The sequence below is a fragment of the Pseudomonas sp. GM79 genome (assembly GCF_000282495.1).
Taxonomy (GTDB): domain Bacteria; phylum Pseudomonadota; class Gammaproteobacteria; order Pseudomonadales; family Pseudomonadaceae; genus Aquipseudomonas.
The window spans coordinates 1-115,238 of the sequence record NZ_AKJE01000049.1 but is presented as its reverse complement, the minus strand read 5'-3'; the positions used below and the strand labels follow the sequence as shown (position 1 = coordinate 115,238).

Below are 115,238 nucleotides of genomic sequence, written 5' to 3'. Positions count from 1 at the left end.
TCATTCGGGCAAGGCCCGGCTTAATGGTAGCGCTTTAGCTACATCACGGATTGGCCCGACAAGCGTAATTGACACCTCACGGGGCACCCCTCCAGCTAGCGTCAAATGAGCCGGAGCCGGTGATTCAAGCCAGTTCGTGCAGCTGAAATACTGATGAAACATTCTGGCCATATGATTCGCGTCACTGAAATCCAGGGAGTTGGATATGAATCGACCATCAAGAAGCATGCGCAAACTGCTCGACGCCGTTGCCACCAACAATGAGGCAACGGCGCTTGATGTGATGCGTGCTGCTGAGCAGCTCCAAGACGAAGTGCTACGCCAACGGTTGCTGAACTTGATTCATCGGCTCAACCAAGACGCTATTGACTTACGAATGGCGCGTGACGATATCCAGGGCGGAGCCATAAAGCTCGCGTGATCGGTCTCGGTGACCTCTCTTAGTGTGTATGCCGCACTGGTTTCTGCGGCCAAGGGCGTGTTGACCCGTCTCGAACTATTCCGGTGGGTCAGCCGGGTAGTTGGGTCGATGTTCATCTGCTTCGGAGCAGCCATCCTGACCCTGCGTCGACAGGCTGCATAAGAAGAGGGTGGCTAGGTACCGATTACCGCAGCACAGGCGCCAAAACATCACCACTGATTTGATGCAGAGCCTGCCTCTTTTTAAGCCAGGGTAGGTTACCAGCCAACCATTGCTGTATCACTAAACATATCAATATATTGGTATGGGATTGTTCCATAACCGTTGTCGCCCCAAAAACTACCCCAGCTATTCTTAAACAAAAAACGGCCAGTGGTGTTATCCCAACCACATATTGCAATGCAATGCCATCCACTTGTGTTTGGAGGAGTCATTGTTTGTATAAACTGACTAACCAAAGCAGGAGGAGGCATAGTGATTTCACCTGACCAAGGCCAAGCATCAAGTACAACTGGAACGCTTACAGATACCGGTTTACGGCGGGCGAAAATATTTTGCTGAAGAGAAAAAGTCATTGGTAGTCCTGGACTTTTCGGCAAACTGGATGAGCTCCGCATAATATTAAGAATATCAGCTCGTGGTCTTTGATAGATAAATCCTATTCCGCTGTATTTATATCGAGCAGCACCGCTTATATTTGGCGGAACTACCCAGCATGTTTGCATGGCATCATATTGCCAAAGAGCCTCGTCAACAGAACCCAAGCTACTGCATTGTTGATAGCCATGTATAAGCGCGAGACCTTCGCTACAGTCGCCATATGTCGTTTCTGCCTCGTGTGTTACAAGGGCCTCAGAAAGATCTCGCTGGTGCATATGCTCTAAGCATGCGACAACACAAAACGAAGTGCATGAGCCTTGACCTCCCTGATCCTCTACAGCGGTCATCTCGTTGCGAATGGAAAAAGTTGCTGGAAGCGGGGGCATTGTGAGTGCGTGATCAATTTTCGCCTCTTGAATGTTTAGCGCAACAAATTCATCATTTGTAGACTCTTTCAAGAGAAGTTTTATTGGTTTAAAGTAGTCCAAAACTGTCATGTCGTCCTCTGCTCATTGAATGCTCAAATTTTAGTATGTCGACCTTTTATAAGGTAAGCGTAAAAATAAAATAGCAACCAGAAGAACTCTCAATTAATTGCAGGTTGGCATTCCTGCACAGTCTGACGCGTAATATTCCCTTAACAGGCTGTAATTATAAAGCCATCTGCCCAATCGCATTTTTTCAGCAAAGATTCGCTTATGTTGTTCTTAGGCCCAAAGCTTAGTCCTCTGATGCGCATACACTCATCAGGCTTAACGTCATCAATATTTGCGGTATATGTTTTGCTACCTGGCTCACCTCTGGCGACTACAGTAATTGCCAAGAAAATTCTATTTGTGCATCCACTAGGCTTTCTGCTAAAAAATGAGGTTTTTTCACCGCCACGCAATTGGATTGCTCTAGGGCCATCCGTATCGCTTGATCCATCGCGATAGTAAAAATTTGCACCCGCGGAGACGATTACCACATCCCAACCAGCGGGCGTAGTATTTTCTAACACAAGCTCACATAGCCCAGTGAGAGTTCCCACATCAAATAATCCTACCGCCTCCGTCAATTGATCATCAGTCATATCTGACTCTCCTAATAATTTATAAAGCTTATCAGTGTGAATAAGGTTGTAATAATTAGTGGTATTCCCATGTAAGATACTTTTCTAGTTGAGCAAAAATTGCTCAATGCCCTCTGGAAAAATTAATGCTGCTTTCGAATCACTACGGGGTTGGCGATGCTACTTCGTCTACTTTAGAGCAATTGCAAGGTAGCGGGCAATTCAACCCTAGAGTACATTGTCCTGTATCTCTTCCGTCCGCATAACAATAAGACCTACAAATCTTACTATTTCCGAATGGCTGACAATTGTCACTGCAAAATCGTCCCCCGGGGCACGAAGCAGGTTTAATATATTCTGCCTGATTTTCTGATGTCGATGGCTGACTCACGCAACTAGAAATTAGTATTGCGAATACAGATAAGGTAAAGAGGCGAATTGATCTCATATGTTCACCCGTCAGCAGTTAAAAATCACTATAGATCGCAATTGGCCATCTTAAATTTTTCCCGACGAATGGTGTGGGTTGTAAAGGCTATGAAACAGATCACTTGATTTTAGGCTGTTTTTTCAGCATTCATTCTGAATGAATGCTACTGCGAGGCGTTAATAGTATCTAACCATAACTACTCAGAAGCACGTACTCATTGTCTTCGTCGACGGATTGATCAAACGGGTTTATATAGATTTTTCCTAAAAAATTGACCTTCAGTCTACCCCTCCTGGCCCCGCAAACTGGTATAAGAAATAGTGATATTGTTGCGTTCCCACGAAGCTCAATTGATCTGATTTTTATTTGTAAGTGCAAATTATTTTATTCAGTTTCTCTATTATATGATCATCCGCTCTTACCGAAATCGCCATCATGGTCAGCGACAGATTTGGGCGCCTGATGCCACCCCATCCGCGACGGATATATTTTGACAGCGTTGTGGCGCCACCGATTAAATTGTTTGAGATTATAATTTCAGCGCATCAGAATAGAGTGCTGTTAACAATATTCTAATAAAATATAACACTCTGCGAAAGACGTGCTAATCTTCGAAGGAGTTGTTACTGCACCACATATCCAAGTTAAATAATTTTACGGAGGAATGAAATGAGCATCTTGGAAAGATTACAGAAAGAAAGGGCACGAGCAAAGCTGAATCAACAGGAAACTTTGACATTTGAAATGACTGAGGAAGAGTTTGAAGTACTCGAATCTCTAGTAGCGATGGGCAATGGTGGAGACGTGGTAAACAATGGGTTGAAGCCAAACTCGCCACCTCCAAGTGTAAAAATAATGGTAAATGGGATGTTGCGAGAACTTAGTGGTTGACAATAAGTAGGCTGCATCTCATTTTTTAAATCGAGCGACATGCTTACCTATACTTTACTCGCGTCCCGTGCGGGCTTTGGCTCACCAGACCAATCTCAATCGTATCTATCTGATCGGGGGCGACCGTCAGAGACTTTGGACATTCGTCCACTCGAACCTCATCACAAGTCGCCTCGATGTTTACGCAAAACAGATAGCGGTACGGTGCGAGAAGGTTTTGGATTGATTCGAGATGAAGGAGTTTTACTTCGATGCTCAAGGCATGGTTGTTCTCACGTCTAGATCCATTGCTTCTGCGTCGACACCCGCAATGTGCTCGTGCGTATAGGCTCACAACGTAGTGTGAATCGTACTTGGTTTCGTATCACCATTGACTCCCTGAGCAGTTTACTGACTGAGTTCTCGTCGTACCGACCAGGCTGCATCTTGGCGATCAGCTACTAACGCTTGTGTGCAAACCGGGAAGGATATGCTTTGCAAACCAGGCTGGTAGGCCTACCTCTAATGTACGGGGGTTAGATGGAGGGCTCACCACGACGCCGAGGTTGATCAGCCTGTTGAGCTGATCGCTTGCGTCTTCAGACTGAAGTCCGGTAAAGATCACGAACTCAGAGCGAGGAAGCGCGCCCTGGATCAACAGAGCGAGGAATGCTGGCGCAGTTTCAAATTTGAGACCGGCCTCTGTTAAGCGCGGGGTTGTGCTGAAGGCATAAATAACAGATTCACGTAGTCTGGGACGACTCAGGGCTGAAGTCATGTAGTCCACCTCCTCATGGCAGACATCAAGCATGAACTCAATGAAGCCGAGAAGGGCTTTGTCAGTTCGCTGGACACCACCAGAAAGCTGAACATCTTGAGTGCTCTCAGTCGTGTTCGGGCAGCGTGATACTCCCCACGCCTTCGGATCAAGCCGCGAGAAAGTGACCAGAGTTGCGGATGTAACCGGAGCTGAGCCAAATGCTGGTGAGCGATCATTCTCGCCACAACCCCATTCCCAGCTGGAGTTTGTAGAAGGCGATAGTGGTGGGCTAGCGCCGCTACGATACGTCGACGAAGCTCTGGTACCGTCTCCAGCATGGACTGCGGGTTCGCTGAGTTCAGTGCATTCTTCAGAGCTTCAGGCTCTGTGTGGTAGCCGTCGATGATCCTTGAAAAACGGGCGTCAGTGTCCATCAACAGTCTGCTCAAGGACGCAGCGGTTTCAGGCGCGACCATGCCGGCCAGGAAAGCTGACTTCGTTACAAGCAAGTCTGCGCTCGCCAGCATTGACGGAGGAATCGAGTCGGGGAGGGCTGGTTTTGAGGCATTCATGGCGCTGACACTATCCATGCTTGAAGCGCTTGTCATGCAACAAGTGTAGATTTCGAAACGAGCGAAGCGGTGCGTGGTATTTCGTGGAAGTCACGAAAGCTCACAGGCTAGGATGAACTACCACCTCTCGATACCATGTCTTCCTGGGTCTGACCGATCCTACGTGGCGGGCAATGGGGATATCGCTAATTCGGGCCACCTGGCACGGCTTGGTGTTAGGTTTTCAGATGGAGGTGAAAGTGCTGTCATCGATTAAGGAATACCAACCAGGGCCCCAGATCCCACAGAGCATTTGGATGACACTCGGGCTGCCGTCACGCGGTACCAGGCTTCATGATCTAGTTCGCGAAGGGTTGCCTTTCGAATTCCTTGACCGGATAGCAAGCCTACTTCAGGTACAGCGAGGGGATATCTCCAAGGCTATTTGCGTGTCGCCCGCAACGATGGCGCGAAGAGTCAAAGCAGGGCGGTTCAACACCTTAGAAAGCGACCGCTTGGTCGCATTGGTAGCTGTCTTTGAGGAAGCCTTTTATCTGTTCGAGAACGATGTCGCCGCAGCAACGGAATGGATGAGCACACCGGTGCGGGGGCTCGGTTCGAAGCGTCCACTGGATATGATAAATACGAGGGTGGAGACGAACGCTGTGCTTGACCTTATTGGTCGCCTAGAGAGGGGTATTCTTGTGTGAGATTCGATAGACGACTTGTTGGGCTGCGGAGCTAAAGCAACTTTTGCTATCGCTTCTTCGGGCTTAAGCCCAGCTCGACCCCAAATCTTCACATGCCCTGGGCGAGTCACTCCACAGTTGGCCCGTCATGATTGATTCAAGAAGCGTATTACGGATGCCTTATTTCACCTCGGCGTTGCCAAGCTGTCCGGATCCCAGGCCTCAGTCAGCTCGTCTAATCGCCCATTCGGGCCACGCCCGGCTTGACTTAGGTCTTTCGGAAGAGCAGCCCTCATATTGAGGTGCCAGTGAGCCAGTTACGCAGTGGGGTTTGAATGACAGTTTTGAGCTCTTGACGCTGTATTCATTGGCTTGTGACGCTTTTCTGGTTGTAACTCTACGACTGTTACGATGCATAAAATCACGTTACACCGCAGCTATCGGGCTTGCTGGCGAAAGGTTAAAACTGACGAAATTGGAGAGCGATCCTTGGCTGAAATCGTGGCTCCGAGAGCCCTATTTTGTGCAGAGCTCGTCGATAAAACTCTCTTGGCCAGACAAGTCGATTTGGCATTTGACTGTCCATCTGCCGTCACTGAACACGAGCTGACAACACCAGCAATTTCTAAACGGTTCCCGTACATCGAAGGCTCGGAATTCACGCATGAGTTCGTATGAGCAAGCGTGGTTTCCATGCTTTATCAGCCAAGCCGCGACTCCGATGAATTTGGGTGCGGGCTCAGAGTGAGAGGAGCAATTGATTCAAGCAAGTACTTCCCACGGCTGTCGTTGAAAAAAGTTGAGCTGACGGGCGGATAATGGTGTTGTGACCGCCCGGCCAATGCACCTTGCTAGAGCTTGGGGATCCTGCTGGGAAAGGAGACAATACCTCCATCATGCCAAAGTAACGGCTGATTCTCCGGAGTACATGTGCGCATGAAGCAGAAGCTGTTGAGGCTCCCCCGCAATGAACATGGTCGTGACTTCGTCGTCGGCGACATTCACTTCAAAACCATTGATCTGCACAAGGGGCTCCGGGCGCTTGGCTTCAACAGCGCGGTCGACCGAGTCGTCGCCGTTGGGGATTTAATTGATCGTGGGCCAGGCGTGCTGGATGGTCTGAAGCTTCTTGGTGAACCTTGGTTTTTCACAGTGTTGGGCAATCACGAGCAGATGCTAATCGACGCCTACCGGGCGAATCCAGTAGCTCGCTACTCCGCACACGGGGCTGGGTGGTGGTCGACCATCGCCGACGAATCGAAAGGAATGATCATTGAGAAATTTGAGAGCCTTCCTACCGTAATCGAGATCGAGTCAGCGCGCGGGACTGTCGGTGTCGTCCATGCTGATATTCCCGCAGGCATGTCCTGGAAGGAATTCGTCGGGAGTTTGGACAATGCCCAGATCGAAGAGTTGGCTCTGTGGGGAAGGGAGCGGGTCATCAAGCACTATCGGGCTGGCGTCCAAGGCATCTGGCGAGTATGCACAGGCCATACTTGGATTCCTCACCCTTTGCGTCTCGGAAACTTTCTGGCGCTGGATTGCACGGGAGGTGGGGAGGGGGCATTAGCCATTTACTGCGTCCAAGACGACACGATTTACGTGGAAGGTCGATCCGTTTCACTGGATAGCGCAGAGGTAATTACAGAGCAGCTCCACGCTCTCGAGCAGACGCTAACCGGCCTAACGACCATGACACACAGTAATAAGCTGATTGAATCGCAGACCCTGAGTCTTGAAGCTGAGAGTCTCGTTAAAAAGGTCAACTCTGCCTGGCTAGCAATGAGGGACGAGCTGACGGATTCTCAGCAACTGATCAATGCGCTCCACGGCATTAGCCTTCTCACTGGCGAACGTAAAGCGGCAAAGTTTGAGGAGCTGAAAGCACGGTATGAGGGGACGCAGATCGAGCAGCTACTAGAACGCCTTCTTGGACAAGAGGCTTATAAGTAACCAATGACCGCGAACATTTCGATCTTGTCGGTCGATAGGAGAGGGAGGGGGCGGAGGACGGGCACCAAGCTGTTCAACGCCTACTATCTCAACGACATATTTTATAAATCCGGATAGTCATCAAGCTTAAGGCTAGGAGCGCCTCCGTCCTCCGTCCTCCGGCTCGCGCTTAGGCGTATGTATCACTCCAGCCTCGGCATCTGCACGCATCTGCTCGAGCTCTTTGTGAAATGCCTTGTCCTGAACCGTGGGTTTGCTGGTGTACGGTTTTCTGTCTGGTACAGGTTGGGCCGCATAGGTCGTTACCGCTTCTGGGTCGTGCTGTAGTTTCTCTTGGACTTGCGACTCCAGCAGTGCACGGAGCGCGTCTTTGTCGGGACGGGTAAGCAATTTTTACTCCTAATTGGCAGTTAGCGATCGGCTCATTGGATGATTGAAGAAGGGCACCCAAGCATTAGCTGCGACCGCCTGTGGTGAATGACTTTATCAGATGAAAAAAGCAAACAGGGCGCATATGCCAGTCACATATTGGGTGGCGGCCTCGGTTTCGCAAGGCCGGGCTTCAACGAGAAACAACTATTTGCAGTTGCCTGCTTTGCGATATCCCGCCGCCTGAGCTTCAGATTCTGACGTGAAGGAGATCTGATTTTTCGCAGACACCTGCCCATAACCAGGGCACCCCATCGAGAGGTGGTAGACCTGGCTTTTCCGATTGCCAATGATCGAACCTACTCCGCTCGCGCTCGCTAGGGTTGGCTGAGCTGGCGCGCGCGGGGGATTAACAGGAGCGGCGCTAACCACACCGTCACCAACTGCCTTGTATCCTTGCGACCATCGACGCTCGCCAGTTACGAATGGATTGGAGTGCCCCATGATTGCTGCGATGCGCCTATCACGCTCTTTCTCCCAAGACGAAACTGGGTGCTGCTTGTCCCAAGCCATCAGTAGCTGTTGCTGCTGACGAGACATGCTCAGCTTGTATCTGTCGAACATGTAAAAGGTTGTTCTCGCGACAAGCCCTTTGACTTCGTCACGCGGTTCCGCTGCGCGTTGATCGAAATCGACTCGCGTCTTGCACTGCCCATACTGCGGCGCTACCCCAGAGGCCATGCCGTAGTTGAAATTGCTACGGTCGCCATTCACCTCCCCAACAGATGGGTAAAGGTTGAACAGGTCTGCTTCCATTGCTCGGAACACAGGATCATCGTCCACACAGTGCTCTCTACCACCATTCTTCCAGCATTGACGTTGGTTGCCGAATGTCCAGGCTGGAACTATGTGTTCCCACTCAGTCCGCTCTGCCCGATTCTCTTGCTTTCTGGCCTTAAGGCCACATGACTCAGCATCGATACGACCACCTGATTTGCCAACCCACGTCCATTTGCACCCGCAATAAAGTTCGCCCATGGAGCTGTTCGCTTGGTCGAGGTAGATCTTCTGCTTTGCGACGACCTTGGCTTCGGAAAAGGTCGAGGGAGGGCTTGAGAAGGCGGGGGTAATTACCGAGAGGGCTAGCGCTACTACGGAAAGCAGTTTTTTCATTGGAAAGCTTAAGCAATTGAGAAGAAGCGAAGTATACGCACGACTCAATGTCCACCGAAGGGCAACTGCCCAATGCGAAGATGCATGTGCGTCGTGGAGCGTAGGTTGGGCCGTGTCGGCACTGGTCATGCCGAGCACCATGCGTATGTGGTGGGGGGGAAGATGGCCGGCTGCCGCTTCGGCACAAGGGCGCGGAGTCAGCACTTTGAGCTAGGAAAGAGTGGCAGCACCGTCTGATTCAGTTAGCGATAACAGCAGCGCCAGGCAGTCACTAAAAAAATATTTTGGCAGTGCCCCTTGAATCCAAAAAACGAAATCGGAGTTCTTATTTGATAGCAAAACAAAAGCAGGGATCTTGCAGTCTCGCCCAATCCTGGCAACCAGAAATTTTAGGTCAGTCGACTCGATTGATTTCTGCTGCTTTTGCCTAGGATCCGGTTCTTTGGCAATGAAAAGTGAAGGCCGCAGTGAACGCCTAACTCGACTCGTAGAGAAGGGCAGGTCGCTTATTCGCGACGTGAGTCGCGGCTAGCTTTTTAAGCCACCTGAAATCTTTGGAGAGCGCAGCCAGGGTTTCCTGCATTTATAGAGATCAAGATCACCTGGTGACTTGGGTTATCGACGGCGGTAAATCTTGTGTCGTTCAAGGTGATTACGGCTGCATCGGAAAGGCTGGCGCTTGCAACAAATCGGGTTCCCTCATCGGTACAGTTTAGAGGTTTCACCCCCATATCCATTGGTTTGTAACGTACTTTTCTCACTGTAACGTTGGGTGTGTTACATCGCACAAAACTGCGTTACACGTAGCCTCTGTGCGCTTCAACTGCGTGATGCAGAACACCTCGACAGTACTCTTTCAGCCCCGTCATGCCCTGAGCGATCGTTCCTAGGCTCACCTGGTGGTGCCTGGCCATGGATCTTTCGATCGCACTCACAGCAGGTAAGAGATCAACACAACTTCCGGATTGAAAATAGGAGCGTGAGTCCGAATAGATTTGATCCTTCTGAATGGTGGCGATTTGCCCTAGAATCAGTTCGAACCAATTTGGTTACAAACAGTAAGCTAGATATGGCACGACGTAAGGGACTTTGATTCTTGTCGATGGCCACATCATGCGTACGAAAAAACTAAAACAAGACAGGGATGTGGCGTGATGGGCAGCAAGGATCCTAAGGGCTTCTACGCCATTCTTGGAGTAAATACTGAGGCTGATGGGGCATCGATCAAAGCTGCTTATCGCCGGCGAGCGATGGAGCTACATCCAGATCGAAACGCGTCAACTGGTGCCACCAGCCAATTTCAGCATCTTAATGAAGCCTATGCCGTACTGAGTGAACCAGAGTCTCGAGCCGAATACGACACGATGTCAGTGGAGACGGCAGACGAGGGCACCGCGCAAGCGTTCGAGGTTCCCGATCCGATCGTCTGCTCATGTTGCGGCAAAGTATCTGCGCAGCCTCGGTATGTGATCTTTTTGAAGGCCAAAAGCTTTTTGGTTTTCACACTACGCTCAATGAGCCAAGGGATTTTTTGTAGCCCTTGCGCCGAAAAGAAAGCACTTCAAGCATCTGCGATTACCTGGACGCTGGGTTGGTGGGGTGTTCCGTGGGGCCCGATATATTCCATCCATGCCCTTTGGGTGAATTTGCTCGGAGGGAATCAGCCGGTATTACCTAACGCACGATTGGTTGCACATCAGGCATGGTATTTCGCGGCCTCAGGCCGTCCAGATATGGCACGCGCGGTCGCCATGGACGCGCTTAGCTTGGCGCAGAAAATCCCTCGTAAGAAAAAGTCCGGCGGTGGATACGTCGATGATGAAGGAGCCAAGTTACGTGCAACTATTGAAGCTTTTTTAACCGCGCTCGGCGGCGACAGTGTCCGCCTCAGGAATGCTTGGAGACTTACGCAGCGTCGGTTTTTTGTGCAGTTAGCTGTCGTTGCTGTGGTTGTCACCGGCATTACCTCAGCGGTGATGAACGCGCAGACGCACACTTATTCGCCACCTCGAGGCCCAAAGCCATACCTATCTGAAGTTACTGCGAATGGCGATCAAGGCAAGCTGACTTCGCCCACTGGACTACCCGCATCAAACGCTGTTGGGACAGTCACAACTCGCCAACCTGTAGCTCAAGCGTCCACCACGAATGCCGGCACTACTGCTAAGCGAGCTTGGACGCGACCTGCAAAGGCGCCAAATGGGCAACCGTGGCCAACCCAGGCGTCTTATGTAAAGGGTTACCCTCAAACCAATTCCAACGGGCTTTCTACTGTCACCATCGACAATGGGCAAAACAGTTCAGACGTCTTTGTAAAGCTCGTATCTCTAACCGGAAACTACGCCAAGCCAGCTCGCTTTGTTTTCATTCCCGCACACGGTCGTTTCACGATCAAAGCGGTCACGCCTGGTAGCTATGATGTGCGCTATAGAGATCTTGTCGCCGGCTACCTTTCCCGCTCTGAACAATTCACGCTTGAGGAGAAAAAGACGTCCAGGGGCACGCAATACAGCGACCTCACGCTCACTCTGTATAAAGTCCAGAACGGCAACATGACGACCTACAATCTTGCCGAGGACGAGTTTTGAATCTGAGGCGTTTTTGATAGGACTAGGCATCGCGCGTTTCCAATTCCAGCCAGCAGGTGATACGCGAGTAGGTCATCTCCCATGCACTTGCATCGCGAATGTCAGCTCAGCTATCGGATGCGCATGATTTGGTGGGGAATGCTGAGTTTTTTGAATTCACCGACATTGATGATGGCTTTTTGCCTTATCATCACGACACCTAAAAGCAACCTGCAAAACACAGAATACCGAATCAAGGATTGCTCCAATGTTCAAACACCCTCTCACTCGAGTCACTGCTTGCGCAGTCCTGTCCATGATGTGCTCCGGCATTGCTCTGGCTGACAGCCGAACCTGCTCCGACCCACAGGTCAAGGAGGCGCTGACTCTCAAGGCTCAAAATTCCCGCAACAGCTACGTCGACATGCTTAACCGACAAGGCCGCAACGTCTGGGCCAAAGTTTCAGGCATCCACGAAGTTGAGAGCCTTTCGAACAACAAGGAGTCAGGGCGCAAAAAATGCTTCGCCAAGGCGTCCGTGGAGTCCAACATGGGCATGCTGGCGCAGCCTGTGTGGATGACTTACACCCTTGGCCAATACGATGACGGCAAGCAGTACACGGACATTCACGTGATGTCGGCGGACGAGCGCCAAAATTTCTCTCGCGATCGCTGATTTTTGGGCATAACTCATGATTGTAGAGGGGGCACCGACCCGTGATTTCGCACTACGGAAAGGTAATTTTGCCGCAACTAGCGGAATAGGTGCGTCGTGAGCGATGCAATCAAACCTCAGCGATGACGTTCTACATTGTATTGGTCTCTTCCTTCCGTGTTTCTGTCCCCTGAGATGTGCTCACTGCCGAAGAGCCCCAGCCATCCGTGCGGGGGAGGTAGTTGATTCGGGCCAACGTGGCCCGGCTAGGCTTACAATTTGTTAGAGCACTGTATGCCGCCGCTGACCGCGCACGTTTACCCTCGCGTGCTTTAGAGCGTCCAGGGCGATCTTGATAGTCTCTGTTGCAATTGCGCTTGCTAGGTAGGCATCTCACCCTTCCGAGCTCTTGCATTATGGCCCGTTAGGATCATTCAACGGTGAATCCTGCCATCGCTAGATACTCTAGCGTTGAAACGTTTTTTGCCACTCTTTGGCTATTACTGCCTGACTGCTTGGGCTAGGATTGGCTCGCTGCATTCTCATTTACAGCGGAGCGTGCCTGAGAGCCTGGGCCGCCGGTCATCGTTAGCTAGAAAGGATTCGAGCGTTGGTACTCAAGCAGATGCGCGTGTGTGGTTTTCAATCGTTCGGCGCAAAGCCGGTTACTATCGATTTCCGAAAACTAACCTTCCTGATTGGGCCTAACGGCTCCGGCAAAACTGCAACGTTGCAGGCGCTCTGCCGCCTTTTTTCAATCGACCCCAATCAACGGCGGCTGCGAAAATCTGATTTCTTCGTCGCACATGATGAGGAGGAGAGGCCGGACAGTGAGAGAACGTTGTGGATCGAGGCAGATTTTTATTTCCCCGAAATTGCCGATGAGACGAAAGAACACCCGACCATCCCATGCAACTTTGGGCACATGCGGCTGGACAACATCCATGGCGTACCGCGCGTGCGGTACCGTTTGGACGCCTCGCTAGGGTTGGACGATGAGATCGAGCAAACCTTGCGCTATGTCTCTGAGGTCGACGAGGATGGGAACCCAGTCGCAACATCTCCGGTACCACGCGATGAGCGGAACCAAATTCAGGTGCACTACCTACCTGCGCGGCGTGATCCGGCAGAGCACATCGCCTACGGAACCAATGCGCTTCTTGGCCGGCTGTTGCGGGCGGTAAACTGGGCAGAGCAACGCGAAAAAATCAGCCAGCTTTCCGCAGACATTTCCGAGAGCCTCAGTACGAATCAATCAGTCATCAACCTTGGAGACGGAATCGCTAAGGTCTGGGGCAAGCTGCATAAAGGCAAATTTTTCAAAGACCCCAGCCTAACCTTCGTGACCCATGAGATCGAGGCGCTGCTAAGGCATCTCTCGGTGTCTTTCACACCAGGTCATGGTGAGCAGCAGGTTGATTTCTCTCGCCTCAGTGACGGGCAGAAGTCGATGCTGTATTTGACCTTGGTACTCACTTCCCAGGCAATCGGTAGGGCGGTGCTGAAGGGGGATGATGACTCGTTCGACATGGACAAGCTCAAGCCTGCCGTATTCACGTTGATAGCGCTTGAAGAACCTGAGAACAGTCTCTCTCCTCATTACCTGGGTCGGATCGTATCGTCCTTGAAGGCTCTGGTGCTAGCTAAGGGGAACTCAGATGCTCAGGCAATGATCGCCACGCATGCCCCATCGATGCTGCGTCGCGTTGAGCCTGAACAGATTCGGTATCTCCGGCTCGACGATTCGCGCTGCACGGTCGTGACTAAGATTTCGATGCCCCCAAAGGCTGGTGAGGCCTACAAATTTGTCAGAGAAGCAGTACAAGCATTCCCCGAGATCTATTTTTCTAGGCTGGTCGTGCTCGGCGAGGGTGATAGCGAAGAGATTGTGCTGCCGCGTTTACTGGCCGCAGAGGGGCTCATGGTAGATGAGGCCGCTGTGTGCATCGCGCCGCTTGGGGGACGCCATGTGAACCATTTCTGGCGCCTTTTGAGCAGGCTCGAAATTCCATACGTGACCCTGTTGGATCTCGATGTAGCAAGGCACGGTGGAGGGTGGGGGCGGATCCACTATGTTGCGACCCAGCTAAATTATCACCGTCCTAACCAGGGATACATGCCCGACGACCAGCTCGAAAAACTCCCAAGCTGGAATAATCCTAAATATAAACTTCTAAAAGTTGAAAAAGATCGTGGCTTCAGGAGCTATATCGCTGAGCTGGAACCATTTGAAGTTTTCTTCTCCAGCCCAATGGACTTGGATTTCGCCATGCTGCGCGCTTTCCCAAAGGCCTTCGGGATCGAGGCCAAACACCTTGTGACACCGAAGGTCGGCCAGGTCAGATCGGTGCTGGGTGACAGCTTTTATGACGAGAAGCAGTACACCGTGTCAGAGCGTAGTTATTTTGCTGCGTATCACAAATTGTTCAAGGTGGAGAGCAAGCCGAAATCGCACATCGAAGCCCTCTCCAAGCTCACTGATGATGATCTAAGGGAGGCGATGCCGCCGTCGCTCAAGAGACTGGTCAAGCATATAATCAAGGTGGCCAAGGAGCTTCACGAGTGATCAAGGTCGAAGCCTGGAAACCATCCGATGGAATCGTGCTTGAACCAAACGCAGAGATTGCAGCGAAGGAGCAAAAGCGCTGCGTGGCCTTGACTGCGGGCCCTGGTTCTGGGAAGTCAGAGTTGCTCGCTCAACGTGCCGACTTCTTGCTGACGACAGGCGTGTGCCGTTATCCAAACCGTATTCTGGCCATTGCCTTCAAAGTCGACGCCAGTAACAACCTGAAGGAGCGCGTCCGGCGTCGATGCGGCGCGGCGTATGCAGGTCGGTTCGATAGCTACACATTCCACGGATTGGCGAAAAGGATTGTTGAGCGCTTCAGGCCAGTGCTATCTGGCGACGATGCTTTGAACCCCGGTTTCAAAGTTGTCGCCAAGGGCAAGGCTCATCCTGTTCAGACGGAGTTCAAGGAGCTCATCCCGCTTGCCATTAAGATTCTGGATGCCTACCCGGCGGCTGTTAACGCAGTACGCCAGACCTACAGCGATGTCTTCCTGGACGAATTCCAAGACTGCACAGATGAGCAATACGAGCTTGTTACGAGGCTATTTAAAGGATCAGGTCGTCGTGTAACTGCCGTGGGAGACGTGAAGCAAAAAATCATGGGGTGGGCCGGCGCCTTGGATGGGGTATTCGCCGAATTCGTCGATGACTTTGAAGCCTTGCACCTCAACATCTATCGAAACTTCCGTTCGCTGCCGCACTTGCTGAAACTCCAGAACGAGATCATCAAGGTTCTAGATCCAGACTCAGAAATGCCGGCTCAATTACTCGCCGGTGAGGGTGGCGAGGTGCACGTGTTGTCCTATGCCGATTGTGAGGAGGAGGCTAGCGATTTAGCAGAGCGCATCGCCCACTGGGTCAACGTGGAAGGCATCGATCCTGCCAAGATCGCCATACTCACGCGCATCCAGCCGGAGGCTTACTGTATGCGACTGACGGCTGAGCTAGACGATTGGGGGATTAGCTATCGAAACGAAAACAAGGCCCAAGACATTTCGACTGAGCCCATCGCCCAGGTCATCGTGGATTACCTATTGTGCATCTACGGGCTAAGAGAGCCTAAAGCTTGGACTCGTCTCACCCGTCGCATCATTCCGGTAGAAGACGATGCAGAGGGGAAGCTGAAGTCCAATTGGAGCCGCTACATCAAAGAGGCGCGCAAGTCTGCTTCAGCCGATTTGGCGACCAAAACGTTCACCCAACGATGGACGCTTTTGGAGGAATTCCTCGCGATGGTTGGGCCGACCCTGTTGGCTGGGCTGTCCCATGATTACGAATCCAGAGAAACCCTTCGCGACCTTATCGCGGAGGTTAAGAAATATATTGATGAAGCCTTGGAGAGAGAGCCTGATCTTCTGAAAGCATTGGCACAGCTGTCTGATGACCAGTCGATCCGCATCCTAACCGTGCACAAGAGCAAAGGGCTGGAGTTTGATACGGTGGTTTTGCTAGGTGTCGAAGACCAAGCCTACTTCGGCAAGGATCATCACGAGGTTCAGTGCACTTTTTTCGTTGGCGTATCGCGCGCGGAAAGACGACTCATTGTGACAACGGCTCATCGCAGAGAAAACCTTGGGCAGGTTAACTATTGGAAATCATCACGCACTGCCCAGGAAGAGTTCTTGGGGTACGTAAACCTTTGGAAGACCTACTCTAACTAAATCCAGGAAATTTGATGGCTGTCACGGAGCGCTGGAGATACAAAACTTCATCCTTTCCTTGCAAACATCGGGTACCTTGCCTGCTGCGAGGTTTGTCAAGCCTCCACCTATTGCGGCCTGCCGATTTCCAGAAGCTGGATTGCCTTGATCCCATGTCTCAGGGAGACCTTGCTACGCATCCGGGGAAGCAAATCAACGCAGTGGTATCCGGTTAATGAGCGCCCGCCACCTTACCTTAGCAACCACTAAGTCCCGGTCGAAATAGAACAGGAAATGCTGTCGACCGGTGACACTTTCTAGGTAGGGAACACTAATAGCAGCTTCCCCAGTGAGCAATGCTGGCAAGTCTCGCGCTGGAAACAAATCAAAAATCAGCAGGCTGCGCGCACCTTGCCCTCAAATACCCCGGTGCTTTGCAGGAACTCTGACTGAGAAATCCTCACTCCGCGAGGCACAGCAGAAACACTACATTTCAAACACCTACATCAGGTGAACGTTGGACGAAAGAAGCGCGGCGGACGGCGTTTGTGGAGCTGTTCATCAATGATGAATAGATCCAAGGCCACTGAATAATGCGAGGCCTCCACCTATACCCCATGCGACCAGCCCAAGCTCGAAGGTAGCGGGCACATACACCCAAATGTTGAGCTCAGCCATTGAGGCATCAAACCAAAAATCGCGAAGCCAATCATGGCACTGATTAACAAACCCACCTTCATAGCGTTATCTCTCTCTTTGGCGATGGAGCCGCGAACTAACTCCGCTCTCCATCCAAGACAGACATGGTTATCCCGCCCAACAAATGACTTGCAAAACGGGCAAATCCAGCATTCCTCCTGCTCTTCATCATCCGCTGGCAATTGCCTCGGTGGGCCTTCTACTTCGTCGTCGGTCTCCTGCTCTGCGTCATGCTTCCAACTGAGCAATCGATGTAATGAATACCGCTTGGGGTCTACACAATCATCCGGGCGCAGATCTGACACAGCCGGATACCATTTCTTATTGAGCTTCGCTCTTGCGGTGTCATCGACTCATCAAACCGGGGGCCGCCATAAGCTGCGGCTGTATGTGGGCGCCGATGCCGATCCGCGTTGCTTTTTAGGGATTGAAATTGGGGCCAGTCGTTATCTTTCTGCGATCTGGCGCGGAGCATCTGTTCCCAGCTCCTTCTTGTACAGGCTTTTCGAAATGGCTTGAGTCTTTGCGAGGAGAAGTATTTCGACATTCTCGTCGAGCGATTGGGTCTCAGCTCGAGCATTTCAATCCCAACCAATTCATCACCATGCACCTGGTGGGATGCAATGGACGGATTTCAATTCGAAGCCTTCCTGGTTGAAATCTTCCAGACCATTGGCTATGAGGTCAAAGAGACCAAGAATACTGCTGACCAAGGTGCAGATCTTTTCGTAAGCCGCTTCGGGAAAAACATGGTGATCCAGGCCAAGAATTACTCTGGTTCGGTTGGCAACGCGGCTGTCCAGCAAGCCATTTCCGCTAAGGCCTTCTATGGTTGTGACGAGGCCATGGTTGTCACGAACTCCTACTACACAAAATCCGCGAAAGAGTTGGCCGGTACCTCAGGTGTTTGGCTGATCGACCGGGAAGGGCTTCAGAGCTATCTGGACGACTACAATCAGAAACTCATCGAGGTCTTCTAAGCCGAGGAAGAAAGCTATTAACGTTGCCGTTGTATGTGCATCGTGGAAGCGATCATGTCGCTCACGGCGACAGCGCGAGTTGTGAGAACGAACCATCTGAGCCTACTTGACGGCTTATTCGCCAGGCATCATCGGCTGGATGCCTGTCAAGAAGGTAGCCACCACACTTGGGCACGTGGTTCGTGATCTCATACTCACGCCAGTCAGCCATAGCTCGGCCATCAATGCATTGCGGCTTGCGCTCGATTAGCCAGGCAACGGCGTTAATGAACTGACCATGCGAAAATACTGCGATTTCTTGGGCAGGATGCACTGCAAGGTGATCCAAGAAAGACTGGGCTCTATATATGAAGTCTAGAAACGTCTCGGCGCCCGGCCCATCCGTGAATGCAGGGTCTGACCTAGACCAATATGCTTCGACCCAGGCCCGCCGTTGAGGGACAGTCGTGTTGGTACATCGCGCAGGCTCAAGGTAGGTGAATTCTTGAATGGGCCACGTCTCAAGCGGGGTGGAAGGGAAGGCAGCTATGGTCGCTTTCGCGGTCGCCTGCGCTCTTAAAAACGGGGATGCAACGATCAAAGCCGGAGCATGGGTGAGCGACCGAGCCATCAGATGGGATTGTTCAACACCCTTAGGTGTTAGAGGAATGGTCGCGTGATCCAAACTGGCTTCGCCAGCATTGGCGGCACTTTCTCCGTGGCGTATTAGCCTGACATGCTTCACTGCCCAAATACTCGCACACCAGCGGCCATTCGCTTCTCCCCCGATTCGCTAAGGTATAGGCAGCTGGCGTATACCCGTGAACAAGGATACACCGTGGTCACGTGTACAGATGAGAACACGCTCACCCGGAGATCCCAAGATCTTCGGCTACTCCAGGCAATCATGCAAACGTAGCGCGCAGACCCGCAGGGCCATGCCGCGATGTGAGTGATTTTTTTACATACCCAAACTGCGCCTAAACAGCTGATCGCCCTCGCTCTAGTAAAGCCAGGGGCTCAATTCATCCATGTTCGCAACCACAATCTGCTGTGCCATCGGCTTCATGTGCATTTTAGTGGTATCGATCTGGTATCGATGCAAAACGTATTGAACCAGAGCGCCGCGGGTCTCGATTACGAGGCGCCCATCTTCCATTCCGTAGTCGGCTTCAATGATTGCACGCTGCCCAGCTTTAAGCCTTGGGTCTGCTTCCAGGATCACTGTTGCCGGCGTCGTCCACCCAGGGTCTAGCAGGCGAGTGTGCTCTGTGAAGTCGTTCATTAACTCAGGAATTCCGCGAAACCGGCTCAGCACAAAATCACGAAATTCATCATTTTTCTCGCAATACGCCCGGACATGCCAACGCATGCCAGTGTGAATGAGCGTGTGAGGCGCTATAAGCCGCGTTTCGCCTTCTGGCGTCCGGAAAGACGCGTACTCGCATTCCAATCTCTGGCCCTCCCGGCAGGCCTTCAGTAGCGGCCGAAGCACCTCGGGACGTATGGATCGGTCTGGTACATCCAACACATCGATGTGCGCATACGCCAGCGTTAAACCTTCGATGTGCGGGGCTCGCTCGTGGTTCTGATTTAGGAGATGAAGGTACGCGCTGGCGCTATCTTTCATGAATAGCGGCTTGAAGTGTTTGCTAGGTACATAGCCCTTGAGATGCTTGTCGTAAACCAGATTTCTCGGGGCATGCTCATCAATGTAGGTATTGATGTCTTTCGAGGCTTGCTGGCGGCTGATACCGAAACTTTGCATCAGGTGGTTCGTAGTCAACCGGCCTTCCCACCATGCGACTGTCTCGATCAACCTGTACCTCAATGCCAGATCCCAGCGCACGGACTCGATGGCTTTACCCCGTTTCATGACGACCTCCATCTGCTTGAAAAGTTTACCTGTATACGTAAACACCATGGATGTGTCGTCTATATCTACATATCGTTGTTGCACAGAGCAAGCACCATGGAAACGAATTGGTGCTTATTTTTGGCAACTGCCGAGCGAGAAATCGGCTGTACTGCCTTAGGGTTTAAGCGAAAGAGGCGTCCGATGTCACAATTAATCAAGATCGTCCTGATCGATTCGCTTTGCGCGGGAGCCAAAGCAGAGCTCGTTATGGACGGAAACACCAGCGTCACCGGTGAAAATGGCATCGGGAAGTCATCGTTCATCAAATTGATCCCTGTATTCTACGGCGCTTCTCCTGGACGCTTGGTGAAGGCGAGCACCAACCGTGAGAGTTTTGCGAACTGGTACCTGCCAAGGGCATCGAGCTTTATCGTTTTTGAGTACCTCAATTATGCCGGCAACGCACGCTGCGCGATCATGCACCGTAGCGGGGAGGGGTACTCGTACCGTTTGATTTCAAACGCCTGGAGCCCTGAGCTTTTGTACCGTGATTACGAAGCAGGTCAGTTGGTGTTGCCAAGTGATCTACACGGTCGTCTTACACAGCTGGGTATCTCATGTTCCCCTGAGCTACAGCCGTATCACTACCGGCAAATCATCCAATTTAACAGCGGCACAGCTCATCTCGAGAAAATCACCGACGCCGGCAAGCGTAAGCTCGTGGTGAGCCTCCGTTCTGGTTTCTCGCTGGCACCGAAGCGGAAGGATTTCAATGGCATCGATTTGGTAACGCTGGCGCTAATAGAGAGCGGTGGTACCTTCGATACCATGAAAGCGACCATGGCCGAGATTCTTCAACAAGACAACGCTGATCCCAGTCGCACTTTGATGATGCTCAACGCACAACCCTTCAGAAGTGTTGTCGACAACCGTGCTGGCTATCTACTGATGGATTCGCTCAAGCCAGACATCTTTGAATTGAATCTCCAGTCCCATGAGTTTCGCGCCGTCGTACGGCAAATGGGGACACAAAAACGCCGCGTTCTGATGCTGGATGAAAAGCTGAGAGAACGTCAGAACATTCGAGCCGCGGCCTTGGCTGAGCTACATGGCGAAGACGATCAGTTACAAAAGCTGAATAGAGAGCGAATGGGTGACCTGAATGGTCAAAAGGGTGTAGCGACTGCCAATGTGGCGGAGGAGGACACCTGGCTCCGGAAATTCGAAAAAAAACTTGTCGAATACCAGGACAATCGTACTCAGGAGCTTTCGGAGGAATTTGATCAGCTTCCCGAGATACGAGACCAGTTGCACGTTAAACAGGAGCATCAGATCAAGTTAAACCGCCAAGGGGCAGACATCCGCACAGTCTATCAGGAGCTCGAAGCTGCAGCGAAACAGGTCGCCGCAGACGGCAAAGGTATTGCGTTCTCTAAGTACAAAGCAGCTTCACAAGGTATCCAGCAGCGACGAAACGAATTAGCCGCTAACCAGCAAAAGCAGCTTGATGAAACGCAAACTGCTCACGAAGGCGAGCTCACCGAGTATTCGCAGATACAGCTGCAAGCAACGGCCACTCATGCTCGCGAGGTTTCATACTCTGACCAGCTTAAAACCCTCCGCGCTCTTCCAGCAGCTCAGCGCCTGGTGGATGAATCTCAAGGTGGCATCAACGAGCAGATACTCGTTGTTGATGAACTCCAAAAGCTCCTCAATTCGATCTCAACAGAAGTCGACGGTTTGTCGCAGGAAAGGCAGGCACGAGCCGCGGAATACAGCGGTTTACAGTTGAGGAAGAATGCCCAGGTTGAGAGTCGGGATAACCTCAAGCGACAGATTAATGCTGGCGCTGAAACACTGCTCGGTTTCCTACGACGCCATCACCCTACTTGGACAGAAAATATTGCTCGACTCATCCCAGTCGAGACGCTGATGCGTACGGATTTAAACCCCGCATTCCTTGAGGAAGTTCAGCAAAATCTCTATGGGGTTGAGATCAACCTTGAGGTGCTCCCTCAGGCGGCGGTTGCAAGTACTCACGCTCTTGAAACCGAGATTGCTTCATTGACTGCTCAGATCCAGGCGCTCAGCACGGATATGGAGCTGATGGAGAAACAGCAGCGTGGAGTGGAAGATCGACTACGACAAGCTGGCGCTCGGGCATCAACAACTCAAAAAGACCTGAGCAGTGCATGCCTGGATTTGGAAATACTGAAAAGCGATCACACAGGACTGATTGACCGTGCCCGCGAGGAAGTGGTTCAAGAAACTGAAATACAAGCAGCACGCGTTTCGGAAGCCGCATCTCGGCTCGAGGAACTCACCACTCAGCAAGAAAACTTGAAGAAACGGCACAAGCGCGAGATTAACGATATACAAGCCGCGGGCGACAGTTCGCGATCGCAGTTGGATCAGGAACTGGCTCAAGTAGATCGAGACCAAGAAATCACTGAAAAACGCATCGATGCAACGCTAGCGGCATCACTTCACAACGCCAAAATAGATATGGAAGCTCAGCTTGTGTCCGCCGGAGTAGATGACACAGCGAGCAAACGGCTCAGCTTAGAAATTGCCGATTTGGAAAAGAGGGTGAAAAGCCTTCGGGATCAGGAGTCGCTGATCGATAGTTACCGGCTTTGGGTTAAAGAAACAGTACCTGCGGTACCTGATCGGAAAGCCGCTTTAGCTCGTGCCAATGCCGATCTTGATCGTATCAACCGTGCCGTCGATCAGTGGCAACTGGAGTTACAGGCTTCGCAAAGGGCGATCGTTGAGCGCAGAAAAGTATTGGTCACTCAGGGGCATGAAGATGACCTGGAACTCAACGCAGTGGCACGCGTCCTTCGGGAACTTAGTCAAATCGACGCAGCCGCGGAAGCTCACCTCGCCTCAACGTTGAAGGCATCAGACATCGAGGATGAGGTCGGCAAACTCCGTCGCCGTCGAACGGAATGTCACCGCAAGGGCACAGATCTATATCGTGAGATTCACAAGCGTTTCCAGAGGGATCGTTTGGTGCACACGCCACAGGGCGCAGCGATTGAACAAATCATGAATCATGCTGCGAATGCTACCTATGAGCTCGAACTCGCATGGTTGGAAGCCGCCCCAAATCTGCAGGAATACATTGAGATTTCTCATCCTGATCAAAAAACGAAGCTGATCATCCAAGCCAAAAACCTGTCAGACGAACTATGTGACAACCGCTCTAAGCTCCAGCAATTGCACCGAAGTATCCTGAAACTAGGCCGTGACGCGACGGCAAAAGCGAGCGAGGTTCTCAGCTCTTTTGCGCAGATTCGTCAATTCGAATTCAAGGTCTCATCACGAATCCATGAAATGTCGTTTTGGGATGACCTTACTAACTACGAACAGCAGTACAAGCGATGGAGCGGGATGGGGGGGGAGTACCTTCCAACTGATGGCTTCATGGAAGCACTCCGAACCATCGAACGCCAGATTGAAGATGGCGCCTTCACATCCAACCTGTCGGACTGTTTCGACGTGTCTGTCACGTGCAATGACCAGGGTAGGGTGAAGGTAGCGACAAACAACGCCGAGCTCATTCATCTGAGCAGTACCGGCCTGACAAAGATCATCGTCGCCATGATCTACGTCTCGCTATTCGAACTGCTACGGAATGAGGCAGATTTCCAGATGTCGATCCCGATCGACGAGGCCCTCGAGCTCTCACCTGAAAACTACGTTGCGCTGGTCAGCTACTTCAATGAACGTGGACTCTCCATGCTGGCCTGCTTCCCAGGAGGTGCACCTGAGCTTCTTCGGCAATTCAACAACCGTTACAGCCTGGAGCGCAGGGCAGACACCGACTCAATTGTGGTGAAGGAATACGGGATTGAAGAGATGGATGAGCTTGATGACCTGAATGATGCACTTGGAAATGATGGCGGGGAGGGTGCACTGTGAGCCCTTTGAGAGATGTCCTGAACAAGCTTCTTTCTGGCTGCTTCATCTGCCAGTACGCCTACCCCGAACTGCATCGGCAGTTGCGCAATGCAGAGTTTGCCGAGGGTGTCGAGAACGCGCTGGCGCCGTTAGGGCGGAAATTGGCGACACTCGGCGAACCCGAGGCCCCCGACACGTATTTCGCACGGTTCATTGACTTTTCTGAGCCGGTTGATCGTGATGCGGCCACCGCACAATTGGTCGAGCTGCGCGATCAGATACGTCCATGTCTCGATTTCATCCGTTTGATCAATCGTGCGGGGCGCAGTGAGACCTGTTTGGCCCCGGGAGACACTATCTCCTTCGCCGACATGCTCGATTCAATCGAGAACCACCCGACCTACCGTACGCAGCTTTGGGACTTGAGCGGGTACGACTTTTTCAGCAAGTCCAAGAGCGGCAAGGACAACAATGATCGGCTGAAGTTGGTGCTACGTGCATTGGCTGACGCTGGCTATATAGTGAAGCGCAACAGCGAGTCTGCCAACTACGTAGCCACAGGCAAAATGGGCTACGTGCATACCATCCTGGCATGGATAGCTGAATACAATTCGCTCAGCCTGGACGTCAGTACGAGTGAACCGCATGACGGTGAGCACCAAGGAGGGCTCAACTTGTGAAGGAGGCAGACTGGATCGAGTTGGGAGATTCCCTCACGCGAAATGCGACCTTTATCGAAGCATTGTCGATTGCAGACGAAGAAGGGATCGCACTGCCTGAGCGAAGGACAAAAGGCATTTCCTACCTTATGTCCAAAGGATTAATCGAAGAAGATGATGAGCTCTATTATCTCAGTGGCCTGCTTTTAGATGTAGGTGCGCAGATTTCACTTCAGGGATTCGAGCGAGCGGCTCCTGACTTGCAGGAATCCCTCATTGCCATTGAGCAGCACTGTGAGGCATACCATGAAGCCAAGGCATCTGACTCTTCCAGTGAAGCTGAGCGGCACCTGAAGCGTTTGACGCACAGCTGCCGCCAAGTCACCAACCATCTCCGGAACGAGCAAGCCCAGACGCGCGCGTTCATTGAGGGCGGTTACGGCTTCTCACCCCGACTCAAAGACCGGTTACGGGACATCAACAATGCAATTGGCCGCCTCAAGCGCCTGCACGAGAAGCTCGGGTTGTTCACTCATGTTGGCTTATCCGCCTTGACCAATAGCGATCGAGCATTGCGGCGCATACTCCTGGATAGCCTCCTCGGTGCCGTGTCGCGGATTCGTCTCGCTCTAGATGAAATGATCGGGCGCCTTGACCGGCTAAGTCTGGCGGTGCGCAAGCGCAACCATATGCGCCAGGTTGCTCACGCTGTCGATGTGTTCCTCCAGGCAGGAAACCCTATCGACTTGGAGCCTCTTTTTGACAGGAAGGATGCCGCTTCCTGGGTTCCAGCAGCTAAGATCGACTTGGCTGGTAGCGTCTATTGTGATGTCGATGCAGGTGAGAGCTTGGAGGCGCTTGAGCTACTGATTGCATCGCTTCCACCACCGAAAGCCCGACGGGCGGAGGAGCCGCCGAAGCCACGTGAATCGAAGTCCGTAGTTCCCAAAGACGAGCCGCCCAAGGTACTGGAAAAACCATTTGCTCGTGATCACCTCATGCACATGCTCCAGAGCCTGAACGAAACCAAACAACCTCAATCGGCCGTGGCGTATTGGGGGGAGCATGGGGATCCCGAGGTTTCCATGAGCATATGGCTCTATGCTCTTGATGGCTACGTACGACTACAGTCCGCGGTTAGCAAGGTACGACACAAACCGCTTAACTATCGGATAGTTCCGGTTTACGCGCCCTACCTTCGCGTGTCCGCAAACCGACGAGTCCTTGATTTGACTCTTGAGAGAGCGGGGCGGCTATGAGCATCTTTGGCAACATGAGAGCGATCAAACCCGTAGTAATCGCGATCCGACAAGACGCCAGGAAAGTTCAGATCAACGCTACCTGGTCACGGCTCAATAACGATTACAAAATTGGCAAGAAGCTTGGTAACAACTATCTGTCGCTGACCGAGGCCGATCTCCAAACCGTCCGTATGATGCTGAAGAAAGAAGCAGGCGTGGATGCGTTGAATGTCAGCCTCGAAGATCTAGAAGGCGATCGCCTGGCCGTCGCGAAAAAATCACGCAATGAGAAGCTAGCTCGCTTTAAGACCGGAGACCGAATAGTCATGGTTGCCTCGGTCTCTGGCCAACTGCAACTGGCTTCCGGAGTGTACAGCCACCCAGTTGGCGGAAGCCTCAGCGTTCCGGCAAAAGAACTCCACGGTCTTGATACCGTGATCTTGGTGGAGAACCAGGCTGTCATGTACGCGGTTCACGAGTACCGTTGGCCAAACGAGGTGAAGCACCTGCCCATGCTTTTCCGCGGAAGCCCACAAATCACCCCGGCGGCTGTTACTAAGGCCTTGTCCGGGGTTAAGCAGATCATATGCTTCCCCGATTACGACCCTCAAGGCTGGATGAATACCCTCACTGCTAGGGCCCACGGAATTGTGGTGCCGTCGATGAGCGAAATTGAAAGCATCGTTTTCAAGGAATGGGACAAGCCCCTGGACTACGCAAAGCAACACGTTGCCCGAGGATGGTTGGGGAGGGTGGATTTACCCCGTGTGCAAGATATGCTGAGGAGGGAGCTGGCTCTTTCGCAGGAGTCCATGGCGGGGATGGAACTGGAGTTTCTAGCGTTTGAGTCACCAGGAGGCTTCAGCAGTTCAGTGGCATAGTTGTTCGGTTGGTTCATCCGCCGAATAATTCAGGCAAACATGCAAGCGGAGCGCGCAGACCCGAAGGGTCATAGGGCACGAGGATGAAAGCCCGCAGGGCCATGACCCGTCGAAGATGGGGCGTGGTTTACGACAGCCATCCCCGAAGGGGCGTGCCCCAACAACAAAGCATCCGAAGCTTATCGAGCCGCGCGCTGGTCGTGTGTGCGAGGCATTACGCCCATGGCGCAAAAATCATACGTTTTGCGCAACGCGAGCTCGTCGTCAGAAGATACATAGGATTGGGCGAAGATCGTCGACAAGAACCGCTTACGCTCGCCATTAGCAAGCTCAGACCACACCCTCGGCTGACCTTGTACATCTGGGACAGCCAGTCGATCAAGAAAATACTCTTCAAGACTGTGCAGCCGTTGCTGGCCATCAAGGAGAATGTCACTGTTCAGCGCCAGAGAGCTGCCCCCACCTGCGGAACCGCACCATTCATTCGTGAGGTAACTCCCCAGATCTGCGCCTGACCACACCGCTGCAATGAATCGCGATTTCTTTCCCGCATTCCACACCAGTGACCGCTGCCACGACGGTACAGGGAAGCCCATTACAAATCGTGCAGCCCAAGGATATTGATCATGCGCAGCGGTCGGATTTGCTTGGTACTTCTCCAAACGACCGGCAAGCACATCAATCGGGTATTGATGAGTCGATGTGGCCAATATTCGCTGAGGCATTTGGATCGTGGAATCTGAAATTTCGTCATCGGCGTAGCGCTTAAATATAGTGGGCATCGATTTCCTTAGGGAAGGGTAGTGCTACACGTTGATCGGAGTATTTGAGTGAATGTGGTGCCGGCGCCATGCATCAATGGTCGCAATTATCAGTAGGTCGCGCTCAGTGGATTTGGTGTAAATCTGTTCGCTGTCTACCAGGGCCTGAGCATATCCCTCCGCCCGGGCCGAAGCTTTGTCAAACTCCGGAAGGGAGTCGGAAGATCCGATGTAACTGATCAGTCGCTCCCACGCTCTCCGCTGCCGATTGCCTAGAATCGTGTGAGAAAACGCTATAGCGCCACTCAGGGACTGGACAAAGTCAGTTGTCGATCGGTTCAAAGCTGGTTTCTCGCTGAGGGCATACAGATAAAAAACAGATCGATATAAAAAAAACTTGAGGGCGGTTGAAGATTTTTTCAATAGCGGGAGGTGCGTGGCGTCACCGAAGCGGGGCCGTACGAAGAACGTCAGTATCAATCAGAGACAAACCTGCTGCCGCTTTCAGCTATCGTATCGAAGTGATTTCGCGGTACGCCGTGCCAGTCTGCACGAGCCTCAGCCACTTCTTGGTCGCATGGTTCAGAGGCCTAGAATTCTAGCGTCCACAAATATTTCACCCTGTCGCTAAAGTTTTTCTGCACAGCGTCCGTTGTTATTTTTAAGAACAACGAATTGGAGAAATTTGTGGGCAAAACTGCAGTACAACCAGCAACGTTTTTTACGGAACGCGAATTTGTTTGCTGGCGTGGGCGGGAACATGACGAGCTGTATTCGTGCAAGGTGTCCAGAGAGGGGGATCACTATGTCAGTTTAAATTTAGACATCATGCCGTTTAGGTTCGCCAATGCCGTCGTTCAACATATCGCGCGCTGTCTCTACGATGCTCTCCTCGTCACTGTTGGGAATTTGGCAGGATTTGTACCGACGCCTGCGGCATGCGACAGCAAGCTTACGAGGACATTTCGAAAAAGAGGGTCTGGTGAGTGGGATTACGCAGCCGAGGGGAGATTCAATTGTCACGAAGCAGAAGATGGAGTCTATGTCGTTGAGCCTTGGTCAGGCGAGCACGAAAGGACTGAAATGGTGGCCGTCTACACGATTGAAGATGGAGGAGTAGAACTTGTGTTCGACTTCATGGGCTACTCATTCAGCATGCTCGACGCTGTTTGGCTTGCCAACGCTTTGATGGAGGCCATGGGGCGTGAACCGCTGGATACCTTGGAGACTACGAGCATGAGTTGTAGGCGTATGGCAGGCTTCTATCCAGCTGAATTCCGAAGGGTGCTATAGGCCACTCTGCGCGATCAACTGGGCTTTTTGTGAAGTCATGCTTTTCGTTGAGGCTTCGTCGGCGCATGCACTGCGAGCGCTACTTTAAGCCTGAGTCAGATACGGCGGAGGAGCTCCTCGAGCTGGCGATGCTCAGCAGAAGTCAGTAGCTCGATAGGATCGGATGCATCTCTTGAGCTGAATTCGTACATTCGGCCGTCAGGGCTGTAACAGCTATCGCAGTAGTCTAACTCTCCACAGTCGTTGTAGAGAGTTATCACCCAGTCGCCGACGTTAACGGTCATCAGCCCGCAGTAGATCTCATCCCAGCTGGCGTTTGTAATTCTGCGCATTGAGCTTGAAATCATGGAGGCATCGCGCAGCACTACGTAGACCTCGCGAGCTGTGAGCATTTTTTTATCTGACATGGCGTTCCTCTCGGCCTGCGGATCTGAAACACAACAGCGTACTTCACCTTGCTCAGAAATCACTTTTTCCTTGCTTGTGTGACGAAATGTCGAAGCTCTAAGCGCGCCGCTATAACTTTGTCCTGGATCTCTACGGGGTCAATGGACATGCCTCCATCCGCGGTGACGGCGAGGGTCTTGAGGTTGTTAACAGCCTTGATGAAGGCTTTTTCTCTGTTTTTCTCCCGCTCCGAACGATTATCAGTAAACCATGCCATAGCGTTACTCCTTCCTCCCTATCCTTCCTTCACATTCTGGAGCTTACGATGCATCGGTTTGCTCAATCGTGGCTCATACGGCCAGCCCTGCTCGACATAGCAAGCAGGGTAGCACTGGCGGTTGAGTGGTGTCCGGCGCCGACTGGGGTGGAGCTGAACACTAAAGGTCTCCCGTGCTGATCCCGCGCCCGGATAAATTACAGAAATTAGTATGTCTACTTGCCACTATCTTAAGTAGGGGGCATATTCTGCTCGTCAAAAAAATACATGGTCGGTCATTGACCAGCGCGCTTCTCAAGCTGCAGTCATGGCGTTGAGATCAATAATCACGTGTGCACCCTTTGGTGCATGGACGCAAGCAGGAAGACCGATGGGTTTTTTCACTCAGCAGGAAGAGGACTCCCTGACGATTCGCAGGATGAGCCTGCACGTCGTTGGCGCGAAAACGTTTGAAGCCATGCCTGAGCGCAAGCCCGAACACACCGATTTCTTCAAGACCAAGATCGTAGAAAGCGCTGCTGATGCTGTATTCAGCTTCAAGACCAATTCCACGACAAAGATTGAGCTGGAGTCGATCGTCGATCGCTCAACCACGTTCGAGCGAGGGGCGCAAAGCCTATCCAGGGGATTCAACACTCTCCATGTAGGAGGCAGCGCCGACGGCGTGCTCTGTATGTTCGAACTAGATGTCGGAACTCCAGATACCGTCATTTTCAGCCTTATCAAGTATGACTACAAAATGGCTTTAGAGCAGGACGGGGCCAAGCCAGAGGCTGCTTTACGTCGTATCGTAACGGCGCTAATTGATGACAAAAAAGCTGTTCAGAAAACAGCGCTGGTGCGCGTGGTCAATGGCGTTGCGCAGACCAGTGTTTCGGCGCGGGATCGCAAGAAACAGGCCCCTGACCTGGCTGATTATTTCGAGGCGTTTCTGGGCGTCACCAGGACTATTTCTGACGAAGAGCTGAGCCGAACCGCTAGTACACTGCTGCGTCGGGCATTGCATGCCTGCAGAGACCTTCTCCCCGATGAAGATGTGGCCAAAGCATTCCGAACTGCCAAGGGAATTCTAGGCAAGCGATTGAAGGTTGATGAGGACGCCATCGTGGAGGCGGTACTCTCTTCGGCTGGTGATCCAACTGAAGACAAGGTCGTTCAACGCTTTGAACGCGAAACACGCAGGCGCGTACGAGAGAGCAAGCTTCATCACGTCGAGTTCAAGCCAGACCGTGCGGTGTTAAGGCAGCCTGCCATCAGGAAGCTGAGAACGGTGGAAGGGGTGACAATCATCTTCCCAGACATCGAGAGTGACCCTAACGTAACGATCGAGCCAGTAGCGGGCGGGGGGCAGCGCATTGTCGTAGAGACCAAGAAAATCACGGAGAACAGTCTTGTCGCTGACAGACCTAGCTAGTCTACTCAACCAAGAGACGCGAGCGGGCAATGCATCGGTTACCGAAAGCGATACTGACTTAATCGCGTCGGAGCTTGCGGCTGGTCTGACGTTGCGCTTGCTCAGGCTTGCCAAGGACGCTGGTCTAACTTACTCGACCTATGACCATGAGTACTCTCAATGCGATGAAGCCGACATTGTCGATGACTTCGGCACGTTCCGGTTGAAAGTGAAGAAGCCGTCGAGGTCACCCGAGGATCTGGCTGACGCACTGTACATCATGACTGAAGTCGGGTTTTCGGACTTCCTGCGCAGAGGAAACAAGGCAGGGATTTGGCGAATCCTAGGGCTCAGCGCAGCGTTCAGCTGTCAGGCTCGCGCTTTTGGTAACTGGGATGAGCCACTAACGCTCACACCAGTACCTGCGACAAAATCGCCCCGAATGTTAGTTAAGGAGGCGGCCGATGTTCGCAGCGTACCGGAGGACATTCGGTTGCTATTGCTACAGGGCTCCAATCTCGACGAGCTCGACCCGTTCCATCGACTCTGGGCCGAACATGCCCACGCTTCGCTGACTCGCTGCATTGCCAACGAAGTCAGCGCTGGCGACCAACGTTTAATTTTCAAAGGCCCACCTAAGCTGAGCCTTGAGTTTCAGGAGCGATCGCCGGGCGACTCTTTCAATCTAAAGGATTTCCAGCTTGCTCAAGAGGCGGCGTCCTGGGTCTATGAGAACGCTCGCGAGGCGGAGATGAAGCACGTGCTTCTCTCAACCGAAATCGCCCGCTCTGGGCGTGCCGATGGTGAGGTAATTGCGTACTTCCGAGACAATCTCGATGCTGCGTTAGAGTGCGCCAAAATCGCGTACCAGATGTCGATTTCCGAGATTACCAAAGACACCTTGAAGTCCTTGGGTGATCTACGAAAGGCAGTTACCGATGAGACATCGAAGGCGACGGACGCGACCCGCCAGACAGTTACTGCCATTACAACAGCGGCGGGTGTGGGCATTGGCCTCGCCGTCGCACGCATCAGCGTTGCGCTCAATCCTTGGCTTATTTTGGCTGTAATGATCATTGTGTGGCTGTATGTGGTGACCATTGCGTGGTCAGGTTGGCACTTTATTCTGGTGCAGCGCGGTCTACGTAAACAGTGGCAGACCAAGCTGTATAGATTTCTATCGGCAGGCGATTACGAAGCGATGGTGACGATACCTGTTGGGCGTTCTGAAACAGTATTCAAGCGGACTGCCATCTCGGGTGTCGGAGTTCTGGCTGCTTGGGTAGTCTGCGTGGTTGTGTTTGCTTTCCTTGCGAAACCTTCCTCACCGGTTACGCCAAAGGCTGACCATCCGAGCGAGCACCCAACGGGTAATGTCCTTGAGCCCGGAACACCCCAGGAGCGGCGCCGACCGACTGCGCCTTCAATCGAATATTTCCGAGGCGACTGGGCTTTCCGGACGTATCCGTCCTCTACGATTGAGCTGTATGTATCGCGTCCGGAAGAAACCGGCCTAACATCTTGAGGTAGTCATGAAGGACGCACGCTTTCGACAACCTATCGATTCTGAGTACTCCCAGGCGCTGGGCGAAGCGGTTTTCACCTTCAGCATACTGGAGTGGAATGCGGTCTGGATCTGTGAGCGAATCCAGCCTGGCGCTTTATCTGAGCTCAACCCCAAGACTGCAGGTGCCATCGCCAAGCGTCTCATAGCACTCATTCAATCACATGATGACAGTGAGGAAAACCGCGAAGAAAGACATGATGTTGATGTACGTGGGGGTGACCCGAGCATCGCACATGCTGTGCCTGGCTATCCGCCAGAGCAGCATGGGGGAGGGTTCGGCTGGCGAGAAGCGGAGGGCGGCGCTCACAGCGGCTGGGCGGTCGATTCTCGATCTGATTACATAAAAACAGCCTGCAGTGGTAAAACCAGGATGCCTCATAACTTAAAGCCAACATTAAGCTCAAGGAAGCAACATTGAAAATTGGAAGTTTTGATCATGATGGGACTATGGTTGAATTAATTCCCGCTGAAGCATTATCAGCTTCGAGCAATTCATTTACCGTGGTAGTGGGTAAAAATGGCATAGGAAAAAGCCGTTTACTGTCTGGAATTGCAAAAGAGCTCACACAGCGTTACGACTATGATTATGACGATGAAGATGAGCCATTGGTTATAGCGATTTCAACAAGCCCCTTTGATAAGTTTCCTGCTATTTCCAGGAGCAGAAGCAAAAATTACAGTAATTTCCGCTACGTAGGTCTACGCGGAGATAGTTCAGCTTCTGCCTCATCATTAATATCCCTTATGTCTTCTGCAGCTCGCGGTTTACTTAAAAGCGCTCTGCATGGTCATAATGGAGCTAGCTTTCTGGAAGTTTTTTCTTCACTACACTTCAGACCTCAAGCCAATTTCATACTAAAGCCTGCCTTTGACAAAACCGCACATTCCACTGCCAACTCAACAGAAGAATATTTCTTTGTAGAGCCAGTTGAAAGTACCGGCCCGATACGAGTCGATAAAAGATACAAGCATGTCTATGACGGGTTAGGCACTGAAGAGAAGTCTTCAGTTGAGTATGCGATGTCCAATGTCGCCTCTTACTACCAAGCTCGCAAGGCAATTGAGCTTGAGTTTGATTTCGCAACAAGCACGTCCTACATTGACGGCAAAAAGCTATCCCCCTCCATTTTAAACTCAATCGTCATCCTCATGAAGCTTGGGCTTATGCGACTAATGGATATCACCCTAGAGAAGGAAGACCACGGATCTCTGAGCCTACGCCGCGCTAGCTCCGGCGAGCAGTGCCTATTAATTATAATGCTAGGAATTGCCGGGCACATTAGAGACGGCTCAGTAATCTTGATTGATGAACCAGAAATTAGCCTTCACCCTCGTTGGCAGGAGGAATTCATGCCAATGCTGACATCAGCTTTTTCGGGGTTTTCGGACTGTCAGTTTATTATCGCCACACATTCGCCACAGGTGGTTTCCCGAGCTACATCCAAATTTTCTTACATTTTAGTACTGGAAAGTGGCTCGTTACTTAACTCCAAAGACTTCAATAACAAGTCTGCAGACTTTCAATTGGCAGAGCTTTTCGGTGCTCCTGGCAGAATGAACGAATATGTATCCCGGCTAGGATTCAACCTTATAGCAAAAATAAGGGCCAGAAAAAGCATAGACATCGAGATCTTAAATGGCCTCGATGACCTATTGATGTTTAAGTCGAGATTGTCAGACGAAGATCCAGTAAAAAAACTTATTATCTCAGTAGAGGAGTTAGTTGCCAGCCATGCCACTCATTAACTCTGCTGTAACTTTCAGCCCGGAAGCTATTTTAAAAATCGCGACAGTCAAGTCGGAACCCCAGCTCAGTCACACGCGATGGGGCGATGACGACCTTGAAGAACTGCGGCGCGAAATCAGAAACTTCTACCGGCGAGAGCAAAAGCTGACTTGCGCTTACTGCAAGGAAGAAATCGGCGTAATCGCCGCCGCAAATGCTCCAATTGAACATATCTTGCCAAAGTCGAAATATATTCAATTCATGTTCGAGCCAAAAAATCTCTGCGTTATATGTGCCGACTGCAACACCTACAAAAAAGACAGGGAGGGGCTCTTAGACCCCCCCTTATACAGAGACGCTGTAAGAATCTACCCTCTGGATTCAAGTCGCTACAGATTATTCCATCCACATTTTGATGAGTATGATCAGCATATTAAAAAGATCAGATATATATACCTGCCAGGATCAAATAAAGGGAGCTACACAATATTTGCATGCAATCTAAATAGGGTTATCGTGGAGCTGGGTGTATCTGACGAACTCTTCAATGACGTCGCCACTGCCCTCGAGCGAGCTCGCTTTGGCGGAAACGGCTAGAACAATCCTTACTTCAGCAAGGCCTCTAATTTAGAGGCCTTTCATTGTAACTCTGAAAAAGAGCCGCCGAATCGTGACCAGCTTCTACAAGCTTGCAAAGAAGCTGCGCAGCAATGGTTTCACTCCCGTGTTCCGTACGGTAGTTGCGGCATCTCTTTCCGAACAGAGCCGATGGTGGCCAGACAATTAGAGTTTCAAGTAATCTGGGTAATCCTCCTCGGAAGGCCCAGCGACAATGCCTCCGTCTCCCTTTCTGCTGTCTGACGATTTCTGATGCACGCAACGCTCCACCATTCAGGTGGCCAACTACGCGGCTCTCAACATCTATTCGAGCCGGGCAAGCTCCTAGGCATCCAATGGCTCTACGGGGTCGGTACTGTACGTGGGGACTCCATGACATACGGACACTCATTCCCCCAACATCCGGACACTGATTCCACGCTGCTTTCTCAGCCTAGCTGCTCAAGGCTGAATTTTAGAAAAATGGTCTAGGGTTGCCGTAAGCTTCCCAAAGATCTGCCAGCTTCTGCGGTCTGCAAATCCAATCTTTCTGATAGCTTTCAATGTCCGAAAGCTTATCAACCAACCCGCCGTCTTCCGTTACCAAAAGCGCCGGTAGCTTGAGGTAGCTGAAGAGATCGTAATCAATCCCATCGTTACGTTTGCTACGCGATGACGGATTGTAAGCGCCTTTTTTCTTCTGCATCCGAGCGAACTGCCGCCAGTGATATCGGATCTCCAAATGCATGCCTTTTGTCTCGTGCACTGTCTTGTCGTCCGCCTGTTCAAAGGAATTGAACACCGCTGCACGGATCTGAGGCTCAATCACATCCCACCGGTAGCTGTACTCGACCCAACTGGCAAGCGCATCATGGGCGGTATCGACAATCGTTGTGGCGAAATCTGTCGCCCAAGCCCCGGTTTGCAGGATTTGGAGGAGTTCATCCGGGCTCAACCCCTCTGCTGCTTCCAAAATCTTTGCGCCCTCGGTTCTGGATTCATCGACAGCGATCTGCCACTGTGCAAGGCGTTCAATCCATTCATCACGAGCTTCTTGAAGCATGGCCTCTGGGCCATCGTCTGGTGGGGGAGCGTCCACGCTCTTAAGCAGCTCCCTCCAACCTTGAATCGACAGCGAACGACACGAGCTTTCATTCCAAGGCTGAGTGTTGATTTGGAGCATGCCGAGAAGGTCTTTTTTTCCAAGCATTACGGGCAGCTGGGGATTGAGAAAAAGAGCTAGGCGCTGGCACATGCGCTCTGCTTCATGTGCTTTGATCACATTTCGCGCCCGCTGGTTAAGGAGCTCCATGAGCGCACCGTCAGCGAGCGAAAACGAAAAGCCTTCTTCCTTCATTTTTACAAATGTGAAAGCCCAACGCGGACACTCAACTTCGTGAGCTAGGTTACGGGCTGCATTGGTATCAAGCACAACGATTGTCTGGCTTTGATCGACAATCAGGCGTTGAGGTGCTGGTCTTGGCATAGATATCCTTCTTTACTGCTTTGATCAGAGCCGCTGCGAATTTGGGTCAAAAGGGCGGGGCATTGGGCGTGAGATAGTACGATAAGAAGGGGCAGAGCTAGTGTCTGTTCATCCCGAGTGCCACGCCTTGGAGTCGATTCGGGCTTCTCGTCAGCGTGGCTGCTCGAAGGGAGCTTTAAGCGTTGGATTTTGATTTGCCCAGGTCACCGAATGCTTCCCGGGCTACGAACAAGCTTTCAAACGACCGTACGTATCCTGCGCTCGAAAATTGGAACTCTTCGTTGATGCCCCTTCCTTTGATCCGAATCTCTGCGTTCCGTGTCGTTGGGATTTGATGGTTATCAACTCCATTTAATTGGTCACTTTTTCCATAAGAATGCAGGCCGCTTGGCGCTATTCAAGTCACGTTGGTGCCAGGGGCTCAGGCAGGGAAGGGCTGGGTGATGACTAACAGCGTCGAAGTCTGAGGCGTATCCTGCAGATGAACTCTTTTCTGAGCGCACTATTCCGAATGAGCACTTTAACGGCTTTTAACAGAATTTTTGAAGCCTGCCCGGGATGTGCGGGCGCTCACCGGAAACCCCATTAATCTCCGTTTCGAGCGCTTGGGACGGCTCGCAAAGCAATTCCGCCGAACGACACGCTAGCATCTCTGGTTGGCGTGGGGGTCGTAGAAATTGTCAATAGGGACGGCTTCTTCCACCATTGCCACATGGTCATCGCGTGAGCCGAAATGGAAGGGCGCGCTGTGGACTGTAAGATTTTCGCCCAGTTGGGTGAGGGTCTTTAGGCCGATGCCAAACCGTCCCTTCAACTCCGCCGATTTCTGCTTGGTGGAATAGAATGGGTAGATCATCGGCAGCACGTGGGGCAACTCAACAGGCAATCCGTTGTGAACGATGACCAACTGTTTGTTGCCCTGGACGGTCTGCACAGCAAACTGCACGGAGGTGGCATTCAGATCATCAGCGTTCTGGATAACCTCACGAAGCCCTTGGTAAGGGTCGGTGTTCAACCGTTTGGCGCCCTGATTTCCCCCTTTGAGGAGCGTGCTCAGAATCTCGGGCTGCTCACGCTGAAGTTTGACAAACTCGGTGAGCGCCGCGTTTGCATACTCTTTGCTACGCAGCGTTGGCTCGTTAAACGTGGAGGCTGAGTTAAAGCAGGCTGTAGCGTGTAAGCGTCCGAGTTGCTCGTCCATGATGAACCACCCCATGCAGGCATTTTGAGATCAGCCGATCATAGACGGGCTATGGGTCGAGTGATATGCCTGCTACAGGAAATAGAGCTTCAAGGCCTGTCCAGTCGTACCGATAAAATCTTATTGGACGCGCGCACAGGGGGCCAGTACTACAGAAAACGGATCTTCCAAGGATCGGGATATCGGTGTCGCGGATGAGCCAACAGCCTATCTGGTGAGACTCTTGCGGTAGTTCAGCAAGCTGCTGCAAGTCGATATGGCATTCACTCAAAGGGGCTCCATTATCGAGTCGCTCAAGACATCCAGGCGTCGCAACATCTCCGAGGCGGTTGATCGCTCAGCATTAGCTTGAATTTGAAGCTGTGACAGAAGTGAAGCCACAGACTGCGACTCCCAGGCGGAACAAGTAGTTACCACTTTCCGGGAGAGAGATCCTGGTCAACCTTCTGATGTCTGCCAAATCCTTCTCGATACTGGTCATTCGCCTTTTCCTTGATGGGCTGCCATGTCTGGCGGAGCAGCGAAAGAAGGGGTGTACAGCAGAAAATGACGGAGTCGACAACGTACCGCTTCGCTTATAGCATCAGGCAACCCGCCCATCAAAGCGCCATATAGTACCAACTCGCCAAGGAAGTCGAACGTGATCACCAAAATCCGCATCCGTGGGTACCGCATCTACAAAGATTTCCTGCTGAAGCCCAACCCGGGTATGAACATCCTGGTCGGAGACAACGACGCCGGGAAGTCCACCTTAATGGAGGCCATCTCATTGGCGCTCAACGGGCGGATCGGTGGCAAGGGGATCCTGGAGGAGCTGAACCCTCACTGGTTTAACACCGAGGTGGTCACCGAGTTTCTGACCCTAAGAAGAACTGGAATGAAGCCGGCGCTCCCGCAGATTCTCATCGAGCTCTATTTGCAAGACACGGATGAACTACAGGGGCTGCTGGGCGCAGTGAATGCCGACGTTCCAACGAACGCTTGTCCTGGTGTCTTTCTCTCCATTTTCCCCAACGAGGAGTACAAGGACGAGCTGGATGAATGGCTCAAAAATCCTTCACCGCTACTCCCAGTTGAGTACTACACCTACGAATGGCGATCGTTCGCTGATAGCGAACTCACACGTCGGCCGCGGGCGCTCTCCGTGGCCACCATCGATTCTCGCACGGTCAAATCCGCCGCCGGCGTTGATTACCATCTCCGCCAGATCCTTAGCGACCACTTGGAGTCATCCGAGAAAGCAGAGATTTCGCTGGACTACCGCAATATCAAAGCGTCCATGACAGATGGCGCGTTAGCGCCTGTGAACAAGCGACTTTCGGGTCTAAGCGCAGCGCTCCAGGAAGAGCCCATGGCGTTGGCGATGGATCAGACATCCCGCACATCTTGGGAAAGCGTGGTCACTCCACATGTCGACGGCCTGCCATTTGCGATGGCTGGCCAGGGCCAACAGGCTGCAATCAAGATCTCACTCGCGATGAAGCGCCATTCCTCGAAGGCGAACATCGTGATGATTGAGGAGCCCGAAAATCATCTATCTCACACGAGCCTTACCACTCTACTCAATCGCATCGAAAATCTGGCGACGGAAGAGCAGCAGCTCTTCATTTCGACTCACAGCACATACGTGTTGAACCGGCTCGGCCTCGACGCATTGCTACTTCTTCACCGCAACAGCGCGTCCAAAATCACAGAACTTCATCCAGAGACAGTGAGCTATTTCCAAAGACTGCCTGGCTACGACACCCTCCGCCTAGTGCTGGCGAAAAAGGTTGTCTTGGTCGAAGGGCCGTCCGACGAAATCATCTTCGAACGCGTCTATAAGGATTGTTTCGGCGTACGCCCGATGGCCCACGGGATAGATGTCATCAGTATGCGTGGGCTGGCCCTAGCGCGATGCCTTGAGCTTTGCGCCGCGATCAACAAGCCTGTAGCTGTGATGCGCGACAACGATGGCGTTGACCCAATCGACCTACGTACTCCGGTTCTAAAGTGGCTGGACGTGAGGCGCAGAGAGCTGTTCATCGGCACCGTCGCTGACGGCACCACGCTCGAACCCCAGCTTATTACAGCGAACGGCGAGCCTCAGTTGCGCAAGATGCTTGGCATCACTGCGGCAGCAACCCTATTGACCTGGATGGCGCGCGAGAAAACAGAAGGGGCAATTCGACTGGCTGAGTCGGATGAGGTGCTCAGCCCACCTGCCTACATGAAGGCTGCGGCGGAGTTCATCCACAATGCCTAATCTACTGACCTTGGCTGTCGCTGGTGGTAGGAAAACTCAAGGACTGGTCGATCACTGCAAAGCGCTACCTACCGAACGGCGTGTGCTCGTTGTCACGTACACTCAGACCAATCAGCAGGAACTGATCCATCGCCTCGGCTCCCAAGCCGGCGATCGCCACAGCATCGAAGTGCTTGGCTGGTACACATTCTTGCTTCGCCACTTTGCAAAGCCGTTCCTACCATTCAAATTCCCGGGTGAGCGGGTAGGGGGCTTCAACTTCGAAGGTCGCCCCAGCATGTACGCGAACGGCAAGCAGAGATTCATGGATGGTAGCAACCAGATCTACGCATGCGAGCTCGGCCGCCTCGCGCGGGAGCTTATGGCGGCCACCCCAGCGTTGATACGCAGACTTGGATGTCTCTACGACGAAATACTGATCGACGAGGTACAAGATCTCTGTGGCTACGATTGGGAAATCGTCCATGAATTACTTGAGTCGAGGATCGACGTCCGCATGGTTGGTGACGTGCGCCAGGCGGTGCTCTCGACAAACCCGAGGGGACAGAAAAACAAACAGTATGGGTACGCAGGTGCGCTTGAGTGGTTTCTTGTGCGCGAAAAAGCAGGGCTGCTTAGCATTGACTATGCGACCACGACTTACCGCTGCCGAACTGAAATCGCGATGTTCTCTGACACCATTTTTGATACGTCATGGGGCTTCCCCGGAACCACGTCAGAGAACCACGCGGTGTCTGAGCATGATGGCGTGTACTTAGTGCACTCCAAGCACGTTCATCAATACGTTGAGCAATACCGACCTCAGTGCCTTCGCAGCACTATAGCTTCTGGCAAGGAGTTCGCTTTGCACTTCATGAATTTCAAGGTATCGAAAGGCGCCACGTTCGAACGTGTGCTGATCATGCCAACCGCGCCGATCAAAGCTTTCATCCAGAAGCAGACGTATCTCGAGTCCACGCCAGCGGCCGCCTTTTATGTTGCAGCTACGCGCGCCAAGCAAAGCCTGGCGATCATTATCGATAAGCCTGGCAACTCGAAACTGCCGATGTGGGTGCCGTAATTGAAAGGAGCAGGGCGCTCATGAGGGTAATGATCTCATGGCAGAACGAAAGGTCATTTTCCAGTGACCCCATGGGTATCGATGAATTCGCGGAGGCTACTGCTAAGCGGATTCAACGCTGTGCGTAGCGTTAATTTCGCAAGAAATTTCAGAGCCTGAAGCCTCGAGCAGGGGGCTCGTATCGAGCGCCGACTTCGTTGAGAACCCCAAACTATGACCACCACGCAGAAACCGCACAGGCGTGAGGATGGAAATCCGCAGTGTCAAGACGGACGCCTTGCGGGCGGCATGATTCACGACAGCCGAGCTTGGAGAGCCACGCCCACAGGATGAGCTTTCAGTATTTTGGTATGAGGGGGTCAGGAGCTTCTGGAAGCTTGCAATATTGCACAACAAGTCATCTAACGATTTACTGCACGTAAGCCTAATAAGAGGAGTGTTGCCTAAACCACGTATCCCAGCTGTTGCTGAGGAGGTGCAATGCCAAGGCAAGATAGCGTTCAAAATGAAGTCGTGTGGCTGATGCAGAGATTTAGCCCACGGGCAAAATAGTATAGCTAGCTCAACTAAATGACTATTTAGTAGAGCTAAAAAGGCTTACTAGAAATAACCCCGTAAAGAGTAGGGCAGGCTTGTTAGTTAGTTCCTAACCACGCCACGCAAAGAAACGTTGGTAGGCACTTATAGGTTTTTTTGCCTCCAAAATACTCCAGAGCAAGAGTCGTTCGATACAGAGAGCTCGCCATCGTGTCTCTGAAAATTAGTCGCGATTTTTCAAACCTAGTTTTTTAAGCGAGTACGCGCGCTTATCTTCATAACTGCTGTAGTAGATGTCCTGAGTTGTGGACAAATTGTTGTGACGTAGATCCATCTGCAAGTCCTTGGGGTCTCGCCAAGGGGCATCGAGTGTCGCAGCCGTATGCCTTAGCCAGTGTGTGGAGGCCACCCGCAGAGCCTCGATCTCGCCAGGTTGGCGATCTTCGCTCACCATTTCATCAACAGCGCGGTCAAATAGCTTCTGGATGATCGAATGAACCATTCGAGTGGATAACCCTGGACGACCATTTAAGGTCGCAATCAGAGGGGTCTGTTCATTAGGTAATGGCAGTTCAGACAGCCCAATGAAGCGTCGGTAGCGCTTTAGGTAACGATCAATGTATTGTGGTCTTACAGCTACCTTGGCGGCTTTGTCACCCTTACCAATGAGGTGGAACCACCAGTTGCCTTCATGATCTGTCTTGAAGGATCCCATTGTTGGCTGCCAATTCACCCGACCACAGACATCTGAAACGCGTAGGTACATCGAAAACAACGTCGCGGCTATGAACAGAGTGCGTTCATGTTGTTCAGGAGCCATTGCTGCCATTTTTTCTGCGGTGCTCAGTACGAAGTCCCATTGAAGAGGTGTGAGGGCACGTCCGGTTTGCTCCATTGAGCGCGACGCTTTGAAGCGCGATTTCTGTTTGATCGCCCTGAAGGGATTCGTCGACGTCAGGCCCTCATCGAGGGCGTATTCGTACAAGCTGCTGCAAACCGAGAAAACTTGGGAAATGCTCCCTCGTGATGGCTGGTACGGAACGCCAGCAACTGGGCCGTCAAGATCTTCTGCATTGCTTATGTGATTTGCTGTCTTCAGCGAGAATGGGTGCCAGCGTGGATTTGGGCACAGCTCTGAATCTTTGTCGGATGCCACGATCAGAAACCTGCTGCGTGTCACGGGGCCAAGCCAACCTATGGGTGGAGCCATGCAGAACTCCAAGAAGGCTTCGGCGTCTGCGCGACGCAACTCCATCAGGGGCTTCTTTCTGATCAACAATGTCCAAAGCAGCAGGCGCTCGGCATGGGTGCGATATGAAACGAATGTCGCCTCGACGTTGGAATATGAACGCAGAAAACCACGGACGGCTTCGAAACCGTCCACGGGTTTCAGATGCGCATCAAAGTTCGCCAGATAGTTCATCACCAGCGGTAGGCACGGGTCGGGTTCGTCGCTAGTGTGATTGACGAATTCCTTATAGGTGTTGAACAGCGGATACGGCCCCGGCATCTTGTTATCCTTCACGGGATACTGCATTGCAAATTTCCGATTCTGGGAGTTATCGGAAGTAGGGGGCGTATCCTTCCGTTTGTTCGAGGCGAGCGTGTCCGTCTGCCTGGATGAATCGCTCATCGCATAGCCCTAACCATTTGATCGATGGCATGTAGGTTATACATGGAAAACATGTCTTTGCAAGTTTTCTCTTTCAAAGCTTGACTGATGACCAGACAACTAAAGACTAATTATTTATATATTGACAGTTTTGACTGAGCCCTGGCTGAGAAACGCCGACTGCACGGCCACAAGCCTCAAACTGTGCGGGTTCCGTGCTCAAACTACCCAGCTATTGAGAGGCGCCAATAGCGCTTTAGATTGAGGGTTTGGGCTTTACTACAACCATAACCTAAGGGGCCATTTTTAAAAGATTCAGCCATTTCTAAAAGTGTTATAGCTGCACCATCCTAATAATACGGACTGCACGGCAGCAACCGCCATAATTAGTGGGTCTGACCAGTTTTAAAGGTTTCGATCATTTTTAAAAGCTTTTTAAATGAGGGGGGGTATCTTGAACAACCAGTTGTCAGCCCATAAGAATGTCAGCCCATAAGAAAAACTCTTGAAATCAAGAACTGTTAGTGATTTTATAATGAAGCTTCTTCGAAGCTTCAGTCTGGAATACACCTTTAGATACGCTCCTTTCGTCTATATAGCGCTATTCTCCGTGCTTGAATCTCTCTGAGCTGACATATCGGTCGCTCGCTCCAATGTTTATTCACGCAACGCACGCCGGTGTTGCACGCCCTCAACCAAGCTTAGCTTTCATGGCGCAGGCGAAGTTTAGACTACCTAGGCGTAGCTTCCGGGTTACTGCCCTGATATTCGATCTTTCTGGATCTTCGCGTACCGGTCGATGAGACTGGAGCATTCTGATGCGAACGATCGAACCTACGCGGCCAAGCACATATTGCGAGCGCTTTTTAGGTTTCAGAACATCGCAAACCATCGTTTTCATTGGGCTACAGACGGGGCCATTTTTAAAGGTTTCAGCCAGTTATAAAAGAGGTCGTGCATTCGGGCTCTTTATTGCACTGGGGCAACATGCTCGAAATGGGCGCTTGCCAGGACGCGTGGAAGCATTTCTACGCGGCATACGGCGTCCCGAACTAACAAAAAAGTAGTCATACCATGTGTTAGGGCCTATTCCGCCAGATTAAAAAGCACTGAAATGGCGTTCTCCGAGAGTGAAGAATGTTCGCAGAGGCACGGCCTACAAGGCTTTCGAAACAAAAATGGGTGGCGCCACTTAAGGCGCCATCTTTAAGGGGGGGCCACATCGGCAGAAGCTCAGAGAGCAGTTTCCCGAGCATTCAGAGCTGATTGGAAAGCTGACGCAAGGATGAAGGGCTTGGATGGATTGAGGGCTTCCAAATCTGCGTGCAACCGGGCTAATCCTGAAACATCTCGTTACGCGTAATGTATATTATGTTAAATGATGTGTCAGGGCGGAACTTCTACCTAAGTCGTTAGGCATTGATTCGACAAACGCTTCTTGCGTCCACTCTCTCAACGAGCCATGTCCTTCGTGTTTTTAGCCGTACCCAGGCTTAAGAGAAGCAGGCTCTGCATCAAATCAATGGTGAATTCTCAACGCCTGCCATGCGGTGATGGATAAGCCAGGATGAGACATCCCGACCAGTCGCAGTCACGCCTGAACACAGAACAACTCACCCGCGGCCTTACTGGTATCTGCCCCAGCCAGTTTAAAACAGCGACGAAACAAACTCATTAACCGGTTCCGGTAACAGGTCTTGGGGGTGATCCCCTCCGAAAGTAGCCAGCCCACTACTGCCCTTGATAATCCCAGAGCTAATGACATCGCCAGTTTGAACCCGTATGACTTCGACTTTGATTTCTACTTTGTCCGGGATCATCGACCATTCTGTCGCTCGATCTTCCCAGTGCAGGATGGTTGGGAAGATCAAGATGTCTTGGTCTGCGCCTTGAGCTTGGGTGACGGCATCCTCAAAATTTTCAGCCAAACCGCCAATGCGCACCAGACGGGACTTGGCGCTCGTGGCGTTGTAAATGATCTTGGTAGTGTTACGACCAGAGCCGCTGTAGACGTTATCACCGTATTCGCCGTCAGCAGGCGTCGTGACAAAGATCCGCTCGTTTGCCGCAATACGTGCTGAGCCATTTTGTTGTGGTGACCAGCGGTGTGAATCCGCGCAACCAGAGAGCACGGCAATTAAGGCGAGAGTCAGGAGTACGCGCATAAACACATCCTTGTAAAGGCCTACATGGCATTTAGAGATCAAAGGAATATAGCAAGGCTCAGCGCTACGGCACTGATCGTGTCGACCTATTGAGTAGCTGGGAATCTTCAATCCTGCTAACGATCTGTATCTACGGCTATCTCAACCTCATCAAGGCTGGCGCAGCGAACTTCGCCTACGGGGCATCGAAGGACTCTATAGATCTCAGAAATTACCTGCATCGTTGCGTCTTCGATCGTTCCTTCGTTACGGCATAAAACCCAGCCGTGATCTGCAATCGCGAGCTCGAACGCCTTGGTACAAGCGACATGTTCTTCCAGCTTATGGATCACAGTACTGCTCAGCCCACGCCGTCGTGCCGCTGCCCTCGCCCATGAAATTTCAGGGGCGGTGACAACCCCAACATGCAGGTCTGGCACTCGCACGTTTCGATCAATGTTCAACTGTAGAATCTCTGCAAACGGGACGATCCGGCGAAACGCGGCATCAGACGGGTACCAGCGATCGATCAAGATGATGCTGCCTGGTGGCTCTTTAGCCAGCACATGCTGGGATATCCAGGTACGGCTATCAGCAAAGCGCTCACAAACCTCCAACTCCAAATCCCGGGAGGGATTTCTGACGAGTTTGTTAACGAGGGCCATTGTTTCACCCCTATAGGGATCGCTTTTACTCTCGCAAAGTCGGATCACCTTTTTGTTGTCTGCCCTCAGTACTTTCGTAACGGCCTCCAACAGTGTGGTTTTGCCGGAACCCTTGGGCCCATCTAGAGAAACAAACAGCGGACGATTCATTCTTCACATAACGATTGATATACGGTTTTTTTGCCCTGTTCGTTCTTTGGAACCGCTTGGCGCGACAACGCGAATCGAGTGGAGGGACCTGATGAACAGACATTGATGAACACTCTAACCGGTTTCTGGCTGACGGGGCTCAAAACCCAGGGCCAGCGAAGCTCGACACCTGTCCTGCAACATGGGCCCATTTACATGCTTGCGTTAACCCGCGATCTTTATTGCAAGCTCAGCGACGTGTTTACCCTGGAAACGTGCAATATCCAGTTCATTTTGTGACGGTTGCCGTTTACCGTCGGCGCCTGCCAACGTGGTTGCGCCATAGGGCGTACCGCCGGTGATCTCGCTCATGTTGGTCAGCCCTGCGCAGGTGTAAGGCACACCCACGATGACCATCCCCTGATGCAGGAGCGTGCTGTGGAACGACGTGATGGTGGTTTCCTGGCCACCGTGCTGGGTGCCGGTCGACGCAAAGACACTGCCGATTTTCCCGACCAGCGCGCCGCTCATCCACAGTCCGCCGGTCTGGTCGAGAAACGTGCGCATCTGTCCCGCCATATTGCCAAAGCGCGTCGGCGTACCAAAAATGATTGCATCGTAATTGCCCAGCTCGTCAGGTGTCGCCACCGGTGCCTTCTGGTCAAGTTTGACGCCGATGGCTGCTGCCTGTTCGGCCGGGATGGTTTCAGCGACACGCTTGAGCGTCACGTCGGTGCCGGGTACGGATCGTGCGCCTTCGGCCACTGCGTCAGCCATCGTTTCGAGGTGACCGTACATTGAGTAATAGAGAACCAGTACCTTCGCCATGATTTTTCTCCTGGATTAAGCGCCATTCGATGAATTAGGAAGATCTTGGATTACACCACTGCCGACGAACCACAGCGGCAGGTGTAGCGCTTGGTCACGAACAAAACTGCGGCTCACACCCACCCGACTGCAGAGACTTTGACGGCATGCGGATTAACACTAGCAGCTCCGTATGCCGCCTGCTGGCAGACAGAGCCTTTATCGCCCCTCCCCCGTCCCAGAGCAGGCTGCCAATCAAACTCACCTGAAACGGATCCAGGTGAAGGGCGTTGCACTGATGGTTCAGCCAAGGTGGATCGTGCCGAATAATACATTCGGCACATGGGTTTAACGGGATGCGAGAACACCATTCAACTTCGCCACTTGCGTAGCCAATGCGTCCATCAGATCTGGCGACAAGCAGTCATACGGTTCCAAACCGAGCGCGCGCAGTTTTTCGCGAATCTCCTTCATGTCCTCCGGCGGAGTGCCGGTTTCGATGAGCGACGAAACGAAGGCTGCAAAGCCCGGTGCAGCCCACCCTTTTTGCGGAGAAAGCTCGGTATGCACGAAGTCCAGGCCATAGAACGCATGGTCTTTATTTTCGATGCGGCCGAACATATGCGCATGGCACTCTTTGCAAGCATGTCGTTGAATAGTGGCGCGCTCGTCAACAATGGCCAGCTTCTCAGCGTTCGCGATGACGCTGACTTTATCGCGAGGAACAACCGCTACGACCGCGAATTTCGCACCTGCGGGCTTCCAGCACTTGCTGCAGCCACAGGCATGATTGTGCAGAGTCTGAGCGTCAATCCTGATTTCAACCTTATCGGTCGGGCACAGGCATTGCAGGGTACCGCCAGAGAAATTTGCAGCGCTTGGCGCTATGCCGTTATCCAGTGAAGGATGAAGCTTCAAGTTGCTCACGATAAACCTCCAGTATCAGGGAGTATTCGAACTGGATCTGGAGCCTGAGCTCCAGGGTGCGGATCAGTATTTGATAGTGCCTTCATGCATCAGATCGAAGGCCTCATTAATACGTTCAAGTAGTATGGTATGAGTGACGAAGGGAGCCAGATCGATTTCGCGCGTTCTGGATCAGAAAGACCAGAATGGCGATTGCCCCTACGAGCCTCGGGATTGAATATCAAGGTCGACCCGCAGGAACCGAGTTCCAGGTTTGATTTGATTGAATGAAGAAGCCGCCTTCCTGAAGGCGGTTTTTTTTTTGCGACGAGCCTAAACGAACCTGAAAAATCGCCTTCGCGAGCCCGCTCCCACAGGGCATCACTCGCTACCTAAGCAAGCGTCAACAGAACGTTACTTTTCCGAAATGTCTCAAAAAACCTCGCAACCGTTAATCAGTTAGTCCGGTTTTTTGACGCTCCCCCGATACGCGGTCACAACTTTTGCCCTCCGCTGGGTCATAACACGGTAGCTGTCGATGGAATATTGGCATCTTTCGAGGTTTTCGCCTGATACGGAGATAAGCTCATGATTTTCAATGTACAAAATTTTGGCGCCAAAGGAGATGGCATCACTGACGACACAGCGGCGATACAAAGTGCAATTGATGCGGCGGCCGCTGCAGGCGGTGGGCAGGTGTATATGCCGTCCGGAACTTACATCGTTTCTGGAGGTGAGGAGCCCTCCGACGGTTGCCTGATGCTCAAGAGCAACGTCTACCTGTACGGCGACGGCATGGGAGCAACCACCGTCAAGGTGGCTGACGGCTCCGACACCAAGATCACGGGGGTCATCCGCTCCGCCTATGGCGAGGAAACCCACGACTTCGGCGTCAGCAACCTCACCATCGATGGCAACCGTGACAGCACCACGGGCAAGATCGACGGTTGGTTCAATGGCTACATTCCCGGCGAAGCGGGCTACGACTCCAACGTCACCCTCGACAGTGTCGAGATCAAGGATTGCTCCGGGTACGGTTTCGACCCCCACGAGCAGACCGTCAACATGGTCATCAAGAACAGCATTTCCCACGGCAACGGCCTGGACGGCTTCGTGGCTGACTTCCTCAGCAACAGCACCTTCGAAAACAACATCGCCTACGACAACGACCGCCACGGTTTCAACATCGTCACCAGCACCCACGATTTCACGCTCACCAATAACGTCGCCTACGACAACGGCGGCAATGGCATCGTGATCCAGCGCGGCAGCGAGGACATCCCCTCCCCCAGCAACATCACCATCACCGGTGGCGAGGTGTACGGCAACGGCGCCGAAGGGGTGCTGATCAAAATGTCCAGCGAGGTGACGGTCAGCGGCGTCGACATTCACGACAACACTAGCGCCGGGATACGCATCTACGGCAGTAACCACGTCGAGATCATCGACAACACGCTCAACAACAACTCCCTGGGCAGCCCCGTACCGGAGATCATCATCCAGTCTTACAACGACACCCTGGGCGTGTCCGGCAAGTACTTCAACGGCAGCGATAACACGATCCAGGGCAACATCATCACCGGCAGCAACCTGTCGACCTACGGCGTTGCGGAGCGCAATGAAGACGGCACTGATCGCAACGCCATCATCGGCAACACCATCAGCCACACCAGCAACGGTGCCACGCTGATCTATGGCGACGGTAGCTACGTCAGCGCCACGGTGCCGATGACCACCGTGCAAGGCACGGCTGGCAACGACACCCTGCTGGGCAGTGCCGCCAGCGAGATTTTCTACGGCGTTGCTGGCAACGACACCATCAATGGCGGTGCCGGTGGCGACATTCTGGTGGGTGGTGCAGGTATCGACAAACTCACCGGCGGTACGGGCGCCGACACGTTCCGTTTCGTCGCGCAGTCCGACAGTTACCGCAACGCAACCACAAGCTTCGATGACACCATCACCGACTTCGACGTCAGCCAGGACAAGATCGACCTCGCCGGCCTCGGTTTCACTGGGCTGGGCGATGGCCGTGGCGGCACCCTGCAGGTCAGCTACAGCGCCAGCAGCGACCGCACCTACATCAAGGACTACGATGCCGACGCCAGCGGCAATCGCTTCGAGTTGATTCTCTCGGGCAACCTCGCCAGCACCCTCACCGCCAGCAATTTCATCTTCAATCGGGTGGTCACCGGCACCAGCGGCAACGACTCGCTGCTGGGTAGCGATTCGGCCGACACCCTGCTCGGCCTGGCGGGCAACGACAGCCTCAATGGCGGCGCGGGTGACGACAAACTCGACGGCGGCGCAGGCATGGACACCCTCACCGGCGGTGCCGGGGCGGACACGTTCGTGTTCTCCAATCGCCTGGACAGTTACCGCAACTACAACACCGGCGGTGCCAACCTTGGCGACCTGATCACCGACTTCGATACCACCGCCGACAAAATCGACCTCTCGGCCATGGGTTTCACTGGCCTGGGGGATGGCAAGAACAACACCGTGTACGTGGTGCTCAACAGTGCCGGGACCAAGACTTACATCAAATCCCTGACCGCCGACGCCAATGGCAACCGCTTCGAAGTGGCTTTGGACGGCAACTACCTCGGCAAGCTGACCAGCGCCAACTTCGTCTTCGCCACTTCGCCGACGGTCAACCATGCGCCGGTGGTGGCAACGGCGTTGCTGGATCAGAACGCGACCGAAAACACCTCGTTCAGCTACTCGGTGCCGGCCACGAGCTTCACCGATCCGGATAACGACAGCCTCAGCTACACCGCGACCCTGGCCGATGGCAGCGCCCTCCCCGCGTGGCTGGGCTTCAACGCCACCAACCTGACCTTCACCGGCACGCCGACCGGCACCGCGTCCGGCAATTACAACGTGTTGGTCAAGGCCACCGACCCGGCCGGTGCATCGGTCAGCGATAGCTTCACCCTGATAGTGGCCGATGCGCCCGCCAACACCATCACCGGCACCAACAATGCCGAAACCCTCAACGGCACGGCGGGTGCGGACCTGATCCTCGGCCTCGGTGGCAACGACACAATCAAGGCCGGCACCGGCGCGGATATCGTTGACGGCGGTGCCGGACGCGATTCGCTGTACGGCGGCGACGGTGCCGACACCTTCCGCTACACCAACGTGCTCGACAGCTACCGCGACTACGACACCGGTGGTGTCACGGTCACCGACACGATTTATGACTTCACCATAGGCGTCGACAAGATCGATGTTTCGGGCCCGGGCTTTGAAGGCCTCGGCGATGGCCGCAATGGCACGTTGTACGTCACCCTCAACGCGGCCGGCGACAAGACCTACATCAAGTCCGCCGAAGCGGATGCTGATGGCAACCGTTTTGAAATCGCCCTCAGCGGCAACTACCTCAACACCCTGACCGCCAGCGACTTCGTCTTCGGCGAGAGCGTCCAGCAGGACATTCTCTACCTGCCCACCCTCGGCCAATCCAATGCGCGCCTGCTGCGCATGACGGAGGACGACAATCAGTCCGGCACGTCGATGCTGGTCAACGACCTGGACCGCTACACCGCCTATGACGTGCGCAGCCAGTTCACCGATGCCAATGGCAACGGCATCGACATCGCGGTGGGCGGCAGCACGGTCACCGGCCTGTCGACGCTCAGCGCCGAGGAACTCAAGTTGTGCTGGTGGCTGACCGACACCAACCAACCCGGGGCTGCGCTGTTGCGCGCCGTGACGCTGCTGCGCGACCAACTCACCGAACTGCAATCGATCGATAACGTCACCATGGGCATCATTTGGGGCCAGGGCGAGGAAGCCGCCCAGGAGATCGCCCGCGCCACGGACAAAGTAGCGGCAGCAGCGGCCTATAAGGCCGCAACCTTGAAGGTGTTCGATTACCTGCATGCCCAGTTCGGCAATTTCAACGTGTACTTGATGGAAACCGGTCACTACGAACAGGACGCGGCGCGTGCCCGTGGTTATTCGGAGGAGAAAATTGCCTCCATCGTCGAGGGGGTTGGCTATGTCCGCGCCGCCCAGGAAGCCATCGCCGCCGAGCGCGCCGACGTCAAGCTGGCGGTGGACTACACCGACCTGCCCTTGCGCCACGAAATCGACCCGCTGGCGTATCCCGACGACGTCTGGCATCTGCACGAAGAGTCGGCCGAGATCGTCGGCCAGCGCCTGGCCGACTACATTGCCAATGACCTTGGCTTCCAGGGCAACTCCAACGACAACAACAGCGTGCAGGACATTTTCGACAACGCTCAGAACATGATTTCCGGTACCGACCAGGCGGATACCCTGGTGGGTAGTTCGGGCAACGACACACTGGATGGCAAACTGGGTGCCGACACCATGACCGGTGGCGATGGCAACGACGTCTATGTGGTCGATAACGCGTCCGACCGCGTGGTGGAAACCAACACCTCGACCTCGCAGATCGATACGGTGCAGGCCTCAGTCAGCTGGACCCTGGGCGCTAACCTCGAGAACCTGGTGCTCACCGGTGTGTCGGCCATCAACGGCACCGGCAATGAGCGGCACAACTTCATCACCGGCAATGCCGCCAATAACGTGCTCGATGGTGCCGCCGGGGACGACAGCATGAGTGGCGGCGATGGCAACGACACCTACTATGTCGATAACGCCAACGACACCGTGATCGAGATCAACAGCAATGCGGCGCCGGGAGGGGGCGACAGTGTGCACAGCAGCCTGGCGGCCTATACCCTCGCCAACAACGTCGAGCATCTGTATGTCGATAGCACTGGCGCCGCCAATGGCACGGGCAACGCGCTGGACAACACACTGTTCGCCGGCGCCGGCAACAATGTGCTGGATGGGCGCGATGGCAATGACACGGTGTCTTTTGAACGGGCCCTGTCCGGCGTTACCGTCAACCTCTCGACGTCAGCGCAACAAAACACCGTGAGTTCCGGGCTCGACACCTTGAAATTCGTTGAAAACCTGACGGGAAGCGCCTACGCCGACAGTCTGTCGGGCAACAGCGCCGCAAACGTTCTGAACGCGGGATCGGGCAACGATACATTGGTGGGCGGTTCGGGCGATGACCGGCTGATCGGCGGTGCAGGCACCGACAACCTCACCGGTGGCACCGGCGCGGACACCTACGCGTTTGCTGCATTGTCGGACATGGGCATCGGGGCTTTGCGCGATGTGATCAACGGATTCAAGAGCACCGAGGGCGATCTTCTGGATTTCACCGGCCTGGACGCCAACCCGCTGACCACCGCTGTCGACGCCTTCACCTTCGTCGGCAGCAACGCCTTCGACCCTGCCGACGCCACCGGCCAACTGCGCTTTGCCGATGGCATTCTTTACGGCAGTGTCGATGCCGACGCCATGCCGGAGTTCGAAATCCAGCTGGTGGGTGTCCAGGAGCTGCACGCCAGCGATTTCACCGCTTTGGGTTAGGCTCACATCCCCGGGAGCGGGGCTGCCCGCTCCCAAGGGATTTGCAGTCCCAGGCTGATCTACTCTTGACTCACAGTTACCACCTTCCAACTGTCATCTGGATCAAAGCGCTTCATCGATTCCGCCAACTTGTCACCACCGGGTCCCAAGTCTTTTTCGAACACCTGCCCTTCATGACTGATCATGAAACTCATCACCCCGGTGTCAGCGTATTTCGCCGGCCAGGCGATCAGTGCAAAGCCACGGCTCATCTCGTCACCGATGAGGTAGCTATAGGCGCCGCCCGGTGCCGAAGGACCTTGGCCATCAAGGATGCGGAAGTGATAACCCTGCCAGTCTTCGCCGGCAATGGTTTTGCCGAACAAAGGACCCAGCGGGCTGATCTGACCGCTATCGTCGTCCTCCCAATAAAGTCCGTCGTGCTTGCCGGCGGTGCTGAAGATTTTTTGCGCGTAGGCGAGTGCGCCGTCCCCGTCACGGTCCTCTGATGCATACTCCATCTGGACGTCATGATAAGTCAGCACTGATTGCACCGCGGCGAGTTCGTTGCGGCCAATTCGACGTGCACGGACTTCGGCGCTGCCGGCGTCGATGTCGAAGCGCCAACCGTTCGCGGCTTTTATCATGGGGATAGGCAGTGTCCAGTGTTCACTGCCAACCGACAGGACCGCCTTGCTATCGCTGGTTTTTTCAATGGCGTGTTGCTCGCGATATTGCTTCAAAAACGCATCCACATCACTGCGCTGCACGCCTTCGCGCGGGATGAAACTGCGCCATTCATTACCCAGCAAATCGGTCAGGCGTGCCTGATCGGCGTATTTCGTCCCCAGTGCTTCGACGAACGCCTGGGCGGCCATTTCCGGGGTTGGAAATGCCTGCTGTGCCGTAACCATGCACGACCACGTCAAGCCGGCAACGATCGCCATGACATGAAAGCGCAAGCCCATGAGAGCCTTCACTCGAGCATTGTTTTTCAACGACGGCCCCCTCTTTGACGCGCGGGTGGACTGGACGGCCGGCTGACCTGATGGCCGGCGGGACGCGAGGCGCTAGGGCGCCGGGCGGATGCCTGGCTGGCCTGGCCACGACTGGCTTGTGCGTTGGCCTGGGACGGTGAGCGCACGCCGGCGAATGCATTGTTGCGCGCACTGCCCGCACTGCCCGTACTGGCAGCCGGCCGTTTTTGCGCGGTCTGGCGCCCTTGCAAATCGCCCTGCCCGCGCTGATTTACCTGAGCGGTCTGTTTCCTGGGTTGCTGATTCTCCCGAGTACTTCTGGCAGTGCCCTGGCTCCTGTCAGACGCCTTCGGTCTGTCTGTACCTGCTTGCATCCGATTGCCGGGCGATGTTGCAGACTGGGCTTTGCGCGCAGAATCACGGGCTTCACGGTTGCTGGTGGCGGGTCGCTCGATACCGTGCTTGTCCATTGAACCACGGGCTTTTTCACGAGCCTGGGCTCGCTGGGCATTGTCCCCTCGATAGGCTTCACGCTGACGGGCACCGTCCAGTTGTCGGCCGTACTGTTCGCGGCTCTTACTGTCTCGATAGGGAACGCCGTCGCGATGAACAGCGTTGTGCTGCCAGTTGTTCTGATTCCGAGTGATCTGATTGTTGCGATTGATGTTGTTGTAGCGGTCGACGTCGATGTCGATGTCGTTGTTGTCCCAGTCACAATCACCCCATAACGAGCCGATGATAGCCACACCGGTACCAAAGGCCAGCCCGGCCAACAATGCCGAACCGGGGTAATAGGCCGGCGGCGGTGGATAGTACACGGGCGGCGACGCCGGATAGGGCCAGGTGCCGTAGGTTGTGGTCGGGTTATAAGTGGGTACGTAAACCACCTGCGGATCGGAGGGCTGAATGATGATCGTGGAGGTGCTGCTGGCCGGAGCCGGAGCCGGAGCTGCCGATGCCGGTGCCGCCTGCACCGTCACGTTCTGATATTGGTTGCTCTGCAGGTTGCCTGCTGCCTGAGCCTGATGACGCAAGCGTTGCACGCCCCCCATGACATCGTCGGGCTGCGCCAGAAAGGCATCACCCAGGCGTTGTACCCAGACGGGATCCTGTCCCAGCGTTGCCATGACTTGGGGGAAAGCAACCAGCGCCTGCACGCTCGGATCCCAGGGCTGGTTCGCCACTTGTTTGACCGCATCATCGCCCTTGGCGTCCGGGTGTGCTTTAGACCAGGTGACCGCCTCGGCGATTTCCCCGGGGTACGTGGTGGCCATCAGCACCTGTGCGAGCAGTGGGTCCGGGTAAAGCGCAATGGGAGCCAGCATTTGATCCAGCTGCTCCTGGGTAAACACGGCATCTTTGGCCACCGAGGTGACAGGTGCTGTACTGGAAGCGCTGGTGGTCGCGCTCGCGTCCAATGGCTGCGCCAGGCAGGAAGATCCGCTCAAAAACAATACAACCGACACCGCGTAGAACAATGGAATGCGCATTGCACCCCCTCTGTGGTCAGGCAGGCTTGAGCGCCTTGATCGTTCCGCCCTTCCCTGCACCGTCGCGCCCGTCAAAGACGATACAGATCTTGATGCAATGACCCTTTGTTGTTCAGGTTCAAGGGGTTATCTGGTAGCCCCGTTGCTGCATGCAACTGCTGTAGGCGGAAGCAGTTGCAGCCGGTTCTGCCCGGCGATCCTGTCGACGATCCTGACGTTGCCGGGATCCGCCTACAACCGCACCTGCCACAGCAGCATCCTTGGCCTTGTTCTGTCGATATTCCTGTTTAACGTCGTCGTCTACCTTGTCATAAACCTCGTCATACTGACGACCGCGCGCTCCGGCAACCGCCGCACCTGCTACTGCGCCAGTAGCGGCACCACGGGCACGTCCACCTGATTGAGGCGTTGTGCTGGTGCTTGCTGCGTTCCCGGCCTGAGCCTGGCATGAGCTAATGTCCTGTTGAATCATTTCGGGGGACTGCCCTTTGAGCGGCGTTACGGTCTCGGCTGAAGCGCAAAGGCAGAACACCGAGACAAGCGTAGCCAGGCAGGGGGGGATGGATTTCTTCATAAAGCCTCCACTGCTATCAGTGTGCTTTGGATCTTTGAGTCTAGTTCAGCGTTTGGCGACTAGCCCTGGAACAATGTTCTTAGGGTGCAACTTCTAATTCCTTTTGTACTTGTGCACCCCTCGAACGGGTGTGGGTAGTTTTGAGCACTGACTTACACCGCAATACAGCCAATCTCAACGCTCCAGGACGTAATGGCCCGGGGCTGCATATAACGGCGGATATTTGCGTGAGCCAAGTTTGCGTGGTGCTGGCCGGCTAGCGCCCGACCGTTGTTCAATCCACTGCCGCCAATGCGGCCACCAACTGCCGGTGTGGCTCTCGCCTGCATCTTGCAGCCAGCTTTCCGGATCTGAGGCGGTGGCAGCGGCGGCGTAGAAATACGACTTTGGGTTGCCCGGCGGATTGATCAAGCTCTGTAGATGGCCGGCATTGGAGAGAACGAAGGTGCTGTCCTCGCCGAACAGTCGGGCGGTGCCGTAGCAGCCCTGCCACGGTGTGATGTGGTCGGTGGTGCCGCCGATCACATAGGCACCGACCTTGATCTTGCTCATGTCGATCGACTCGCCGGCAATCTGCAATACCCCCGGGTTGCTATAGGGATTGTGCTGGGCCAGATCGAGGTAGTCGGCATGCAGCTTTGCCGGCAGACGCGTGGAGTCGTTGTTCCATGCCAGAATGTCGAATGCCGGCGGCTTGTTGCCCAGCAGATAATTGTTGACCCAATAATTCCAGATCAGGTCGTTGGGTCGCATCCAGGCGAACATGCGCGCAATGTCCTGGCCGCTGAGTGTTCCCTTGCAGTGCGAGCTGGTCTTCGCCGCGCGCAGTACCGCCGGGGTGGCAAACAGGCCGATGGCGGTCTCACCGAAGAGCGCGGGCATATCGAGCACGCACACCGCCCAACTGGTGTTCGCCACCTTGGCGCCTTCACCGCGCGCCGCCAGCCAGCCGAGATAGGCCGCGAGCGTCAGGCCACCTGAACAGGAACCCCACATGTTGACATCCGCGCTACCGGTGATTTGCCGCGCGACATCAACCGCCTGGTCAAGGCACAGTGCGTATTCGGACAAGCCCCAGTCGCGGTGCATGCTGGTCGGATTGCGCCAACTGACGACAAATAGTTGTATACCGCTGTCCTGTATCCATTTGATCAGACTCTTGTCTGGCGACAAGTCAATGGCGTAGTACTTGTTGATCTGCGGCGGTGACATGACTAACGGGCGGGCATGTACATTCTTCGTGGTTGGGGCGAATTGCAGCAGTTCGAACATCTCGGTGCGCAACACCACCTCGCCCTTCGCCGTGGCGACATTTTCTCCCACCTTGAATGGCGCGCTGTCCACCTGCGTCGGCATCCCGCCGTTGTGGCGCAGGTCACGGGAGAACTGCCCGATCCCTTTGACAAGGCTCATGCCACCCGTATCGAGCAACTTGCGCAACGCTGCCGGATTGGTCAGTAGCAGGTTGCTCGGCGCCAGTGCATCAAACAACTGTGCGGCAATGAACCGGGCGCGGCCCTTGTCTCTGGCATCGAGATGGGCCTCCTCGATAAAACGGCTCAGCTCATCATTGCCAGCCAGGTAGCTCTGCAACAGGCCGCGCAACAAGGCATTGGATTGCCAGGCCGGATCGCAAAAACGCTTGTCTTTGGGATTCGGTGCCACGCTGGAGCTGCCGGCGACAATATTGCCCAGTTCCTTGAAGAAACTGCCAACATGCCGCGCGGCCTTGACTGGCGTCTTGCCCACGGCCTTGAACAGGGAACCGGAGGCGCTAAGCAGATCGACCGGGCGCACCCTGAGCAATGGTGTAGCAACCTGTGCTGTCTTAATCGCTAACTCCTGTTTCTGCTGCTCTTGAAGAGCTTTTGGCGCGCGGCGACGTTTGGCAGGCGTATCCGTTGATCGAGCGATACGAGGTGTTTTATTCATAGCCATTCTCTTGTTTTTGTACACAAGCCTTGAGGGCAACGAGCAATCCCCATCTGACGATGCAGGCACGATGGGACGTGACGCAGTGTCGCGCAGCTGCCGGCGTTCACCTTGACTTTGCGGGACATCCACCTGCTAAGCTGATAAATCGCTGTCCCGACTTGAGAAATCATCATTCATGAGTGGCCTTGTTCGCAGTGCCAGCTTGACCAACTACGCTGAAATAGCCCGATCGCTACACGTTGATCACCTGGAGCAATTGCGCCTCGTCGGCCTCGACCACCGATGCCTGCTTCAACCGGATTTGAAGATTCCCAACGAAGCTGTAGCACGTCTGCTCGAAAATTCGGCGCGTGAAGCGGGTGTGGACGATTTTGGCTTGCGCATGGCCGAAACCCGCAAGCTCTCCAATCTGGGGCCTCTGGCGCTGCTGTGGCGTGACGAACAGACGATCCGTTCGGCCATGGAAGCGTTCCGCGACTTCCTGTTCCTCCACAATCAGGGGCTGGTGTTGAATATCGAGGAGAGTGGCGGCGTGGTGGTTTTGCGCATGGAACAGGTCACAGTGGGAAACCTGCCGGTGCGTCAGGCGATGGAACTGTCAGTGGGGGTGACCCACCGCCTGCTGAAAACCTTGCTGGGGAACCACTGGCACCCTTCAATAGTTTGTTTTCGTCACGCAGCGCCGATGGACGACAGTCGACACCGCCGCATATTCGCCACCTCCGTGCAGTTCAATAGTCTGATGGATGGCATCGTTTGCCGCAGTACCGATCTGGACAAGGCACTGCCCAGTGCCGATCCGGACATGGCCCGTTATGTTCATCAGTATCTGCACAGTATCCGCGAAGAATCCAAAACAGCTTTACTTGAAAAGGTGCGCCAGATGATCTGGATAGTGCTGCCCACGGGCCATTGCTCGGTGGAACAAGTGGCGGCCAATTTGGGATGGGACAGGCGAACACTGCATCGCAAGCTTGCGCAGGAGGGGGAAACATTTTCCTCGCTGCTGGATCAGGTGCGTGCAGAGCTGGCAATGCGTCACCTGGCACATTCCAATCAACGTTTGAGTGAGATAGCCGGGGTTCTGGGGTTTTCCGAACTTAGTGCCTTCTCCCGCTGGTTCAGCCGGCACTTCGATTGCAGTCCATCAACCTGGCGAGCTCGCCAGTCCAATCTGTAATACAGCCTTATACTGCGATACACCCAATGCGAGCAAATAACTGTTCAACGGATCAATAGATCTCACAGCAATCCGGGTATCAGGTAATGAATCAGCCCAACATGAAAACGCTCACCTGTCTGTTCGTTGCCAGCGTGTGCGCGGCGACGAGCACCTGTGCAAATGCTTCGCCCATCTTCCACACCAGTTTCGACTGCGCTACGGCAAGGGCGTTTGTCGAAAAGCTGATTTGTCGCGACCCACAACTGCTGCAAATGGACATCGAACTGACGCGTCTTTATCGCCTGGCGATCACCGACAATCATTCAGTACCGCGTCCGGACAAAATCATGATCGACCAGCAGTTCTGGATCGACGCCCGCAATCAGTGTGCCTCCGACCCTGCGCCCAAGGCGTGTACGGTCCGACAGTATGCCGAACGCGCGCACCAACTGCGTCAAGGCTCGGTCATTGCAAGAACCAAGGATCCAGACAGACTCACCGAAGGCCCGCTGGCGTTTCGGTGTACAGGGTTTAATGCGCTGCTTGCGGCCACTTTCTTTAACACGCAGCCTGGTGTCGTGTACCTGAAATGGGCGAACAGCTCGATCACCCTGAGTCAGGTGCAGAATGCTTCGGGAGCCCAATACACCGGCAAGGATTCCCAAGGAAACTACAGCTTCTGGCAAGACGGCAACGCGGTGCTTTTCCAGAAGCCGGGCTCAGGGGAAATGAGTTGTACGGCCGAGCCGATCGGCTGAGACCGTCTCTCACGTACTCGGCGATTTATGCCACGGATAGCCTTTGGCACTGAGTTCAAAGGCGTATTTGAACAAGCGCTTCATGTACTCGCCATCGAATTTATGGAGGCGAGAAACATGGAAATCGGAGCCGATGTACGCCAGATTGAAGTCCGCCCCATCCTGCTGGGCAATTCGGTAAATTCGATCCAGATCGCTGATCCCTTGAGTCTGGATCAATGCGCTGATGGCACGACCGCCAATGCTCAAGGTTCGGCGCTTCGTTCCGGACCATTGCAGTTCCAGTTTGCCGTTGCGAATCACATAGAAATGCCGTTCACGGCGCAAACGCGCCCCCGGCACCTGGTTCAGCGCCATCACGGTGCCGGGTGGGTAAAGGAACACTTGCGTAAGGACACCTCCGTCCACGTGCATTTCCTGAAACGGGTGGCCGTTAACGTCCACATCAATCATGACGGGTGAGACGGCACCGGGAATACTCATCGACGCGACCATGATGTTGCGAAACAGCTCGAGCGCTCCCGGTGCATGGCTGGAGGCAATAGCCCCCATGTTCCAGGTGACCGGGCGCCCCGAATCAAGGTCGGTGGTACCGATCATCAGGAGCCGTCCCTTGGCGTATTCCGAGGCGATCGCCGCAAGAATCTCGGCAGTGACGTGCTGTGCAATGAGCCGCGACAGTGGCTTGCTGTGCGCCATGCCATCGCTGGTAAGACGGGTCAGCAAATTGCGCGCATGGAAAATGTCTTTTGGACCGACTGCATTGCAGATACGCACAATGACATCGTCGTACTGTGGCCCCAGGTAGGCAAACGGGGCGACCAGGGCGCCAGCGCTAATGCCGGTGACGACTTTGAACACAGGTCGAGTCCCATGCAGGGTCCATCCTGCAATGATACCCCCGGCGAATGTGCCAGCGTCGCCGCCGCCCGAAACGGCCAGCAAATTTGCCCGCGGCAGCATGTCATTTGGTAGCCCTGCGCTGGCGAGCACCTCAGCCTCTCGAAGGTTGGCCAGGCTCACATCCCGAATGAACGGCGTCAGGTCCTGGTCCAGCCAGTAGCGAGCATCTGGAATGCCCGGGATCAGCGCTTTTTCCGTTAACGTTGGCGGCACCGCATCACGCCGTTGCAGGCATGCTTGACGCAACATGTTCAGGGTTGAGGCGCTAGGTCTGAGCTGGAATGGTTTCAACACGCCTCCTCCGGCCCCTGCAATTGACAGCGCCCGTCACGCACACTCGACACAGCCATGACCAGTCTCAATGGCGAGTGGCCTGAACATCTTTCATGCTAGCGCAAGCAAAAGCAGTCATGAGGTTGGCGGGACGTCCGGTCTGTAACGCCCGTTTACTGCTTTGTCCGCCCCGGAATGGCGATACGACTGGTCGTTTTGACCTCACGCAACGCAAGACTTGACTGGATAGAGGCGATACCGAGTTGTCGTCTCAATACGCTCTCGACGAAGTCACTGTAGCTATCAAGATCCTGAGCCAGTACTTGCAAAAGGTAATCGGCATCCCCCGTGATCTTGTGGCAAGACAAGACCTCGGGGAGCTGCATGATGACGGCTTCAAAGGCTTCGGGGGTGTGGTCAGTGTGCGTGGCAAAGCGAATATGCACGAACGCCATGATGTCCAGCCCCAGCTTGCGCCGGTCCAGGTTTGCCTGGTAATCCTTGATCACTCCCTCCTCTTCCAGTCTCTTGCGCCGCCTCCAGCATGGAGTCAGGCTTAGCGAGAGGCGTTCACTCAATTCGGCGTTGGAAATGCTGGCGTCTTCCTGCAACAAGGCAAGGATGGAAAGGTCGGTATCGTCAAGCACGGCGCGATGAGTAATTTTTTTCTTCATTCTGTAACTAACCGAAAAATATTCCCGATTACGCTAGCAGAGCGAGAACAAAAAGCAAAGAAAGTGCATCCGTACCAGAACAAAATATTGGCACTGGACCACCATGACGGATGCGTATAAATGCTTACAGTTTTCAGCGATTCCCATCGCTTGCACCATGGGACCGAATTAAAGGACGGCGTTCTAAAACCTTCTTTCGAACAGCCAAGCCGAGCGGATACCGTTCGCGACCGAGTCCAACACGTTGGGCTCGGCGATATCATCGTCCCGCGAACGTTTGACCGGGCGTGCTACGTCAATGCACACAGTGAGCGCTATGTTTCCTTTCTGGAAACCGCTTGGTCCGAATGGACGGCAACAGGTCGGGAGCATGACGCCCTTCCCCTGGTCTGGCCGGTACGCGACCTGTCCAATGAACACGTCCCCGCGTTCATTGATGGCAAGCTCGGTTTCTTTGCCATGGATGCCGGTTCGCCGATCACCGCGACCACTTGGGATGCAGTCAAAACCAGCGCGGACATTGCCCTCACCGGCCTATCGTTGATCAACGAAGGCCATAACAGTGCCTTTGCCCTGTGTCGTCCGCCCGGACACCATGCTGCTCGTGAGTACATGGGAGGCTACTGCTACCTGAATAACGCGGCCATTGCCGCGCAACATGCACTCACCCAAGGTGCTAAACGTGTCGCGGTGCTGGACGTCGACTTCCATCATGGTAACGGAACGCAAAACATCTTCTATAACCGCAATGATGTGATGTTTGCCTCTCTGCATGGAGAGCCGTCGGTTTCTTATCCTTATTACTCAGGTTTCAGTTCCGAATGCGGCACCGGTGCCGGCGAAGGTTATAACCTGAATTATCCGTTACCGAAAAATACCACGTGGCAGAGTTACCAGAACGCCCTGATGCATGCCTGCAAAAAACTTCGGAGCTTCTCGCCTGAGTTGCTAGTTATTTCCTTGGGTGTCGATACCTTCAAGGACGATCCGATCAGCCATTTTCTTCTGGAAAGTGATGACTTCTTTGGCATGGGTGAAATTATCGCCACTGTTGGCGCCCCTACGCTCTTCGTCATGGAAGGTGGATACATGGTCGATGAAATCGGTATCAATGCGGTCAACGTACTTCATGGATATGAGAGTAAACAATCCTGAGTTTTGAAGACCGATATAACCCCCTCGACTTACAGTTCAGAGAGAACACAGATGACTCTATTCATAGACGTTGATCATGCGGCGACGCTTTTTCGAAAAATCGGAATCGGTAATGCCATCAGGGAAATGGCGCTCTACATCAATGCCGACTATTGCCGTTGGGCTGACTTTGATAAGTCCCCACGTACGGCCAATCACTCCGATTCCGGGGTCATCGAGTTGATGCCGACCGACGACGGCAAGCAATATTCATTCAAATATGTGAACGGCCACCCCGCCAATGCCAGCAACAATCTGCTGACAGTCATGGCCTTTGGTGTTTTGGCGGACGTTGATAGCGGATACCCCACAGTCCTCAGCGAACTCACCCTGACCACCGCGGTTCGCACAGCGGCAACGTCCGCCCTGGTAGCCCAGTCCTTGGCACGCAAGGGTTCGACACGCATGGCCATTATCGGAAATGGCGCCCAGAGCGAATTCCAGGCCATTGCCTTTTATGAAATGCTCGGGATCAACGAGGTGCGGATATTTGATATCGACAGCGCTGCTTCATTGAAACTGAAACAAAACCTGGAAAGCTATACCGGCATCAATGTCACCGTAGCCGCCTCGGTGCACGAAGCCGTCAAAGGCGTTGATATCATCACCACCGTCACAGCAGACAAGGCCTACGCGACAATTTTGACACCCGACATGATCGACCCTGGCATGCATATCAACGCGGTTGGCGGTGACTGTCCCGGGAAAACCGAACTTCATGCCGATATCCTGCGCAACGCCCGGATCATTGTCGAGTTTGAACCGCAAACGCGCATTGAAGGCGACATTCAGCAACTGGACGCTGACTTTCCTGTCATCGAATATTTCCGCATCGTTCGGGATAACGAACCAGGCCGAGAAAGTGACACCCAAGTCACGGTGTTCGACTCAGTGGGGTTTGCGCTTGAAGACTTTTCTTCACTTCGTTATTTGCATGACCAAGCTGGCAAATACGCGATCGGTGAAAAAATCCATCTTGTTCCCACACCCGCCAATATAAAAAACCTGTATCAGCTGATTGAGGGTAACGCTAACTGATTAACCGCTATTGCAAGAGTGCGAACCAGCACCCTGACCCGGCAAGGCGCAATACATACAACAATAAAGCACACGCACTATTTTTCTGCCAAAACTCAAAAAACATAAAATCAAGAGGTTTTGTGATGAAATCAGATACGCATGAAATAACTGAACAAGCCGTATTACAGCGCACACTCAGCAATCGCCACATTCAACTAATGGCCATGGGCGGCGCCATTGGCACGGGGCTGTTCATGGGCTCCGGCAAGATCATCGCCCTGTCCGGCACCTCGATCATACTTATCTATATGATCATCGGTCTTTTTGTTTACTTCGTCATGCGTGCCATGGGAGAACTGCTTTTATCTAACCTGAACTTCAAAAGCTTCGCTGACTTTGCCGGGGCCTACCTCGGCCCTCGTGCGGCCTTCTTTCTCGGTTGGTCATACTGGTTGAGCTGGAGCGTGGCCGTTGTGGGAGATGCAGTAGTCGTTGGGGGCTTCTTTCAATACTGGTTCCCTGATGTACCGGCCTGGATCCCCGCCATCGGCATGATGCTGACCCTGTTTGCCTTGAATGTACTCACCGTCAAACTGTTCGGCGAGGTTGAATTCTGGTTCGCGATCATCAAGATAATCGCCGTCGTCGCGCTGATCTCCGTCAGTGTGCTGCTGATTGCCAGCTCCTTCGTCTCACCCACGGGAGTCACGGCTTCCCTGACGCACCTGCTGGACAAGCAGGCCGCTTTCCCCAACGGCCTGTTCGGCTTCTTCGCCGGCTTTCAGATGGCGATCTTTTCGTTCGCGGGCACAGAGTTAATCGGCACCGCGGCAGCCGAAACCAGGTCGCCCGAAAAGACGCTGCCCAAAGCCATCAATTCCATACCGCTCAGGATCATCCTTTTTTATGTTCTGTCCCTGGTCTGCATCATCGCGGTGACCTCGTGGCAGCAGGTATCGCCCAACAAAAGTCCCTTTGTCGAACTGTTCCTGATCGCGGGTTTTCCAGCGGCGGCCGGCATTGTCAACTTTGTGGTGCTGACCTCTGCGGCGTCATCCGCCAACAGCGGCGTCTTCTCGTCCAGCCGCATGTTGTTCGGCCTGGCCGACCTGGGTAATGCACCCGGTATTTTCAGACGGCTGTCGAAAAACAGCGTTCCGCTCATTAGCCTGGCCTTCACGACCTTTCTGATGCTGCTGGGGGTGCTGCTGCTGTTCATCATCCCTGAAGTCATGACTGCTTTTACCATCGTGTCGACGGTGTCGGCCATCCTGGTGATCTTTACCTGGTCGACCATCCTGGCGTCTTACATTGCTTATCGCAAAGCAAGGCCCGACCTGCATGCGCAATCCCGGTACAAAATGCCTGGAGGCGTGCCGATGGCCTGGTTCTCCCTCGCATTTCTCGCATTTGTGTTGTGCCTGCTGGCTCTTCGGCCAGACACCCGTCTTGCACTGTGCGTGATGCCTGCATGGTTCATTTGGTTGGCCATCGCCTACCAATTCTCACATTTCAAGAGCAGGAACCAGGCTAGTCACGCGGCAAGGTCACTTCTCAAAGAATGATCCATTGCTCACCAGACCCTGCACGCAAAAACCTGCACGCAAAAAAAAATCCCGTGACCGAATGAGGCACGGGACAAAAAATTGGTTGGTTGCGGCCAACCAAAGGAGCATTTTTAAAAGCGGTTACCGGTTACAGGCATTCCTGCGCGGCACGTTCGAAACTCGAAGGCATGAAGTTCGATGCCAGCAAGTGGCGCTCATACAAAAACACCTTGCCGCCATTCGGGGCCTTGTAGGCTTCGAGAACGTTGTCTGCCGCGACTTTGCTCGGCACTACGATCCGGTAGCTGCGCTGGGTTTGCGAGACCGTCGGGTTCAGTGCGCTGCCCTGCAACTTCGGTATCACGCAGTCGGCGTATTCGGCAGGCGTTTTTTTCGTCTGCAAGGTCAGCGTCGGGTCGTTCGGCGCGGAGGCGCAACCGGCCAGCAGCAAGGAGGCGAAAGTCACGGCAGGAACAAATAAAGGGCGCATCGGTGAAGTCCTGAAAATAAAAAGTCTGGTTCATTGAGCAGCGTCTTCGATGGGGGCGATTTTCCGCCTTTGCCCAACAAACCAGAACTTGCGTTTCTTGATTGTCACTATTACTTGAACCAATAGTTGCGGCCAGATCACTCCTGATGATTTCAGGAAACTTGGCGGCGACAGGAATCTGACCTGGATAAAACCAAGCCCCGCCAAAAGCGGGGCTTGATGTATTTCACTCGGCATCAGGGTTTACGCCCGCCGCCGGGATATTGCCCTCCTCCTTTTTTGCCTGCGTCAGATGATTTCTCTCTGTCTTCGACAAAGCTGTCTGGGCGTCCTCCTCCCTGTCCGCTGCCAGAACGATTGGTATCACTGGATTGACGGCCCCCTGAGGCCTGTCCACCTTTTTTGCCGGCATCGGAGGAGCGTTGCGGATCGTTCATCATACCGCCGCCCGACTCCCCGCCTTTTCTACCGGCTTCGGAGGCTTTTCCAGGGTCATTGGCAAAATTGCCTGGGTTCTTGTTTCCGGTGTTAGCCATTTCCATTCTCCTCATTGTTATTCACGAGCCTTCGTCGTCGGCTCGTCTAATTCCGAGGTTTTCTGCGATTGAAAGTTTGAACTGATCTGTCGCTCTTGCGACAAGCGGATCGGGATGATTAGTTCCAGAAAACTGCGGATGCGGCGACTAATGGGTGTGAGTAAAACGAGTATAAAAATGAGTTGCGCTTATACAAATTGATGAAAGAAAAGCGCGTTGAGGTCTGGCATCATTCAAGCAGTTACGCTGAGCTATCAGCTCTCTAATTTATCCTGTGTGGAGGTACGTCGATGACCGAGCACATCGTCCACTTTCATTGCCAGATTGATCAGGGCACGATGGAACGCTTCAGGGACTGCTGCCTCGACGCCATCGACCAGGGCGCCTCCTCCTTACTGCTGAATCTCTCCACCAGCGGCGGCAGCACCAACTTTGGTTTCGCCCTCTACACCTTCCTTAAATCCCTGCCGGTGCCGCTGTGCGCGATCAATGCCGGCAACATCGAGTCGATGGGCATCATCATGTACCTGGCCGCCGGCCGCCGGATCACCGCGCCCCATTCGCGGTTTCTGATTCACCCCATGAATTGGTACTTCAGCCAAAGCTCGGTCGACCATCAACGGCTGCGCGAATACCTCTCGAGCCTGGATAACGACCTCGCGCGGTATGTGCAAATCTTTGCCCTGGAAACCGCCCACGCGGATACCAAACTGGACATTTTCCATTGCCTTTCAGCGGAAGAAAAAGTAATTGCGGCGCATGAATCCCTGGCCTACGGAATCGCCCACGAAATGCATCAGATGGTGTTTGCCGATAACGTCAAACACTGGAAAATCAGTGGCGGCTGACGCGCGTTCGAGACGGCCCCGATACCGATACGTCAGGTGCCCGGAATGGGGTGAATATCCAGGGTCATTCCGTCACTCAATGTGAGTTTCAAATTCTTGATAGTGCCGGCCACACGGTCCTTGAACACCGGCTCGTCTTCGGGATCAAGTACATCGTAGATAAAGCGATTGCCCTCAAGCCAGCCGATGGCCGTTTGCAGTTCGGGCGCGAGGTAATACTTGCCGTCCAGAAAAAAACCGGCAAACGGTTCTACCCTTTCCCGGTTCTCGATTTCGTAACGCACACCTGGGGTCATGCCTGTGGATTCATCAATCATGATGCGTACCTCGTCATGGTGTCTGATCGTGGAATCCCGCCTGTTTCAAGGCGTCGACAAACCGGGCTCGACGGGACGTCTGTGCATCAGACCTCCCGCCTTGCCCTGATACCTGTCAAGAAGTCCCCAAGCCACGTGACAGATCGGCCGGAGTTTCGGACGCGGTCTTGCGCATCTCGCCCGTTTCTCCCGCGATTGACGCGTGGGGCTCCGTGGTTTCCATCACCTTTTCGCGCACCGCCTCATAGCCCTCCCGTGCTTGCTGTTTGACCTTGCCGGTGAGGCTTGCGCTGGTCCTGCCCAGATAGCGACGTTCCGTTGCGGTAGTGGGTAACGCCGCGCCCAGCAACGCTCCCACCGCGATACCCATCGCCGCCATCAGCAGTGGTTGCTCCTTGAGCAGATGACTGAACTGGTCGCCCATTTCATGAGTCCTGCGCGCCAGGCGATCACCGGTGTCATGGACGGCGTGACTGAGGTGATCGGTCTTCGCATGCAGGCTATCGCTCAGGTGCGCGGCCTTACCCTTGACCGCCTGATAGCTGTCCTTGAGCGAATCCGTGGTGTTGTGCAGACGCTGTCGGGCGCTGTCCATGCCATCGGCGAGCCCTTCGGCCAAGTCATCGGTCCAGTCGACGTCCGGCTCCGGCTCGACGCGATATTCCCGGGGCGTTGGCGGGCGATTCTGGCTCATCATCAACCACATCAGGCCGACCGAGGTCAGCACCGCGGGCACGGGATTGTTGCGCACGCTGGTGCCCAGATTGGTCAGGAAAGTCGAGCCGTTGCTTTGCATCAGCAGCAGTGCCTGATCGAACATCTGGCCAGGGGTAAACTTGCTTTCCAGCGCGTCGACGATATGCCCGATGTTCTCCCGTTGCGCATCGATTTCACGCTCGATGGTTTCCGGGCTCTTGGCCGCTTCGGTTTCGAATTCTCGCTTCATGACACTTTCCTCCGCAGGGCTTCCTGGTCTTTATTCAGCGCGCCCAGGGTGCGATCAGGCTTGAAGTGGGAAGGCTCGAATTGTTTTTTGCCTGCCTGCAGCATCACGAACCCGATGACCATCACCACGACGCCGACAATCAGCGCAGCCAGCCAGGGCGCCATCACCAGGCTCAAGGCATAGACGACCGCCATCAGCACAATGATGAACCCGGCGAGCAGCACAATGGCGCCGCCGGCGACCCCGGCAATCCCTGCTTTCAACGTCGTCAGGCTGGCCTGCAATTCCACCTTGGCCAACGCCAGTTCCTTGGTGAATAACGCCGGTACTTCCCGAGTTAACTGCCGCAATAAACCGACCACGGAAGCGTCATGATCAACCGTCGTGACAGACGGTGTGACGGGTGGTGTGGGTTGCAGTTCTGGATCGTTTCTGTTCATCACCGTTCTCCTGAGAAGGGGCTGGACCCTGGCATTGAGGAACTGTCGCCACGATGGTCGGGCGCGCTCGGCGAGGACGGCGTGATGCTAGAGGCCAACCCGGGCGACAGCTCGCCTCCGGGCGGCATCGACGTTTCATAAAGTCCTTGCGAGCCATCGCCAGTGAACGTGGCAGTGCTGCTCTGGGCAGCGAACTCACGATCGGTGGTTGTCGGCAGAGTCGTCGTGCCCGCTTTCAGGAACCGCGACAAACCGAACCCCACCGCGATGCTGCCGACAATGAACAACCCTGGATTGTCGCGTGCCAGGTCAGCGCCATCGTGCAAAAGCTCTTCGGCACTTTTGCGGCGCAGTTTTCCCGCCAGGCTGCTCATGCTGTCGGCCATGTTCGCCAGGTAGTCGGACATCCCGAACGTATCGTTCGTCCTGATCTCGGAAACGACTGACTGGGCGCCTCTGGCCAATGCTTCAATCTGATCCGCTGCGGTATCGCGGTATTGGCCGAACTGCTCATCGGCCTGATGCCGAGCACCGCCTATCGCTTCGGTAACCTCCTCCTTTAAATGCTGAAAGTTTTGTTCGGAGCCTGCGGGATCCCGAGGGGCATCCGGTTGTCCGGTCCTGCTGTCTGGAATAGTCATGTCATCCCTCGCCTTCGTAATGAACACGTCAGGAAGTGGCCGCGGTGTGCCCGCGGTGGTGCTTCATTGCAGATGACGAGGGTGTCTTGCAGGGAGTTCCAAGCAGATGATGAAGTGATAAAGCACTACTGGTACTCGCGAGGGCGGAACCTGTGGGAGCGGGCTTGCTCGCGAAAGCGATGTGTCAGGCGACATCAATGTTGAATGTGCCGCCGTCTTCGCGAGCAAGCCCGCTCCCACAGGATTGCGTTTCATTGACTGACTGGATGCATCCCGCAACAAAAATCTGCTAAGTTGTACGATGACCGACGAGATGCGTGCCTCTTGTCTGTCATCCCTATAACAACAAGGAAAATACCCATGAAAAAAACGAAATTGCTTATCGGCTTCTTGTGTCTCTTCAGCGGCTATGTGATGGCAGCCCCCTCCTCGGGTGAGAAGGATGTCGCCGTAGCGGTAGACCATCTGACTCAAGCCATGCTGCACAAGAACATTCCCCAACTGAATGCGCTCACCGCTGAAAACCTTACCTACGGCCATTCCAGCGGGAAAATCCAGGACAAGAAAGCGTTCATCGCCGACATCGAAACCGGAAAAAGCGCTTTCAAGACACTGGAAATGCAGGGCCAGACCATCACGCTGTCGGGTGATGTGGCGTTGGTCCGGCATCATTTTTCGGCACAAGCCATCAAGGGTGAAGAAATCGTTCCCACGGAAATCGAGAACTTCCAGATCTGGCAGAAACAGAAAGGCAAATGGCTACTGGTAGGACGACAAGCGTTCCGTTTCTGATTTCTGTCAATTAAACATTGGCAGCCCGAAAAGATCGCAGCCTTCGGCAGCTCCTACGGATTTTCGTACGACTCCGATTCCTGGGGTGTACCCGGTCGGCGTAGAAGCTGCCGAAGGCTGCGATCTTTTCGGGATCAATTGATGAGCCCACCTCATGACTCCATTCGGCTTATTGGCCTTAATCGATCTATCCAGCCTCTCTAGTATGTGAAGGATGAGTGGCTGCCATCCGGCGCCAGACAATCTGGAGGTCGAAGTGATGAAGCTGTTCGCTGCCACACTCGCCACGCTGTTCTTTTCCGCTTGGGTCGAAGGCAATCAGGGGAGCGCCAAACCCGCGCCCAAACCTTCCCCGGATGTTCAGGAAGTGACGCCTCAGCTCTACACGTATACGACTGAACTGCTGTTCGGCGAGGTCTGGAAACGCCAGGAATTGGCACCTCGGGATAGAAGCCTCATCACGATTGCCGCGCTCCTGGCCAACGGGCAATCCGCGCAGCTCACGGGGCACTTCAATCTGGGGCTGGACAACGGCCTCAAACCCAGCGAAATCAGCGCCCTCATCACCCATCTCGCGTTCTACTCAGGCTGGCCCAACGCAATATCGGCCGCCGGCGTAGCGAAGAAAGTATTCACCGATCGAGGCGTGACCGCCGAACAGATCCTGCCCCCGGCATCAGAGCCCCTGACACGGGATGAGGCCAGCGAAACCAAACGCAAAGCCGCCGTCGAAGCGTCAGTCGGGGACGTAGCGCCACAACTGGCCGAGTACACCAATGACGTTCTGTTTGGCGATCTGTGGCGCAACGCAGACCTGACGCCAAGGGACCGAAGCCTGATCACCGTGGCGGCCCTAACGGCCCAGAGCCAGGTGGCGCAACTGCCCTTTCACTTGAACCGGGCAATGGACAACGGCCTGACCCAAACCCAAGCCGCCGAGGTCATCACGCACCTGGCGTTTTACGTCGGCTGGCCGAAAGCGATGTCTGCTGTGCCTGTCCTGAAGGACGTATTCGCATCACGCAAAGCCCAAGGATGAAAGGCTAACGCGATTCCATGTGGGAGCGGGCTTGCTCGCGAAGGCGGTGTGTCAGGCGAGATCAATGTTGACGGTGCCGCCGTCTTCGCGAGCAAGCCCGCTCCCACAGGTTCCGCACTGCCATTGATCGACGCGCGCCTGAAACAGCCCTCTGTTTCAGGCGCTCAGGGTTATTGCGCTTTACCGTATTGCGCCTCGCTGACCTGTTCCATCCACTCCACGACTTTACCGTCCAGCACTTCGGCGATGGCGACGTGGGTCATGCCGGTGGTCGCGGTCGCGCCATGCCAATGCTTCACATGGGGAGGAATCCACACGGTGTCGCCCGGCTTGATCGATCGGATCGGTTGATCCCATTCCTGGACCCAGCCAGAGCCTGCGGTGACGATCAAAGTCTGGCCCAGCGGGTGGGTGTGCCACGCCGTGCGAGCGCCGGGTTCGAAAGTGACCGTGCCGCCGCTGACCCGGGCCGGTGCAGTTGCTTTGAAAGGTGCATCGACACGAACCGCGCCGGTGAAATAGTCAGCCGAACCTTTCGCTGAAGGTTGGGAGCCGTTTGGGGTCACCGTCAGCATTGGGGTTTCCTGTGCCTGTGCGTCAAAGGCAAGAAGCGAAAGCGAGAGCGCTGTAGCGGCAAGGTTTTTCATGACAGATCTCTCTCGAGTCGTTTGGAAAGCGTGGCGAATGTGCGGGCCGTCATGCGACCACACGCCATTGCCGGGCAAATGCTTTGCCAATCTAGCAGCTGAGCATTCTCCGGATTAGCCACTAGAATTCGAATATACCTATGAAAGGGACTCATCAATGCTTCGGGAAAACGCCAACGACTTACTCGCCTTCCTCGCGGTGGCGCGTGAGCGAAGCTTTACCAAGGCTGCGGCCAAGCTGGGGGTTTCCCAGTCGGCGTTGAGTCATACGGTTCGAGCGCTGGAAGCTCGATTGGGGCTGCGCTTGCTGACCCGCACGACGCGTAGCGTGTCGCCGACAGAGGCCGGTGAACACCTGCTGCAAACGGTCGGCCCGCATTTCGAAGAAATCGAGATTGAACTGGCGGCACTGAGCAACCTGCGCGACAAACCGGCCGGCAAAATCCGCATCAACGCGATGGACCATGCGCTGGAATTTATCCTGTGGCCGGTGTTGAAACCGTTCCTGCTCCAGTACCCGGACATCTCGGTGGAGGTCTGTTGCGACTACAGCTTTGTCGACATCGCGGCCCAGGGTTTCGATGCCGGTGTGCGGTTGGGTGAGGACGTCGCCCAAGGCATGATCGCCACCCGCATCGGGCCGGATATGCGCATGGTGGTGGTGGGTTCGCCGGCGTACTTTGCCAACCGTCCAAAGCCCATCACACCTCGCGACCTGACCGAACACCAATGCAACAACCTGCGGCTGCCTACTAATGGCGGGCTGTATGCCTGGGAGTTTAAGAAAGGTGAGGAAAGCCTGAATGTCCGGGTATCGGGTCAGGTGACGTTTAATGGCGTGTATCAGCTTCTGACTGCGGCGCTGGATGGATTTGGCTTGAGTTGCCTTCCCGACGACATCGTCACGTCCCATATTGCGGCAGGTCGGCTGGTGCAAGTGCTGGACGACTGGTGCGCGCCATTTGCCGGGTTTCACCTCTACTACCCGAGCCGGCGTCAGGCATCGCCGGCGTTTGCGTTGTTGGTGGATGCGCTGCGTTATCGGGGGTGAAAGCTGTTTCCCACAAACACTGCAAACCGTTTGTGGCGAGGGGGCTTGCCCCCGTTCGGCTGCGCAGCAGTCGTAAAATCAGCGCTCGTGGTGTACCTGAAATAATGCGGTGTCAGTTTTGGGGCTGCTTCGCAACCCAACGGGGGCAAGCCCCCTCGCCACAAGGTTGTGTGCAAGATGAGGGCGTGTCAGGCGATGGTTATGCTGGATTTGCCGGCCTCTTCGCGAGCAAGCCCGCTCCCACACTGGATTTTCTGTGAACACATTATTTGTGCACACCAGCGATCAAATGTGGGAGCGGGCTTGCTCGCGAAGGCGTCCGTCGCTACACCGCTAAACAGCAGCCTTGAACCCCTCCTCCCGCTGCAACGCGCGAGCCTGAATCACATCCAGTATTGCGCAACCTTCACGCGTCAGCAGGTGCACCGCCCGGGTGATACGGGTCAGGTCGCAGTCGGAAATACCTTTGAGATTGAGGCTGGACAACGTGTCGGTCAGATCGCGAACCACGGTGAAACGGTGCATGGCGCAAGCGGCCATGTCGCTGAGTTCTTTGTGGGTGTTGATGAAGAGCACCGGGTTATCGGCGTCGTAGGTGTCGATGGGGAGGTAACGGGGCATAACTTGATCGAACATCGATGTAACTCCTGTAATTAGAGCTACCACCATTCGCGGCCAAACGGAAAAGGTGGCAGCCGTACGCGGGTTGGCCGACCGGACTACAGGAACCCCGGCACACCCGAAGGTGTCCCACGCACAGCCGCCATAACACAACGTTTCAGACGTGAATCGCCTGAAAGGTGTTGGGTAGCTGGACGTTCCTGTATCCGACCGGCCAAGGTCGTTCGCGGTGTTTTCCGCGAGCACGAACTATAGGGGTCGATACCGAAACGCGGCAACAGGGTACGTTGTAGGAAACGTCTTGGAAAGTTGTGCGCCACAAAGTTGATCGTTCCTACTATCGCGTGGGAACGATCGGCACTCAATCATCCTCATGCAATTTGATCCCGCGTTTATGCAGCAAATACGGAACCAGCAACACCAACAACGTCAACACCAGAACCGACGCCGCAATCGGTTGCGTCACAAACACCATCCAGTCGCCCTGGCTGATGGACAAGGCGTTGCGCAGTTGTTTTTCCGCCATCGGGCCCAGCAGCATGCCGACGATCACCGGGGCGACGGGGAAATCGAAACGCCGCATCAACACCCCCGCCCAGCCGATGCCCAACATCAGAAACAGGTCGAACGTCGAGTGGCGCATGCCGTACACGCCGATGGTGGCGAATACCAGAATGCCGGCGTTCAGGTACGGCCGTGGAATCTGCAAGAGTTTGACCCACAGGCCCACCAACGGCAGGTTCAGCACCAGCAGGATAGCGTTTCCGATGTACAAAGAGGCCACCAGCGTCCAGACCAGTTCACCCGAGGTCTGGAACAGCAGCGGCCCCGGTTGCAGGTTGTAGTTCTGGAACGCAGCCAACAGGATCGCCGCCGTGGCGGAGGTCGGGATGCCCAGCGTCAGCAGCGGCACCAGCGAGCCGGTCGCGCTCGCGTTGTTGGCCGCCTCCGGCCCGGCGACGCCTTCGATGGCGCCCTCGCCTTTGCTGGCGGCAAACTCTTTCGGGTACTTGCTGAGTTTGCGTTCGGTTGAATAAGACAGGAACGTCGGAATTTCCGCGCCACCGGCCGGAATCGACCCGAATGGAAAACCGATCAAAGTGCCCCGCAGCCACGCGGGGATCGAGCGTTTCCAGTCGGCACGGGTCATCCACAACGAGCTCAAGCGGTTTCGGCGGGCCGTTTCTTCCTTTTGGTAGAGCACGCTGTACAAGGCCTCACCGACGGCAAACAAGCCCACCGCCACCAGCACCACTTCGATGCCATCGACCAGTTCGGGCACCTCCATGGTGTAGCGGGCAATGCCCGAGGTCGAGTCCAGGCCGATCAAGCCGATGGTCAGCCCGATGCCCAATGAGGCAAAGCCGCGCAGCATCGACGCACCGAGCACCGCCGACACGGTGGTGAAGGCCAGCACCAGAATCGCGAAATACTCCGCCGGCCCGAATTTCAACGCCAGCGTGGCAACGAGTGGCGCAAACAACGTCAACAAGATCGTTGCGATGGTGCCGGCCACAAATGAACCGATAGCGGCCGTCGCCAAGGCCGGACCTGCCCGCCCGTTGCGGGCCATGAGGTTGCCTTCCAGGGCCGTGACCATGGAGGACGATTCTCCCGGGGTGTTGAGCAGAATCGAGGTGGTGGAGCCGCCAAACTGAGCACCGTAATAGATGCCGGCGAACATGATCAGCGCGCCGGTAGGATCGACCTTGGCGGTGATCGGCAGGAGTAAGGCGACGGTCAGCGCCGGCCCGATTCCCGGCAAAACACCGATCGCGGTGCCCAGCAGGCAGCCGATAAAACCCCACATCAGATTGATCGGCGCCAACGCGGCACCGAAGCCGGTTGCCAGACTTGCGAGAATGTCCACCTTGTCGACCTCCTTGGGCCCGGATCAGATCCAGGCGTTGATCAAGGGCGGAAGGGAAACCCCTAGCCCGGCGGTGAAAAGCCAGTAAATCGGCAGCGTCAGGGCGATGCCGATGGCCAGGTCCCGCACCGGGCTGCGACTGCCAAAACCCCGTGCCGAGCAAGCAAATAGCAATGAGGCGGCCAATACGAAGCCGATGTAGGTAATGAGCAAGGCAACGCCTACAAGCCCCGCCGTGACCCAAGTCGCCCCGGCCTTGCCGCCGGGCTGAGCCTGCGTGGTCTCATGGTCGTCGGCAAGATTGCGAAAACCACCGGTGAGCGCCTGATAGCACATCAACAGACCGACGACGCCCAGAAACGCCGCGACGGCGTAGGGATAGACGTACGCTGCCATGATGACGAAGCCCATCTCGGGAGGAAACCGCGAGGCGCCGAACGCCAATACCGCGCTGATGGCGACGACACCTAAGCCAATCGCCAGTTGGGCCGGCATGACTCTCCAGCGCCCGGCCATCTCAAAGCAGCCCGACCTTGACCAGCATCGCGCGCAGGCGCCCGTGCTCTTCTTCGACGAATTTACCGAAATCATCCCCGGTCAAAATACTCGGCGACCAAGCATTGGTTTTTACGTTTTCTTGCCATACGTTGCTTTTGGTGGCGGTCAGGACGGCTTCGGTCAGTTCTTTACGTTGCTCGGGCGTCAGGCCCGCTGCGCCGTAAACACCCCGCCAGTTGCCGATCGTCACGTCATAGCCAGCCTCTTTGAGGGTCGGTGCATCGATGCCTTCAACGCGGTTGGGCGCGCCGATGGCGAGTAAGCGGAACTGCTTGGACTGGACGTATTTGGCGAGCTCGGCGTAGCCGCCGGTGATCACCGTGATATGGCCACCCAGCACCGCAGCGACGACTTCGCCGCCACCGGCGAAGGCGACGTAGTTCACCTTGTTGACAGGGACGTCCATTTTGCTCGCCAGTTCGGCGATGCCAATGTGGTCGATCGACCCCTTGGAGCCACCACCCCATTTGATACTGGACGGGTTGGCTTTGAAGTCTTTGAGCAAGTCGCCCAGGGTTTTGTACGGCGAGTCGTCACGCACGGCAATCACGTTGTATTCGGTAAACAACCGGGCGATCGGTGTCACATCTTTCAAGGTGATTTGCGGCTTGTTCTGCTCGATGGCCGCGACCATGATCGCGCCAACCACAATCAGGGCATTGGCATCGCCCTTGGTGCCGTTGGCAAATTGCGCCAACCCCAGGGTTCCACCTGCCCCGCCCTTGTTTTCGAAGGTTGTGGACTTTGCCGTTTTCGCCTCGACCATGGCTTTGCCCAGGACGCGTGCGGTCTGGTCATAACCACCACCGACTGAACCTGGGGCCATGAATTTGACGGTGTCCAGCGCAAAAACCGGTGAGGCGAGCGCGGCGGCGGTAACTAAAACGGCGAGGTTGCTGCTGAATCGACGGGCCAATGCAAACATGAGTCGTCTCCGGATAGCTGTTCTTGTTGTTTTCGATCAGGGAGGAGCCCCTGTTGGTTGAACATGCGTCTGGGAATAAGCGTAGGTCATAGTTGTGTTTGTTGGTGTCCTTTCAATCAACCGGATGGCAATGACCGATAGCCCCGCGCAATGAGCTGATGTCCCGCGGGGCTGGCACCAAAAGCAGATCAGAAACGCAGGGGCATTATTCTATTAGGCTGCACGCCCGCGTTTCAGGCCTTTACCGGGACCGCCGATACCACCGCGTCTTCAAGATCCAGCGTTCTGGCGTGAGCCTGGGCCTCTTCTTCGCTCATCAGTTCGCCTTCCCATTTGGCGACCACGGCAGTGGCAATGGAGTTGCCCACCGCATTGGTTGCCGAGCGCCCCATATCGAGGAACGTATCGACCCCCAGAATCAGTAACAGCCCGGCCTCGGGAATATTGAACTGGTTCAGCGTCGCGGCAATCACCACCAGGGACGCCCGCGGTACACCGGCCATGCCCTTGGAGGTCAGCATCAGAATCAGCAACATGGTGATCTGGGTACCGATGGACAACTCGATGCCGTAAGCCTGGGCGATAAACAGCACTGCGAACGTGCAGTACATCATCGAGCCGTCGAGGTTGAACGAGTACCCCATCGGCATGACAAAACTGGAGATCTTGCGCTTTACACCAAAGCGATCGAGGGCCTCGAGAATTTTCGGATACGCCGATTCGGAGCTCGCCGTGGCAAAAGACAGCAGGAAGGCTTCCTTGATCAACACCACGAGCTTGAACACCCGCGGTCCGAGAAACAGCAGGCCAGCCAGCACCAGCAGCCCCCACAGCAAGAACAGCCCCAGGTAAAAATCGCCCATGAAGACGGCGAATTTCAACAGGATTGCCAACCCGTTCACCGACACGGTCGCGGCCATGGCGGCCATCACTGCAATGGGTGCCAACTTCATCACGTAACCGGTGATTTTCAGCATCGCGTGGGACAACTCTTCGATCAGACCCACCAGGCGCTCGGCCTTTTTGCCCAGCGCCGCCAGCGCGACGCCGAAGAACATGGAGAACACCACGATCTGCAGGATTTCGTTGTTGGCCATCGCCTCGGCGAAGGATTTGGGTACCAGGTGGACGACGAAATCCTTCAGGGTGAAGGCTGACGTCGCAAGGTTAGTGTGGGCACCGATATCGGGCAGTGGAAGGCCGAGGTTGTGGCCTGGCTGTAGCAGATTGGCCATGACCAGTCCCAGCACCAGAGACACCAACGAAGCCGTCACGAACCAACCCAGAGCCTTGGCAAATACGCGCCCGACCGACGCGGCATCGCCCATATGCGCGATACCCACCACCAGCGTCGAGAACACCAGCGGCCCGATCAGCATTTTGATCAGACGCAAAAAGACATCCGAGACAATGGAGATGTACCCCGCTACTTTGGTCGCCGATTCCTTGTCCGGAAAGTTGATGAACACCATGTAACCGATAAGGATCCCCAGGGTCATGGCGATCAGAATCCATGCCGCAGCCGGTAATTTGCTCTTCATAAAACACCTCCATGGGTTTAACCCAGTTCCAATTGCCTCAATGGCAGCGATTCATTCGCAATAGGTTGATCCATGCACTGAACGACTTTTATCCGCTCAAGTGCGCTGAACCGGGCAGCAAGCAAACCGCCCTTGAATCGGGGCGGTGCTTGAACAAGAGGTGAATCGTTATTTTTGTTATCAGCCGACTACGTCATGCAGGCATCATGTACACGTCGGGAGGCTCAGGCAGAGCAGCGAGCATGTCTTGCAGTCCGGTAGCCCACTGCGCACGGATACGATTGAAGTAAGGGTCGTCGGCCGTGATGCGGTAACTTTTCGCGCGGGTAAAACTGTCTTTGCGGTACACCAGCAAGTCCAGCGGCATGCCTACCGACAGGTTGCTGTGCATGGTCGAGTCGAACGAGATCAGCCCGCAGCGCAGGCCTTCGTCGAGTGAGGTGCGAAACTTCAGGTTGCGATCCAGGATCGGCCTGCCGTATTTGCTTTCACCCAATTGCAGGAACGGCGTGTCTTCAGTCGCTTGAATGAAGTTGCCTTGCGGGTAAATGCTGTACACGTCCATGGGCCCGTCCGCGATTTGCCCACCGACCAGAAAGGAACAACTCAAGTCGGTCTTGCCCGCCAACTTGGTGCGATCCCGGGCGACGACTTCGCGAATGGTTTCGGCCACCAGCACGGTGGCGTCATAGAGCGTTCGGACATTCAACAGATGGGTACCCGACCCGCTCGCGCGCTGCTTGAGCAGGTTGACCACCGATTGCGACGTGGCCAGGTTGCCCGCGGTTTGCAGCACGATCAGCCGCTCTCCTGGCGTGCTGAAAATAAACAGCTTACGGAAGGTTGAAATCTGGTCGATACCGGCATTGGTCCTTGAATCGGAGATGAACACCAGCCCGTCGGCCAGGTGCATAGCGACGCAATAAGTCATTCGTGTTAACTCGTGAATTTGAGATGAGAGGCCATACCGTCTCCACGACGGTATGGCCAGTTGCTGCGACTGACTCGGGGTTATTGGTGTTGAACCTGAAACAGGGACGTTACCTGTACCCGAGCCAGCATCGACTCAGCCCCGCCGCCACGACGCATACCGCGTACCGGACAGGCGTCCAGGTAGTCCAGACCCACCGCCAGTTTCAGATGGCGTTCGGGCCGGGCCAACCGATTCGTCACGTCGAAGCTGTACCAGCCATCGTCGAGCCACGCTTCGGCCCAGGCATGACTGGCCAAGTGATTTTCATCTTCGGTACACAGGTAGCCAGAGACATAACGCGCCGGAATCCCCAGGCTGCGGGCACACGCCAGGAAGGCGTGGGTGTGGTCCTGGCACACCCCTCCTCCGCCCGCAAACGACTCGGCTGCGGTGGTATCGACCGTGGTCGCACCCGGGTTGTAGACCATGTGGTCGGCCAGACCATTCATCAGGTCGATCAGCGCCGTCCGATCACGCCGCGTACCGCAGTGCTGCACGGTAAAGGCATTCAGGGCATCGTCCAGTTTTGTCAGGTGACTGGTGCGCAAAAATGGCAAAGGCGATTGGCTGTCGCGTTCAAACTCACGGTCCGGATCGATTTCAACCTGACCATAAGCCGTCAGCACCAGAGCGCCGTGGGGCTCGTCCATCGTCAACACATGCAGGATGTTGCCGTAAGGATCGAACTGGCTGCGGACCAGGCGCGGCAATTCCAGGTGCCATTCGAGGATCCGCTGGCGATCGCTGTTCTGCGGTGTCAGCCGCAGGAACTGGATGCTGGTGCAGACTTCGTCGGCGTAGCTGTAGGTGGTGTCGTGGCGTATGGACAGTTTCATACGACCTCCAGATAAGACTCGTGCACGGTCTGACCAAGATGGCGAACCTGGGAGATGAAATCAGTCAGCCACAGGTGCAGACCGAAGCCGAGAATCTCATCGATCCCGGTGTAACGCAGCCGCGCATTCAGTTCGGCGGCCAGGCGTTGGGCCGGTCGGCCGTTGTTACCCGGCAAGCTGGCGAGGATCTGGTCCAGTTCCTCGATGCAAGCGTGCAGCGAACGCGGCACATCGCCGCGCAACAGCAGCATCTCGGACACCTGCTCGGCGCCGGGCGCATTGCGGTAGATCTCGTTGAACGCCTCGAAGGATGACAAGGCGCGCAGTAAGGCACTCCATTGGTAGTAGCCTCGCGCAGAGTTGTCACTCACCTCCTCCGACTCTTCGCCGAACATTTCGTAGCGCGCATCCAGCAGGCGCAGAGTGTTGTCGGCCCGTTCAAGGAAAGTACCCAGGCGGATAAAGCAGTAGGCATCGTTGCGCATGATCGTGCCCGAGGTCGCCCCACGGAACAGATGCGAGCGCTCCTTGACCCACTCGCAGAAATGACTGATGCCGTAGCGACCCAGGCCATTGCTGGCGATATTGCGCATCTCCAGCCAGGTGGCGTTGATGTTCTCCCACATGTCGGCGGTGATGCGTCCACGCACCGCGTGAGCATTGGCCCGAGCGGCCTGCAGGCAGCAATAAATGCTGCCGGGGTTGGTTTCATCCAGCGCGAAGAAGTGCAGCATGCGCTCGGTATTGAGCTCGCCATAACGTTCGTTGTAATCGTCCAGTGTGCCGGCGGCGAGCAGCGACATCGCCAGCTCGGCGCGGCCATCGGTGCGCCCGGCGTGGGGCATCAGCGACAGCGAGTAACTGACTTCGAGCATGCGCGCCAGGTTTTCGGCGCGCTCCAGGTAACGGGACATCCAGTAGAGGTCCGAAGCGGTTCTTGAAAGCATGTCTTAGTCCTCCACTACCCAAGTGTCTTTGGTGCCGCCGCCCTGAGACGAGTTCACCACCAGCGAGCCTTCGCGCAATGCGACGCGGGTCAGGCCACCGGGCACCAGACGGGTTTCGCTGCCCGACAGTACAAACGGGCGCAGATCAATATGGCGTGGAGCGATGCCGTTTTCGACAAAGGTCGGGCACGTCGACAGGCACAGGGTGGGTTGGGCGATATAGGCTTCGGGGCGTGCCTTGAGACGCGCGCGGAAGTCCTCGATTTCCGCCGCCGTGGCTGCGGGCCCAACCAGCATGCCGTAGCCGCCGGAACCCTGGGTTTCCTTGACCACCAGCTCGGGAAGATGGGCCAGCACGTGGGACAGCTCTTCGGGTTTGCGACATTGCCAGGTCGGCACGTTCTTGAGGATCGGTTCCTCGCTGAGGTAGAAGCGGATCATGTCGTCGACATAGGGGTAGATCGACTTGTCGTCGGCCACACCGGTGCCGATGGCGTTGGCCAGGACCACGTTCCCCGAGCGATAGGCCGCCACCAGCCCCGGGACACCCAGCATGGAGTCTGGATTGAAGGACAGCGGATCGAGGAAGGCATCGTCAAGGCGGCGATAGATCACATCCACCTGTTTCGGGCCGGCGGTGGTGCGCATGTAGACATGATCGTCGCGCACAAACAGGTCGGCGCCTTCGACCAGTTCCACGCCCATTTCACGGGCCAGGAACGCATGTTCGAAGTAAGCGCTGTTGAAGCGGCCCGGGGTCAATACCACGGCCGTGGGGTTGTCCAGGGGGCTGGAGCTCTTGAGGGTGTCCAGCAGCAGATTGGGGTAGTGATCGATGGGTGCCACACGCTGGGCGGCGAAGAGTTCGGGGAACAAGCGCATCATCATCTTGCGGTCTTCGAGCATGTAGCTCACACCGCTGGGGGTGCGCAAGTTGTCTTCCAGTACGTAGTAACTGCCATCCCCGTCGCGGACCAGATCGACCCCGGAGATGTGGGCATAGATGCCGCGGTGCAGATTCAGGCCCTGCATGGCGACCTGATAACCCTCGTTGGCCAACACCTGTTCGGCCGGAATAATGCCCTCCTTGAGAATGCGTTGCCCGTGGTAGATGTCGGCCAGGAACATGTTCAATGCCTGGACCCGTTGAATGCAGCCACGCTCCACCGTTTGCCATTCGCGGGCGGTGATGCTGCGTGGAATGATGTCGAACGGAATCAACCGCTCTGTGCCCTGCTCGTCCCCGTATAAGGTGAAGGTGATGCCGGCTCGGTGGAACAACAGGTCGGCTTCGCGACGACGTTGATCCAGCAACTCCAGAGGTGTGTCCGCCAACCAACGTGCGAACTCCTGGTAATGTGGGCGGCAGCCACCACTCGCATCATACATTTCGTTAAAAAAAGCTCGGGACATACCCCACTCCTTGCCGCAATACAGACGGCATTTTCTTATCACTTTGCTATTTCAATAAAATAAGGCCTTACGTTGTTTTAGTGAGTACTGTTTCTGTTGAGCACCTCAGTGTGCGTCGTTAACTTCCTGTCACATTCGGAAATAACTTCCTCATGACTCCGGTAATCTCTTGACGCGTCCCGACGCCAGAGATTCGGCCTCTGCGGTTTGATTTCTGGCGCCCCATTTATAACGTTCCCCATTATCTTTTTTCGTTGAAAACCACACTTGCGGTGGTTGGAAAGTACTTTTGCAAGGGCTGTGCCCAAGTATTGTTACTGCTGATAAAAAACGAAAAATCCCTCTGTAAAGACACCAGCGAGACATTTCATTGCATTTTTGAGACAGAAACAGGTGCGACCGCTGAAACGTTTTTCCCACTTGTAACTTGCACAAGTCTGGAGCGGGCTAAAATGGTGCGATTAGCAACTCCAGGGCGTTTTTTGCCCTATAAGCGGGAAATTTCTACTCATTATTTTTATTGCCCTTGTAATACAAAGCATCCCGCCCAGCGCCTCGATAAATATCGAACGCACTATTAATGCTCAAAAAAATGCACCAAAAGATGTCAGAAAGAACGTAAGTGCCAAGTAGTGAGGCAAAAAAAGAGAGAGCAAAGAGGGCCTGATCCGTGGCCAAAAGAGGTCGAGACAGACTGCGAGCGGGCCGCCCGGTAATCCGGTCAAACGGCCGCCAACCATTCTTTTTGACGGGCTAATACCGATGTCGGTGTCTCACCGACCAGCAAATCATCACATGGCGCCGGCTCAGCGATTCGGCGGCAGTGAGATACGTCTGTTTTTTGAATTTTCAAACCTCACTGTACACAGTCCAAAGCGCTGATTTTTTTATCTGCCATTGGACACCTCTAATCAAACCTTCCTTGATAGTCAGTTGATTGAGCTATTCATTGAGGTTTCGCCGCACGAACGAAGCGATGGGTATCGGAAAAGAAGCCATTGACAATGGTTAACCATGGCTTAGGTCAGGCACTCAAATCATCCACTAAACACCGTGCGCGGCAATGAACATGGCGACGGCCGACCGGCAATAGGATTCGATTTCGTTGTCGTCCTCTGCTCTCGCCTCATCGAAGCGGGCGATCATCAGAAGATCGGACCCTTTGATAAGCGCGGCAAACAAGCGGGCGGACTCTAGAGGGTCGGGCACATTCAGCACCGCCTTCGCGTGCAACTGACGCAACAGGGCCTCGATCTGGGCGATGACATAGGCAGGGCCGGCTTCGTAATGGAGCTTGCTCAACGACTTTTGCTTCGTCTTGTCGACCATGATCATGGCTTCAACACTGCGCACGTCCGGGCTCAACAACGTGCGTAGCAGGAACGTTCCCACCGCCATGAGTTGATCCGCAGCCGAACCGTCGACGCCTTCAATAATGGCCTGTGGTGCAAACTGATGGCAGTGGGCCGCGATGGCCGCGCTGAACAGCGCCTCCTTGTTCTCGAAGTGTCGGTAGATGCTTAGCTTGGATATTTTTGCCCGCTGGGCGACCTTGTCCATTGTCGTCGCTTGAAAACCCAACTCCACAAAAAGTTCGCCCGCAGCGTCGACGATCGTTTGGCTGAGCGCCTCATTGGCCGGCCGGCCGCGCCGGGTCTGGCTGTTTTCGGTCATAAAAATTCCAGTACTTGACAGTATTCTAATTCTAGAATTATGGTACTTAAAAGTATCCTAAAAGTAAAACCCATGTCCCTTCATCCACAACGCGGAGCCTATCACCATGAATGACGTCATCATCATCGGCGGCAGTTTTGCGGGTCTTGCCGCCGCCCTGCAGCTTGGTCGTGCCCGCCGAAAGGTCACCGTTCTTGATACCGGCCTTCCGCGGAATCGCTTCGCCGACCACTCGCATGGTCTACTCGGCCACGACCACAAGCCACCGCTGGAGATTCTTGCCGAGGCGCGGCAGCAACTGGCGCGCTACCCTACGGTCAGTCTGGTCACTGCCCGAGCCGAGAGTATCTCCGGCGCCATTGACGATTTCTCCATCCTCACTGGCGATGGCGAAAGCCTCAGGGCGCGCCGCCTGATCCTGAGCTATGGCGTCGCCGACCAGATGCCTGAAGTTCCCGGCTTTGCCGAAGGCTGGGGCACCTCCATCGTGCCCTGCCCCTATTGTGACGGCTTTGAAGTTGCCGACCGGGATTGGGGCCTCGTCTGGTCCGGCCCGCCGTCGCACAACTACGTCAGGCTATACCACGACTGGACCGACACATTGACAGTCTTCGCCAATGGTCACGACATTCCACCCGACATCCGGACCGATCTGGCGCGCCGAGGTATCCCTGTCGTCGATGGCCGGATCACCGAAATCGACCATGAAGAGAGCCATAACACCACCGTCAGGCTCGACGCCGGCGCCCCTGTTGCGATCGACATCCTGTTCGCGCATCCGCGCAACAAGCCGTCCGCACGCCTGCATGAATCGCTGGGCCTCGCCACGATCGACACCCCCCTGGGCATCGTCCTCAAGGTCGACGAACGCCGCGAAACCAGTATGCCCGGCGTCTACGCTGCCGGCGATCTCGCCAATCCCCTCATGGCGTCGGTCACCACGGCATCATGGCAAGGCGCGATGGCGGGCATCTTCGCCCAGCAGTCGATGCTGGTTTGAGAGCACAGATTCCCTTCTTCGGTTGTCGCTGGCTTTTGAAGGGCGCGCCATTGTAAAGGCGGGTTTGGTCGAGACGTTGCGCACCTTGGCATCGGTTCAGCCTCCCCTTGCCTAGTTCAAAGGTAGCTAGTTAGGAGCGAATCAAAACGAGGAGATGTCATGACAGAGCAAAATGCCAATCAGGTCGCCGACTGGAATGGCCAAAGCGGAGAGTACTGGGCCGCCAATCAAGCCCGGCTCGATGCCATGTTTGCGGTATTCGGCCAGGCCGCGATAGAAGCCGCTGCGCCCGCGACGGGTGAGCGCGTGCTGGACGTCGGCTGCGGAGCGGGCGCGTCGAGTCTGGCTCTGGCCGCCCGCGTCGGCTCGGGCGGCCACGTACTGGGTGTGGACATATCTGAACCGTTGATCGGCCGAGCGTGTGCGCTTGCGCCAGAGGATACTCCTACACAGTTCCAGGTAGCCGACGCCAGCAGCGTCGAGCTGCCCGAGGGCTCGTTCGACATACTGTTCTCGCGTTTCGGAGTGATGTTTTTCGACGATCCGACAGGGGCGTTCGCCCATATGCGACGCGCGCTCCGGCCGGGCGGACGGGTCGCATTTGTCTGCTGGCGCGGCGTGGCCGAGAACGATTGGGTCCGCCTGCCGATGAGCGCGATCAAGGACATTGTCCCGCCGACCGCACCGCCCGATCCCGAAGCGCCCGGACCATTCTCGTTCGGCGACCGGGGACGCGTGACACGTATCCTGACGGAGGCTGGCTTTACCGATATCACTATTGCGCCCTTCGAAGTTTCCATCCCGTTCGGCGAAGGCGAGACGCGGGACACGGCGATCGACGACGCGGTGAGGATGGCGTTCGAGGGCGGCCCGCTGTCACTTATGCTCGCTAATCAGCCCGACGACATCCGCGCCCACGCCTCGGCCGCGGTTCGCGCCGCCTTCGCAGGCCTCCCCGGCGAGCGGTCGGTGATGATCGACGGCGCTGCGTGGATCGTCATGGCACGCAATCCGGCAGCTAGCGCCTGTTAACAGGGATGACGCCCCCGCTCAGTAGAGCGGGGCAACTTTGATTTAGAGATGTATCAAATCGGCGTTGGCAATAAATCAGGACACTTTTGAGAGGCAAGCCCCGCAGTCCGGTGTGACTACTTAAAGCCCCGTTGACGAGCAAGAATGGTGAGTGTGCAGCGATTTTCGCCCAAGGGGCCGCCATGCTGTGATTCTCCGTTCGCACCCTGGCCGTGGGCTAGGAGGCTATTTAGGGCGCTCATGGAATGCAGCAAAAACATCCGCCATAAAATCCATGAAAACGATGGCTCGCTGGGGCAGCAGCCGATTCGCTAAGTATACGATTTGGATCGGGACGGGTGGCGCCACGTATTCGTTAAGCAGCAATTGAAGATTGCCACTTCTCAGCCCTTCCTCATAAAGCCATTGAGGCCCCTGCGCGATTCCCAATCCTGCATTGACGTACTCACGTATCGCCTCAGGCGAGTTGACACGCAGTCGTCCGGAGATCGGGACATCAGTATCCTTAAACCGCCAGTTGGTTCCAGTGGATAGGAGGGTATAAATGAGGCAGTCGTGTTCCTTCAGGTCATCAGGCGAAGAGGGAGAGCCACGTTTCTCTAGGTACGCACGGCTGGCAACGCACACACGCTCGAACCTCGCTAGTGGCCGGGCTCGCATTGCACTGTCCTCCAGGTGCCCAATACGAATCGCGAGTTCTGCCCCCTCGTCGACTAAATTGACGTAGCGATCATTGATTTGAAGATCGAGCGACAGTTCGGGATAGCGCCCTAGAAAGCTCGCGACGTGCGGTACGATGAAGGTGTGAGCCAATGCGGTCGGGCAAGCGACGCGCAGTAACCCAGACGGCGCTACGTTCCCTCTCAGTGAGGACTCTGACTGTTCCACTGAGTCCAGAATACGCCGCGCATCTGCGTAGTACCGTTCACCCTCGGGCGTGAGCATCAGCTTTCGTGTGGATCGGTGAAGCAGCCTGGTTTGCAAATGGTCTTCAAGAGCCGCGACGTAACGACTGACGTTCGGTTGCCCTAGTCCTAGATCACGTCCCGCAGCAGTAAAACTACCTGTCTCGACAGCGCGTACAAAACAGCTCATCAGTAACAACCGGTCCATCACGCCCCTTTTCATGCAAATTTTGCATGAGATCTATTCTATTTACCAATCTTATCAGCGCGCCGGCATGAATACATAGTTGCTCTCAGAAGGTCAGTCGTCCGGCTGGCCGCCCCAAAAGAGAGGAAATTTACATGTCCCGTTTACAAGGCAAGCGTACCCTCATCACTGGCGGTACAAGCGGCATCGGTCTGGAGACCGCCAAGCAATTTCTCGCCGAAGGCGCACGCGTGATCGTCACAGGTGTTAATCCTGAGTCCATGGCAAATGCTCAAGCTATTTTAGGTAGCGAAGTCCTGGTGCTGCGAGCCGACTCCGCCAGTGTCGCAGCCCAGAAGGAGCTGGCGCAGGCTGTTCAGTCTCATTACGGGCAGCTCGACGTTGCCTTCCTCAATGCTGGCGTATCCGTCTGGATGCCAATCGAAGACTGGAACGAGGAGATGTTTGACCGCTCCTTTGACATCAATGTCAAAGGCCCTTACTTCCTCCTGCAAGCACTGCTGCCGGTCTTCTCCAACCCTGCATCGGTGGTTCTTAACACCTCGGTCAGTGCGCACCTGGGCGCCGCGCGTTCATCCATTTACGCCGCAACAAAGGCGGCGTTTCTGAACATGTCGAAAACGCTCTCTAGCGAGCTTCTCCCGCGTGGTGTTCGAGTAAATGCGGTCAGCCCTGGTCCGATCGACACGCCGCTGTACGACAAGGCGGGTATCCCCGATGCCTACCGCGAGCAGGTCAACAAAGATATCGCCGCGACTATACCCTTTGGCCGTTTCGGTACGCCTGAAGAAGTAGCTAAGGCGGTTCTGTATCTGGCGTCGGACGAGTCTCGTTGGACGGTCGGAACGGAAATTATTGTTGATGGTGGGCGCTCGCTTTAATGGGCTAGTCGCAACTTCACTTCTATACAGCCCGCTTCCCGCTCGGAAGCGGGTGTAGTCGAAATAACAGTGGGTATTCAAATGTCACAATCACGGCTCACGCTTGTTAGCCACGGGCTTTGTCCGTTTGTTCAGCGAGTAGCAATTTTACTCCTCGAAAAAGAGGCTCCATTTCAACGGGTTGATGTGGATTTGAAGGACAGGCCCAACTGGTTTCGGGTCATGTCGCCAACGGGCAAAGTCCCGCTTCTAATGGTGCAAAAAGGCGATGAGGAAGCGACCGTACTTTTCGAGAGCGTGGCTATCTGTGAATACATCGAACAGGTGTATCCGGAGCCCGCTTTGCACCCGAAAGATGCAATTTCCCGTGCTCAACACCGTGCTTGGATCGAATTCGCCACTGGTATGCTTGCTGATGCATGGGGATATTTGAACGCAACGGATCAGCAGACAGCGCTTGGTAAGTCTTCAGCGCTGAGGGGAAAGCTGGAGAGACTTGGCGGTGAAAAGATGGAGGGGCCGTACTTCGCTGGCGAAACGTTCAGTATGGTGGATATTGCTGTAGCCCCAGTTTTTCGCTACTTCGACATACTGGGATTCGAACAAAGTCATTCATTGTTTGATGGACTTGGTCGCATTGCCGAGTGGCGTCATGCACTGGCCAATCGCGCTAGCGTTCAGGCTGCTGTCGCCGAGGATTATGCAGACCGGTTACGCAAACATCTGCTGGAGGTGAAGGCCATTTTAGTCAGATGAGTCATAAATATCAGTCGCCGTTAAGGTTGGAAATGGCGGAAGGCAGCCGGAGTCGAACCTGCCCGGGAACGGATGCCGTCCCCAACCGGGTTTGAAGCCCGGCCGCGCCACCGGGCGCGATTGCCTTCCTTGAACTCAGTCTTCTGTTTGCTGGGCCAGCGCATTGTCGAGCCGGATGTGGCGCCGGTCGCCAAAGCGTCGGGTCAGGCCGATTCGGTCGAAGTACTCAAGAATCTGAATGCTGCGTTTGCGCCCCAGGCCCACGGCATCGCGAAACACGGCGACCTGAATCACCGGGTCATCGCTGGCCAGTTGCACCAGCATAGCCGCCAATCGGCGTAGCAGCGTGTCGGTGTAGAACAGGTCACGAACAACTTGATGCAGCAACCCCAGTCGCGCCATCTTGCGCAGCAGCAGGCGCACGGCGGCCTCTTCGCGGCCAGCGACTTTGGCCAAGTCACGCACCCATGGCGGATCGAAACCCGCTTGTTCAAACAGCGGCTGTAGCTGTTGCCATAGGGTTTCGTCGTCCTCGCTCAAACGCACTTGATGATCGGGTAAATGCAGCCACGGGCCGCTGGCGACGATCGCGCCGCTGGCCAGTAATTCGTCGAGCAGGCTGATAAAGGTCGGCCGCTCCAGCGCGGTGCCGGCGAAACGTCGCAGGCGGTCCCTGTCCGGTCCCATTTGATCCGGTTCGAGTTGATGAAAGCGTGCGAGATGTTCCAGCAGCGGCGCTTTCAGGGCTTCCCAGCGGGCAGCGCTGAACAGCAACGGCCCCTGCCGCGTATCGATCAAGCGCACATCATCGGGCAATTCCCAGCTGTCACGCGGACGATTGAACTGGCGCTCCAGACGCCGGGGATCGAGCCCGGTGTCGCTGTTGACCAGCAGCGCCGGCAGTGCTTCTTCCAGGCTGTTGGTGGTGGCCAGCGTTTGTAGCTGCGCCAATCGTTCGGGGCTGCGACGGTGTCGGGCCGGGGCGAACGGGTCGAGCACCCGGCCACCGCCGAGGGTGCGTTGCGCGCTTTGGTCGCGCAGGATCAAGCGGTCGCCCTTCACCGCCAGCACCGGCGCGTTCACCAGCAGTTGCGCGAACATTCGCTGCCCCGGTGCCAGGCTGGCGCCCTCCAGCAAGGCCACTCGCCCGGTCACGTCCTGAGTGCCGAGGTGCACGTGCACCGGCTGAAAGTGTTCGAAGCTTCGCGCTTCGCTGGCCAGCAAGGTCATCTCGATATCCAGGCGCTGGGTCGGCGCATGCAGCCATTCGGCCAACAGCCAGTGGCCCCGGTGAATCTGCTCCAGGGCCAGACGCTCGGCACTCAGGTTCAGCGCGACTCGCTGCCCGGCCGTTGCGCTGTCGGCCGCTTGGTTCTGTGCATGCAGGCCTCGCACCCGCACGGGTTTGCCCAGCGGACTCAACATCAGCGTATCGCCCACGGCCACCTGGCCGGACAACGCGGTGCCGGTCACCACGATCCCGGCACCGGCCACGCTGAACGCCCGATCAATCGCCAGGCGAAAACCGCCGCTGGCGCTGCGTTGAAGCACCTCATGTTGCGCATCCAGCAAGGCCTGACGCAGTGTCTCGACACCCTCGCCGGTCACACTCGACAGCGCGATTTGCGGTGCGTCGGCATAGGGGCCGGATGCGAGCAATGCTTCGATCTGTTCCCGGACGGCTTGCACACGAGCAGGGTCGACCCGGTCGCATTTGCTGATGGCGATCAGTGCCCGAGGGATGCCCAGCAACTCGACGATCGCCAAATGTTCGCGAGTCTGCGGCATGACACCGTCATCGGCCGCCACCACCAATAACACCAGATCAATACCCTGCGCCCCGGCCAGCATGTTGTGGGTGAAGCGCTCATGACCGGGCACGTCGATAAAACCGGTCAGCGCGGCACCCGGTTCCAGCACCGCGTAGATGTAGCCGAGGTCGATGGTCATGCCGCGTTCGCGTTCTTCCCGGCGACGGTCGCCGGCCTGGCCGGTCAGTGCCTGGAGCAAGGAGGTTTTACCGTGATCGATGTGCCCCGCCGTGCCGACAATCACCCGTCCTGGCCCTCCTCCTGCAATTGATCGAGTTGGGCCAGCCACGCGGCTTCGTCGTCGAGTTGGCGCAAATCCAGCCATAGCGCGTCATCGTCGATGCGCCCGAGCACGGGAATCGGCAGCCGGCGAAACGCTGCCTCCAGCCCCAGCAATCGCCGCCCACGCAGTCGTTTGGAAACGTTGGGCCGCAGGCATAACGCGGCGCTCGGTAAACGAGCCACCGGTTGGCTGCCGCTGCCGATCATGCCCAGCGCCGGCACCGCGCTGACGCTCCAGCCGTCACCCAACACCTGCGCCAGGGACGGTTGCAGGCGTTCGGCCTGGGCATGAATGTCGGCTTGGGGGCGGGTGAGCAGGCGCAGACTCGGCAGGCGCTCGGCCAATCGATCCGGATCGCGGTAGAGCATCAACACCGCTTCGAGCGCGGCGAGGGTCAGTTTGTCGACCCGCAGTGCGCGCTTGAGCGGGTTCTTCTTGATCTTGGCGATCAGGTCTTTGCGGCCGACTATCAACCCAGCCTGGGGACCGCCGAGTAATTTATCGCCGCTGAAAGTAACGATGTCCGCGCCATCGAGCAGCGCTTGGCGCACCGTCGGTTCGGCGGGCAAGCCCCAGCGAGTCAGGTCTAGCAGGCTGCCGCTGCCGAGGTCTTCCAGTAATGGCAGCCCGTGGCGGTGAGCCAACTCCGCCAGTTCTGCCGTCGGCACCCGGGCGGTGAAGCCTTCGATGGAATAATTGCTCGCATGTACGCGCATCACCAGGCCACTGCGCGGACCAATCGCAGACTCGTAATCGCGGGCATGGGTGCGGTTGGTGGTGCCCACTTCGTGCAGCCGCACTCCAGCGCGAGCCATGATGTCGGGGATGCGGAAGGCGCCGCCGATTTCGATCAGCTCACCACGGGAAATGATGCCTTCCTTGCGCGCGCCCAAGCTGTTGAGGGCAAGCAACACGGCGGCGGCATTGTTGTTGACCACGGTCACCGCTTCGGCGCCGGTCAGCTCGCGGATCAGGCCTTCGATCAAATCATCGCGGTCGCCACGTTTGCCGCTGTGCAGATCGAATTCCAGATTGAGCGGATAGCGGGCGGCGAGTTGAACGGCTTCGATAGCAGACTCCGGCAACAACGCTCGACCAAGGTTGGTGTGCAGCACTGTGCCGGTGAGGTTGAACACCCGGCGGACTTGGCTGCGATGCTGGATCGCCAGACGCTCACCCGCCCTGCCCGCCAATACGTCGGGGGCGATTTCAACCGCGTTGAGTTCACCCTTTTGAACCGGCTCGCGCAGATCATCGAGCAGTTGCCGCAAACCGGCCAGCAGCGCATCACGCCCATAACGCTCGGCCAACGCCTGGCAGGCAGGATGGCGCAGCAAGCTGTCGATGGAAGGCAGCCGCAAGGCTTGGCTGGCTGAGATTGCGGACATCAGAGGCTCCCGGAAACGAGTGACCGTCGCGTCTGAGTGTAGCCGCTGAGTTTTAAGGGCATGCTCTCCGCCCACTATCACCATCACCGCGCAACTCGCTGATGGCGAATGCCCCCACTGCAACACCCTGCTAAACGCAGCGTTCCCAGCAACCACGACCAAAAAACTGTCAGAGGTTTCCTCTGTTTTTTGAGGCGAATCCACCCATTGCAGAGGGCGTGTTTAATGACACTCGGTGTTACGTCCTAAAGGCTACAACACCTTGCGTCGTTACCTACGCGTGCGCCAGAATCCGCTGGCTTGTGCGGCTGTGGGGCGGGCTATATCGTTTCCCTGTCACTGAAAAACAGTGATCGGGTTTGGTAGCCCGCCTCTAAGTAGTCGTATGGCGACACCATGCAGTCCCTTTTTTGGGGCTCGGCTTTATATGGTGGTCATGCGTGGGGCTCCATTGTGAGCGCCGGGTTTTTCCTACTTCGACCGGTCTACCAACCCACGTATGGCCGCCACCCTTCGTTTGGTAGCGAGGGTGATGGCTCCTCAATATTGCAAGTAGGAGTTTCATCTATGTTCAAAATAACACCCAATCCGCCGACCACGGATTCGGCATCCCCGTATGAATCACTCGATTCAAAAAAACTCCACGAAGCGGCCGAGCGCGCTCTCGATTACTACCTCAATCCGAGTGCCCATATCATGGCCACGCCGTACAAACCCAGCCAAATGTTCATCATCAACCCAGAGATCGGCACCGAATCTCTGCTGGCCCACGCCTGCGAGTCACTGGCTTCGGCCAGCGTCATGCTCAACGATGTTGCTGCGCTTATACAGGGGCCACACCGCAATACCATTCTAGGCATCGCGCAAATCATCATGCAGGGCGAGTTGGCGGTGAACCGAGCGCTGGACAAACACGAACCACCTAAGTAATCACAGGCGTCCTGTAGCCAGGGGCTTGCCCCCGTTCGGCTGCGCAGCCGTCGTAAAACCGGTAATCGCGGTAAGGCTGACCTACCGCAGGCACCGGTTTTGCGATCGCTTTACGCTCAGTCGCCTCCGGGTGCCAGCATCAGATTAGGCGACAGACGCTGGTAGCCTTCCTGCTCCAGGCGCATGTCCAGCATCAGGCTGGACAGGTCTGCCGAGAGCGCTTCGGCTTCGGCATCGTTTTCCAGGTAGATCAGTTTCAGGTAGCTGTTGCAGCCGGGGCAGACTTCCGCCCGCAACGGTGCCTGATTGGCAGCGTGACGGTCATCCTCGAAGCTGACGTATTCAAGCCCCTTGCTCTGTTCGCAGTACACGCATTTGACCCGCACCGCATGCCATTCGCAGGCGCACAACGAACACACCAGATAACGCAAACCGTTGTATTTGCCGCGATGACGAATCACCCCGGCCATCGCCGGCGAACCGCAGGCCGGGCATTGGCTGAGGCTGTCGCCGCGTTTGAGTTCCAGGTTGGGTGTGCTCAACAGCCAATGGCTCCAGGCCGCTTGCAGCGCTGCACCGAGGAACGGCACCAACTCTGCCGGCAGCATTGAATACTGGCCGCTGACCAAGGCAATTGCCCAGGCTTTGAGCAGCCCCGGGTTGGCACTGCGCAACGTCGCCACGGCGTTTTCTACCGCTGGTTGTGACGGTGGCTGATAGCGTTGCAACAAGGCTTCGAGATACGGCAGCCAAACGGTTTCGCGCACCAGACTGTCGGCGGCAAACGGTGGCAAGCCATGTTCCATGCACACCCGCAGGCGTTCGGGATCGGGCAGGGTCGTCACGGGCGGATCGTCCATCAGGTGCTGCTGAACGTGGCACAGCCCCGCGATCAAGCGCAGATAGTCCGCCATGGGATGCCCGTCGGCCAGGCGTTCCAGGCGCAGCGCGCGCAAGGTGAACAGGTTGTTCGGTGGCAGGTACAGAAACGGCGGTGAACTCGCCGCCGCTTCTATCTGCCCAGGCTCGAGGATCGTCGCCAAGGGGTCATCCTTTTTTTGTGATCGGTCGCTCAGGCGTCTCGTCTCGGGTCACTTCCCGGTACCAGAGCTCATGGTGTCTTCTCGCCCAGGCGCGGCTGACCCGGCCACGCACCATGGCGTGGACCGAGCCGCGAATCCAGATACCGGCATAGACGTGGACGATGATGCTCAGCACCAGGATGAACCCCGCCAGCGCATGCAGCAGCATCGCCCAGCGAATACCGGTGATGCCGAAGTACGCGCTGAACCAGGCACGCCAGATCACCAAGCCGCTGAACAACAGCACCAGCATGCAGATCAGCAACACCCAGAACAGCAGCTTCTGCGCCGGGTTGTACTTGCCGATCGGCGGCACGCCCTCCTCTTCGTTACGCATGACAGTCCCGACGCGCCTGAGCCACAGCCGGTCGTTGGCGCTGAAGTAATTCGCCCGCCAGAAACTGAACACCAGGCCGAGGAACAGCACAAACATCGCCACGCCCATGTACGGATGCAAAATGCGCGTCCACGAACCGCCGCCAAACAGGTTGCTGAGCCAGAACAGCCCAGGGTGGAACAAGGCCAGCCCCGACAGCGCGGCCGCGAGAAACAGAATCGCCACCAGCCAGTGGTTGGTACGCTGGTTGGCGGTGTAGCGCAGGATCGGTTTGTCGTTCATGGCCTGTCCTCCCCGCCGGGTTTCGTCGGATCAAAGGTGTGCACCGATGGATCGAACTCATGCACCGCTGGGTCGAGGGTGACTGGATGTTCGTCTTCCTCGACCAGTTGTGGCCCGACGCGCACGTAGTGGAAGAACCCGGCCAGCACCGCCGCGCCCATGGCCAGCAACGCCAGGGGTTTGCTCAGGCCTTTCCACAAGTCCACCAGCGGACTGATCGCCGGGTGATCCGGCAACCCGGCATACAACCTGGGCGTGTCGGCATGGTGCAGCACATACATGACGTGGGTGCCGCCGACGCCTTCGGGGTCATACAAACCAGCGTTTTCAAAACCGCGACTCTTGAGGTCGACGATACGTTCGGCGGCGTGTTCTTTCATGTCTTCCTTACTGCCGAAAACGATGGCGCCGGTCGGGCAGGTTTTCACACAGGCCGGCTCCAGCCCCACCGCCACCCGATCCGAACACAACGTGCACTTATAGGCTTTGTGATCCTTTTGCGAGATACGCGGAATGTTGAACGGGCAACCGGTGATGCAATACCCGCAGCCGATGCAATGGTCCTGATCGAAATCGACGATGCCGTTGGCGTGCTTGATAATCGCCCCCGGACTCGGGCACGCCGCCAGGCAGCCGGGCTCGGCGCAGTGCATGCAGCCGTCCTTGCGAATCAGCCATTCGAGGTTACCGGCGTCGGTTTCATGCTCGGTGAAGCGCATCAGGGTCCACGTATCTGCGCTGAGGTCTTGAGGGTTGTCGTAGGTGCCGAGGTTATGACCGACGTCGTCGCGCAGCTCATTCCATTCCGAGCAGGCGACCTGGCAGGCCTTGCAGCCGATGCACTTGGTGGTGTCGATCAGCTTGGCCACTTCCTCTTGCGTGCGCACCGAGGGCGGCACGGTGGTGGTGGCCGAGCGGGCGATGATGTCTTGGCTGGCCATTTAGATTTTCTCCACGTTGACCAGGAATGACTTGGATTCCGGGGTCTGTGTGTTGCCATCGCCGAGGAACGGCACCAAGGTGTTGGTCAGGTAACCGTGACGGGTGGCGCCAGTGAAGCCCCAGTGCAACGGGATACCGATCTGGTGCACCACCTGATTGTTGACCTGCAGCGGACGAATCCGCTTGGTCACCACCGCCACCGCTTCGATATGCCCACGCTTGGAGCTGACCCGCACCCGGTCACCGGCAGCAATGCCCTTCTCCTTGGCCAGCACTTCGCCGATCTCTACGAACTGCTCAGGTTGGGTCACGGCATTGATCGGACAATGCTTGGTCCAGAAGTGGAAGTGTTCGGTCAGCCGGTAGCTGGTCGCCGCATAAGGGAAGTCCTTGGCCTGCCCGAGGGTGTCCCAGACGGAATCGAAGATCCGCCCGGCCGGGTTGCTGGTCGCCTGCTTGTTGTTGGGGTGCATCGGGTTGATGCCGATGGGCGTCTCGAACGGTTCATAGTGTTCCGGGAACGGCCCTTCGTTCATCTTGTCGAGGGCGAAGAAACGCGCCACGCCTTCGGGGTTCATGATGAACGGGTTCATCCCGGCTTCCGGCGGCACATCGGCCTTGTAGTCAGGCACGTCGGTGCCGGTCCAGACCTTGCCGTTCCACCACACCAGCCGCTTGTTGGCGTCCCACGGTTTGCCTTGAGGGTCGCAAGAAGCGCGGTTGTAGAGAATCCGCCGGTTCATCGGCCAGGCCCAGGCCCAGCCCAGGTTCTGCTTCATACCGAAAGGATCGCTGTTGTCACGCCGGGCCATGTTGTTGCCCTGCTCGGTCCAGCTGCCGCAGAAGATCCAGCACCCGGATGCCGTGCTGCCATCGTCCTTGAGTTGGCCGAAGCCGGACAGCTGCTGACCGGCCTTGACCACCGCGCCCGAAGCGTCGGTGACATCGGATACTGCGTAGCCGTTGAATTCCCGGGCCAGCTCTTCCGGCGTCGGGTCATCGGGGATCTTGTAGGGCCAGTCGAGCTTGAGGATCGGCTCGGCCCAGGCACCGCCGTTGGCCTGGTAACGCTTGCGCAGGCGCAAGAACAACTCGGCCATGGTCTTCACGTCCGTGCGCGCCTGCCCCGGGCCATCGGCACCCTTCCAATGCCATTGCAGCCAGCGACCGCTATTGACCAGCGAACCGTTTTCTTCGGCGAAACAGGTGGTGGGCAGACGGATGACTTCGGTCTGGATCTCGGCCGTTTGCACATCGTTGTAAGGCCCGACGTTGCGCCAGAACTCCGAGGTTTCGGTGGCCAGTGGGTCCATCACCACCAGCCACTTGAGCTTGGCCAGCGCCTTCATTACACGGTTCTTGTCCGGCAACGCGGCGATCGGGTTGAAGCCCTGGCACATGTAGCCATTGACCTCGCCCTTGCCCATCATGTCGAACATTTTCAGGATGTCGTAGCCGGGGATGTCCAGCTTGGGCAGCCAGTCGTAGCCCCAGTGATTCTCGGCGGTGGCATTGGCGCCGTACCAGGCTTTCATCAGGCTGACGTGGAACTTGCCGTAGTTCTGCCAGTAAGACATCTGCCCAGGGCGCAACGGCTTGAGTGCGCGCTTGGCGATGTAGGCGTTGTAATCCTGTTCGGCCTCGGCCGGCAGGGTCAGGTAACCGGGCAGCAGGTTGGACAGCAAGCCCAGGTCGGTCAGGCCCTGGATGTTGGAGTGCCCGCGCAAGGCATTGACGCCCCCGCCCGGCATGCCGACGTTGCCCAAAAGCAGTTGGACCATGGCCGCGCTGCGGATCATCTGCGAGCCAATCGAATGCTGGGTCCAACCCAGGGCGTAGAGAATCGTCATGGTTTTGCCCGGTTGCGAGCAGGTGGCGATCTCCTCCCAGATTTTCTTCATCGCGTCCACGGGCATGCCGCAGACCTGACTGGCCAGCTCCAGGGTGTAGCGGCTGTAATGCTGCTTCATTAATTGGTAGACGCAGCGTGGGTCTTGCAAGGTCGGGTCGACTTTGGCGAAACCGTCCTCGCCGATTTCATAGCCCCAGCCAGACTTGTCGGTGTAGATGCGCTTGCTCGCGTCGTAACCGCTGAACAAGCCGTCCTCGAAACCGTAGTTGGCCTTGACGATGAACGACACGTCCGTATAGGCACGCACGTATTCGTGCTGGATCTTGTCTTCGGTCAGCAGGTAATTGATCAGCCCGCCCATGAAGGCAATGTCGGTGCCGGTGCGGATCGGCGCGTAATAGTCGGCCACCGAGGCGGTACGGGTGAAACGCGGGTCGACCACAATCAGCCGCGCCTTGTTGTGGGCTTTGGCTTCGGTCACCCATTTGAAACCGCATGGGTGCGCTTCTGCGGCGTTGCCACCCATCACCAGAACCAGATTCGCGTTGGCGATATCGGTCCAGTGGTTGGTCATGGCACCACGGCCATACGTCGGGGCAAGACTTGCCACCGTCGGGCCATGTCAGACACGTGCCTGGTTATCAAACCCCAGCATGCCGAGACTGCGAATCACTTTGTGGGTGATGTAACCCGCTTCGTTGGACGACGCCGACGCCGCGAGGAAACCGGTGGTCAGCCAGCGGTTCACCGTTTGCCCTTGGGCGTTCTTCTCGATGAAGTGGGCATCGCGGTCGGCCTTCATCAGGTCGGCGATGCGATCCAGCGCTTCATCCCAGGAGATTCGCGTCCATTCCGTGGTGCCGGGCTTGCGCACCTGCGGGTACTGGAGACGGCTGGGGCTGTGAATGAAATCGAGCAGGCCTGCGCCTTTGGGGCAGAGGGTGCCGCGATTGACGGGGTGGTCGGCATCGCCTTCGATGTGGATGATGCTCTGGGCGACATTCTTCGCGTTGTCACCCTGGCTGTACATGATCAAGCCGCAACCGACCGAGCAGTACGGGCAGGTGTTGCGGGTTTCATGGGTATGGGCGAGCTTGAAATGACGCACTTGTTCGGCGAAAGCGGGCGTCGGGGCCATGCCCAGCGCGCCCAGGCTTGAGCCCGCAAGGCCGAGACCAGCGACCTTGAAGAACTGACGACGGTTGAGGTCCATCGTGCACTCCTGATCAGGTGGAAACCCGGTGCATTGGCCAGTCAGTCAAGTCGCGGCCCCTGTGGGAGCGGGCTTGCTCGCGAAAGCGGTGTGTCAGGCGACATCAATGTTGACTGTGCCGCCCTCTTCGCGAGCAAGCCCGCTCCCACAGGGATTTCGCTTAACTGCCTGGCACTGTGCGTTGGCCGGGTTTTTCTGGACGATCACGGTGACGGCAACGGAACTACCGCCACTTTAAACTGTAGACAATGCTGTTTTGTGCTGTGTGAAAACCGACAGCCGGGTAGTTCCGCAAGCCAGCCGGAAACACAATTAATGGGAGCGACCTGTGGGTTTGGCGCTTATCATGGCCACCGGATTAACCCCCTGCCTTTTATGAGACTGAGCATGACTTTCGATTTTGATCAGGTGTTCGACCGCCATGGCACCGGCAGTACCAAATGGAGCCGTTACCCGGCCGACGTGTTGCCGATGTGGGTCGCCGACATGGACTTTGCCGCGCCGCCAGCGATCATTCAGGCGCTGCAAAAACGCCTGGAACACCCGATGCTCGGTTACAGCGTGGCTCAGGATGACTTGCGTGACGCCATCGTCGCCGACCTGTGGAGCAAGTACGCCTGGCGCGTGCAACCTCAGGAGCTGGTCTTCCTGCCGGGTATCGAGTCGGGTTTCAACATGGCCCTGAACGCGCTGGTTCAGCCGCAGCAGAACGTGGTGGTGCAAACGCCGAACTACCCGCCGCTGCGCCATGCGCCGGGCCACTGGCAGCTGAACAAGGTCGAACTGGATTTCGACGCGTTGGCCGATGGCACGTATGCCACGCCACTCGATGCCTTGCGCGAAGCGCTGCAAGGGGGCGGCGCGCTGCTGCTGAGCAACCCGCATAACCCGCTGGGCAAGGTCTTCCCGCGTGAGGAACTGCAAGCGGTCGCCGACATTTGCCTGGAGCAGGACGCCTGGATCATCTCCGACGAGATCCACTCCGAGCTGTGCTTCGACGGGCGCGTACACATTCCGACCGCCTCGCTCAGCCCGCAGATCGCCAAGCGCACCATCACCCTGATGTCGGCGAGCAAGGCCTACAACATCGCCGGTTTGAAGACTGCGTTCATGATCATTCAGGACGCGGCACTGCGTCATCGGGTCAATAGCGCTCGCTGCGGCATGGTCGACAGCGTCAACCCGCTGGGCCTGGAAGCCACCCGCGTCGCCTACAGCGAAGGCGGCCCGTGGTTGACCGAGCTCATGGCCTACCTGCAAAGCAATCGGGATTATCTGGTGGAAGCGGTTCGTACGCGATTGCCGGGTGTGACCATGAACATCCCTCAGGGCACTTACCTGGCATGGCTCGACTGCACGGCGCTGGGGCTGGATAACCCGCAGCAGTTTTTCCTTGAACAGGCCAAGGTCGGGCTGAGCGCCGGGCTGGACTTCGGCGATCACGCTCGGCAGTTCGTGCGTCTGAACTTCGGCTGCCCACGGGCGCTGCTGGAAGAAGGGATCGCGCGGATGGAGCGTAGTTTGCGTAACCGCCAAGCCTGACGCCCCAGGTTGACACCGAAAACCCGATGCCTGTGCATCGGGTTTTTTATGGGTGATAGGCGCAGTATCGAATCCTGCTCAAGGCGTTATGCGCTCCAGGCAAGCCTTGATGAAGGCTTCCCGCTTCTGATCGTCCGGCAGCTTCATGAAGTTTTTCGGCTCGCAATTTTTCTCGTTCACATCGTATTTGTTTTCGCAGCCAGTGAGACATGCCAACGACAGTGCCAGTGCAATTAGCGATTGAGTGTTCATGAGCAACTCCTCACCGAGTTTTCTTGCATCGCATTGAGCCTAACTCATGAGTTGAGTGTATGCAGGAACAGCGAACTTTCCTCTGAGCTAAACCCGTAGGAAGTCCAACCGAACTCAAGACAAAAGACCGGGGTCAACCCCAATGCCATGGTCTTTTGCCTTGAACAGAGGAGATTCCCCGATGACTGACTATCCAAAACCACCCTTCCCGAAACAAAGCCAGCCAGTCCCCGGTATTCAAACGAAAATGGACCCTTACCCGGATTGTGGCGAGCAGAGCTACAAAGGTTCGGGTCGGCTAGAGGGCAAGATCGCCCTGATCACCGGTGCCGACAGCGGCATTGGCCGTGCAGTGGCGATTGCTTTCGCCCGGGAAGGCGCGGATGTAGCGATTGCCTACCTGAATGAAACCGAAGACGCGCAGGAAACCGCACGCTGGGTCGAACAGGCAGGTCGTCAAAGCCTGCTGCTTCCGGGCGATGTGGCGCAGAAAGCACACTGCCAGGCGCTGGTGGACAAAACGGTGGAGCGCTTTGGCCGGATCGACATTCTGGTCAACAACGCCGCCTTCCAGATGACCCACGAAAACATCGAAGACATCCCGGACGAAGAATGGGTGATGACCTTCGATGTGAACATCACGGCCATGTTCAGGCTCTGTCAGGCGGCGCTGAAACACATGAAGCCCGGCAGCTCGATCATCAACACCAGTTCGGTCAACTCCGACATGCCCAAGCCGACATTGCTGGCCTACGCGACCACCAAGGGCGCGATTGCCAACTTTTCCGCCGGCCTGGCGCAGATGCTGGGACCAAAGAGCATCCGGGTGAACAGCGTGGCGCCGGGGCCGATCTGGACGCCGCTGATCGTCTCGACCATGCCCGAGGAAGACGTGCAAAACTTCGGCGCGCAAACCCCGCTCGGCCGTCCCGGTCAACCGGTGGAAGTCGCGCCGATCTATGTGCTGCTGGCCTCGGATGAAGCCAGCTACATCACCGGGCAACGGTATGGCGTCACCGGCGGCAAACCGATGCTCTGACGCAACTGGTATGGCCTGCGTTCGGCAGCTACGGGGATCGCGGTGAGTCAGGGCTCTTGAGCGATCACCGAAATCTTGCCATTGCGCTCTAACCGGCGTCGTTCATGGTGTGACCTGGCCTTGTTCACCGGCCAATGCACGTTGATGAAAAAACGACACCCGCTTCAAGGCATGTTCAGCGGCCAGTAACTGGACCCGGCTGCGCGATCCGAAAAAGCGGTGCTGGTGAGTGAACACACGCTTCCCTCGCTCGGTCTGGTACGCCCAGGCGAAACAGACGGTGCCAGCCGGAATCCCGTCGATATCCTCCGGGCCCAGAATGCCGGTGGTGGCTACCGCGACATTGGCGGGGCTGTCGCGCAATGCTCCCAAGGCCATTTCGCACGCCACTTCGCAACTGGTCAGGTTGAAGGTTTTGATCGTATCGGGGCTGACGTTAAGCAATCGCTGCTTGGCTTCGGAGGAATAAACCACATAGCCGCTCTCGATCAGGTCCCCGCTGTTCGGCACCTCGGCCAGCAATGTCACGATTTTTCCAGCGGTACAGGATTCGGCCGTCGTCAGTCGCAAGTCGTGTTGCCGCAAATAGTCGACGACGGATTGGCTGACGTTCATGACCAGGCACCCAGGCAAGAGGAACTGCTCGGTTGACCTTCGCCGTTTGTAAACATTCCCTCCAGCCGACCGCGCTTGAGGCACCCGATAAAAAATGAACCCCCGGCGATGGATGCACCTCAATACTTCTAGGGGCCCCTATGCCGGGCCGCTTGTATCTGGAGGTCGTCATGTCCGCACATTTCGTCAGGCTGTTCACTCAGCCCAATTTCGTCTGGACAGATATTCGTAAGGATGAGGAAGCGCATCCGCGCCATTACCTCGCTCATTTGCTGGTGCTCGCCTTGATCCCCGCCGCGTGCCTGTTTATCGGGACCACCTACGTCGGCTGGAACCTGGCCGAGAACGAAACGGTCAAGCTCAGTACCACCAGCGCCCTGCAACTCTGCGGGCTGCTGTACCTGAGCATCATTGTTGGCGTGGTGCTGATGGGGCTGTTCATCCGCTGGATGTCGCGCACCTTTGACTCACGCCCCACCGTCAATCAGTGCATCGGTTTTGCCGCCTACACCGTCACTCCGTTCTTCCTTGCAGGTATTGCCGGGCTCTATCCGAGTCGCTGGCTGGCGATCACCGTGCTGGGGGCCGCCTCCCTCTATTCGACGTTTCTGCTGTTCGTCGGTTTGCCGATCTTCATGCACGAGCGAAAGGAGCAAGGCTTGCTGAATGCGGCGAGCGTATGGGGCGTCGGGCTATTGGTGCTGGTGACTATTTTGGTGGAGATGATTCTGCTCTGGTTCAACTACCTAGGGCCTGAGTACTTACGCGTGACTGGCGTTTGATTTTCCTGAGTCCGCCATCCGCCGGCGATCGGCGGTACACCTCCGAGAACCGGGCATGAGCTTCATTGTATGGGTGGCGGTGTTGGGTGCTGTGCTGCTGACCCTGGCGCTGACCTCGTCCTATCTGCGCTGGATGCCGGTGACCACGTCGGCGGTGTGCCTGGCGCTGGGCGTGGCGATCGGTCCGGGTGGCTTGGGCTTGCTGAAGCTGGACATCAAGGACGCGGCAATCTGGATGGAGCACCTGACGGAAGTCGCGGTGCTCTTTTCGCTGTTTGTCTGCGGACTCAAATTGCGCCTGCCGCTGAAGGATCTTCGATGGCGGGTGGCGTTCGGCCTTGCGGGACCGGTGATGATCTTGACCATCATTGGCGTCTGCCTGTTACTGCATTACGGTTTTGCCCTGGCGTGGGGGCCGTCGTTGCTGATCGGGGCGATTCTGGCCCCCACCGATCCGGTACTGGCCTCGCTGGTGCAAGTCAACGACGCCAGGGATTACGACTCAGTGCGTTTCGGGCTCTCCGGTGAGGCGGGCCTCAACGACGGCATCGCCTTCCCTTTCGTGATCCTCGGTTTGCTGTTTGTGCAACAGAGCGGTGATAGCCAGGCCTGGCTCGGTGAGTGGGCATTGAAAAGTGTGCTGTGGGCCGTGCCGGTCGGTTTGTTGACCGGTTACTGGATGGGCCACGGCATCGGTCGCTTGACCTTGTCGATGCGCATCCGCAATGCCGACAGCACCATTTCTCCCAACGATTACCTGACCCTGGCCCTGATCGCACTCGCTTATGTCGCGGCCGAGGAGATCCATGGCTATGGCTTTCTGTCGGTATTCGCCGCCGGCCTGGGGTTGCGACAAGCCGAAGTCAAATCCACCGGCGACGCACGGATCCCCGCCGAGCATCTGGTGCAACCGGTGGTCGGCCACCAGAACGTCGAGCCTGAGGCCGCCGTCCATGGCGATGTCGAGAACTTGCCGGAAACTCAGGTGGCGGCCGGCATCATGATGGGCGACATGCTGGCATTCGGCAGTTTGGTGGAACGGGCCATGGAAGTGTTTCTGGTCACCCTGCTGGGCGTGGTGCTGGTGGGCCATTGGGATTGGCGAGCGTTGGCGGTTGCACTGGTGTTGTTCTGTGCCATTCGCCCCTTGTGTGTAGGGATCATGCCGTGGGGGCGCCTGCTGGACGGCCGCCAGCGGCTGTTGATCGGCTGGTTCGGGATTCGCGGCATCGGGAGCTTTTATTACCTGTTCTACGCCTTGAACCATGACCTCGGTCCGGCAGCAGCGACGCTGTGCACCGACCTGACGTTGTCGGTGGTGGCGCTCAGCATTCTGGCGCATGGCATCAGTACTCAACCGATGCTGGCCCGTTATGAGCAGCGCAATCAGCAGAACGGCTGACGAACGTCGGTCAACCTGCACTGAGCAGCAAACTGAATTCATGCAGGCTGCACGATAATGGCTTGTTGAAAACCATCACAACCGATTGTTTTTATTTGGGTTTTCTTAACCTTTAAAACAGGCACGGGAAATGCTCCAGCAGTGTGAGCGACAACGGCAGGAAGACCGTTTGCGCCTGACCCGTGACTAAACAAGAGGTTCGATCATGAACGCCATTGACCTGTTGAAAACCGACCATGAACGCGTAAAAGGGATCCTGGCCCAGTTGAGCGAGTCCACTGAACGTGGGGTGAAAAAACGCACCGAGTTGCTGGCCAAGCTGGAAATGGAAATCAAGATCCATACCCGCCTGGAAGAAGAAGTCTTGTACCCGGCGTATAAAAAGGCCGGGGGCAAGGAACAGGATGTGATGTATTACGAAGCCAAGGAAGAACATCGCACCGTCGATTCGCTGGTGCTTCCCGACCTGAAAACCACCGATCCCGCTAGCATCGAATTCGCCGGTCGAGTGAAAGTGGTCAAGGAACTGCTGGAACATCACATCGAAGAAGAGGAGAAGGAAATGTTTCCTCAGGCCAAAAAGCTGCTGGGCAAAGCGACGCTCGACGAATTGGGTGTAGAGATGGAAAGCCTGAAAGCCCGGTACAAAAAAGAGCTGGGCGCGTCCAACCTCGCGGCTTGAATAGCAAAGGCGCGGCGAATGACTTACGAGACTCTTGAGTCTGTGAGAAACCTGTGGCGAGGGAGGCATGCTCGCGCTTGAGTGCGAAGCGCTCACAAAAACAGGCAATTATTGTCAGATTTTTGGGGGCCGCTACGCAGCCCAACGCGAGCAAGCTCGCTCGCCACAAAGGTTTACATGAGGGCAACGGTCACTTCATCACCAAGGCAATGATTTCCACCAGATTGAGTTGGGTAAAGGGTTTGGACAGGCGTGGGAGTCTGGCCGCCAAGCCTTCCAGACGCTCGGCGTAACCGGTGGCGAGGATGATCGGCAGCTGTGGCCTGATGTTGCGGATAATCTGCGCCAATTGCTCGCCGTTCATTTTGGGCATCACCATGTCCGTAATGACCAGGTCAATCGCGGGTTCACTGTCGAATAGCTCCAGCGCCTGCGCGCCGGACGAGGCACTGATCACCCGATGGCCCAGGTCCTCGAGCAACAGGCTGGTACTGGTCAACACCAGGCTGTCGTCGTCCACGACCAACACACACAGACGAGGCACCCGCGACATGGCTGTTTCCTCGATAGCGGGTGTGGTGGTCGAGTTGGCCAGTGCCACGGGTATCCAGAGTTCAGCCGTGGTGCCGACATTCTTCCGGCTTTTCAGACTGAAGCGTCCTCCCAATTGCTCTAAATACCCGAGAACCATCGACAACCCCAGGCCAGTGCCTTTGCCGACGCCTTTGGTGGTGAAGAAGGGGTCCATGGCCGACGCCAGGGTAGCGTCATCCATGCCCTCCCCCGTATCCGTGACACTCAGGCAGACATAACGGCCTGCCGTCAGGGATAACTTCTGATCGTGGACCTCATGTGTCTGGGCGCTGATGATGAGTTTCCCGCCGTCGGGCATGGCATCGCGGGCGTTGGTCGCCAGATTCAGCACCGCCAGTTCCAGCTGATTGACGTCGGCCATCACCGGTTCGAGTTCGGGCGCAAAGCGGGTTTCTATGCTCACCGCAGGCCCCAAAGAGCTGCGCAACAGCCCGGTAATCCCCTGTATCAGAGTTGGTATCTCAACAGATTCGGTCTTGAGTTCCTGACGCCTGGCAAACGCCAGCATGCGCTGGGTCAAGGAAACGCCACGCAAGGCGCCTTGAGTGGCGTTGTCGAGCAAACGGGTAATTCTCGGGTCGTCTGCCGCACGTTTACGAACGATTTCCAGATTGCCGAGAATAACGGTCAGCAGATTATTGAAGTCGTGGGCAATCCCCCCGCTGAGTTGACCGATGGCCTGCATCTTTTGCGCCTGAAACAACGCTTCGCGGGTTTTCTCAAGGGCTTGCTGGGCTTGGGTCACCTCGGTGATGTCCCGAGTGATCTTGGCAAATCCCAGCAACGTGCCGGTTTCGCCCCAAATCGGGTCGACCACGACATGCGCGAAAAAACGCGTGCCATCCTTGCGCACGCGCCAGGCCTTGTTTTCGAATCGCCCCTCGCGTGTAGCGATCTCCAGCGCACGCTGGGGTTCACCGGCTTCGCGGTCTTCAGGGGTGTAAAACATCGAGAAATGCTGGCCGATAACTTCTTCGGGCCGGTAGCCCTTGATTCGCTGAGCCCCCAGATTCCAGTTGGTCACGCGTCCATCCGGGGCGAGCATGTAGATGGCGTAGTCGGTGACGCTTTGCACCAGCAGCCGGAACTGCTGCTCGCTTTGCTTGAGGGTTTCTTCGGCCATTTTGCGGTCGGTCAAATCCCGGGTGATCTTGGCAAAACCCAGCAATTTGCCCGACGGATCGCGAATGGGATCGATGATGACGTGGGACCAGAAATGCGTGCCGTCCTTGCGAACCCGCCAGCCTTCGCCCTCGAAACGCCCTTCGTGAATGGCGGTATCAAGGGCGCGCTGAGGCAAACCGGCCTTGCGGTCCTCTTCGGTATAAAAACGCGAGAAATGCTGACCAAGAATCTCCGCCTCCTCATACCCTTTGAAACGCTTGGCGCCAGCGTTCCAACTGGTGATGATGCCATCGGGGTCAATCATGTAGATCGCGTAGTCCACCACGGCATCGATCAGCAGACGAAAGCGCATCTCCTCTATGGCATTGATCTTGGTCCGGTCATCGCTCATGGCGCCCTGTCCTTATTGTTGTTCTTCTGGAGTATGCGACAAACCGCTCGTTTGGTAATTCCAAAAAAACCAATACGTGGGTGGGGACACTACTCAACAGGCTAAAAAGGCGCCGATTTCATCGACCACCAGCGCGGCAGCAATTGCTTGACCTTGCTCTCGCCAAATCGGTCATCGATCAGCATCACTACCCCTTGATCCTGCTGAGTGCGGATCACCCGCCCCGCTGCTTGCACGACTTTCTGCACGCCAGGAAACAGGTAGGTGTAGTCATACCCGGCACCGAAAATCGCCGCCATGCGCTGTTTCATCTGTTCGTTGACCGGATTGAGCTGCGCCAGCCCCAGGGTGGCAATGAATGCACCAATCAACCGCGCGCCGGGTAAATCGATGCCTTCGCCGAATGCGCCACCCAGCACCGCAAACCCTACGCCCTGACTATGGACGGTGAATTGATCGAGAAATGCCTGACGCGGCCCTTCCCCCATGCCCCGGGACTGCGACCACAGCGTGATGTGCGGATGCCGCTCGGCCAGCAACTGTGCCACTTGCTGCAAATAATCGAAGCTGCTGAAGAACGCCAGGTAGTTACCGGGGCGTTGGGTGAACTGTTTGGCAATCAGCTCGACGATGGGCTCAAGGGACGCCTGACGGTGGACATAGCGAGTCGAAATCTGGCTGACAATGTGCACTTGCAGCTGATCGGCGTGAAATGGCGACTCCACATCGATCCACACCGTGTTCGCCGGTGTTCCCAGCAAATCCGCGTAGTAATGCCCAGGGCTCAGGGTGGCGGAAAAAAGCACGGTGCTACGCGCAGCGGTCAAGCGCGGGCGGATGAAACCAGCGGGCACAACATTGCGCAGGCATAGCTGCGACAGGTTGCGCTTGCGCTCGAGGTCGCGTTTGCTGATATCGAACAGGAAATGCTCATCGAACAGTTCAGCCACGCGGCCGAACTGCAGCATGTCGAAGTAAAAATTCTGCAAGCCGCTGTCCAGGCCCTGAGGGTGATCATTCAGGTAATCGCCGATGCTCGCGCAGCTTAAGGACAGCGCCTGAAGGAGTTTTTCCGGGGCTTTGTCGTAGGCCTGATAGGGGCTGAGTTGCTGATCATGCAGGGCGTTCCATTCGCGATTGACCCGCTGCAAGGATCTCTTCAGTGGCTCAGGTGCGGTTTTTCGCACGCTGTTCAACGTCGCCTGGTCGAGGCTGGCGCTGTACATCTGCCGGCCACGCTCCACCAGATTGTGCGCTTCGTCCACCAGCACCGCGACTTTCCAGTTATTGGCCTGGGCCAGCCCGAACAGCAATGCGCTGAAGTCGAAATAGTAGTTGTAGTCGGCGACTACCACGTCCGCCCAGCGGGCCATTTCCTGGCTGAGGTAGTAGGGGCAAACGTCATGCTGCAGGGCAACCTCGCGCAATGCGCTCTGGTTCAGCAGGTTCAATTGGCTGGCGGCCTGACGCGCGGCCGGCAGACGATCATAAAAGCCCTGGGCCAACGGGCACGACTCGCCATGGCAGGCCTTGTCCGGGTGCTCGCAAGCCTTGTCCCGGGCGATCATTTCGAGAACTCGCAAGGGTGGAGCATCGGCACTGGCGAGGATGACCTGAGCGGCGTCCAGCGCCAATTTGCGCCCCGGTGTTTTCGCCGTGAGGAAAAACACCTTGTCCAATTGCTGCGGCGCCAAGGCCTTGAGCATCGGGAACAGCGTGCCAACGGTCTTGCCGATACCGGTCGGAGCCTGGGCCATCAGGCAGCGACCGGTGCTGACAGCCTTGAACACCGACTCGGCCAGATGCCGTTGCCCGGGACGGAAATCGGCATGGGGAAATGCCAACTGTTGCGCGGCCAGATTGCGCCCTTCGCGATGGGCCATTTCCTGCTCGGCCCAGTGCAGGAACAACCCGCAATGGTGCTCGAAGAACAGCTGCAGTTCGGCAGCGCTGAAGGCCTCTTCCAGGCAGGTTTCCTTTTCGCTGACGATGTCGAAGTACACCAGCGCCAGATTGATGCGTTCCAGCTGCAGTTCCTGGCACATCAACCCACCGTAGATCTTCGCCTGCGCCCAGTGCAGCTGCCGGTGGTTGACCGGTTGTTTGCTCAGGTCGCCACGGTAGGTCTTGATTTCTTCGAGGCAGTTTTGCGCTGGATCGTAGCCGTCTGCCCGACCTTTCACGTTCAAGGTTCGATACTGGCCCTCAAGCGCGACTTCATTCTGGTAACCCTCGCTGCGCCGTGAGGCTACGGTGCGATGCCCGACGATGCCTTCCAGCGCGGTTGGCGACGGGGTGAAACGCAGGTCGAGGTCGCCGACCTTGGCGGTGAATTCACACAGCGCCCACACCGCAATGCTGTAGCTCACGCGCCCTGCTCCGCCCATTGCACGTAGCAGACGGCGATCGGCATCTGGTGTTCGTGACAGAACTCCAGCCAGCGCAGTTGATTGTCTTGCAACCGATCGCCAGGGCCTTTGACTTCGATCATCCGGTAGGTTTTGTCTTGCGGCCAAAACTGAATCAGGTCCGGCATGCCGGCGCGGTTGGCCTTGATGTCGAGCAAAAGACGATTGAACCAGTGCTTGAGGTGTTCGGCGGGCAGACAGGCAAGTGCCTGCTCCAGCAGTTCCTCGCTCAGCGCACCCCAGAATACGAACGGCGACTGCACGCCCCACTTGGCGCTGTAACGCTCGCGGACAGTGTGCACATAACGCCCGTCATCGAGTTCAGCGAGGCAGGCCTGAAACAGATCCGCGCGCCGCGCATGAAAGTCTTCGTTGAGCAGGTCCACTGGCCCGCGCTGGAACGGGTGAAAAAACGCCCCCGGCAACGGCGCGAAGATCGCCGGCCAGCACAGCAACCCGAACAGTGAATTGATCAGGCTGTTCTCGACGTAATGCACCGGCGCTGAATCGTCCGCCAGATGCGCCTGAACGTAAGACTCCACCGACAACGCCGGATCGTGCCGGGGCAGTTGCAGGTCCAGACGCTGCATGGCCCGAGGGGCTGGCCGCTTGATCGGCGGCCCGCCCAGTTTGCGCCGCAGCCTGGGCAGCACACGCAATAGATGCTGATGCTCGGCGGCGCTTTCAGGGGCTTGCTCGGCGTGGGTGGCCAGGTCCATGGCCAGTTGATATTCAGCACAGCGCTCCAGCACGCGAATCAACCGCAGACGCGCGCCGGGGTAGGCGCATTCGCGGTAGAGGTTCAGGGCAGTGGAAAAATCCGCGACGCGCTCGCAATGCTGGCCGATCTGGAACAGCAGTTTGCCCCGACGTCTTTGCAGCCAGGGATTGTCGAGCTGCAGCCCGTTGATCTGCTCGACAATCGCCGCCACGTCTTCACCCGCCTCGAAACGCTGCTGACAGCTGTGCAGGAACAGGCAGGCGTCGACGTCCTCGCGACTACGCAAGCCTCGGGACTCGGCGCAGAATTCGACTTTCTCGTAGGTAAAGATGCCCAGGTCGGCCAGCACGAACTCCGACCAGTCCTGGTAAAGATTGCCGAAGAACATCAGCCGCAGCCGGTCGCACAGGCCCATGACGGTCAGGCTGAACAACCGCTCATTCAGTGCCGGGCACCACTGGGCAAAACTTTGCACCTCGGGAAACTGCTCGCTCAGGGCCGCCAGCCAATCGGTCTTTTTGCCTTTGGGCTGATCGATGACGCTGCCAAAGCACTGGAGAATCTCGGCCTTGAGCAACACCTCGAACAAGTCCTCGATGTGCAATGGCGACTGCTCATCGATCCAGCCCGATGCCAGCAACGGCGCCGCAGCGCTGTCGATGTCGCCGATCTCGACGTAACTCAGCTTGCCGGCCCTGAAATGCACACCCTTGCGCATCACCAGTCTGACCAGCAGCGCCTGGGACTCGCGGGGCATTCGATTGAAGTCGCGGATGAAATCCTGCTCCTCGACGCTTAATACATCGGCATAGCGATGCTCAAGCCAATCAAGCACTTGCATGAAGTTGTTCAAGTAATAGAACGGGTCGTCGAGAGGATTTACAATCACGGGCAAAAGGGCCATGGCAAACGAGTACTGGTTATGCGTACAGATACCAGCTATGCCCCACCCGGTGCAAACGGAAAAGGATCAGTGGCGACGCTATCCGGCAATTTTCGGGTGACCATCGAACTTTCTGCCATTCCATCGCACCAACCGCGTTAGAGGTACAGCGACGATTGATCTCAAGCGGGGCGTTCGCGCTGTTTTTATTCAGTGATGAGAGGTGTGTATGAATATCAAGACTCTGGGTTTGCCCTTGGCAGTAGCGGCCTTTCTGGCCCTGGCCGGTTGCTCGACGCCAACGGTTGTTACCCTGCAGAACGGCACTCAGTATTTGACCAAGGACATGCCGAATACCAAGACCGAGGACGGCTTCTTTGAGTTTGAAGATATTTCCGGGGCAAAGGTGAAAGTCCGGGCCGATGACGTGGCCACGGTTCGCAAGGAAGACTGAGCCCCTGACGGGCTAAACGACGAATATCCTGTGGGAGCGTGGCTTGCCCGCGAAAAATTCACCGCGGTTTGTCAGGTATCACGCGTAATCGTTCTTCGCGGGCAAGCCACGCTCCCACAGGTTCTGCGTTTTAACCTACCGGCATTAGCGCTGCCCGCTTTGGTTTGGGCTTTAAAGCGCTTGTGCAATCGCCTTTCCGACCTCCTGGGTCGAGCCCTTCCCGCCCAGATCCGGCGTGATCGGCCCCTCGGCAATCACCCGTTCGATCGCCTGCAGAATCCCGTCGTGCGCGGCGCGATAACGCTCATCACCGTTCCCCAGAAAATCCAGCATCAACGCACCGGACCAGATCATGGCGATCGGGTTGGCGATATTGCGCCCGTAGATGTCCGGGGCCGAACCATGCACCGGTTCGAACAGCGACGGAAAACGCCGCTCGGGATCGAGGTTGGCCGACGGTGCAATGCCGATGGTGCCGGCGCAGGCAGGTCCCAGGTCGGACAAGATGTCGCCAAACAGGTTCGACGCCACCACCACATCGAACCGGTCCGGTTGCAGCACAAAACGCGCACACAGAATGTCGATGTGTTGCTTGTCCCAGGTGATGTCCGGGTACTGCGCAGCCATCAACGCCGTGCGTTCGTCCCAGTACGGCATGCTGATGGAAATCCCGTTGGACTTGGTCGCCGCCGTCAGGCGCTTGCGCGGTCGGGTCTGGGCCAGGTCGAAGGCGAATTTGAGAATCCGGTCCACGCCACGTCGGGTGAACACTGACTCTTGCAGCACGAATTCATGCTCGGTGCCTTCGAACATCTTGCCGCCGACCGAGGAATACTCGCCCTCGGTGTTCTCGCGGATCACCACGAAATCGATGTCGCCCGGTTTGCGTCCGGCCAGCGGGCACGGCACACCGGGAAACAGCCGCACCGGGCGAATGTTCACGTACTGGTCGAAGTCGCGGCGAAACTTCAACAGCGACCCCCACAGGGAAATGTGATCCGGCACCTTGTCCGGCCAGCCTACGGCGCCGAAGTAAATCGCGTCGAAGCCCTTGAGTTGGTCGAACCAGTCATCGGGCATCATCTGCCCGTGTTCCAGGTAGTAATCGCAATGAGCCCAGTCGAGTACTTCGATGCTCAAATCGAGCTGCCACTTTTTTGCGGCCTGCTCCAGTACCCGCACCCCTTCCGGCAGGACTTCCTTGCCGATGCCATCGCCGGCAATCGCAGCGATTCTGAATGGTTTACTCATTAATCATGCCTCGCAAAATGGCTGTGCAATCGTTGTCGGGTTACAGCCCGCCGATGTGGAAAGCTTTGACTTCAAGGTATTCGTCCAGTCCGTACTTGCTGCCTTCACGGCCAAGGCCCGACTGTTTGATGCCGCCGAACGGCGCGACTTCCATGGAAATGATCCCGGTGTTGAGGCCGACCATGCCGAACTCCAGCGCCTCGCCGAACCGCCATGAACGACGCAAGTCCTGAGTGAAATAGTAGGCACCCAGGCCGTAAGGCGTGGCATTGGCCAACGCGAGCGCTTCGGCTTCATCGGTGAAGCGCATCAACGGCGCCACCGGGCCGAAGGTTTCTTCGTTGGCCAAGAGCATGCCGGCGTGGGTGTCGCCGAGGACGGTCGGTTGCACAAACTGGCTGTCACCCTCGGGAATACCGCCGCAGAGCAAACGCGCACCCTGGCTCAGGGCATCGTCGATGTGCCGGGCGACCTTGCTCACCGCCGCCGGGTTGATCAGCGGGCCGATGGTGACGTCGGCGTCCAGGCCATTGCCGACCTTGAGCTTACCCACCTCTTCCACCAATCGCTGGGCGAAGCGCTCGTAAATGCCGTCCTGCACCAGGATGCGGTTGGCGCAAACGCAGGTCTGCCCGGCGTTGCGGAACTTGCTGAGCATGATGCCGGCCACGGCCTGTTCCAGGTCAGCGTCGTCGAACACGATGAATGGCGCGTTGCCGCCCAGTTCCAGGCTCAAGCGCTTGATGTGTTCGGCGCTCTGGCGCATCAGCAGCCGACCGACCGCGGTGGAACCGGTGAAGGAGATTTTGCGCACGGTCGGGTTGCCGGTCAGCTCTTCGCCGATGCCCGCAGGCATCCCGGTCAATACGTTGAACACCCCGGCCGGGATGCCGACGCGTTCGGCCAACACCGCCAGGGCCAGGGCCGACAATGGCGTCAGGTCCGAGGGTTTGACGATGATCGGGCACCCGGCCGCCAGCGCCGGCGCGCACTTGCGAGTGATCATCGCGTTGGGGAAATTCCACGGGGTGATCGCAGCGCACACGCCCACCGGTTGCTTGAGCGTCAGCAGGCGCCGGTCGCCACTGGGGGCCGGCATGGTTTCGCCGTAAACCCGACGGGCCTCTTCGGCGAACCATTTGACGAAGCCGGCGCCGTAGCGGATTTCGCCCTTGGCCTCGTTCAGCGGTTTGCCCTGCTCGCAGGTCATGATCAAGGCAAGGTCGTCGAGGTTGTCGATCATCGCCTGATACCAGCGCTCCAGCAGCGCCGCTCGTTCCGCCGCCGGGCGTGCACGCCATGCCGGCCAGGCGCGTTCGGCGGCTTCGATGGCGCGTCGGGTTTGCGCGCCTTGCATGGCCGGGACTCGGGCGAGCAATTGGCCGGTGGCCGGGTCGATGACGTCCAGGGTCGCGGCGTTATCGGCGCCGATCCACTGCCCGTCCACATAAGCGAGTTCTGCCAGAAGGCTGGGGTCTTTCAAACGATTCTTGAGCATGGTCGAGTCCTGATCCGAGACATTTCCAGTCTAGGGAGATGCCACGGATGAGGATGCTGAAAGCGTCTGATGGGCAGTGTTGGATGCTGAAATTTGCGGTGGGACGGCAGGCTCTACCGAGGGGATTCATGACTTTTCAGACAAACACAAAACCCTGTGGGAGCGGGCTTGCTCGCGAAGGCGTCCTTCCAGTCAATATAGATGTCGCCTGACACGACGCCTTCGCGAGCAAGCCCGCTCCCACATTTGATCTCCATTTACTCGCAAGACCTGATTACAGTTTCAAAGAACCGAGCAGGCCATCCAAAAACCGCTCCCCGGCCTGCATCTGGCTGATCTCGATAAACTCGTCCGGCTTGTGCGCCTGTTCGATCGAGCCCGGGCCGCAGAC

Annotated in this window: 94 protein-coding genes, 1 tRNA gene and 2 pseudogenes; 44 read left to right on the top strand and 53 right to left on the bottom strand. The window is 56.0% G+C overall.

Annotated elements, in window-relative coordinates:
- Positions 1-205: 205 nt before the first annotated feature.
- On the top strand, positions 206-421 hold the full coding sequence (locus PMI36_RS14285; RefSeq protein ID WP_008072282.1) for a hypothetical protein: 216 nt from the start codon (positions 206-208) through the stop codon (positions 419-421).
- Positions 422-583, top strand: a pseudogene (locus PMI36_RS32025) (LysE family translocator); the annotation flags it as partial. It abuts the gene before it with no gap.
- Between the two features lie 95 nt (positions 584-678).
- Here the strand turns inward: PMI36_RS32025 and PMI36_RS30650 are convergent.
- The gene (locus PMI36_RS30650; RefSeq protein WP_008072281.1) at positions 679-1,518 is read right to left on the bottom strand and encodes a C1 family peptidase; all 840 of its coding nucleotides are present in this window, start codon (positions 1,516-1,518) and stop codon (positions 679-681) included.
- 140 nt (positions 1,519-1,658) lie between these two features.
- Positions 1,659-2,093, bottom strand: a complete 435-nt coding sequence (locus PMI36_RS31455) for a hypothetical protein (RefSeq protein ID WP_157214951.1) — start codon at positions 2,091-2,093, stop codon at positions 1,659-1,661.
- Between the two features lie 1,078 nt (positions 2,094-3,171).
- Between PMI36_RS31455 and PMI36_RS14290 the strand changes: the two genes are divergently transcribed.
- From PMI36_RS14290 to PMI36_RS14305, 4 genes are all read left to right on the top strand, one after another.
- Positions 3,172-3,393: a hypothetical protein gene (locus PMI36_RS14290; protein WP_008072280.1), complete on the top strand. Its 222-nt coding sequence runs from the start codon at positions 3,172-3,174 to the stop codon at positions 3,391-3,393.
- A gap of 1,141 nt (positions 3,394-4,534) precedes the next feature.
- A complete protein-coding gene (locus PMI36_RS0129625) occupies positions 4,535-4,753 on the top strand; it encodes a hypothetical protein (protein WP_032830442.1) in 219 nt (72 codons plus the stop codon).
- A 247-nt stretch (positions 4,754-5,000) separates the two neighbouring features.
- Entirely contained in the window at positions 5,001-5,393 is a 393-nt protein-coding gene (gene parS / locus PMI36_RS14300; protein ID WP_238543575.1) for a type II RES/Xre toxin-antitoxin system antitoxin, read from the top strand.
- Positions 5,394-6,308: 915 nt separating this feature from the next.
- Positions 6,309-7,325, top strand: coding sequence for a metallophosphoesterase (locus tag PMI36_RS14305; RefSeq protein WP_008072276.1), 1,017 nt, complete (start codon positions 6,309-6,311; stop codon positions 7,323-7,325).
- Positions 7,326-7,901: 576 nt separating this feature from the next.
- On the opposite strand, the gene PMI36_RS14315 is transcribed toward PMI36_RS14305, so the two are convergent.
- On the bottom strand, positions 7,902-8,867 hold the full coding sequence (locus PMI36_RS14315) for an endonuclease (RefSeq protein ID WP_032830441.1): 966 nt from the start codon (positions 8,865-8,867) through the stop codon (positions 7,902-7,904).
- A gap of 1,154 nt (positions 8,868-10,021) precedes the next feature.
- Here PMI36_RS14315 and PMI36_RS14320 point away from each other — a divergent pair.
- The 5 genes and pseudogenes from PMI36_RS14320 to PMI36_RS0129620 form a co-directional block, all read left to right on the top strand.
- Positions 10,022-11,455, top strand: coding sequence for a J domain-containing protein (locus PMI36_RS14320; protein WP_008072273.1), 1,434 nt, complete (start codon positions 10,022-10,024; stop codon positions 11,453-11,455).
- A 247-nt stretch (positions 11,456-11,702) separates the two neighbouring features.
- Positions 11,703-12,110 carry a hypothetical protein gene (locus PMI36_RS14325; protein ID WP_008072272.1) on the top strand — a complete coding sequence of 136 codons (408 nt, stop codon included), beginning with the start codon at positions 11,703-11,705 and terminating at the stop codon, positions 12,108-12,110.
- 589 nt (positions 12,111-12,699) lie between these two features.
- On the top strand, positions 12,700-14,655 hold the full coding sequence (locus tag PMI36_RS14330; RefSeq protein WP_008072271.1) for an ATP-dependent nuclease: 1,956 nt from the start codon (positions 12,700-12,702) through the stop codon (positions 14,653-14,655).
- Positions 14,652-16,319, top strand: a complete 1,668-nt coding sequence (locus PMI36_RS14335) for a UvrD-helicase domain-containing protein (RefSeq protein ID WP_008072270.1) — start codon at positions 14,652-14,654, stop codon at positions 16,317-16,319. Before PMI36_RS14330 ends, PMI36_RS14335 begins: the two co-directional genes overlap by 4 nt.
- Positions 16,320-17,482: 1,163 nt before the next feature.
- Positions 17,483-17,977, top strand: a pseudogene (locus tag PMI36_RS0129620) (restriction endonuclease); the annotation flags it as partial.
- Positions 17,978-18,038: 61 nt separating this feature from the next.
- Here PMI36_RS0129620 and PMI36_RS0129615 read toward each other — a convergent pair.
- Both PMI36_RS0129615 and PMI36_RS14340 read right to left on the bottom strand, forming a co-directional pair.
- Complete coding sequence (locus PMI36_RS0129615; protein WP_032830440.1) at positions 18,039-18,701, bottom strand: histidine phosphatase family protein; 663 nt, start codon at positions 18,699-18,701, stop codon at positions 18,039-18,041.
- A 258-nt stretch (positions 18,702-18,959) separates the two neighbouring features.
- A complete protein-coding gene (locus tag PMI36_RS14340; RefSeq protein ID WP_008072267.1) occupies positions 18,960-19,832 on the bottom strand; it encodes a helix-turn-helix transcriptional regulator in 873 nt (290 codons plus the stop codon).
- Positions 19,833-20,015: 183 nt separating this feature from the next.
- Between PMI36_RS14340 and PMI36_RS14345 the strand changes: the two genes are divergently transcribed.
- The 4 genes from PMI36_RS14345 to PMI36_RS14360 are packed head-to-tail and all read left to right on the top strand — an operon-like array spanning position 20,016 to position 26,501.
- Positions 20,016-23,741, top strand: a complete 3,726-nt coding sequence (locus PMI36_RS14345; RefSeq protein WP_008072264.1) for an ATP-binding protein — start codon at positions 20,016-20,018, stop codon at positions 23,739-23,741.
- Positions 23,738-24,400, top strand: coding sequence for a hypothetical protein (locus PMI36_RS14350; protein ID WP_008072262.1), 663 nt, complete (start codon positions 23,738-23,740; stop codon positions 24,398-24,400). Before PMI36_RS14345 ends, PMI36_RS14350 begins: the two co-directional genes overlap by 4 nt.
- A complete protein-coding gene (locus PMI36_RS14355) occupies positions 24,397-25,638 on the top strand; it encodes a hypothetical protein (RefSeq protein WP_008072261.1) in 1,242 nt (413 codons plus the stop codon). Before PMI36_RS14350 ends, PMI36_RS14355 begins: the two co-directional genes overlap by 4 nt.
- Positions 25,635-26,501, top strand: coding sequence for a DUF7281 domain-containing protein (locus PMI36_RS14360; RefSeq protein WP_008072259.1), 867 nt, complete (start codon positions 25,635-25,637; stop codon positions 26,499-26,501). Before PMI36_RS14355 ends, PMI36_RS14360 begins: the two co-directional genes overlap by 4 nt.
- Positions 26,502-26,680: 179 nt before the next feature.
- Here PMI36_RS14360 and PMI36_RS14365 read toward each other — a convergent pair whose 3' ends face one another.
- Positions 26,681-27,283: a DUF262 domain-containing protein gene (locus PMI36_RS14365; RefSeq protein ID WP_008072257.1), complete on the bottom strand. Its 603-nt coding sequence runs from the start codon at positions 27,281-27,283 to the stop codon at positions 26,681-26,683.
- Positions 27,284-27,949: 666 nt separating this feature from the next.
- Here PMI36_RS14365 and PMI36_RS14370 point away from each other — a divergent pair.
- A complete protein-coding gene (locus PMI36_RS14370; protein WP_008072254.1) occupies positions 27,950-28,555 on the top strand; it encodes a hypothetical protein in 606 nt (201 codons plus the stop codon).
- Between the two features lie 95 nt (positions 28,556-28,650).
- Here the strand turns inward: PMI36_RS14370 and PMI36_RS14375 are convergent, their stop codons facing one another.
- The gene (locus PMI36_RS14375) at positions 28,651-28,962 is read right to left on the bottom strand and encodes a DUF7693 family protein (protein ID WP_008072252.1); all 312 of its coding nucleotides are present in this window, start codon (positions 28,960-28,962) and stop codon (positions 28,651-28,653) included.
- Between the two features lie 59 nt (positions 28,963-29,021).
- Positions 29,022-29,219, bottom strand: coding sequence for a hypothetical protein (locus tag PMI36_RS14380; protein ID WP_008072250.1), 198 nt, complete (start codon positions 29,217-29,219; stop codon positions 29,022-29,024).
- A gap of 370 nt (positions 29,220-29,589) precedes the next feature.
- On the opposite strand from PMI36_RS14380, the gene PMI36_RS14385 reads away from it, so the two are divergent.
- From PMI36_RS14385 to PMI36_RS14395, 5 genes are read left to right on the top strand one after another with little or no spacing between them, the layout of a single operon-like run.
- Positions 29,590-30,633 carry a nucleoid-associated protein gene (locus PMI36_RS14385; protein WP_008072248.1) on the top strand — a complete coding sequence of 348 codons (1,044 nt, stop codon included), beginning with the start codon at positions 29,590-29,592 and terminating at the stop codon, positions 30,631-30,633.
- On the top strand, positions 30,611-32,137 hold the full coding sequence (locus PMI36_RS14390; RefSeq protein ID WP_008072247.1) for a hypothetical protein: 1,527 nt from the start codon (positions 30,611-30,613) through the stop codon (positions 32,135-32,137). Before PMI36_RS14385 ends, PMI36_RS14390 begins: the two co-directional genes overlap by 23 nt.
- A 7-nt stretch (positions 32,138-32,144) precedes the next feature.
- The gene (locus PMI36_RS31625) at positions 32,145-32,597 is read left to right on the top strand and encodes a hypothetical protein (protein ID WP_008072245.1); all 453 of its coding nucleotides are present in this window, start codon (positions 32,145-32,147) and stop codon (positions 32,595-32,597) included.
- On the top strand, positions 32,594-33,925 hold the full coding sequence (locus tag PMI36_RS30640) for an AAA family ATPase (protein ID WP_008072243.1): 1,332 nt from the start codon (positions 32,594-32,596) through the stop codon (positions 33,923-33,925). Before PMI36_RS31625 ends, PMI36_RS30640 begins: the two co-directional genes overlap by 4 nt.
- A complete protein-coding gene (locus PMI36_RS14395; RefSeq protein ID WP_008072241.1) occupies positions 33,912-34,502 on the top strand; it encodes an HNH endonuclease in 591 nt (196 codons plus the stop codon). Before PMI36_RS30640 ends, PMI36_RS14395 begins: the two co-directional genes overlap by 14 nt.
- Positions 34,503-34,977: 475 nt before the next feature.
- Here PMI36_RS14395 and PMI36_RS14400 read toward each other — a convergent pair whose 3' ends face one another.
- The gene (locus PMI36_RS14400; RefSeq protein WP_008072240.1) at positions 34,978-35,988 is read right to left on the bottom strand and encodes a hypothetical protein; all 1,011 of its coding nucleotides are present in this window, start codon (positions 35,986-35,988) and stop codon (positions 34,978-34,980) included.
- Positions 35,989-36,631: 643 nt separating this feature from the next.
- Positions 36,632-37,189, bottom strand: coding sequence for a sacsin N-terminal ATP-binding-like domain-containing protein (locus tag PMI36_RS14405; protein ID WP_008072239.1), 558 nt, complete (start codon positions 37,187-37,189; stop codon positions 36,632-36,634).
- 640 nt (positions 37,190-37,829) lie between these two features.
- Between PMI36_RS14405 and PMI36_RS14410 the strand changes: the two genes are divergently transcribed.
- Together PMI36_RS14410 and PMI36_RS14415 are read left to right on the top strand one after the other, a co-directional pair.
- Positions 37,830-39,434, top strand: coding sequence for an ATP-dependent nuclease (locus PMI36_RS14410; RefSeq protein ID WP_008072238.1), 1,605 nt, complete (start codon positions 37,830-37,832; stop codon positions 39,432-39,434).
- Positions 39,427-40,494 carry a UvrD-helicase domain-containing protein gene (locus PMI36_RS14415; RefSeq protein ID WP_008072237.1) on the top strand — a complete coding sequence of 356 codons (1,068 nt, stop codon included), beginning with the start codon at positions 39,427-39,429 and terminating at the stop codon, positions 40,492-40,494. Before PMI36_RS14410 ends, PMI36_RS14415 begins: the two co-directional genes overlap by 8 nt.
- 760 nt (positions 40,495-41,254) lie before the next feature.
- Here PMI36_RS14415 and PMI36_RS14420 read toward each other — a convergent pair.
- The 5 genes from PMI36_RS14420 to gfa form a co-directional block, all read right to left on the bottom strand.
- Positions 41,255-42,568: a tyrosine-type recombinase/integrase gene (locus tag PMI36_RS14420; protein ID WP_008072235.1), complete on the bottom strand. Its 1,314-nt coding sequence runs from the start codon at positions 42,566-42,568 to the stop codon at positions 41,255-41,257.
- A 1,724-nt stretch (positions 42,569-44,292) separates the two neighbouring features.
- Positions 44,293-44,808 carry a DUF4823 domain-containing protein gene (locus PMI36_RS14425; protein ID WP_008072233.1) on the bottom strand — a complete coding sequence of 172 codons (516 nt, stop codon included), beginning with the start codon at positions 44,806-44,808 and terminating at the stop codon, positions 44,293-44,295.
- 116 nt (positions 44,809-44,924) lie between these two features.
- Positions 44,925-45,602: a dTMP kinase gene (locus PMI36_RS14430; RefSeq protein WP_008072232.1), complete on the bottom strand. Its 678-nt coding sequence runs from the start codon at positions 45,600-45,602 to the stop codon at positions 44,925-44,927.
- A gap of 204 nt (positions 45,603-45,806) precedes the next feature.
- Positions 45,807-46,409 (bottom strand): NAD(P)H:quinone oxidoreductase, encoded by a 603-nt coding sequence (gene wrbA, locus PMI36_RS14435; protein ID WP_008072230.1) that lies wholly within the window; start codon positions 46,407-46,409, stop codon positions 45,807-45,809.
- A gap of 327 nt (positions 46,410-46,736) precedes the next feature.
- Positions 46,737-47,315 carry an S-(hydroxymethyl)glutathione synthase gene (gene gfa / locus PMI36_RS14440; protein WP_008072228.1) on the bottom strand — a complete coding sequence of 193 codons (579 nt, stop codon included), beginning with the start codon at positions 47,313-47,315 and terminating at the stop codon, positions 46,737-46,739.
- A gap of 567 nt (positions 47,316-47,882) precedes the next feature.
- Between gfa and PMI36_RS14445 the strand changes: the two genes are divergently transcribed.
- Positions 47,883-52,715: a M10 family metallopeptidase C-terminal domain-containing protein gene (locus PMI36_RS14445; protein ID WP_008072226.1), complete on the top strand. Its 4,833-nt coding sequence runs from the start codon at positions 47,883-47,885 to the stop codon at positions 52,713-52,715.
- A 59-nt stretch (positions 52,716-52,774) separates the two neighbouring features.
- Here PMI36_RS14445 and PMI36_RS14450 read toward each other — a convergent pair whose 3' ends face one another.
- The 4 genes from PMI36_RS14450 to PMI36_RS14465 all read right to left on the bottom strand — a co-directional run bounded on the left by PMI36_RS14450 (position 52,775) and on the right by PMI36_RS14465 (position 57,691).
- Positions 52,775-53,662, bottom strand: coding sequence for a DUF2950 domain-containing protein (locus PMI36_RS14450; protein WP_008072224.1), 888 nt, complete (start codon positions 53,660-53,662; stop codon positions 52,775-52,777).
- Between the two features lie 26 nt (positions 53,663-53,688).
- Positions 53,689-55,161: a DUF3300 domain-containing protein gene (locus PMI36_RS14455; RefSeq protein ID WP_008072221.1), complete on the bottom strand. Its 1,473-nt coding sequence runs from the start codon at positions 55,159-55,161 to the stop codon at positions 53,689-53,691.
- Positions 55,162-55,279: 118 nt separating this feature from the next.
- Entirely contained in the window at positions 55,280-55,735 is a 456-nt protein-coding gene (locus PMI36_RS32010) for a hypothetical protein (protein ID WP_008072219.1), read from the bottom strand.
- Between the two features lie 174 nt (positions 55,736-55,909).
- The gene (locus PMI36_RS14465) at positions 55,910-57,691 is read right to left on the bottom strand and encodes an alpha/beta fold hydrolase (RefSeq protein WP_238543574.1); all 1,782 of its coding nucleotides are present in this window, start codon (positions 57,689-57,691) and stop codon (positions 55,910-55,912) included.
- A 154-nt stretch (positions 57,692-57,845) separates the two neighbouring features.
- On the opposite strand from PMI36_RS14465, the gene PMI36_RS14470 reads away from it, so the two are divergent.
- Complete coding sequence (locus tag PMI36_RS14470; RefSeq protein WP_008072213.1) at positions 57,846-58,850, top strand: AraC family transcriptional regulator; 1,005 nt, start codon at positions 57,846-57,848, stop codon at positions 58,848-58,850.
- An 86-nt stretch (positions 58,851-58,936) separates the two neighbouring features.
- A complete protein-coding gene (locus PMI36_RS14475; RefSeq protein WP_008072212.1) occupies positions 58,937-59,590 on the top strand; it encodes an MliC family protein in 654 nt (217 codons plus the stop codon).
- 9 nt (positions 59,591-59,599) lie between these two features.
- Here the strand turns inward: PMI36_RS14475 and PMI36_RS14480 are convergent, their stop codons facing one another.
- On the bottom strand, positions 59,600-60,784 hold the full coding sequence (locus tag PMI36_RS14480; RefSeq protein WP_032830447.1) for a patatin-like phospholipase family protein: 1,185 nt from the start codon (positions 60,782-60,784) through the stop codon (positions 59,600-59,602).
- A 155-nt stretch (positions 60,785-60,939) separates the two neighbouring features.
- Complete coding sequence (locus PMI36_RS14485) at positions 60,940-61,440, bottom strand: Lrp/AsnC family transcriptional regulator (RefSeq protein WP_008072210.1); 501 nt, start codon at positions 61,438-61,440, stop codon at positions 60,940-60,942.
- Positions 61,441-61,560: 120 nt separating this feature from the next.
- On the opposite strand from PMI36_RS14485, the gene PMI36_RS14490 reads away from it, so the two are divergent.
- From PMI36_RS14490 to PMI36_RS14500, 3 genes are all read left to right on the top strand, one after another.
- On the top strand, positions 61,561-62,595 hold the full coding sequence (locus PMI36_RS14490; protein ID WP_008072209.1) for a histone deacetylase family protein: 1,035 nt from the start codon (positions 61,561-61,563) through the stop codon (positions 62,593-62,595).
- Positions 62,596-62,646: 51 nt separating this feature from the next.
- Positions 62,647-63,672 (top strand): ornithine cyclodeaminase, encoded by a 1,026-nt coding sequence (locus PMI36_RS14495; RefSeq protein WP_008072208.1) that lies wholly within the window; start codon positions 62,647-62,649, stop codon positions 63,670-63,672.
- 125 nt (positions 63,673-63,797) lie between these two features.
- The gene (locus tag PMI36_RS14500; RefSeq protein ID WP_008072207.1) at positions 63,798-65,219 is read left to right on the top strand and encodes an amino acid permease; all 1,422 of its coding nucleotides are present in this window, start codon (positions 63,798-63,800) and stop codon (positions 65,217-65,219) included.
- Between the two features lie 130 nt (positions 65,220-65,349).
- Here PMI36_RS14500 and PMI36_RS32005 read toward each other — a convergent pair whose 3' ends face one another.
- Together PMI36_RS32005 and PMI36_RS30635 are read right to left on the bottom strand one after the other, a co-directional pair.
- Positions 65,350-65,691 (bottom strand): hypothetical protein, encoded by a 342-nt coding sequence (locus PMI36_RS32005; RefSeq protein ID WP_008072206.1) that lies wholly within the window; start codon positions 65,689-65,691, stop codon positions 65,350-65,352.
- A gap of 236 nt (positions 65,692-65,927) precedes the next feature.
- Positions 65,928-66,227, bottom strand: coding sequence for a general stress protein (locus tag PMI36_RS30635; RefSeq protein ID WP_008072205.1), 300 nt, complete (start codon positions 66,225-66,227; stop codon positions 65,928-65,930).
- 290 nt (positions 66,228-66,517) lie between these two features.
- On the opposite strand from PMI36_RS30635, the gene PMI36_RS14510 reads away from it, so the two are divergent.
- Complete coding sequence (locus PMI36_RS14510) at positions 66,518-67,075, top strand: ATP-dependent Clp protease proteolytic subunit (RefSeq protein WP_007900348.1); 558 nt, start codon at positions 66,518-66,520, stop codon at positions 67,073-67,075.
- Positions 67,076-67,107: 32 nt separating this feature from the next.
- Here the strand turns inward: PMI36_RS14510 and PMI36_RS14515 are convergent, their stop codons facing one another.
- From PMI36_RS14515 to PMI36_RS14530, 4 genes are all read right to left on the bottom strand, one after another.
- On the bottom strand, positions 67,108-67,392 hold the full coding sequence (locus tag PMI36_RS14515; protein ID WP_008072204.1) for a hypothetical protein: 285 nt from the start codon (positions 67,390-67,392) through the stop codon (positions 67,108-67,110).
- A gap of 115 nt (positions 67,393-67,507) precedes the next feature.
- On the bottom strand, positions 67,508-68,338 hold the full coding sequence (locus PMI36_RS14520) for a DUF3618 domain-containing protein (RefSeq protein WP_008072203.1): 831 nt from the start codon (positions 68,336-68,338) through the stop codon (positions 67,508-67,510).
- Complete coding sequence (locus tag PMI36_RS14525; protein ID WP_008072202.1) at positions 68,335-68,778, bottom strand: phage holin family protein; 444 nt, start codon at positions 68,776-68,778, stop codon at positions 68,335-68,337. Before PMI36_RS14525 ends, PMI36_RS14520 begins: the two co-directional genes overlap by 4 nt.
- Complete coding sequence (locus PMI36_RS14530) at positions 68,778-69,419, bottom strand: hypothetical protein (RefSeq protein ID WP_008072201.1); 642 nt, start codon at positions 69,417-69,419, stop codon at positions 68,778-68,780. The genes PMI36_RS14525 and PMI36_RS14530 overlap by 1 nt, the downstream gene beginning before the upstream one ends.
- A 360-nt stretch (positions 69,420-69,779) precedes the next feature.
- Here PMI36_RS14530 and PMI36_RS14535 point away from each other — a divergent pair, with 360 nt between their 5' ends.
- Positions 69,780-70,211: a nuclear transport factor 2 family protein gene (locus tag PMI36_RS14535; RefSeq protein WP_008072200.1), complete on the top strand. Its 432-nt coding sequence runs from the start codon at positions 69,780-69,782 to the stop codon at positions 70,209-70,211.
- Positions 70,212-70,470: 259 nt separating this feature from the next.
- Complete coding sequence (locus PMI36_RS14540) at positions 70,471-71,250, top strand: carboxymuconolactone decarboxylase family protein (protein ID WP_008072193.1); 780 nt, start codon at positions 70,471-70,473, stop codon at positions 71,248-71,250.
- A 170-nt stretch (positions 71,251-71,420) separates the two neighbouring features.
- Here PMI36_RS14540 and PMI36_RS14545 read toward each other — a convergent pair whose 3' ends face one another.
- Positions 71,421-71,897 carry a (R)-mandelonitrile lyase gene (locus PMI36_RS14545; RefSeq protein ID WP_081499272.1) on the bottom strand — a complete coding sequence of 159 codons (477 nt, stop codon included), beginning with the start codon at positions 71,895-71,897 and terminating at the stop codon, positions 71,421-71,423.
- 157 nt (positions 71,898-72,054) lie between these two features.
- Here PMI36_RS14545 and PMI36_RS14550 point away from each other — a divergent pair, with 157 nt between their 5' ends.
- The gene (locus PMI36_RS14550; protein WP_008072187.1) at positions 72,055-72,948 is read left to right on the top strand and encodes a LysR family transcriptional regulator; all 894 of its coding nucleotides are present in this window, start codon (positions 72,055-72,057) and stop codon (positions 72,946-72,948) included.
- A gap of 333 nt (positions 72,949-73,281) precedes the next feature.
- Here PMI36_RS14550 and PMI36_RS14555 read toward each other — a convergent pair whose 3' ends face one another.
- The 10 genes from PMI36_RS14555 to PMI36_RS14600 all read right to left on the bottom strand — a co-directional run bounded on the left by PMI36_RS14555 (position 73,282) and on the right by PMI36_RS14600 (position 84,306).
- Positions 73,282-73,584: a hypothetical protein gene (locus PMI36_RS14555; protein ID WP_008072186.1), complete on the bottom strand. Its 303-nt coding sequence runs from the start codon at positions 73,582-73,584 to the stop codon at positions 73,282-73,284.
- Between the two features lie 346 nt (positions 73,585-73,930).
- On the bottom strand, positions 73,931-75,439 hold the full coding sequence (locus PMI36_RS14560; RefSeq protein ID WP_008072185.1) for a tripartite tricarboxylate transporter permease: 1,509 nt from the start codon (positions 75,437-75,439) through the stop codon (positions 73,931-73,933).
- A gap of 24 nt (positions 75,440-75,463) precedes the next feature.
- Complete coding sequence (locus PMI36_RS14565) at positions 75,464-75,955, bottom strand: tripartite tricarboxylate transporter TctB family protein (RefSeq protein WP_032830430.1); 492 nt, start codon at positions 75,953-75,955, stop codon at positions 75,464-75,466.
- A 1-nt stretch (position 75,956) separates the two neighbouring features.
- Positions 75,957-76,922 carry a tripartite tricarboxylate transporter substrate binding protein gene (locus PMI36_RS14570; protein WP_008072183.1) on the bottom strand — a complete coding sequence of 322 codons (966 nt, stop codon included), beginning with the start codon at positions 76,920-76,922 and terminating at the stop codon, positions 75,957-75,959.
- Positions 76,923-77,155: 233 nt separating this feature from the next.
- Positions 77,156-78,463 carry a dicarboxylate/amino acid:cation symporter gene (locus tag PMI36_RS14575; protein WP_008013247.1) on the bottom strand — a complete coding sequence of 436 codons (1,308 nt, stop codon included), beginning with the start codon at positions 78,461-78,463 and terminating at the stop codon, positions 77,156-77,158.
- Positions 78,464-78,656: 193 nt separating this feature from the next.
- Positions 78,657-79,394 (bottom strand): peptidase, encoded by a 738-nt coding sequence (locus tag PMI36_RS14580; RefSeq protein ID WP_008072182.1) that lies wholly within the window; start codon positions 79,392-79,394, stop codon positions 78,657-78,659.
- Between the two features lie 80 nt (positions 79,395-79,474).
- Complete coding sequence (locus tag PMI36_RS14585) at positions 79,475-80,272, bottom strand: transglutaminase family protein (RefSeq protein ID WP_008072181.1); 798 nt, start codon at positions 80,270-80,272, stop codon at positions 79,475-79,477.
- Positions 80,269-81,219, bottom strand: coding sequence for an alpha-E domain-containing protein (locus tag PMI36_RS14590; RefSeq protein WP_007902296.1), 951 nt, complete (start codon positions 81,217-81,219; stop codon positions 80,269-80,271). Before PMI36_RS14590 ends, PMI36_RS14585 begins: the two co-directional genes overlap by 4 nt.
- Positions 81,220-81,222: 3 nt before the next feature.
- Positions 81,223-82,632, bottom strand: coding sequence for a circularly permuted type 2 ATP-grasp protein (locus PMI36_RS14595; protein WP_007902297.1), 1,410 nt, complete (start codon positions 82,630-82,632; stop codon positions 81,223-81,225).
- 1,044 nt (positions 82,633-83,676) lie between these two features.
- A complete protein-coding gene (locus tag PMI36_RS14600; protein ID WP_008011833.1) occupies positions 83,677-84,306 on the bottom strand; it encodes a TetR/AcrR family transcriptional regulator in 630 nt (209 codons plus the stop codon).
- 106 nt (positions 84,307-84,412) lie between these two features.
- Between PMI36_RS14600 and PMI36_RS14605 the strand changes: the two genes are divergently transcribed.
- Together PMI36_RS14605 and PMI36_RS14610 are read left to right on the top strand one after the other, a co-directional pair.
- The gene (locus tag PMI36_RS14605; protein ID WP_008072180.1) at positions 84,413-85,306 is read left to right on the top strand and encodes an NAD(P)/FAD-dependent oxidoreductase; all 894 of its coding nucleotides are present in this window, start codon (positions 84,413-84,415) and stop codon (positions 85,304-85,306) included.
- 159 nt (positions 85,307-85,465) lie between these two features.
- A complete protein-coding gene (locus tag PMI36_RS14610) occupies positions 85,466-86,338 on the top strand; it encodes a class I SAM-dependent methyltransferase (protein ID WP_008072179.1) in 873 nt (290 codons plus the stop codon).
- Between the two features lie 225 nt (positions 86,339-86,563).
- Here the strand turns inward: PMI36_RS14610 and PMI36_RS14615 are convergent, their stop codons facing one another.
- Positions 86,564-87,451, bottom strand: a complete 888-nt coding sequence (locus PMI36_RS14615) for a LysR family transcriptional regulator (RefSeq protein ID WP_008072178.1) — start codon at positions 87,449-87,451, stop codon at positions 86,564-86,566.
- Positions 87,452-87,585: 134 nt separating this feature from the next.
- On the opposite strand from PMI36_RS14615, the gene PMI36_RS14620 reads away from it, so the two are divergent.
- Together PMI36_RS14620 and PMI36_RS14625 are read left to right on the top strand one after the other, a co-directional pair.
- Entirely contained in the window at positions 87,586-88,332 is a 747-nt protein-coding gene (locus PMI36_RS14620; RefSeq protein ID WP_008072177.1) for an SDR family oxidoreductase, read from the top strand.
- 69 nt (positions 88,333-88,401) lie between these two features.
- The gene (locus PMI36_RS14625) at positions 88,402-89,088 is read left to right on the top strand and encodes a glutathione S-transferase family protein (RefSeq protein WP_238543573.1); all 687 of its coding nucleotides are present in this window, start codon (positions 88,402-88,404) and stop codon (positions 89,086-89,088) included.
- 33 nt (positions 89,089-89,121) lie between these two features.
- Here PMI36_RS14625 and PMI36_RS0129585 read toward each other — a convergent pair.
- From PMI36_RS0129585 to selA, 3 genes are all read right to left on the bottom strand, one after another.
- A tRNA-Sec gene (locus PMI36_RS0129585) sits at positions 89,122-89,217 on the bottom strand.
- A 6-nt stretch (positions 89,218-89,223) separates the two neighbouring features.
- Complete coding sequence (gene selB, locus PMI36_RS14630) at positions 89,224-91,143, bottom strand: selenocysteine-specific translation elongation factor (protein ID WP_008072175.1); 1,920 nt, start codon at positions 91,141-91,143, stop codon at positions 89,224-89,226.
- A complete protein-coding gene (gene selA / locus PMI36_RS14635; protein ID WP_008072174.1) occupies positions 91,140-92,570 on the bottom strand; it encodes an L-seryl-tRNA(Sec) selenium transferase in 1,431 nt (476 codons plus the stop codon). The genes selB and selA overlap by 4 nt, the downstream gene beginning before the upstream one ends.
- Before the next feature lie 567 nt (positions 92,571-93,137).
- Between selA and PMI36_RS14640 the strand changes: the two genes are divergently transcribed.
- Entirely contained in the window at positions 93,138-93,500 is a 363-nt protein-coding gene (locus PMI36_RS14640) for a DUF6124 family protein (RefSeq protein ID WP_008072173.1), read from the top strand.
- Positions 93,501-93,616: 116 nt separating this feature from the next.
- Here the strand turns inward: PMI36_RS14640 and fdhE are convergent, their stop codons facing one another.
- Genes fdhE through fdnG form a run of 4 tightly spaced genes read right to left on the bottom strand, consistent with a single transcriptional unit; the run spans position 93,617 to position 99,208 of the window.
- The gene (gene fdhE, locus PMI36_RS14645; protein ID WP_008072172.1) at positions 93,617-94,543 is read right to left on the bottom strand and encodes a formate dehydrogenase accessory protein FdhE; all 927 of its coding nucleotides are present in this window, start codon (positions 94,541-94,543) and stop codon (positions 93,617-93,619) included.
- A 4-nt stretch (positions 94,544-94,547) separates the two neighbouring features.
- Positions 94,548-95,201 (bottom strand): formate dehydrogenase subunit gamma, encoded by a 654-nt coding sequence (locus PMI36_RS14650; RefSeq protein ID WP_008072171.1) that lies wholly within the window; start codon positions 95,199-95,201, stop codon positions 94,548-94,550.
- The gene (fdxH, locus tag PMI36_RS14655; protein ID WP_008072170.1) at positions 95,198-96,142 is read right to left on the bottom strand and encodes a formate dehydrogenase subunit beta; all 945 of its coding nucleotides are present in this window, start codon (positions 96,140-96,142) and stop codon (positions 95,198-95,200) included. The genes PMI36_RS14650 and fdxH overlap by 4 nt, the downstream gene beginning before the upstream one ends.
- Positions 96,143-99,208, bottom strand: coding sequence for a formate dehydrogenase-N subunit alpha (gene fdnG / locus PMI36_RS14660; protein ID WP_157214948.1), 3,066 nt, complete (start codon positions 99,206-99,208; stop codon positions 96,143-96,145).
- 387 nt (positions 99,209-99,595) lie between these two features.
- Here fdnG and PMI36_RS14670 point away from each other — a divergent pair, with 387 nt between their 5' ends.
- Positions 99,596-100,750, top strand: coding sequence for a MalY/PatB family protein (locus PMI36_RS14670; RefSeq protein WP_032830428.1), 1,155 nt, complete (start codon positions 99,596-99,598; stop codon positions 100,748-100,750).
- 78 nt (positions 100,751-100,828) lie between these two features.
- On the opposite strand, the gene trbK is transcribed toward PMI36_RS14670, so the two are convergent.
- The gene (gene trbK / locus PMI36_RS30625; RefSeq protein WP_008072166.1) at positions 100,829-101,002 is read right to left on the bottom strand and encodes an entry exclusion lipoprotein TrbK; all 174 of its coding nucleotides are present in this window, start codon (positions 101,000-101,002) and stop codon (positions 100,829-100,831) included.
- A gap of 181 nt (positions 101,003-101,183) precedes the next feature.
- Here trbK and PMI36_RS14675 point away from each other — a divergent pair, with 181 nt between their 5' ends.
- Positions 101,184-102,041: an SDR family oxidoreductase gene (locus PMI36_RS14675; protein WP_008072165.1), complete on the top strand. Its 858-nt coding sequence runs from the start codon at positions 101,184-101,186 to the stop codon at positions 102,039-102,041.
- 102 nt (positions 102,042-102,143) lie between these two features.
- On the opposite strand, the gene PMI36_RS14680 is transcribed toward PMI36_RS14675, so the two are convergent.
- Positions 102,144-102,656 carry a CinA family protein gene (locus PMI36_RS14680; RefSeq protein WP_008072164.1) on the bottom strand — a complete coding sequence of 171 codons (513 nt, stop codon included), beginning with the start codon at positions 102,654-102,656 and terminating at the stop codon, positions 102,144-102,146.
- Positions 102,657-102,826: 170 nt separating this feature from the next.
- Between PMI36_RS14680 and PMI36_RS14685 the strand changes: the two genes are divergently transcribed.
- The 3 genes from PMI36_RS14685 (at position 102,827) to PMI36_RS14695 (ending at position 105,522) form a co-directional block, all read left to right on the top strand.
- Entirely contained in the window at positions 102,827-103,438 is a 612-nt protein-coding gene (locus tag PMI36_RS14685; protein WP_032830444.1) for a Yip1 family protein, read from the top strand.
- Between the two features lie 55 nt (positions 103,439-103,493).
- Positions 103,494-104,840, top strand: a complete 1,347-nt coding sequence (locus PMI36_RS14690; protein ID WP_008072162.1) for a cation:proton antiporter — start codon at positions 103,494-103,496, stop codon at positions 104,838-104,840.
- A 205-nt stretch (positions 104,841-105,045) separates the two neighbouring features.
- Entirely contained in the window at positions 105,046-105,522 is a 477-nt protein-coding gene (locus PMI36_RS14695; RefSeq protein WP_008072161.1) for a hemerythrin domain-containing protein, read from the top strand.
- Positions 105,523-105,712: 190 nt separating this feature from the next.
- Here the strand turns inward: PMI36_RS14695 and PMI36_RS14700 are convergent, their stop codons facing one another.
- The 3 genes from PMI36_RS14700 to PMI36_RS14710 form a co-directional block, all read right to left on the bottom strand.
- On the bottom strand, positions 105,713-107,632 hold the full coding sequence (locus PMI36_RS14700) for a hybrid sensor histidine kinase/response regulator (RefSeq protein ID WP_008072160.1): 1,920 nt from the start codon (positions 107,630-107,632) through the stop codon (positions 105,713-105,715).
- A gap of 101 nt (positions 107,633-107,733) precedes the next feature.
- Positions 107,734-110,001 carry an ATP-dependent DNA helicase gene (locus PMI36_RS14705; RefSeq protein WP_008072159.1) on the bottom strand — a complete coding sequence of 756 codons (2,268 nt, stop codon included), beginning with the start codon at positions 109,999-110,001 and terminating at the stop codon, positions 107,734-107,736.
- On the bottom strand, positions 109,998-111,665 hold the full coding sequence (locus PMI36_RS14710) for a VRR-NUC domain-containing protein (RefSeq protein ID WP_008072158.1): 1,668 nt from the start codon (positions 111,663-111,665) through the stop codon (positions 109,998-110,000). Before PMI36_RS14710 ends, PMI36_RS14705 begins: the two co-directional genes overlap by 4 nt.
- Positions 111,666-111,873: 208 nt before the next feature.
- Between PMI36_RS14710 and PMI36_RS14715 the strand changes: the two genes are divergently transcribed.
- Positions 111,874-112,098, top strand: coding sequence for a YgdI/YgdR family lipoprotein (locus PMI36_RS14715; protein ID WP_007902349.1), 225 nt, complete (start codon positions 111,874-111,876; stop codon positions 112,096-112,098).
- 171 nt (positions 112,099-112,269) lie between these two features.
- On the opposite strand, the gene PMI36_RS14720 is transcribed toward PMI36_RS14715, so the two are convergent.
- Both PMI36_RS14720 and PMI36_RS14725 read right to left on the bottom strand, forming a co-directional pair.
- Positions 112,270-113,349 (bottom strand): tartrate dehydrogenase, encoded by a 1,080-nt coding sequence (locus PMI36_RS14720; protein WP_008072157.1) that lies wholly within the window; start codon positions 113,347-113,349, stop codon positions 112,270-112,272.
- A gap of 40 nt (positions 113,350-113,389) precedes the next feature.
- Positions 113,390-114,847, bottom strand: a complete 1,458-nt coding sequence (locus PMI36_RS14725; protein ID WP_008072156.1) for an NAD-dependent succinate-semialdehyde dehydrogenase — start codon at positions 114,845-114,847, stop codon at positions 113,390-113,392.
- Positions 114,848-115,238 lie beyond the last annotated feature (391 nt).

Coding starts and splice junctions, on each gene's coding strand:
- PMI36_RS14455 (WP_008072221.1), bottom strand. CDS start 55,161: ATGCGCATTCCATTGTTCTACGCGGTGTCGGTTGTATTGTTTTTGAGC.
- PMI36_RS14405 (WP_008072239.1), bottom strand. CDS start 37,189: ATGGACGAGCAACTCGGACGCTTACACGCTACAGCCTGCTTTAACTCA.
- PMI36_RS14305 (WP_008072276.1), top strand. CDS start 6,309: ATGAAGCAGAAGCTGTTGAGGCTCCCCCGCAATGAACATGGTCGTGAC.
- PMI36_RS14375 (WP_008072252.1), bottom strand. CDS start 28,962: ATGTCAGATAAAAAAATGCTCACAGCTCGCGAGGTCTACGTAGTGCTG.
- PMI36_RS14340 (WP_008072267.1), bottom strand. CDS start 19,832: ATGAAACGGGGTAAAGCCATCGAGTCCGTGCGCTGGGATCTGGCATTG.
- PMI36_RS14365 (WP_008072257.1), bottom strand. CDS start 27,283: ATGCCCACTATATTTAAGCGCTACGCCGATGACGAAATTTCAGATTCC.
- PMI36_RS14425 (WP_008072233.1), bottom strand. CDS start 44,808: ATGCGCGTACTCCTGACTCTCGCCTTAATTGCCGTGCTCTCTGGTTGC.
- PMI36_RS14680 (WP_008072164.1), bottom strand. CDS start 102,656: ATGAACGTCAGCCAATCCGTCGTCGACTATTTGCGGCAACACGACTTG.
- PMI36_RS14570 (WP_008072183.1), bottom strand. CDS start 76,922: ATGTTTGCATTGGCCCGTCGATTCAGCAGCAACCTCGCCGTTTTAGTT.
- PMI36_RS14325 (WP_008072272.1), top strand. CDS start 11,703: ATGTTCAAACACCCTCTCACTCGAGTCACTGCTTGCGCAGTCCTGTCC.
- PMI36_RS14615 (WP_008072178.1), bottom strand. CDS start 87,451: ATGGACCGGTTGTTACTGATGAGCTGTTTTGTACGCGCTGTCGAGACA.
- PMI36_RS14580 (WP_008072182.1), bottom strand. CDS start 79,394: ATGACTTATTGCGTCGCTATGCACCTGGCCGACGGGCTGGTGTTCATC.
- PMI36_RS14515 (WP_008072204.1), bottom strand. CDS start 67,392: ATGATTGATGAATCCACAGGCATGACCCCAGGTGTGCGTTACGAAATC.
- PMI36_RS14555 (WP_008072186.1), bottom strand. CDS start 73,584: ATGTTCGATCAAGTTATGCCCCGTTACCTCCCCATCGACACCTACGAC.
- PMI36_RS0129625 (WP_032830442.1), top strand. CDS start 4,535: ATGATCCTTGAAAAACGGGCGTCAGTGTCCATCAACAGTCTGCTCAAG.
- PMI36_RS14540 (WP_008072193.1), top strand. CDS start 70,471: ATGAAGCTGTTCGCTGCCACACTCGCCACGCTGTTCTTTTCCGCTTGG.
- PMI36_RS14345 (WP_008072264.1), top strand. CDS start 20,016: ATGTCACAATTAATCAAGATCGTCCTGATCGATTCGCTTTGCGCGGGA.
- PMI36_RS14550 (WP_008072187.1), top strand. CDS start 72,055: ATGCTTCGGGAAAACGCCAACGACTTACTCGCCTTCCTCGCGGTGGCG.
- PMI36_RS14695 (WP_008072161.1), top strand. CDS start 105,046: ATGAACGCCATTGACCTGTTGAAAACCGACCATGAACGCGTAAAAGGG.
- PMI36_RS14675 (WP_008072165.1), top strand. CDS start 101,184: ATGACTGACTATCCAAAACCACCCTTCCCGAAACAAAGCCAGCCAGTC.
- PMI36_RS14710 (WP_008072158.1), bottom strand. CDS start 111,665: ATGGCCCTTTTGCCCGTGATTGTAAATCCTCTCGACGACCCGTTCTAT.
- PMI36_RS14485 (WP_008072210.1), bottom strand. CDS start 61,440: ATGAAGAAAAAAATTACTCATCGCGCCGTGCTTGACGATACCGACCTT.
- fdxH (WP_008072170.1), bottom strand. CDS start 96,142: ATGGCCAGCCAAGACATCATCGCCCGCTCGGCCACCACCACCGTGCCG.
- PMI36_RS14530 (WP_008072201.1), bottom strand. CDS start 69,419: ATGACTATTCCAGACAGCAGGACCGGACAACCGGATGCCCCTCGGGAT.
- PMI36_RS14600 (WP_008011833.1), bottom strand. CDS start 84,306: ATGACCGAAAACAGCCAGACCCGGCGCGGCCGGCCGGCCAATGAGGCG.
- PMI36_RS14395 (WP_008072241.1), top strand. CDS start 33,912: ATGCCACTCATTAACTCTGCTGTAACTTTCAGCCCGGAAGCTATTTTA.
- PMI36_RS14495 (WP_008072208.1), top strand. CDS start 62,647: ATGACTCTATTCATAGACGTTGATCATGCGGCGACGCTTTTTCGAAAA.
- PMI36_RS14520 (WP_008072203.1), bottom strand. CDS start 68,338: ATGAAGCGAGAATTCGAAACCGAAGCGGCCAAGAGCCCGGAAACCATC.
- selA (WP_008072174.1), bottom strand. CDS start 92,570: ATGTCCGCAATCTCAGCCAGCCAAGCCTTGCGGCTGCCTTCCATCGAC.
- PMI36_RS14685 (WP_032830444.1), top strand. CDS start 102,827: ATGTCCGCACATTTCGTCAGGCTGTTCACTCAGCCCAATTTCGTCTGG.
- PMI36_RS32005 (WP_008072206.1), bottom strand. CDS start 65,691: ATGCGCCCTTTATTTGTTCCTGCCGTGACTTTCGCCTCCTTGCTGCTG.
- wrbA (WP_008072230.1), bottom strand. CDS start 46,409: ATGGCGAAGGTACTGGTTCTCTATTACTCAATGTACGGTCACCTCGAA.
- PMI36_RS14545 (WP_081499272.1), bottom strand. CDS start 71,897: ATGAAAAACCTTGCCGCTACAGCGCTCTCGCTTTCGCTTCTTGCCTTT.
- PMI36_RS14500 (WP_008072207.1), top strand. CDS start 63,798: ATGAAATCAGATACGCATGAAATAACTGAACAAGCCGTATTACAGCGC.
- PMI36_RS14415 (WP_008072237.1), top strand. CDS start 39,427: ATGCCTAATCTACTGACCTTGGCTGTCGCTGGTGGTAGGAAAACTCAA.
- PMI36_RS31625 (WP_008072245.1), top strand. CDS start 32,145: ATGAAGGACGCACGCTTTCGACAACCTATCGATTCTGAGTACTCCCAG.
- PMI36_RS14315 (WP_032830441.1), bottom strand. CDS start 8,867: ATGAAAAAACTGCTTTCCGTAGTAGCGCTAGCCCTCTCGGTAATTACC.
- PMI36_RS14620 (WP_008072177.1), top strand. CDS start 87,586: ATGTCCCGTTTACAAGGCAAGCGTACCCTCATCACTGGCGGTACAAGC.
- PMI36_RS14400 (WP_008072240.1), bottom strand. CDS start 35,988: ATGCCAAGACCAGCACCTCAACGCCTGATTGTCGATCAAAGCCAGACA.
- PMI36_RS14430 (WP_008072232.1), bottom strand. CDS start 45,602: ATGAATCGTCCGCTGTTTGTTTCTCTAGATGGGCCCAAGGGTTCCGGC.
- PMI36_RS14575 (WP_008013247.1), bottom strand. CDS start 78,463: ATGAAGAGCAAATTACCGGCTGCGGCATGGATTCTGATCGCCATGACC.
- PMI36_RS14470 (WP_008072213.1), top strand. CDS start 57,846: ATGAGTGGCCTTGTTCGCAGTGCCAGCTTGACCAACTACGCTGAAATA.
- PMI36_RS14670 (WP_032830428.1), top strand. CDS start 99,596: ATGACTTTCGATTTTGATCAGGTGTTCGACCGCCATGGCACCGGCAGT.
- PMI36_RS14380 (WP_008072250.1), bottom strand. CDS start 29,219: ATGGCATGGTTTACTGATAATCGTTCGGAGCGGGAGAAAAACAGAGAA.
- PMI36_RS14585 (WP_008072181.1), bottom strand. CDS start 80,272: ATGAAACTGTCCATACGCCACGACACCACCTACAGCTACGCCGACGAA.
- PMI36_RS14360 (WP_008072259.1), top strand. CDS start 25,635: ATGAGCATCTTTGGCAACATGAGAGCGATCAAACCCGTAGTAATCGCG.
- PMI36_RS14690 (WP_008072162.1), top strand. CDS start 103,494: ATGAGCTTCATTGTATGGGTGGCGGTGTTGGGTGCTGTGCTGCTGACC.
- PMI36_RS14700 (WP_008072160.1), bottom strand. CDS start 107,632: ATGAGCGATGACCGGACCAAGATCAATGCCATAGAGGAGATGCGCTTT.
- PMI36_RS14720 (WP_008072157.1), bottom strand. CDS start 113,349: ATGAGTAAACCATTCAGAATCGCTGCGATTGCCGGCGATGGCATCGGC.
- PMI36_RS32010 (WP_008072219.1), bottom strand. CDS start 55,735: ATGAAGAAATCCATCCCCCCCTGCCTGGCTACGCTTGTCTCGGTGTTC.
- PMI36_RS14590 (WP_007902296.1), bottom strand. CDS start 81,219: ATGCTTTCAAGAACCGCTTCGGACCTCTACTGGATGTCCCGTTACCTG.
- PMI36_RS14445 (WP_008072226.1), top strand. CDS start 47,883: ATGATTTTCAATGTACAAAATTTTGGCGCCAAAGGAGATGGCATCACT.
- PMI36_RS14640 (WP_008072173.1), top strand. CDS start 93,138: ATGTTCAAAATAACACCCAATCCGCCGACCACGGATTCGGCATCCCCG.
- PMI36_RS14290 (WP_008072280.1), top strand. CDS start 3,172: ATGAGCATCTTGGAAAGATTACAGAAAGAAAGGGCACGAGCAAAGCTG.
- PMI36_RS14535 (WP_008072200.1), top strand. CDS start 69,780: ATGAAAAAAACGAAATTGCTTATCGGCTTCTTGTGTCTCTTCAGCGGC.
- PMI36_RS14420 (WP_008072235.1), bottom strand. CDS start 42,568: ATGCAGTATCCCGTGAAGGATAACAAGATGCCGGGGCCGTATCCGCTG.
- PMI36_RS14320 (WP_008072273.1), top strand. CDS start 10,022: ATGGGCAGCAAGGATCCTAAGGGCTTCTACGCCATTCTTGGAGTAAAT.
- PMI36_RS14510 (WP_007900348.1), top strand. CDS start 66,518: ATGACCGAGCACATCGTCCACTTTCATTGCCAGATTGATCAGGGCACG.
- PMI36_RS14605 (WP_008072180.1), top strand. CDS start 84,413: ATGAATGACGTCATCATCATCGGCGGCAGTTTTGCGGGTCTTGCCGCC.
- PMI36_RS14650 (WP_008072171.1), bottom strand. CDS start 95,201: ATGAACGACAAACCGATCCTGCGCTACACCGCCAACCAGCGTACCAAC.
- PMI36_RS14525 (WP_008072202.1), bottom strand. CDS start 68,778: ATGAACAGAAACGATCCAGAACTGCAACCCACACCACCCGTCACACCG.
- PMI36_RS14715 (WP_007902349.1), top strand. CDS start 111,874: ATGAATATCAAGACTCTGGGTTTGCCCTTGGCAGTAGCGGCCTTTCTG.
- PMI36_RS30635 (WP_008072205.1), bottom strand. CDS start 66,227: ATGGCTAACACCGGAAACAAGAACCCAGGCAATTTTGCCAATGACCCT.
- PMI36_RS14475 (WP_008072212.1), top strand. CDS start 58,937: ATGAATCAGCCCAACATGAAAACGCTCACCTGTCTGTTCGTTGCCAGC.
- PMI36_RS14385 (WP_008072248.1), top strand. CDS start 29,590: ATGGGTTTTTTCACTCAGCAGGAAGAGGACTCCCTGACGATTCGCAGG.
- PMI36_RS14610 (WP_008072179.1), top strand. CDS start 85,466: ATGACAGAGCAAAATGCCAATCAGGTCGCCGACTGGAATGGCCAAAGC.
- parS (WP_238543575.1), top strand. CDS start 5,001: ATGACACTCGGGCTGCCGTCACGCGGTACCAGGCTTCATGATCTAGTT.
- PMI36_RS14595 (WP_007902297.1), bottom strand. CDS start 82,632: ATGTCCCGAGCTTTTTTTAACGAAATGTATGATGCGAGTGGTGGCTGC.
- PMI36_RS14285 (WP_008072282.1), top strand. CDS start 206: ATGAATCGACCATCAAGAAGCATGCGCAAACTGCTCGACGCCGTTGCC.
- PMI36_RS14565 (WP_032830430.1), bottom strand. CDS start 75,955: ATGGCCGGGCGCTGGAGAGTCATGCCGGCCCAACTGGCGATTGGCTTA.
- PMI36_RS30650 (WP_008072281.1), bottom strand. CDS start 1,518: ATGACAGTTTTGGACTACTTTAAACCAATAAAACTTCTCTTGAAAGAG.
- trbK (WP_008072166.1), bottom strand. CDS start 101,002: ATGAACACTCAATCGCTAATTGCACTGGCACTGTCGTTGGCATGTCTC.
- PMI36_RS14725 (WP_008072156.1), bottom strand. CDS start 114,847: ATGCTCAAGAATCGTTTGAAAGACCCCAGCCTTCTGGCAGAACTCGCT.
- PMI36_RS31455 (WP_157214951.1), bottom strand. CDS start 2,093: ATGACTGATGATCAATTGACGGAGGCGGTAGGATTATTTGATGTGGGA.
- PMI36_RS14450 (WP_008072224.1), bottom strand. CDS start 53,662: ATGGGCTTGCGCTTTCATGTCATGGCGATCGTTGCCGGCTTGACGTGG.
- PMI36_RS14490 (WP_008072209.1), top strand. CDS start 61,561: ATGCTTACAGTTTTCAGCGATTCCCATCGCTTGCACCATGGGACCGAA.